Raw genomic sequence first — 115,343 nt, forward strand, 5'->3', positions numbered from 1 at the left:
CCCGTTATGAACGCGCGGTCCGCGACTTTCCGAGCGGCGTGACCCATGACGCACGCTATCTGCGGCCGTTTCCGCTCTACGTTGAACGTGCGTCAGGGCCGAAAAAGTGGGACGTTGACGGAAATGAGCTCATCGACTATGCGATGGGCCATGGCGCATTGCTCCTTGGCCATGCTCATCCCGCTATTGTCGAAGCCGTCACCGCCCAGGTACAACGCGGCACCCACTATGGCGCTGGGCATGAGCTTGAGCTGGAGTGGGCCGAGCGCATTCGCTCGCTGATGCCATCCTGTGAGCGCGTCAAATTCACGGCGTCAGGGACCGAAGCGACGCTGCTCGCCATGCGTCTGGCTCGAGCCTTCACCGGGCGACAGAAGATCCTCAAGTTTGCCGGCCACTTCCACGGCTGGCAGGACTATGCTGTGCCAGGTGAGAAGCTGCCGTTCACCGCTCGCTCGTCGCCCGGGATTCCCCAGGCGGTCTTTGACACCGTCATCGTTGCGCCAGTCAACGATCTGGCGTTCGTCGAGCGCCGCTTGTCCGAAGGCGATATTGCCGCGGTTATCCTTGAGCCAAGTGGTGCATCTTGGGCTTCGATCCCCCTGCCCGACGGCTTCCTCCACCGCCTCCGCGAGATTACGCAACGGTACGACACCGTACTGATCTTCGACGAGGTCATCACGGGTTTCCGTTGGTCGCCGGGCGGTGTGCAGGGCCTGCTCGGTATTCGACCTGATCTGACGACAATGGCCAAGATTATGGCAGGTGGACTGCCAGGTGGCGCGGTCGGCGGGCGGGCTGACATTCTGGCCTTGCTCGAGTTCCGTGACGATCCAGCCTGGAACCAAGAGCGCCGCGTCCAGCATCCTGGCACGTTTAATGCCAATCCCCTTTCAGCAGCAGCGGGGTGCGCGTGCCTGCAGATCGTCGCTGATCCAGCCGTGCAGCGCCATGCTGACGCCATGGCCGCCCGGCTGCGGCGTGGCATGAACCAGATCCTCGTTCGGCGAGGTATTCCCGGCTTTGTCTGGGGCGAGAGTTCCGTGTTCCATATTGTCCTGGGGACGCGCTGCGCCAATCAGCACGGCGAGGACATTCGTATACCAGAAGGCGTCGCACCAGAAGTGCTGAAAGCTGGCCTCAGTGGTCGGCTTGGCCACCTCTTGCACCTGGCCATGGTGAACGAAGGCGTTGATCTCTTCCATGGTGGTGGCCTCGTCAGCGCTGTTCACACCGAAGCAGAAATCGATGCCACGATCGAAGCGTTCGACCGTGCCTTGCAGCGGATGGATGAGGAGGGGCTGTTCGCGTCGCTTGACTCGAAGTGAGCAGGTCGCGCATACACGGTGGTAGCTCCGGCGAGCCAGGATGCTGTTCGTCACGACCTGGCTCGCCGGGCCAATTTCACGCGTGTTCGCTGTTAGGCCTTAGTCAACTGGTCATGCCCACCGGCGTGCGCCAGAGTGGACGACGTGGGTCGATGCCACGGACGATGTCGTGATAGAGGCGAGCAAGTTGCTGGGTAATCGGCCCCAGGTGCGCCATCGCCAATCTGGTACCGATCAATGCTCGCAATTGGGGTAATCTCGGCGGCTGTGCCGCACAAGAAGACTTCGTCCGCAAGATAGAGTTCGGTGCGATTCAACCGGTCGCTCTTCCACGAGCAGCCCAAGGTCCTCGCGGGCGAGCGTCAGCAGCGTGTCGCGAGTAATACTCTCCAAAATGCTGCTGGTCACGTCGGGCGTGATGAGCTTGCCGTTCCGCACCAGCATGAGGCAAGCACCTGGCCCTTCGGCTACTTTGCCCTGCGTGTTCAGCAGGATTGCCGCGTCATAGCCATCCTGGGAGTGCTTCCATCGTCGCCAGCTGGCTGTTGCGGTAGTTTGAGATATTCTTGACTCGTGGCGGCATCACATCATCGGCAATCCGTCGCCACGAGCTGACACGGGCATGCACCGCTTTGCCACTGAGCAGTTCTGATGGCATTGGTCGGATCGAAATGTAGATTTGCGACTCAGGGCTATACCCGCTCAAACTCTTCGGCCCGCCACTGCGGTAGGCGACTGGCTGGATGTAGGTATCTTCGCGACACCTCATTGGCACGGAGCAGCGTGGATGACCGCTTCAGTGAGCTCATCCACGCTGTATCGGCGTTCAAGACGCACGAGCTTCATCGAGTGGTGCAATCGCTCCAGGTGATCTTGCAGGCGGAACACGAAGCCTTCCCCAGCCTCGGCGTTCCAGTACATGCGAATGCCTTCGAAGACAGCCCCGACGGTCGACCATCCAAGGTCGGTGACGTGAACTGTCGCCTCTTCCCACCGCACAAGCTTGCCGTTCCACCAGAGATACGCCGGATGCTCCGCCACGTCTTGCCTCCTTACTCGCTGCATTCCCGGCTCTCGCTTGCGCTGCGCGTCACTGTGCGCATCGTGGCGCACCCTTGCACCGGCGGCACAGCGCAGACCCGTTGCCTGTGCCCGCGTGCAGGATGGACGAGACCGCACCACTTGTCAACCAGAAGCTGCGCATGGGGCGCGTCGCTACCGGTCTGGTAGCCGGATCGCGTTCGGTGGCACGCCGTCACTGACGAGGAACGCGCGAGCAGCCGCGCCGTACAACCCGACGTTTGGTCCAAGGGATGAGGTCACGATACGCACATGGTCAGCAATATGCGGCATCGCGTAGGTTGGAAGCCACTGCTGGAGTGGTGCTGTCAGCAGTCGCCGGCTTCGGCCACACCACCCCCAAGCACGATCACTTCCGGGTTGAAAAGGTTGATGAGACCTGCAAGCCCGACCGCCAGCGCTCGTCCGGCCTGGGCGAAGATAGCCCGTGCTGCCGGATCGCCTTGGCGTGCAGCTGCAGTGACGATAATCGGCAGTGACCGGTTGCCCGCCAGCAAGCTGGGTGATGCTGGGCGACCGGCCAGATTGCACAAGCGCCTCGCCGTCGCGCGCAAGTGCCCATCCGCTTACGAACGCTTCCAGGCAACCGATGCCTCCGCAGTGGCAGCGCGGCCCGTTGGGGTCAACCGGCACGTGTCCAACTTCGGCACCCAGTCCTGCGACACCCTCGACAAGCAACCCGATGGGTGATGATGCCACCCCCGAAGCCCGTGCCAATGACACAGTGCACAATGTGTCGTGCTCACGAGCAGCACCGAAGAGCGCTTCGCCAAGCGCCGCGCCATTCCCATCGTTGCCGAGCACAATCGGTCGCTTCAGACGACGCACGAGTTCGTCTTTGAGTGGTACGTCGTGCCAGCCGGGGAGGTTTGGCGCCATGTGGATGACGCCGCGCGACAGGATCGAGCGTGGCGACCGTGTGTGGCAACGATGGGAATGGCGCGGCGCTTGGCGAAGCGCTCTTCGGTGCTGCTCGTGGAGCACGACACATTGTGCACTGTGTCATTGGCAGGGCTTCGGGGGTGGCATCATCACCCATGGGTTGCTTGTCGAGGGTGTCGCAGGACTGGGTGCCGAAGTTGGACACGTGCCGGTTGACCCCAACGGGCCGCGCTGCCACTGCGGAGGCATCGGTTGCCTGGAGCGTTCGTAAGCGGGATGGGCACTTGCGCGCGACGGCGAGGCGCTTGTGCAATCTGGCCGGTCGCCCAGCATCACCCAGCTTGCTGGCGGGCAACCGGTCACTGCCGATATCGTCACTGCAGCTGCACGCCAAGGCGATCCGGCAGCACGGGCTATCTTCGCCCAGGCCGGACGAGCGCTGGCGGTCGGGCTTGCAGGTCTCATCAACCTTTTCAACCCGGAAGTGATCGTGCTTGGGGGTGGTGTGGCCGAAGCCGGCGAACTGCTGACAGCACCACTCCAGCAGTGGCTTCCAACCTACGCGATGCCGCATATTGCTGACCATGTGCGTATCGTGACCTCATCCCTTGGACCAAACGTCGGTTGTACGGCGCGGCTGCTCGCGCGTTCCTCGTCAGTGACGGCGTGCCACCGAACGCGATCCGGCTACCAGACCGGTAGCGACGCGCCCCATGCGCAGCTTCTGGTTGACAAGTGGTGCGGTCTCGTCCATCCTGCACGCGGGCACAGGCAACGGGTCTGCGCTGTGCCGCCGGTGCAAGGGTGCGCCACGATGCGCACAGTGACGCGCAGCGCAAGCGAGAGCCGGGAATGCAGCGAGTAAGGAGGCAAGACGTGGCGGAGCATCCGGCGTATCTCTGGTGGAACGGCAAGCTTGTGCGGGTGGGAAGAGGCGACAGTTCACGTCACCGACCTTGGATGGTCGACCGTCGGGGCTGTCTTCGAAGGCATTCGCATGTACTGGAACGCCGAGGCTGGGGAAGGCTTCGTGTTCCGCCTGCAAGATCACCTGGAGCGATTGCACCACTCGATGAAGCTCGTGCGTCTTGAACGCCGATACAGCGTGGATGAGCTCACTGAAGCGGTCATCACGCTGCTCCGTGCCAATGAGTGTCGCGAAGATACCTACATCCAGCCAGTCGCCTACCGCAGTGGCGGGCCGAAGAGTTTGAGCGGTATAGCCCTGAGTCGCAAATCTACATTTCGATCCGACCAATGCATCAGAACTGCTCAGTGGCAAAGCGGTGCATGCCCGTGTCAGCTCGTGGCGACGGATTGCCGATGATGTGATGCCGCCACGAGTCAAGAATATCTCAAACTACCGCAACAGCCAGCTGGCGACGATGGAAGCACTCCAGGATGGCTATGACGCGGCAATCCTGCTGAAACACGCAGGGCAAAGTAGCCGAAGGGCCAGGTGCTTGCCTCATGCTGGTGCGGAACGGCAAGCTCATCACGCCCGACGTGACCAGCAGCATTTTGGAGAGTATTACTCGCGACACGCTGCTGACGCTCGCCCGCGAGGACCTTGGGCTGCTCGTGGAAGAGCGACCGGTTGATCGCACCGAACTCTATCTTGCGGACGAAGTCTTCTTGTGCGCACAGCCGCCGAGATTACCCCAATTGCGAGCATTGATCGGTACCAGATTGGCGATGGCGCACCTGGGCCGATTACCCAGCAACTTGCTCGCCTCTATCACGACATCGTCCGTGGCATCGACCCACGTCGTCCACTCTGGCGCACGCCGGTGGGCATGACCCAGTTGACTAAGGCCTAACAGCGAACACGCGTGAAATTGGCCCGGCGAGCCAGGTCGTGACGAACAGCATCCTGGCTCGCCGGGGAGCTACCACCGTGTATGCGCGACCTGCTCACTTCGAGTCAAGCGACGCGAACAGCCCCTCCTCATCCATCCGCTGCAAGGCACGGTCGAACGCTTCGATCGTGGCATCGATTTCTGCTTCGGTGTGAACAGCGCTGACGAGGCCACCACCATGGAAGAGATCAACGCCTTCGTTCACCATGGCCAGGTGCAAGAGGTGGCCAAGCCGACCACTGAGGCCAGCTTTCAGCACTTCTGGTGCGACGCCTTCTGGTATACGAATGTCCTCGCCGTGCTGATTGGCGCAGCGCGTCCCCAGGACAATATGGAACACGGAACTCTCGCCCCAGACAAAGCCGGGAATACCTCGCCGAACGAGGATCTGGTTCATGCCACGCCGCAGCCGGGCGGCCATGGCGTCAGCATGGCGCTGCACGGCTGGATCAGCGACGATTCTGCAGGCACGCGCACCCCGCTGCTGCTGAAAGGGGATTGGCATTAAACGTGCCAGGATGCTGGACGCGGCGCTCTTGGTTCCAGGCTGGATCGTCACGGAACTCGAGCAAGGCCAGAATGTCAGCCCGCCCGCCGACCGCGCCACCTGGCAGTCCACCTGCCATAATCTTGGCCATTGTCGTCAGATCAGGTCGAATACCGAGCAGGCCCTGCACACCGCCCGGCGACCAACGGAAACCCGTGATGACCTCGTCGAAGATCAGTACGGTGTCGTACCGTTGCGTAATCTCGCGGAGGCGGTGGAGGAAGCCGTCGGGCAGGGGGATCGAAGCCCAAGATGCACCACTTGGCTCAAGGATAACGCGGCAATATCGCCTTCGGACAAGCGGCGCTCGACGAACGCCAGATCGTTGACTGGCGCAACGATGACGGTGTCAAAGACCGCCTGGGGAATCCCGGGCGACGAGCGAGCGGTGAACGGCAGCTTCTCACCTGGCACAGCATAGTCCTGCCAGCCGTGGAAGTGGCCCGGCAAACTTGAGGATCTTCTGTCGCCCGGTGAAGGCTCGAGCCAGACGCATGGCGAGCAGCGTCGCTTCGGTCCCTGACGCCGTGAATTTGACGCGCTCACAGGATGGCATCAGCGGAGCGAATGCGCTCGGCCCACTCCAGCTCAAGCTCATGCCCAGCGCCATAGTGGGTGCCGCGTTGTACCTGGGCGGTGACGGCTTCGACAATAGCGGGATGAGCATGGCCAAGGAGCAATGCGCCATGGCCCATCGCATAGTCGATGAGCTCATTTCCGTCAACGTCCCACTTTTTCGGCCCTGACGCACGTTCAACGTAGAGCGGAAACGGCCGCAGATAGCGTGCGTCATGGGTCACGCCGCTCGGAAAGTCGCGGACCGCGCGTTCATAACGGCCCGTGAACCAGGATGCTGGGCGATAAACGCCTCTTCAATAGTCAACGTGCTTCGTGCCATAATCCTATCCTTTCAGTCAGCCGCGCCGCACGCGCAATCAGCCCAGCCTGATTATCCGGACCGCAGGAAGCGCTGTCTATGGGCCACGAGCAGCATGGCATCATTGAACAGTGCACGGCATGCTGCCTGAAAGGCCGATGATCACGACAATGCACGAGCAAGCGACCCGCTGCGCCGAGGTTGCACTCGACGCGCCGACAACTGAACGACGCCAGCTGTTTTCGTACCTTGTTCCAGCTCACCTGGCGGACCAGGTGCAGGAGCGTCAGCTCGTTTGGGCCCCATTGAAGGATGAACTCCGCGTCGGCATCGTGGTGCGGCTGACGACGGAACTGCCGCCGTTCCCGCTACGGCCGCTGCACGCTGTCGTCGAGCCGACGTTTCGACTCGCGCCGTGGCAGTGGGAACTGGTTGAGTGGCTGAGCGAGGAAACGCTCTGCACCCTGTTTGAAGCAGCGTCGCCGTTCTTGCCCCCGGGCATTACCCAACGAACAGCGACGGTACTCCAGTTGCGCGACTCAGCAACGGTTGACCTTGACACGCTGACGCCATTGCAGCGCCGACTTGTCCAGTTGCTGCAAGAACGCGGCCCGATCACGCTCGAGGCAGCACGCCGCGCGCTGAACCGCAGCCTGACCACCGTCGTCGAGCGCTTGGTTGCAGCAGGCATCATCGAGCGCACTGCGCGCGTGCAAGCGCAGCCGAGTGCCGTCCGGCGATATGTTCAGCTCGTCGCCGGTCCGCCACCCAGCGATGGAGCATCCGCCCAGCGGGCACAGGCTGTACTCCGTGACTGGGAGGCTGCTCACCCTGGACAACCGATGCCTTGGCAAACCTTCCACCAGATGACGCGGTTGACGCTCTCAGCAACACGCGAACTGGCGAAGGCAGGCGTCCTCCGGCTGATCGAGCTACCGCCGTTGCCGGTCGGGACGAGCACGCACGTCACAAGTATCCCGACGCTTTCGCCGGCGCAAGCAGAAGCCTGGCGAGCTATCCACGCTGCTCTCTCTCGCCAGGAGTTCGCCGGGTTTTTGCTCCACGGGGTGACTGGGAGCGGCAAGACAGAGCTTTACTTGCGGGCTACGGCAGAATGCCTGCGCCAGGGACGGCAAGCGATTATTCTCGTGCCTGAGATTGCCTTAACCAGCCATATTGTCGAACGTTTTGCAAGCCGATTCCCTGGCCACGTTGTCGTCTTCCACAGTGGGCTGCGCCCGAGCGAACGATGGGCAGCCTGGCACGCTGTCGCCCGTGGCGAAGCACCAATTGTTGTCGGGCCACGCTCAGCGCTCTTTGTTCCCGTGCAGCAGCTCGGGCTGATTGTGATTGATGAGGAGCATGACGCGGCTTACAAGCAAGAAAGCGTGCCGCGGTACCATGCCCGGGCAGTTGCTCAGCAGTTGGCGCAACGGCACCATGCTGTCTTGCTTCTTGGAAGTGCCACGCCCGATGTCACAACGCGCTATGCGGCCGAGATTGGCGAACTTCACCTGCTGCGTCTTCCTGAACGTGTCGGGCCAGTTGTGTTACACCGCCGGCAGGCACAGCCAGTTGCGACATCGCTGCCGCTGCCACAGACGACGATCGTCGACATGCGCTTAGAGTTACAACGCGGGAATCGCAGTCTGTTTAGCACGCAGCTGCAGCAGGCGATCGCGCGAGCGCTGGCGGCTCACGAGCAAGCGATTGTGCTGCTCAACCGGCGCGGTCTGGCGACAGTCGTGCAATGCCGCGCGTGCGGTGCTGTCCTGGAATGCCCGGCATGCGAGACCCCCTTGGTTTACCACGCTGACCTTCGTCGTCTCATCTGCCACCGCTGTGGGTTGCGACGTTCTCCGCTCGGGCGTTGCCCACGCTGCCGCCACGGCACGTTAGGCTACTACGGCGCCGGAACCGAGCGTGTCGAGCGGGAACTTGCCCGTCTCTTCCCAGCAGCACGCATCCTACGGTGGGATCAGGATGTCGTGCGCCAAGCTGGTGACGTGGAGCGCCTTGTGCGCCTCGTGCAGCAGCACGCCGTCGACATCGTGGTCGGCACGCAGATGGTCGCCAAAGGGTTTGACTTCCCGCTGGTCTCAACTGTTGGGATTGTGAACGCAGATACGCAGCTCTACCTGCCAGATTACCGGGCAGGTGAGCGGACGTTCCAGCTTCTTACGCAAGTGGCCGGTCGAGCTGGCCGGAAGACGCCGGGCGCACACGTGATTATCCAGACCTATACGCCCGACCACTATGCCATTCAGGCAGCGAGCCAGCATGACTACGAGCGCTTTTACACGGAAGAGCTTGCGTTCCGTAAGCGGCATCGCTATCCACCGTTCTGCCGCTTGGTCCGGCTGGTCTACCGCCATAGTGACGCACTCGCCTGCCAGCTGTCAGCTGAGGCAGCAGCCGATCGACTACGCCAGGCGCAAGCTCAGTTGGGCATCGACGCCGAGGTGCTCGGTCCAACGCCAGCCTTCATTGCCAAGATTCGTGGGCGTTACCAGTGGCAAATCCTCGTGCGTGGTGCAGCTGCCCGCGAACTCGTCGCTGCGGTGCCGCTCGGACCAGGCTGGCTAATCGACGTCGATCCAATCAGCCTCCTTTAAGGCTATCCAACTGTCCCATCACGATCGGCTATACTTGTCCGTTAGCAGAGGAACGACACGAGGGACGACTGAGGGAACAATGGCAGTACGACCGATTATCACGGAAGGCGATCCACGACTGCGGCAGAAGGCGGTGCGCATCCGAACGATTGACGAGGATATTCGCCGGTTGGCGCAGGACATGTGGGATACCTTGGAAGCCGCCGAAGGGGTGGGACTGGCAGCACCACAGGTAGGCGTCCTACGCCGGCTCATTATCGTGAGCATCCCAGCTGGTTTTGAGCACGAAGACGACCCTGAGATTAAGCTCACCTTAGTCAATCCGGAGATTATCAAGGCGAGCGGGCGGCAAGTTGGCCCAGAAGGCTGCCTCAGCATCCCGAATTGGGTGGGCGATGTGCCACGCGCGATGAATGTCACGGTGCGTGCCCGTGACTTGCAAGACCGCGAGGTGCGGATCAAAGCCCATGGGTTCCTTGCCCGTGTTTTGCAGCACGAGATCGATCACCTCGATGGCATTCTCTTCATCGACCGCGTGGAAGACAAGTCGACGCTCCGCTACGTGCCTGACGAGGGCGAGGAAGCCGAGCCGCGTGTTCCGGTCTCGGCCCCCGTTGTATCGCCGGCCAACACGTAACGTTAGACAATCACTTCTGGCTGGTGAACGCGGGCTTGCTCCGCCTCGATAATGGCGCTAATTGTTGCCACCGTCTCCTCGAGCCGGTCGTGCTCGTTGAAGACGACATAGTCAAAGTCGTAGACGCATTCTAACTCGCGCGAGGCCGTCGCAATCCGCTCCATCAGTGTCGCTGGGTCGTCCGTCTTGCGCTGGCGGAGTCGCTGCATCAGTTCACTCATTGATGGTGGAGCGAGGAAGATCAAGACAGCCTGCGGCACAAGGCGGCGAATTGACGCTGCTCCTTGGACATCAACCTTGACGACCACTGACTTGCCAGCACGCAACGCCCGACGAATCCGCTCCTTGGGCACGCCATAGAGATGGCCATAGACTTCGGCCGATTCAAGAAATTCGCCGCGCTCACGGGCTTCGAGAAACTCCTCGCGCGACATGAAATAGTAATGGACGCCGTCGATTTCACCGGGTCGACGCGGCCGCGTCGTCGCCGTAACGGCAAAATGGAAATCGGGGAAGCGCTCGCGCATGCGCTCAATCACGGTATCCTTGCCAACACCGGAGGGCCCTGAGATCACAATGAGCTTTGGACGAACACGTTGGCGCAAAGCCTCAAGGAGCTCGTCGGCTTGCGCATTCAGCCCGAGATCGTCCCGCACGCTCACGTTTCCTCTTCTCCCGCACGCGCCCGCTCTGCTCCAGGGCGTGACAACTGCCCCGTTGAGGCCATTGTGCCACATGCCTTTGCGTACGTGAACGGCAACAACGAAGGAATGTGTCACCAATGTTTGATGTGCTGACAATAGCTGCTCTCAGCGACGAACTACGCGCCAAGATTGTCCCAAGCCGGGTGCAGCGTGTCTTTGCCATCGACCGCTGGACGTTCGGGCTGGAATGCTACGCTGGAAAGCGCTGGTATGTTCTCGTCTCGATCGCCCCACAGGATGCCTGGGTGACACTGCAAACCGAGCCGCCCACGCACGACCCGTCGCTCGTTACCCCATTTTTGCTCTTGTTGCGGAAATACGTCCGCGGTGGGCGGCTCACAGCCGTCTCCCAGCCTGACCTTGAGCGCGTGCTCTTTCTTGATTTCGAGCACTGGCTGGAAGACGATGACGAGGAGGGCAGGCTTGTCCAAACACGGCTCGCACTCGAGGTGATGGGGCGTTACAGCAATGCGGTGCTGGTCGCTCAGGAGAGCGGCAAGATCCTCGACGCACTCAAGCGCGTGACGCCTGACATGAGCAGCGCTCGCCCAGTTCTACCCGGCCGGCCCTACACGTTGCCCCCAAGCCAACTGAAGCACGATCCACGGGGGCTCTCGCCAGCACTGCTTGCTGGGCTGCTGCGCGATCAGCCGCCGCAAGCGCCGCTGTCAAGTGCGCTCGTGCAGACGTTGCTCGGCTTTAGCCCACAGATGGCGCGCGAAGCAGCCTATCGCGCCTGTGGCGATCCAGCGCTGCCAGTGCACGAGGCACTCGAGGATCCAGAGGTAATCGAGCGCCTTGCAGCAGCGATTGCGGCAATCCTTCAGCCACTGGCAGACCACAGCTGGGAGCCGAGTGTCTACCTCAGCCAGGACGAAGCGGTCGCGTTTGCGGCCATTTCGCTTTCCTATCTCCGCGGAATGGACGTCGAGCGTTACACCTGGATATCTGAAGCGATCAAGCGCTACCGACAGGCCCACCAGCAGGCCAAGGGTGTAGCCGAGAGCACGCAGGAACGCTATGCCGCACGCCGACAGCGGTTGCTCGCACGCATCCAAGAGGAACGGGCGCGACTTGCAGCCCGCATCCACTCGCTCGAGCAAGAGCTTGCGCGGAGTGCCGACGCCGAGCGTTTGCGGGAGATGGGGGAAATGCTCTATGCCTACCTGCACACAATCACACCCGGGCAGACGGCACTCGATGTCGACGGCATGACCATCCCGCTTGATCCGCAACGCTCGCCGGTTGAGAATGCCCAGCATTACTTTGAGCTCTATCGTAAGGCCAAAGCCGCGCTCAGCCAGCTGCCAGAACGGCTGGAGGCAGCGCGAACCGAGCTTGCCTACCTTGAACAGCTTGCGACGCTGGTCGAGCTCGCTGATACTGCTGAGACGCTTGAGCAGCTTGGGCGAGAACTCGAGGACTACCGCACGCACCGGCAATCGCCGGCACCTGCTGCCAGGCAGCGGCAGGCGACGAAGCTACGGAGTTGGCGCACACCGAATGGCGACCGCATCTACGTCGGACGCAATGGCGCAGAAAATGAGCGGATTACGTTCGAGATCGCGCGGCCGCATGACACGTGGTTACACGTGCGCGGCATGCCGGGGGCTCACGTTGTCGTGCGATGGAATAGCCAGCCGAATGAGGAGACGTTGCAGCAGGCGGCAGCGCTTGCTGCCTGGTTTAGCCGGGGACGAACCGATACGCGCGTCGCCGTCGATGCGACAGAGCGGCGCTTTGTGCAGCGGATTCCGAACGCTGGGCCAGGTATGGTGCGCTATCGGAATGAGCGCACCCTCAGCGTGCGGCCAAAGCCACCTGAGGAACTTCCCCTTGTACCAGCCTAGGAATGGCCTAACTGGAGCGCCGCTCCGGCGGGCGAGCAAAGCGACCGAGCAACAAGCCCAGCTCAAAGAGCAAGTACATCGGCGCAGCGACAAGCATCATGTTGAACGGGTCAGGGGTTGGCGTAATGATGGCAGCGATGACCATAACGATCACCACCGCAAGGCGGCGGAAGGAAGCTAAGCGCTTCACCGACACGATGCCGAGCCGCACCAGCAGGTAGATCACAATCGGCGTCTCAAAGACAACGCCAACCCAGAGCAGCAGCGTAAGGTAGAACGAGATCACTTCTTGCGCGCGGAAGTCGGCCCGAAATACACCACTGCCAAAGTGGGAGAGGAAATCCAACGCGCGCGGGACGAGGACGAAGAAGGCAAAGAGCACACCAGCCACAAACATCAAGGTCACAAAGGGCAAGGCACGGAAAAGGTAATAGCGCTCTTTGCGCGTCAGACCTGGCGCCAGAAAGCGGATCAACTGGTAAATGATCACCGGCATGGCGAAGGCGAAGCCAATATAGAGTGCGACTTTGGTGTAAACGATGAACGGTTCGGTTGGCGAAATAGCCTGCAAGTTATTCAGGCCCGACATCCGCTCGATCAGATGGAGTGCTGGAAACGCCAACGCCAAGCCGATAACGAAACCGACGGCGACCGCAAGGACTGAGTAAATCAGGCGTGTGCGGAGCTCCGCCAGGTGCTCCTGGAGGGTCATTTCTTTATAAAATTCTTCTGGCTCAGGCTCCGGCTCAGCTGGCCTGGCGACGTTGCCTTGTCCCCGCATCCGGTCGAGCAAGCTTACCATCGTCTGCTACCCGTGCTCTCGCAAGACCCGCACTCCGTTGCCATTAAGCGTAGCAAAAGCGCGCGGAACGACAAAGACGGCGCGGAGCCGTGCTGCTCGCGCCGTCCACCGCGGTCTCAGCACACGCCTATTGGTTCAGGTGCTCTTCGATGAACTGGATTGCGTCGCGTACGGTGACGATATTGGATGCCTCTTCGTCAGAAATCTCAATGCCGAACTCTTCCTCGAGTTGCATGATCAATTCAACAAGATCGAGGGAATCCGCGTTGAGATCCTTGACGAATTCGGCATCGGGCGTCACTTCACTCGGATCAACGCCAAGCTGCTCGGCGACGACTGCTTGGACGCGCTGAAAAATCGGTGACTCTGTCGACACAGTCATACCTCCCCATTCGCCTCACACGCCCGTTTATCGCGCGTAGTATGCCCAAGGCAACACGATCTCGACAAGGGATGCGGAATTAGCTTGGCGAGGCAAGGTTCGTTGCAATTGTCCCAAGGACGCCGTTGACAAACCGGCTCGAGTTCTCGCCGCCATACTGCTTTGCGAGCTCGACGGCCTCGTTAATCGCCGCCTTGAGTGGCACATCAGCTTCGTGAAGCAGCTCGTAGATCGCAATCCGCAGGATGTTCCGGTCGACTGGCGGCAGTTGCGCAACGGGGAAGGCTGGAGCAGCCGCGGCAATCCGCTGGTCGATATCGTCCCGATGAGCGAGCACGCCGCGCACCAGACGCTCAAGGTAACGCCGCACCGGCTGCGCAATTGACACATTCTCAAGATACCGCGCAAGCACGTCTTCAGGATCGTGGCGTGCAACGTCGATCTCATAGAGGACTTGCAACGCCAGGATTCGCGCCTGCCGGCGTGTTCGGCTGAGCGTCGCCACTCGTGCCTCCATATCACAGCACAAACCGCGTGTCGTCTCGCCCTCCCATGCCCCAGACCACTCAACCACAGTCCAACGGGCTACCCCGTTCGACCTCCATTCGTGATTGTACCCAATGGACATGAGTGCCAGTCATGCAGTAAGCGAAGCACCGTTCAGGTACGAGGCCAAGAAGGTCGTTGTTGCGCGGCCTTCCTGCACAACGGGATGCTCGAGCAGTTCGAGATAGAGCGGAATTGGGGTAGGGACACCGACGATCACGGTCTCGCGCAACGCCCGATGAAGCCGGCGGATGGCGCTCGGTCGATCCGGCCCCCAGGCGATGATCTTAGCCAGCAAGGAGTCATAGTATGGCGGGATCGTGTAGCCGGGATAGAGGTGGGAATCGACACGAATGCCCGGTCCTGCTGGCAAGAGCAGTTCCGTGACCTGGCCAACGCGTGGCGTGAACTGCTGCGCCGGGTCCTCGGCTGTCACCCGGACTTCAATCGCGTGTCCACGCGGGCGCCGGTCGTCTTCAGAGAGGGTCAGACGCTCGCCGGCAGCAATGGCGAGTTGCCAGTGCACAAGGTCAACGCCGGTAACCATCTCAGTGACCGGATGTTCGACCTGGAGCCGTGCATTTGCCTCCGTGAAGTAAAACCGGCCGTTGCGATCAACGAGGAATTCGAAGGTGCCTGCGCCGACATACCCGACAGCCTTGGCACCGCGCACTGCCGCTTTGTGCAATGCCTCGCGCACTTTGGCGGGCAAGTTTGGCGCTGGGGCTTCTTCAATCAGCTTCTGGTACCGGCGCTGGATGGAACAATCGCGTTCGCCCAAGGCAACCACGTTGCCGTACTGGTCAGCGAGGATTTGCACCTCAACGTGACGTGGGTCTTCAAGGTAGCGTTCGAGGTAGACGGAGCCGTCGCCAAAGGCGGCGTGCGCCTCCTGCTGAGCGAGTGCCAGTGCTTGGGCAAGCTCACTTTCGTGGCGCACGATGCGCATTCCCCGGCCACCGCCGCCAGCAACAGCTTTAATGAGCAGCGGATAGCCGATGGACTTCGCCAGCTTTCGCGCTTCCTGGGGCCCACTGACCGGCTCCTCCGTCCCTGGAATCACCGGGAGACCAGCTTGGCTCATCATGCGGCGTGCTTCGGCTTTGTCGCCAAGCGCGGAGAGGACCGAGGGAGGAGGCCCGATAAAGGTGATGCGGCACTCCTGGCACACTTCGGCAAAGACTGGATTTTCGGAGAGAAATCCGTAGCCAGGATGGATGGCATCACAGCCAGTCACCTCAGCGGCACTGATAATCGCCGCAAGGGCGTTATAGCTTCGTTCGGCAGGCGGCGGGCCGATGCAGATGGCTTCGTCGGCGAGCCGCACCGGCAAGGAGTCGCGGTCGGCCTCAGAGTAAGCCACGACCGCTGGGATGCCAAGCTCCCGGCAGGCGCGGAGCACCCGCAGGGCAATTTCGCCACGATTCGCAATTAACACTTTCCGAAACATGGGTCCCTACGCTGCCATGAACAAGCCGCCGTCAACACAGAGCACAGCCCCCGTAATGTAGCGGGCACCCGGCGAAGCGAGGAAGGCGATCGCCTCTGCAACATCTTCGGGGGTGCCGTAATAGCCGAGCGGGATCTGCTTGAGGAGCTGTTCTTGCAGTTCAGCGGGAATTGCCTCCGTCAGTCGTGTCTCGATGAAACCTGGCACGACGGCATTGACGGTAATGCCTCGTGAGCCAACTTCACGGGCCAGGGCTTTGGTGAAGCCGATGATGCCAGCCTTGGCCGCGGCGTAGTTCGTTTGCCCAGCGTTACCGACTAAGCCGATAACGGAACTCAGATTGATGATGCGCCCGTAGCGTTGGCGCATCATTGGGCGCACCGCCGCGCGCGAGCAGAGGAAGGTGCCCTTCAAGTTCGTGGTGATCACCGCGTCCCAGTCCTCTTCGCGCATCCGCATGATCAGCATATCCCGGGTGATGCCGGCGTTGTTGACCAAGACATCGAGGCGACCGAAGCGATTGACAACATCAAGGATCATTTGCCCGACTTGCTCCGCGTTCGTCACGTCGGCCTGGTAGGCAATCGCCTTGCCGCCGTGCGCTTCAATTTCACGGACGACCTCGTCAGCAAGGGCAGGATCAGAGCGGTAATTCACCACGACGGGATAGCCATCTCGGGCAAGGCGGAGGGCCGTTGCGCGGCCAATACCCCGAACTGCGCCGGTAACGATCGCGGCGCCACGTTCCTCATGACTCACGGGTGCCAACCTCCTCCCCGCGTGACCGTGTGCGTGGCGTCGGTTTGTCAGCAGCACATTCTGGCAATAATGCTTCGGCGGTGTGCACTGTTGCGTGCGGCACAATGCGCGGGATCAGCCCGGCCAGCACGCGGCCGGGACCGACTTCGTAGAACGTCTGGGCGCCGAGTGCAACGGCCGCCTGGACGACATCGATCCACCGGACGGGGGCAGCAATCTGCGCCAAGATTGCCTCACGGATCTCGTCGGGGTCAGTCCGGGGACGAGCATCGACGTTGGCGATGAGCGGCGCAATCGGCGGCCGGAGGGCAACGCCTGCAACGAGCGGACGCAACCCCTCGATGACTGGGCGCATGAGCGAGGAATGGAACGCGGCGTTGACCGGCAAGGGGACGACGCGGCGTGCGCCACGCTCACGCGCGAGCGTGGTGGCTGCGGCGAGAGCTTCCTGCGTGCCGCTCAGGGTAATCTGTCCCGGTGCGTTAATGTTCGCCACTTCCGCGCCAGTAGCATGCGCGATCTCTTCGAGCACGGCACGGTCGAGGCCAATGACTGCGATCATGCCACCGGTAGCGTACTGCTCCATCAGTTCGCCACGCCGGCGAACGATCCGCAGGGCATCGTCGAGCGCAAGACTCTCGGCGACGACCAACGCGGTATATTCGCCCAGACTGTGACCAGCGATGCAGCACGGTGCAGGGAGCAGCCCTCGTTGTTGGAGGACACGCGCATAGGCGACGCTGACAACCAGCAACGCTGGTTGCTGGTTGCGCGTGGCCTGGAGTTCTTCAGCCGGCCCTTCAAAGATGATCTGCGAGAGCCGAAAGCCAAGCACGCGGTCAGCCGTTTCAAAGATAAGACGCGCGGCCGGTTCGGCCTGGGCCAGGGCACGCCCCATGCCGACATACTGGGAGCCCTGTCCCGGGAAGACCCACGCGACGCTCATCCTGCCTCCCGTCCTGGCACACCCTGCCACCCCCAGCGCACCACGCTCGCCGCCCAGGCTAAGCCAGCTCCAAAGGCAACGAGCACGACGTTCATGCCAGGCTTCAACGCGCCAGCATCCGCGGCTTCGGCAAGACAGATGGGCACAGAGGCAGCAGACGTGTTGCCATAGCGATCGATGTTGACCCAGACCTTCTCCATCGGCAGGCCAAGCCGCTTCGCAGCGGCATCGATGATGCGCAGATTGGCCTGGTGCGGAATAAACAGGTCAATGTCCTGAGGCTGGAGGCCAGCTTGCTGAATGGCTTCGAGTGCGGCCTCGCCGAGGACGCGGACAGAGAAACGGAAGACTTCGCTGCCCTTCATCCGCATGTAGGGGCGCTTGGGTGGCGTTGCTCCATTGGCGCTGAGCAACTCGCGGAAGCCGTCGATGTACAAGCTCCACGCACCGGTCCCGTCTGAGCCGAGCACGGTCGAGAGGATGCCCTCATCCGCCGTGGTCGCTTGCAGAACGACAGCGCCTGCGCCATCGCCGAAGAGCACGCACGTGCTCCGATCCGAGAAGTCAACCCAGCGTGTCAGCGCGTCGACGCCGACAACGAGCACGGTTTGCGCCGTGCCAGCGGCGATGAACTGCGCGCCGACGGCGAGCGCGTAGACGAAGCCAGAACAGGCTGCTGCGAGGTCGAAGGCACCAGCCCGGCTGGCACCGAGTTCGGCCTGGAGGAGCGAAGCTGTGGACGGCATCAAGGTATCTGGGGTGACGGTTGCGACGATGACGAGGTCGAGCTGGTCTGGGCCAAGCCCGGCCGTTGCCAGCGCTTGGCGAGCAGCCGCGGCGGCCATTGCTGTCGTCGTCTCGGTTGGCGCAGCAAGGCGACGTTCACGGATACCCGTGCGCGCGACAATCCATTCGTCGGACGTCTCTACCATGTGCTCAAGGTCATGGTTTGTCAGCACACGATCGGGGAGATACGTACCCCATCCGGTGATCGTCGCCCGCCGCCCCACCGCTACCCCTCCTGTTTATCTCGGACTGCGCACCCCTGCCTGTCTCGTTGGTCGCTCGTTGCCGCCTCTTACTCGCGGTCAGCCCGGCGCTGCCGGCGCGCGCTGGCCGGCTCGATGACCTGCCGACCACGATACGTGCCGCAATTTGGGCACACAAGGTGTGTTGGCTTCAGCTCGCCGCAAGCTGGGCAGGTCATAAGCTGCGGTAGCTTCAGGTATTGGTGGCGCCGGCGGTAGCCTTCGCGCCGCTTGCTTACTTTATGCTTTGGTAGCGCACCCATGGACTGTTCCTCCCCTTTACTCCAAGAAGGCCGCGTTAATTCTCCAGCAAGAGACTCGCCAGTACCGCGAGCCGGTCATCGACGGGCATTGCTTCTGGTGGCAGGAGCGACTCAAAGCCTGGGCAGTCTGGTCCGCAGACGGGGCGAAGAGGCTGCGCGAGGATCGCTACCTGCCGAAGCAATTCGTTCAAGTCCAGTTGGTGATTCTCATCGATGATGAATGTCTCATCATCCTCTGGGAGCGGCAACGGGGCACCCGTCTCGACATCGATGCTTGGCCAGAACTCGGCGGAGACCGTCTCGGTGTATGTGCCATCGAATTCTGTTAAGCAGCGGGCACAGACCTGGTGGCCGGTGACCTGCACATCGCCAGTCACCAAGATGCCGGACGTAATGCGCGTCAGCCGCAGGTGGGCCTCGACACGCTGGGTTGGCAGGTCGACATCGAGTTCGAGCGCATCGAGATGGACGTCAATGCGCCGCTCCGCACCGACGCGCGCCTTGAGAAGCTGCGCGACATTCAAGACGGTATCGTTGTAAAGCTGCTGCGGTTGCATCGTTCACCCTCCGGGCGAGCGTCCCCACATCACGGGGCGCAACTAGGATACTATACTGCTCTCCTCCGGCGCTGGCGAGCCAGGGAGCGCGCAACGCGGCAGACGGTAGTAGAATGCCGGGCGTAGACGAAGGGATGGCGCCGTGCGGGAAAATATGCTCAAGCGGAAACTGGCGGCCGGTGAAGCCGTCATTGGGTGTTTCGTACCATATCCGTCAGCCGAGCTTGCTGAGTTGGTCGCGCGGCTCGGCTTCGACTTTGTCTTGATCGACTGCGAGCACGGGCCGACGTCGATCGAGTCGGCGTATCACATGGTGCTCGCGAGCGAAGCTGGCGGGGCGACCCCGCTGATTCGCGTGCCGCAAAACGTGCAGCAGGTCATTCTCCGCTATCTCGACATTGGCCCGGGCGGCATTATGGTGCCACAGGTCAACAGCGCCGACGAAGCACGGGCAGTGGTGCGGGCAGCAAAGTACCATCCAGAAGGACGGCGTGGCGTCGCTGGGGTACGAGCAGCCGGCTTTGGTGTTGAAGCGCCGCTCTCGGAGTACGTCCGCCAGGCGAACGCTGAGACACTGGTGATTGTCCAGATCGAGAGTGTTGAGGCGGTCGAGCGCCTGCCCGCGATCCTCGACGTGCCCGGGATTGATCTCTTGTTCGTGGGGCCGAACGACCTTGCACAGTCGATGGGCTATCCGGGACAACCACTCCATCCTGAAGTCCAGGCCATGGTTGACCGGATTGTCGCCATGGTCGATGGGCGCCTGCCACTGGGCACGACCGCACCAACACCGGAGCAAGTCGAGCGTCAGCTTGCGCGCGGGTTCCGACTGCTCGCGGCCAACACGACAAGCCTGCTCGCTGCAGCGGCACGCACACTACTGCAAGCTGCTGGGCGATAAGGGAAGGAGCACGGAAGGTATGCCACGGAGCGAGTTACTCCCGTACGCCTTTTTTGAAGGGCAGATTGTGCCATCGGACCAAGCCAAAGTAAGCATCGCGACCCACGCGCTGCAATATGGCACTGGCGTGTTTGGCGGGATTCGCGGCTATTTGACGGCCGATGGCCAAGCGATTAACGTGTTCCGCCTTCCCGACCACACCCGCCGGCTCATGCAATCAGCCCGCTTTATTCGTGCCACCCTGCCGTACGACGCTGACGGCGTGGCCCAGATCATCGTCGAGTTGATCAAGCGCAATGCGCCACGCTTCGACGTCTACATTCGCCCCTTCATCTATAAGGCCGATCTGGAGCTTGGGCCAAAACTGCGCGGCATCCGCGATGAGCTGGCCATCTATCTCATTCCGCTTCAGGAATACTTGCCAGTGACCAAGCCGATCCGCGTGATGGTCTCATCCTGGCGCCGGGTCGAAGACAACATCATCCCGAGCCGGGGGAAGGTTTCAGGGGCATACGTCAACTCGGCACTCGCGCACGATCAAGCCGAAGAAGCTGGGTTCGACGATGCCATTATGTTAAACGCTGAGGGCAAAGTTGCTGAGGCCAGCGGCGCCAATATCTTCATTGTCCGCAACGGCACGCTCATTACCTCGCCGATCACGGCCGACATCCTTGAGGGCATCACCCGCCGCACGATCATCCAATATGCACACGACCTTGGCATCCCGGTCGAGGAGCGAGAAATCGACCGAACCGAGCTCTATATCTGCGATGAAATCTTCCTCTGCGGCACGGGTGCGCAAATTTCACCGGTCGGCGTGGTTGATGGGCGTACCGTCGGCAACGGTGAGATCGGGCCAATCACCAAGCGGCTGCAAGAGCTGTTCTTCGCCGTTGTGCGCGGAGAGGAGCCGCGGTATCAGCACTTCCTGACGCGCGTGCCACTCGAATAAGTCATTGGCCATCGGCGTGGTGCTTCCCCGGAGTGTTAGCATTCTGCCCGGGGAAGCACACGAGCCGCTGGAGGCGAGTGGGTGCGACAGCAGAAACAACACCGGCACGTCTGGATCGGCATTGTGCTCACGCTGCTGCTCCTCGTGCCGGGCTGCTCCTGGGGAAAGCGGGCAGGATCAACCGCGACGCCAACGCCAGCTACCAGCCAAGCGGTCCAGCAGGCCGCGCCAGCAGCGGTGACAGTATCGCCGCCAGCAACAGGGCAAACGATGCCAGCTGTTGCGTCCCGGACGCTGGTCGAGGGCGGCCTTGACGAGCCGCGAACGCTGAACCCGCTGTTTGTCGCCGACCCGCTTTCGGAAGAATTGAGTCATTTGGTCTTTGACGGCCTCGTTTCCGTCGACCCACAGACGGGCGAGCCGACACCGGCATTAGCCGCATCATGGGACGTGAGCGACGACCGGCAGACCTACACCTTCCATCTGCGACCTGGCGTGCAGTGGCACGACGGACAGCCGCTCACGGCACAAGATGTCGTCTTCACCTATCAGCGGATGATGGACGAGAACGTGCGCTCGCCGCGCTACTCGCGCTTAGCGGGGCATGTCAAAAGTGTGACGGCGATTGACCAGCAGACAGTTGCCATTACGCTCTACGCCCCCGACGCAGCATTCCTGACCACGATTGCAACGCTTGGGATTGTCCCGGAGCACCTTCTCGGCAGTATCCAGCCCGCTCAGCTGATCACTGACCCGTTTGGGATTAGCTCAGCCGTCGGCACTGGGCCGTTTACCCTCAGCCAGTGGGTACGCGGCGAGACGATTGTCTTCACTCGCAATCCCAACTACTTTCGCGGCGCTCCACAAGTCGAGCAATATATCTACCGCATTTTCCCCTCGCTCGATGATCTTGTTGCCGCGCTCCGCAACGGTCAGGTGCAGTGGGCAACCGTGAGCGCGTCGTTGGCAACGAACGTGCCGGACATTCCCGGCGTAACCAAGAAGACGCTGCCAGGCTTTGGGCTGACCGTTGTTGCGTTCCAACTCGATTCGAGTAAGTTCACGCTGTTCCAGGACGCACGGGTACGCAAGGCGCTCTTCCTCGCGCTCGACCGAGCCGCGATGGTCAAAGAGATCTACGGCGGGGCGGCGCGCGTCGCCCAGGGGACAATCCCGCCAGCCTCCTGGGCAGCCAGTGCCGTGAACAATGTGCCGGGGCCAAACCGCACGGAAGCCGGGCAACTACTCGACCAGGCTGGCTGGACGGTGGGCTCTGACGGCTTCCGGCAACATAACGGCAAACGGCTGCAGTTCACCTTGCTGGCAACTGGCGCCGATCCCGGCGAACGCGCGCTTGCCATCTGGCTCGCGAACCAGTGGCGCACGCTCGGCGTTGATGTCACCATTGACTTCCAGCCCTGGAGCGAGGTGCGCAAGCGACTCACCGAGACACGCGATTTTCAAGCGGCCTTGCTCACGATCAACTGGGGCATCGACCCAGACCAGAGCGATGTCTGGTCAAGTAATGCGTTCTACAGTGGCCTCAACCTCATGCACTACGCAAGCGCAGCAGTCGACAAAGCGCTTGCTGATGGCCTTGCCACCGACGACCGAAGCAAACGCCAAGCGGCCTACCAGCAACTGCAACAGACATTGCTCAACGATCTGCCAGTGCTGCCGCTGGCATTCCCCGACCGGGTGGTCCTCTGGTCGACACACCTGCAGGCGCCGTCGCTTACGCCCCTTGCTTTGCGCCTGCGCCTTGGCGTCGAGCAGTGGCATATGACGGCTTCGTGACATCGTGCACAAAAGGGCTTGCATTCTCTTGGGCAAGCCACTATACTGGTGAGCTAATCGATGATGGCAGGAGGCACGCAACGGCGCGTGTCTCGGTGGGTGAGGAGGCCCAAATGCTGGACGCAACGCTGCGGCCGCGTGATTGTTTTCCCCACTGTGCACTGACAGTGGTCCATGTCGCTGGGAATCTTCCCGATATCCCCGCGTTACCTCTTCCTTCAGTAAGGCCTTCCGGAAGAAAATCAAGCGGAACCCCCGCGCGAACACGCTAGGACGTGCACGCCGTCGCCGTTGACGGCGAGTTGCTGATTCCTATCAGCGGAGTCGTACCGGAGCAGGCTCGCTCCAGATCAACAATACGTAGGGAAGGGAACAGCAATGCAGCGCAACGACGCGCATCTGGCAAAGGCGCCACTGTATCGACCAGAGTACGAGCACGACGCGTGCGGGACAGGCTTTGTCGCCGACCTCTCCGGCGTACCCAGCCACCGCATTGTCGCCTACGCACTCGAGGCAGTCGTCAATTTGACCCACCGCGGGGCAGTCGATGCTGACGCGAAGACCGGCGACGGCGCTGGGATCACCATCCAGCTCCCGCGCAAGCTGCTTGCTCGGGAAGTCGCGCGGCTCACCGGACAGACGATCGACCCGGCCGTGCTGGCAGCGGGGCTCGTCTTCCTCCCCCAGCAACCCGAAGCAGCAGCCGCCCTGCAGGAGGAATGTGCTGCGGCGATCGCGGCCGAAGGGCTGACCTTCCTCGGCTGGCGTGTTGTGCCGGTGAACCCGGATGTGCTGGGGCAGAAGGCACGTGAGACAATGCCAACAATCCGCCATCTGCTCGTCGCCCGGCCGGAGCGGATGGAGCCGATGGAGTTCGAACGACGGCTCTACCTGGCCCGTCGCCGTATCGAGCGGTTTGCCAAGGAACGCGGCATTAGCGACTTCTTTGTCCCCTCATTGTCCTGCCGGACACTCGTCTACAAGGGGCTGTTTGTCGCTCGCGACCTGGCTGGCTTCTACCTGGATCTGCAGGATCCTGAGCTGGAGAGTGCACTTGCACTCTTCCACCAGCGCTACAGCACCAACACCTTCCCGACCTGGCAACTGGCCCAGCCGTTTCGCCGGTTGGCACACAATGGCGAGATCAACACGCTGCAAGGCAACCGGAACTGGATGCGTGCCCGCGAGCCGGAACTTTGCTCCGACCTCTGGGGCGAGCGGATTCGCGACCTGCTCCCGGTGATCGAACCGACGGGGAGCGATTCGCTGAGCCTCGACAACGTCCTGGAGTTGCTGGAACTTTCCGGGCGCGAACTGCTCCACGCCGTCGCAATGCTCGTCCCGGCAGCGTGGGAACACATGCCACATCTCGACGAGGCACTGCGTGGGTTCTACGCCTATCACGCCTGTCTGATGGAGCCGTGGGATGGTCCGGCGGCCATCGCATTCACCGACGGCCGCATCGCTGGCGCGGTGCTCGACCGCAACGGCCTACGCCCAGCGCGCTATACCGTGACCGAGGATGGGCTCGTTGTCCTGGCGAGCGAGACCGGCGTGATCGACCTGCGTGGTCATCCGATCCTCGAGCGCGGTCGTCTCGGACCAGGCCAGATGCTGGCAGTCGATGTCCAGCGTGGGCTGTTGTGGCATGACGATGAGATCAAGGCCCAACTGGCCACCCAGCGGCCGTATGAGCAATGGGTAAAGACACATACCTATCATCTGAGCGAACAGGTCGAAACCAACGGGCATACCAGCTACAATGGCCATGAGCTGACAGAGAAGCAGGTACTCGCGCGACAAGTCGCCTTTGGCTTCAGCGCAGAAGATCAGCGCCTGGTCATCCATCCCATGGCAGTGGAAGCCAAGGAACCGGTCTGGTCGATGGGCGATGACGCGCCACTGGCCGTCCTTTCACGTTTTCCACGACCACTCGCCCATTTCTTCCGTCAGCGCTTCGCACAGGTGACGAACCCACCGATCGACCCGCTGCGCGAGAAGCTTGTGATGGCGCTCGACGTCTACCTTGGGCCACGCCAAAGCCTGCTGACCGAGACGCCCGAGCACGCGCGGCTGCTGCACCTGCCCAGCCCAGTGCTGACTGAGCGCGCGCTCCACGCGCTCGTGGCGCTGCAGACGCCAGAACTGCGTGCTGTCGTCCTGCCCGCTGTTTTCCCAGTCGCTGACGGCCCAGACGGGCTCATGACCGCGCTTGAGCAACTGCTGCGCGATGCTGAAGCGGTCGTTGACCACGGAGCAACGATCCTCGTGCTGAGCGACCGCGGTGTGGACGCCGAGCATGCGCCGATCCCGATGCCGTTGGCAGTCGGTGGCTTGCATCACCACCTCATCCGGGTCGGCAAGCGGATGCGCGCATCAATCGTCTGCGACACTGGCGATGTCTGGGACGTGCACCAGGCAGCGGTGCTGATCGGCTACGGCGCGTCAGCGATTCATCCCTATCTTGCCTTTGAAGTGGCGCGCAGCTTTGCCGGCACACGGGGCTGCGAGGAACTGAGCCCAGAGACCCTCGAGCAGCGCTATAAGGAGTCGCTGGAGGCAGGGCTGCTCAAGGTGATGTCCAAGATGGGCATCTCAACCCTGGCAAGCTACCAGGGTGCCCAACTGTTCGAGATCATCGGCCTGGCAGACACCGTTGTCGAGCGCTACTTCACCGGCACGCCAGCTCGTCTGGGTGGACTCGACCTCCGAGGTATCGGTGAGCGCGTGCTGGAGCGCCATCGGCTGGCATATGCCGAGCCGATCGAGAAGCTTCCTGACTATGGTATGGCGCGGTTCCGCAAGGACGGTGAATACCATGCCTATAGCCCAATGAACGTGCGCGCGCTCCAGCAGGCCGTTCAAACTGGCGACCGGACGCAGTACCGCGCGTTCGTGCAACTGATCGAATCGCGACCGCCGATGGCGTTGCGCGACCTGCTCACCTTCCGGCCGACAACACCGATTCCCCTGGACGAAGTCGAGCCGATGGAGTCGATCCGCAAGCGCTTCGTGGTGACGGCGATGTCGCTTGGTGCACTGAGCCCGGAAGCCTTCCGCACCTTGGCCATCGCGATGAACCGGATTGGCGGACGGAGCAACTCCGGTGAAGGTGGCGAAGATCCCGACTGGTATTACGAGCCAGGGCCGGACATCCCCCACAGCCGGATTAAGCAGGTCGCATCAGCCCGGTTTGGCGTGACGACGGAGTATCTGGTGCACGCCGACGAACTGGAGATTAAGATCGCCCAGGGCTCGAAGCCTGGCGAGGGTGGCCAGCTGCCAGCGCATAAGGTGACGGCGTTCATCGCCCGCCTTCGCCACGCGATTCCAGGCATTGCGCTGATTTCACCGCCGCCACACCACGACATCTACAGCATTGAAGACCTTGCCCAGTTGATCTACGACCTCAAGCAGGTCAACCCACGAGCGCGAGTCGGTGTGAAGCTCGTGGCTGAGGCTGGTGTCGGCACGATTGCCGCTGGCGTGGCCAAGGCACACGCTGACTATATCCTGATCAGCGGGCACGCTGGCGGCACTGGCGCGTCACCACTGTCCTCGATCAAGTACGCAGGCGTCCCCTGGGAACTCGGGTTGGCTGAGACGCAGCAGACGCTGGTGCTCAATGACCTGCGGAGCCGTGTCCGGTTGCGCACGGACGGTGGGCTCCAGACCGCACGGGACGTCATCATCGCGGCATTGCTGGGCGCTGAGGAGTTCAGCTTTGGCTCGGCAGCGATGGTCTCGATCGGATGCGACATGGCCCGGCAGTGCCATCTTAACACTTGCCCAACTGGGATCGCGACGCAGCGCGAAGACCTGCGGGCGCGCTTTCAGGGCAAGCCAGAGCACGTGATCAACTACTTCACCATGCTAGCCGAAGAGGTGCGCGAATACCTGGCACGGCTCGGCGCGCGGACGCTGGACGAGATTGTCGGCCGCGTTGACCTACTGACCCAGGTACCGAATCCCGAAGGCCCTGGGGCGACCCTCGACCTTTCGGCCATCCTTACGCTGCCTGGCGATGCAGAGACGCCACGCCGTTGCTTCTGGCTACGGAACGACTTCCAAGACGTGAGCGGCCCGCCGCTGGACGAGACCCTGCTGCCGCAATGCCAGCCAGCGCTTGAACACGGCACGCCTGTCCATCTCACAGCCACGGTGCGGAACCATCACCGTGCCGTTGGTGCACGGATTGCTGGCGAACTCGCCCGGCGCTATGGCCGGAATACGCCACCAGCCGGGCTCATCGAGATCGAACTGACGGGTCAGGCCGGTCAGAGCTTCGGGGCATGGTGCACCAATGGCCTGCGGCTCGTGCTCAACGGCGAAGCTAACGACTACGTTGGCAAGGGCATGTCTGGTGGCGAGATCATCGTGCGGCCAATCGATCTGCCGAGCGACGCAAGCCGCCCACAAGTGATCGTTGGGAATACGGTTCTCTACGGCGCGACCGGTGGCAAGCTGTTCGTGGCTGGCCAGGCAGGTGAGCGGTTCGCCGTGCGTAACTCTGGCGCAACTGCCGTTGTCGAAGGCGTGGGCGATCACGGCTGCGAGTATATGACGGCTGGCACCGTCGTCGTGCTGGGCGAAACCGGCCGCAACTTCGCTTCGGGCATGACCCACGGCACAGCCTATGTCCTTGACCTCACCGGCCAGTTCACGAAGCGCTACAACCCAGCTTATGTGTCGTTGGCCCGTCTTGACGATCCGGCTGAAGCGGAAGCACTGCGCGCGCTGATTGCTGAGCATGTTGCCTGGACGAACAGTCCACGCGGCCAGGCGATCCTCGACCGGTGGGAGGACTACCTGCCACACTTCTGGAAGGTTGTGCCACACCCGCCGGTCGAAGTGCCCAACGAGCCACCGGCGCGGGCCCGTGCTCGCTTGGCTGCGCGCCAAGCCGCGGCAGCTCCGGCGGCTGACTAAACTCTTGCCCACTCCAACTCCCTGTTCCCGGCAGGCTGTGTGACGAGGGGTTCGGTTCGCCGGCCCCTCGTCACCATGTTTATCACGGACGCACACCGCTCGCGTTCTTACCCACGAGTTAGGCCTTCACTGTGCCAGGCCAGATAGTATGCGCCGCATCTGGGCCTGGCAACAAAGGCTGCCCACCAGGGGGTTAGCCTGGCGGGCAGTGGTGGGTGGGAGAGGAGCACCAGTAATGGAATCAGCGAATTGGAGTGACGGCAGCTTCGTCACGTTCACCGGTTCGGATCCGGTAGACCCGTTCAACCGGCAGGACGAAGATCTTGCCATCGCCGACGTCGCCAGTGCGCGCGGACTGGAGAATCGCGTTGACGGTTGGCTCGACGAAGTGGTCGGACACCCCGATCTCAAGGCGGATTTTGTGGGAGAGTTCCATCTTGACCGTCGTCCCGCGATAGTTTTCGACCGCTTCCATCTCGCCGCCATGGCCGCGCACCTGGGAGATCGTCAAGCCACGGACTTCTGCACGGAAGAGTGCTTCTAGGACATCGTTGAGCTTCTCGGGCCGAATGATGGCAACGATCAGCTTCATGCGGCACCTTCCTTCGTGATCTTCAACGGCGTGGCAACGGGCGCGCTTGTCATGCGCTCGGTCGGCAGCACCAGCACCGCTCCTTCGCCGCTGCCATAGGCTTCTTCACCATGCTCGCTGACATCAAGGCCAAGACGCTCACTCGCCATGGTGACGCGCAGTGCCATCGCCAGGCTCAAGAGCTTGAGGATCACGACGGTGCCGATCGCGGTGTAGAGCATGACGGCGATGACGGCGATCGCCTGAATCAGCAACTGACGCGGGTTGCCAAAGAGCAAGCCATCAGCGACGCCGTTCCAGCTCTTCTCGGCAAAGACACCAGTCAGCAGCGCCCCAGTCATGCCACCGATGCCGTGTGCGGAGAAGACATCGAGCGAGTCATCGATAGCAGTCCGTGCCCGCCAGAGCAACGCGAAGTAGCTTGGGAATGCGGCGAGTGCGCCCAGGACAATGCTCGAGAAGGGGCTGATGAACCCCGCAGCCGGCGTGATGGCAACGAGCCCGACGACAATCGCCGTCGCCAATCCAACGGCTGTTGCTTTCCCAGTCCGGACGAGGTCGAGGATCATCCAGACGACTGCCGTGGCCATTGGCGCAAGGAACGTGTTGACGAAGGCGAGCGCCGCAATCTCATTGGACTGGAGCGCGCTTCCAGCGTTAAAGCCGAACCAGCCGATCCAGAGCAGCGCAGCGCCAAGCAAGGTGAAGGGAATGTGATGCGGCAAGATTGCTTGCCGTCCGTAGTCACAGCGCTGCTTGAGGATGAGCGCGGCGACGAGGGCGGCAACACCAGCGTTAACGTGGACAACAGTGCCACCAGCAAAATCAAGTGCACCAAGTTTGCCAAGCCAGCCTCCACCCCAGACCCAGTGGGCAATTGGCGCGTAGATCACAAGCGACCAGGCCAAGAGGAAGAGGAGGTATGGGACAAAGCGCATGCGCTCAACGACAGCGCCAGAGACCAGTGCAGCAGTAATAATGGCAAAGGTCGCTTGGAAGGCGAAGAAGAGCACATGCGGGATCTGCCCTTGTGCAGTCAATCCAACACCACGCAACAGCGCATAGGAGAGGTCACCAATGACTGCATTGCCAGAGGAAAAGGCGATAGTATAGCCGAGGAGTGCCCAGGCCAGCCCGACGACGCCGATCGCCGCGAAACTCATCATCATAGTGTTGAGGGCGTTCTTGGCCCGAACCAGCCCCCCATAGAAGAAGCCGAGAGCGGGCGTCATCATTAACACGAGCGCCGTCGCAACAAGCATCCACGCGATGTGCCCTGCATCCATTGCAGCCCCCTTTCATCGGCGGCACCGTTGCCGCTCCATCAACTGTCCGGTCGCCTCGGCAGTGAGGCACATGCACCAGCGCTGGCTTCTTGTGCAGGATCACGAACTGTGCGGCGATCGCGTCCTGCCGATCTGGAGTCTAGCGGGCTGAGCACGGCCCGTGCTTGCCGAATGTGCCCAATTTGGATTCAGGATTTTGGGCAGGTGCACAAACAGGGATGCGTGCGCTCCCCGAGGGCGTGGCATCGGCCTGCGCCCGGTGTTCGCGATGGTTGAACAGCAGGCACGCCAGGAGCAGGAAAGGCAGCGTATACTTCCGGCGCTGTCGCTGATGATTGGTGGAGAGGAGCGTGCAGTGGGCACAGCCTCAGTTGCAGAGCGACGCGGTCTGCACCAGCGGCAGCTGCTTCCGCTGCATATTGGGGCAACCGTCGGGCCACTTGGGTCATGGGGGTTATCGGTCATCTTTCATCAGCTCACTGTTGCCTTTGGCGTTGACCGAGCAGCGCTCTCCTTGGCGATCCCGGCGTACATGTTCGCCTTCGCCGGCGCACAACTCTTCTCTGGCAGCATCTCCGATCTGACCTCGCGGCGCACAACAGCACTCCTTGGCTTCTTTGGCTATGGGCTGGCAACAGCAATCGCGGGACTGTCATGGAACTTGCCGAGTTTCTTGCTCAGCCAAGTGCTGCAGGGGCTCACCAACGCCTTTATGACACCGATTCTCATGGCGACAATCGGTGATGCTGTCGAGCCGGCCCAGCACGGGAGGGCGATGGGGATCTTCACGAGCCTGAACACGTCGGGAATGCTGCTCGGCCCGTTGCTTGCTGGCGCCGTTGGCCCGTACAGCTGGCGGGCCTATTACTTCGTCAGCGCGGGCTGGAGTGTTGCCATCGGGCTATGGCTCGCCTGGTGGTTCAGTCGTTACGCAATCGGAACGCAGCGGGCGGCCTCACCCGACCGCTTTACTGCGCTGCGGCAACTTAGCGAGGCCTTGCGGCAGCAGACCCGGCTCGTGCTTCTGCTTGCTGGCGTCGCCTTCTTGACCAACGCTGCTGGAGCAGGAGCAAACTACCTCTTTGGGGAATATCTCCGGGAACGCTGGCAGACGCCTGAGCAAACGATCGGCATTCTGCTCAGCCTCTACGGGCTCGCCGGACTCCTCGTGGGGCCACTGGCAGGCATGCTCGTTGACCGGCTCGGCATCGTCCAGGCCGGATGGCTTGGCGAAACCGGCATGGCCCTGGCGCTTGTCCTGCTGGCCCTGGCGCCGACGCCGTGGCTCTTCGGCCTCGGGAACTTTCTGCTGGGCACGCTCACAATTGCAAGCTGGGCCGCGATCAACACTTTGGCCATCACCGCGCTGCCGGAATACCGCGGCACCCTTTCGGCCTACGTCGGGGTGGCGAAGTTCTTAGCGCAGGGCGTGGCGCCAAGCTGGTTTACGCCGCTCTACGAGCACCTGACACCCCGGGCCATTTTCCCCGGCGCAGCCTTGCCCGCGTTGCTGACGTTGCCATTGCTCTTCTGGCTCCAGCAGACACGGCGAGGCGCCGGGCAACCCGTGCCACGACGTCCCGAAGCGTAACGAGCACAGGATACGCGCCAGCCTGCCAGGTGTAAGCGCAGGCTGGCGCGCGATGCAGCTTGCGAGGGCGTAAGCTAGCCGTCAACCGGCAGCGATTCGACATCGATCTGCGCGCGCTGGAGCCGGCCACTGTAGTCGATGTAGACTGCCTGCCACTCGCTGAAGACATCGAGCGCGGCTTGGCCAGCCTCGCGGTGGCCGTTGCCCGTGCCCTTGGTACCGCCAAACGGCAGGTGGATCTCCGCGCCGATCGTGCCAGCGTTGACGTAGAAGACACCGGTGTAGACGTCTTCGATTGCCCGGAAGGCCTTGGTAATGTCACGGGTGTAGATCGACGCCGAGAGACCGTAGCGGACGCCGTTGCAGACCTGGATCGCCTCTTCAAGGCTGCGCACGGTAATAAGGGCCGTGACCGGGCCAAAGATCTCCTCTTGCGCAATGCGCATGTCGGGTCGCACATTGATAAAGACAGTCGGCTGGTGGAAGTGACCGCGCGCAAGCTCACCATCGCGGGCAATGCCACCACCACAGAGGATTTCAGCGCCCTCTTGCTGGCCGATCTCGACGTAACGGTGAACGCGTTCGAGTTGCGAGGCGCTGACAACTGGACCGACGTCGGTCTGCGGATCGAGCCCGTTGCCCAGACGGAGCGCGCTGACACGGACTTCGAGCTGGTCAGCCAGCTCACGGAAGACGCCTTCATGGACGATAATGCGGCTGGCCGCAGTGCAGCGCTGCCCAGACGTGCCAAACGCGCTCCAGACGATGCCGTCGAGTGCGAGCTTGAGATCGGCATCGTCCATCACGATGATGGCATTCTTGCCACCCATCTCGAGGCTGACGCGCTTGCCCTGCTGTGCGCAGGCGACGGCGACCTGCTGCCCGATCTCATTGGAGCCAGTGAAGGAGATCAAGGCAACATCTGGATGGTTGACGATGGCGTTGCCGACCGTCTCGCCGCTCCCCAGCACGAGGTTGAGGACCCCCGGCGGCAACCCTGCTTCCTCAAACAACTCGACCAGCCGCACTGCCGAGCGAGCCGTGTAGCTGGCCGGCTTGAAGACGACGGTGTTGCCACAGATCAGCGCGGGCATGATCTTCCACGAAGGGATGGCGATCGGGAAATTCCACGGCGTGATCAGGCCAACGACACCGAGCGGCTTGCGCACCGTCATGTTCCACTTGTGGGGCAATTCCGAGGGCGTCGTCTGGCCCCAAAGCCTGCGGCCTTCGCCAGCCATATAGAACGTCATGTCAATGGCCTCTTGCACGTCGCCACGGGCCTCGGCCAGCACCTTGCCCATCTCTTCGGTCATCTCCCGCGCCAGCTGCTCCTTGCGCTCGACCAGCAACTGGCCGACGCGGAAGAGGATCTCACCCCGCTTTGGAGCCGGGGTTTTGCGCCAGCGGTCAAACGCAGCCTTCGCTGCTTGGACGGCCGCGTCAACATCTTCTGGCCCACTCTGGGCGTAGGTGCCGATGAGCTCGCCAGTGGCCGGGTTACGCCGCTCGTAGGTCGCGCCGCTGCGGGCATCAACCCATTCGCCATTGATATAGTTTTTGAACTGTGCGCCCATGATGTCTCTCCTCCCTGCTCGGGTCAGGCACACACCACTGGTTGCATCTTAACGCACGTCCTCCGCCAGCGGCGAGCCTCGTGCTAAGATGCTGGCGCACGGATGGGAGGCACCAGCAGCCATGGACGCCGTGATTCTGTCGATCGGGACGGAGCTTGTCGACGGTCACCTGACTGACACAAATGTGACGTTTCTCTGCCAAGAGCTGGTAAGCCTTGGCATCGATGTCCGCTGGTCGAGCCAAGTTGGCGACCGGCTTGCGGACATTGTGCGGCAACTGCAGCGAGCATGGGACGATGCGACAGTCATCATCACGACAGGCGGCATTGGCCCAACGGCGGATGATCTGACGCGCGAGGCGATTGCGGCGTTGCTCGACGAAACGCCGACTGTCGACCCGGATGCGCTGGAGACGCTGCGCGGGTTCTTCGCGGCCCGCGGGCAGACGATGCCGGAACAGAACATCAAGCAGGCCTGGCGCATTCCCTCGGCGGAATTGCTACCAAACCCACTGGGGACTGCACCGGGCTGGTTCGTCCGACACGACAACCATGTCATCGTGACTATGCCAGGTGTGCCGCGCGAGATGATCCGGATGTGGCGTGCTGAAGCGCTGCCTCGGCTCTTGCCCTACTGCAGCGGGCAGACAATCCGGATGCACACGCTGAAGACGATTGGGCTCGGTGAATCGGCCGTCGAAGAGCGCCTGATGGACCTCGTTGCGCGTCCCAACCCGATCGTGGCGACCTATGCCAAAGACGACGGCGTCCATGTGCGGATTACGGCTCGCGCGGCCAATGCCGATGAGGCAGAACGCCTGCTTGAAGCAACTGCGGAAGAGGTACGACGACGGCTTGGCCGTCACGTCTATGGCACCGAGGAGACGTCACTTGCCGGCGCCGCGCTTGAGCCGCTGCGCATGTGCGGCTGGACGCTGGCGGTGGAAGAACACGGGAGTGGCGGGCGTGTTGCCGCCTTGCTCAGTGACGCACCAGATGCGGCAACGACACTCCGCTGGGCCATCGTGAAGCCAGATATCCAGGAAGTGACGGGCGAGGCGCTTCAGGCAGTCGCCCACGCGGCGAGTGTCACAGTCCGGCAGACGGCAGGCACAGACTGCGGGCTCGGCGTCGCACTGGCATTTCCAAGCGCCGACCGCGAGGCACGCGTCCGCGGCAGCGTCGCGCTAGCACTGACGACCCCAGCCGGGGAGTTTCGGCAAGAGCAGAGCATTACGGCCCCGCTGGGCGAGCTTCGCCGGCGCGCGGGATTGTGGAGCGCTGAACTGTTGCATCTGGCAGGTATTGATCTCCTGGAGCAATCTCAGGAATAGTGCGCCAGGTGCGTCGCAGCCCGTACCGTCGGATTCGCCACCAGACGCCGACGGGATAACCAGCCATCTTCGCCACGTCGCCGACGGCGCGTAACACGGGCACGAGCAGAGCTGCCAGCATGCGCTCTCTCGGACGCAGGGCTGAGCGACGACGCCAGAGCCGCTGCCAGGGTCGGCGGAGGTAACTGAGCGCGGCGAGAAAGACGGCGAGGCGCACGACAGGATGCCGCCCCCAGATGAGGACTGGCCCGACACTGCCATAGACGGCATAGCGGATCAGGTGACGAAGGGTGAATAGTCCAGCCTTGCCGTCACCCCGCGCATAGTGCCAGTACTGCCACCAGAACGCGCTGAGCGAGGTACGCGGGCGATAGGCGACGACGGCATCACGCGCAAGCTGAAAACGGGCACCGGCCCGCTTGAGGCGCAGATCGAAGACGACATCCTCGCAGTAGTCGAGCCACTCGGGATAGCGCACGCCAGCCAGGAACCAGCTTCGCCGATAGGCGACAGAGCGGCTCGAGGGCAAGAAGCCTTCAGCCCGAATTTCCTCTGGATCAGGCAGGGTGACGGCAGCCAGGGCATGCTCAAAGAGCGTCTGCGGCGCAGGGCGAAACACGCCAGCGACGACATCAGGCTGCTCGGCTGGCGGTGCGGTGAACGGGGCAACGAGGCGCTCGAGCCAGTCGGGCGCGAGCACTACGCCCCCATCGGTGACGGCCACAATGTCGCCGCGGGCGAGCGCAAGCGCGCGGTTCCTGCCCTGGCTAATGCTGGCACCGGGGAAGACATCGATGACGAGTGGCAGTCGGTCACGCCAGCGCTCGAGGATGGCGAGCGTGTCGTCGGTTGAGCCGCCGTCGACGATGACCACTTCATCAGGCAGAACCGTCTGGTCGGCAATTGAGGCCAACAATGCAGGCAACGTCGCTGCTTCATTCTTAACGGTCAGCACGAGGCTGACGCGTGGACGGGCGTTCCCAAGCACCGGGCGACTCCTGCTCAAAGGCAGCAAGCAAAGCATCCTGTCGAGCGAGCATCCGCGCCCGCTCTGCTTCCGTCTGGTCATCATATCCGGCCAGGTGCAAGAGGCCATGGAGGGCAAGATAGGCAATTTCGCGGCCAGGTGAATGCCCTGCTTCCGCTGCTTGCACCGCGGCGGTGTCAGCTGAGACAGCAATATCCCCGAGATATGGGGGATCATTGGGAAACGTGAGGACGTCGGTTGGGCCAGCAATACCCTGGTAACGTTCGTGGAGGGCAGCAATTTCGTCGTCACGGCACACCCAGACACTGAGCGCACCATCGAGCCCTTCCTGCTGTGCGGCATACCGTAAGAGATCGGCTAGCCGCCGGCGATTCACGGGCGTTGCCCCTGGGCTGAGCTGGATCGTCACTCGCAGCGCCATCGTCGTCAGGCCGTCTGTCCAGCGACTGGCGCCGGCGCCAGGTTCCCATCGTCAGCAGCGACTGCCGGACGCGGCGTTTCGGGGTATTCAATGCGCGGATGGTAGATGCCCTCGAGAATTGTCAGGAAGACGCGGCGAATCTCGCCAAGCTCTCGCAGCGTCAAGTCGCATTCGTCGAGCTGACCATCTTCAAGCCGCTCGTGGATGACGCGGTCGACAATCTCTTCGAGCGCAGTGCTGCGTCGGCCATTGGCGTCGCCCTCGTACAACTTGCCAGACTGCGCAGCTGCCCGCACTGCTGCTTCCACGCCATCGGCAAGCATGATAATTGCGGCCTCCTTCGTCTGGGGCTTCGGACCAGGATAGCGAAACGCCGCTTCATCGACCGGCTCACCAGCGGCCAACGCTTTGGAGTAGAAGTATTTGATCAGCATCGTGCCATGGTGCTGCTCGATCATTTCGACAATTGGCCGGGGCAACCGAGCCTTCTTGGCAAGGCGTACGCCGTCAGTGACGTGCGCCTTGATGAGCTGCGCACTCGTGAGTGGATCGAGTGTATCGTGGACATTGGCGCGGTTCGCTTGATTTTCGACGAAGAAACTTGGGCGCAAGACTTTGCCAATATCATGATAGAGCACGCCGACACGGGTGAGCAGCGGATCGGCGCCAATGGCCTCGGCAGCGGCCTCGGCCAGGTTCCCGACAACGAGGCTGTGATGATAGGTACCGGGCGCTTCACGCACGAGGCGGCTCAGCAGCGGCTGGTTGGGGTGGGCAAGCTCGAGCAGTTGCAGATGGGTGGTGATGCCGAGTAAGCGGCCAAGCAGGCTGAACGACAGGAAGCAGAGGCTTGCTGAGAGGGCGCCGTTGATGCCACCTTCAACGACGAGCATCAGCGCTTGGGAAGGCGTCAACGACCGGTCAATGAGTGCAAAGAGGATTGACAAGACGGCAGCCGTGCCACCAACGGCGAGCACGCTCCACAGAAACGTGAGTGCACGTTCAGCTCGCCAGATCACGAGCGCACCGACGAGGCTCGTCAGCGCCGTGAGCAGCACGACCTCGTACGAGAGGCCAGCAATGGCGCCGAGGTAGAGGCCGGTGAAGGTGCCGGTGATCGCGGCAACGCGGACGTCGAGGAGGATGGCAAGCAGCATAATGGCGCCAGCGGCGGGGAAGAGCGGGCGCACCGCGGGGTTCATGAAGACAAAGCGGCCAACGGCGACGACGCTGAGCACCATCGCGCCGATGAGGAGGAACTGCCGGGCTTGACGGGTTGGCTGCAGGAAGCGGTAGAGCGTCACGGTAAAGATGGCCGTGATGACCACCAGCAATCCGCTCAGTCCAACAAAGCGCTCCCACGTTAGCCGCGGCGCAAGCAGGCCGAAGTACTCAAGCTTCTCCAGTATTTCTGGGGTGATGACATCGCCATCACGAACGATGACCTGGCCAGCCTGCACAGTGACGTAGACCGGCTGGACCTGAGCCGCGGCTGCCTCGCGGGCGGCCTTGGTGCGCTCCTCATCGACCTGGACGTTTGCGCGGATGAACGGCCGTGCCAGGTCGATGGCGAGGCGTGCTTCATTCGGGCTGAGGCTCGGATTGACGCGCAGGAAGAGCGATTCTTTGACCGACGCAACGTCTTCAGGTCGTACGGTGTCGGCCATAACGAGCGAAAGCAGCCGCCGCGCCTCAGTTTCGACACGCCCCCACGACTGATCGTTCATCGTGACGAGGAGTTGCGCATCTTCAGCGCTGAGGCCGTCGAGGGCCGCTTGTGCTTTCTGGGCGGCGACATTCGGCGGCTGGGCATGGTCAGCCCGGATCGCGTCGAGTTGCGCCAGCAGCCGGTTGAGCGCGTCGAGCTGTGTTGTGCCAACAGCCGGATCGCGCACCAACACGACATTGCGGGCATCGTCGTAGGCTTCCTTGCGACGCTGAGCGGTCAGCAGCTTGCTCTCAAACGTGGCAGTGCGTGGGGCCTTGATCGTCTTGTCAGCGATCTGCCCAACGCGCCAGTTGAGGGTATCGGTCGCCCAGGTCAGCGCCAGCAAGGCCAAGAGCCCCGTGCTGAGCGCAACGCCGAAGGCCGTGGGTACCAGTGCCGGACGGTGCCACAGCCCGGAACGGCGCAGGCGGCCCCACGCCCGCGCGAGCCGTGAGCTCTGTTTCCCTTTTGCGCGGAGTACCCGCCACATGAGTCAATCCAACTCGTGCAGCACCGATCGGCGGGTCATGACGAAGGATGCGCCGTCGCTCGCTCGTTCAGCGCTTGGCGAGCTGCATCAGCAATGGCCTGTCCCTCAGCCCGTGGTCCGACGCGTGCGCGGAGCACTGGCATAACCTTGCTCATATCCTTCGGCCCAGCTGCGCCGACCTCTTCAACGACCTGCCGGGCAAGCGCAAGGAGTTCATCGGGCGAAAGCTGAGGCGGCAAGTACTGTTCCAGCACAGCAATCTGTGCTGACTCGCGGTCAACCAGGTCAGTGCGGCCGCCCTGCGCAAACTGCTCAATCGCCTCACGCCGCATCTTGATCTGCCGGCGAATGACTTCAATGATTTCATCATCGGTCAAGGGACGGCCCTTCTCAATCTCGACATTTTTGATCTCGGCCCGCAGAAAGCGGATGACTTCGCGGCGTGTGACATCGCCACTTCGTACGGCTTCCTGCAGGTCAGCTAGCAGGCGCTCTGCCAAACCCGGCACGTTGTTCTCCTTTTTCCTTGCCGGAAGGGAGTGAAACCTTCCGCTGCAGCACACGTGGCGTAACGCAGTTCGCGTGCCTGCACGCGGCGAGTAGAGTATAAGCGCCCGGCAGCATTTCGTCAATTCCCAACCAGATCCGGGCTCTTGACAGGAACGCTGCACGCGGCTATGCTAATCATGCCCTGATCGATGTGGGGCATGGAGGAGTTGTTCGTGATCGTCACGCGGTGCCTGGCGAAAAAAGCGGTGCAGACACAGCGGAAGCCGGACGGTCGTCCAGGCTAGCGTGACGCACTTGCATGCGCGAACGGCCCCAGGCGACTGATCCGGCGCCTGGGGCTCTTGCTTTTCTCAGCGTGTTGATCTGGATAGGATACGCAGGCGGTATGGAACGAGACGCGACAAGGGATGCATGTCCACCGATTGGCCTGAGTCCCGTGCTACCCTGGCTCACCCCACACCGCGCGCTTGCCAAACGCGGGAAACGCCGTTGGTGTGCGTTGCCGCGTGTGCTGGTGTGGTCTGTGAGGAGAAAGGAGCACGGCCTTGTCGCTACCACCGTTTGCCCTCATCGATACGACGCTGCGTGAAGGGGAACAGTTCGCCTACGCGCACTTTACGCGCGAGCAGAAGATTCGGATTGCCACTGCGCTTGATGCCTTTGGGATCGACTACCTTGAAGTCACCAACCCCGCTGCCTCGCCGGGCAGTTTCGCGGACTGCCGAGCCCTGACGCAACTGGGTTTGCGCTGCAAGATTCTTGCCCACATCCGCTGCAATCTCGACGACGCTGCGCGTGCACTCGAAGCGGGGGTGGATGGACTGAACATCGTGATTGGCGCGTCACCCTACTTGCAGGCCTATAGCCACGGCCTCGATGTCGACGCGATTATCGAGCGGGCAACCCATGTTTTAACTGAAATCCGGCGCCAAGCGCCAACCATCGCGTTGCGCTTCTCGCTCGAGGACGCGTTCCGCAGCCGTCTCGCTGACCTCCTGCGTATCTACCTCGCCGTTGACCATCTCGGGATCGTCGACCGGCTCGGGATTGCCGACACGGTCGGCGTGGCGACCCCGACGGACGTAGCCTGGCTTGTCGGCTTGCTTCGCCGGATCACGACGCGTGACATCGAATTCCACGGGCACAACGATACTGGATGCGCCATTGCCAACGCCGCGGCCGCGCTCGAGGCGGGCGCAACCCACATCGACGTTAGTGTGCTGGGCATCGGCGAGCGGAACGGGATTACCCCGCTCGGCGGGCTCCTGGCACGGCTCTATACGCGCGATCCAGCAGCACTGCGCCAGCGCTATGCACTGCATCAGCTCGGCGAACTCGAGCAACTGGTGGCCGAAAGCGTTGGCGTGACCATCCCGTTCAACAATCCGATCACCGGCGCGACCGCGTTCACCCACAAGGCCGGCATCCACACCAAGGCAGTCTTGAACCAGCCGGTCAGCTACGAGGCGATCGACCCTGCCGACTTTGGCCGGACGCGTACCATCGCGATTGCCCATCGTTTAACCGGCTGGCATGCTGTGCAAGCGCGGGCAGCCGAGCTTGGTCTGCAGCTTGATGATGCACGGATCCGCGCAGTCGCGGCGCATGTCAAGGCGCTGGCGGACACCCGTCCGGTGACCCTCGACGATGTCGACGCGCTGCTACGGGCCGAGGCCGAGCGCTCCACGGCGCTGAGTTCGTCATCCCGGTGAAGGGAGGGAGCACGATGCCGGGGAAGACCTTTGCCGAAAAGGCACTAGCGCGCGCCAGCGGGCAACCAACGGTCACAGCGGGAGCGATCGTCGACGTACGACCGGACCGCATCCTCAGCCACGACAATACTGCAGCGATCGCCCGAGCCTTTGCCCAACTCGGCTTTACGCGCGTTGTTGATCCTGAACGGCTGGCGATCACGCTCGACCATGCTGTACCGCCGCCGACTGTGCGTCACGCACAAAATCATGCTGAAATTCGTCGCTTTGTGACCGAGCAAGGGATCCGCCACTTCTACGAGGCAGGACGTGGCATTTGCCACCAGGTGCTGAGCGAAGAGGCGCTGGTACTGCCGGGCCAGCTGATTCTGGGAGCCGACAGCCACACGACGCACTTCGGGTGGCTTGGCGCGTTCGGCGCTGGCGTTGGGCGGAGCGAGGTGCTTGCGCTGTGGGCCACCGGCGAGCTTTGGCTCCGTGTCCCCGAGAGCATTCGGGTCGAACTGCGCGGCACACTGCCGCCTGGCGTGACAACGAAAGACCTGTGCCTGCGCATCATCGGTGACTGTGGCGCCGATGGGGGCATCTACCGCTCAGTCGAGTTCGTCGGCGAGGGGCTGCGACACCTCTCGATCGATAGCCGGATGACGATTGCGAACATGATGGCCGAGTTTGGCGTCAAGAACGCCTATCTTGAGCCGGACGATCAGGTCATGGACTGGCTTGCCCCACGGCTTGCTCGCCGGACGGGCCGCGATCTCGCGGACTGCCGCGCCGAGATCGCCGCTGGCGCGCTCTACCCTGATCCTGACGCGGTCTACGAGCGAGTCCTTTCCTACGACCTCAGCCAACTTGAGCCGGTCGTGGCGTGCCCCCACACCGTCGACAACGTGCGGCCGATCAGCGAGGTTGCCGGCACGCGCATCGACTACGCCTTCATCGGCACGTGCACCAACGGCCGGCTCGAAGACCTGGAAGCAGCAGCCCAGGTGCTGGCTGGGCGGCGTATTGCCCCACACGTCCACCTCGTCGTGATCCCCGCGTCCGCTGAAGTCCTGCGCGAGGCGATGGCGCGCGGCATCGCCCAGCAACTGGTCGAGGCTGGCGCGATGCTTGGGGTACCCGGCTGCGGGCCGTGCATGGGAAACCATTTCGGCATTCCAGCGCCGGGGGAAGTGGTGATCTCCTCGGGGAATCGCAACTTCCGCGGGCGGATGGGCTCACCTGAAGCGGCGATCTATTTGGCTAGCCCGGTTGCCGTCGCCGCGAGCGCGCTGCGGGGGCAGATTACTGATCCACGCGAGGTGCTGGCCACAACAGCAACAGGAGGACGATGATGCGGTGGACTGGACGAGCCTGGGTCTATGGCGACAACGTAAGCACCGATGTCCTTTTCCCCGGCAAGTACACGTATACGATCGTTGATCCAGCTGAGATGGCTCGCCATGCCCTCGAAGACCTTGACCCGACGTTCGTCGAGGGGGTACAGCCAGGCGACATCGTGGTTGGTGGCCGCAACTTCGGCTGTGGCAGCTCGAGGGAGCAGGCAGTGCTGGCACTGCGGGCAGCCGGGGTGCGGGCCATCATCGCGGCATCGTTCGCCCGCATCTACTTTCGCAACGCGGTCAACCACGGTGTGCTGCCGATCCAGTGTCCGGAGGCTGCCGCAGTGATCCAGCACGGCGAGCGGGTCACGATCGATACGGAGGCTCGCACCATCACGTGCGCCGCTGGCACGTTCACCTTTCCGCCGTTGTCGCCGTCAGTGCAAGCGATTCTTGATGCCGGCGGACTCATCCCGATGCTCTGCCAGCGGTTTGGCCGCCCGGTACCACCGAATTTCCAGCTGCCTGGCTAGTGCACACCGGCCTGCGCAAGGCGCTGGGCCGCGGCCTGCACCTGCGCGACAACAAGATGCGCATAGGCCTGCGCGCCCTCTGGACGGAGGTGGATGCCGTCGTCCCAGAAGTATTCTGGATGCCCGGTGCTGGCGGCGTGCCAGTCGATCAACGTTGCGTTCGGATGGCGCTGGCTGACGCGGGCGAGCACGGCGTTGTTGTTCGCCTCCCACTGGCGCGGCACTTTCACATTCACGAGAATCACCTGGCGGGTATCGCCGATGATGTCGAAGAGTTGCTCGACCTCGTCCTCGGTCATCCAGCCGTTGTTGCCGACGTGAATGACGACAATCTGGCCAAGTTGGCCGGCCTTTGCTCGGCTCTGGAGCAACGACAGCGCTCGTGGCAGTGAGAGGCCGACTTCCGCATCGATGCCCAGGTTCGGCAGTGCGTCCTGGAGCGGTTGCAAGGCTCCGAGCATGACGGAGTCGCCGATCGCCGTCACGTGATAGCGCGCAAGGAGTGAGGCTGGCGCGGTGGGCGTGGGCACTGGTGTGGGCGTCGGCGGCACCAGTGTGGGGGAAGGAGCGCTGGTTGGTGTCACTTGCGGCGTCTCGGCTGGCGATGCCGTCACGGGCACGGGTATCGAAGTCGGCGTCGGCAACAGTGTCGGGGTCGGCGGCAGCGTCGGTGTCGCAGCCACCGCAGCAGCGCCATTGCCGATCGTATGCACCGCGGTGACTGTGAGGTAGGTAGGAGGCGCAGACGGCTTGGCCCGTGCTGCGCTAATCATCACCGCGGCAACAAACACGATGCCGCACGAGACGACTGTCATCCCGAGCATACCTGTCCGCTGCCGCAGCGCTGCGACTTGTTCACGACGCCAGGTCTGCCAGAGGCGCCCGACCAGGCCAGTGCGGAAGGGTTGCTCAATGAACCGGTACGATAGCTCTGCCAGGATGGCCGTCACGAGGCAGCGGAGGACAAAGAGCGGCAATCCCTGCAGCGGCACGTCGAGCTGGGGACGGGTCAGCATGATCACCGGCCAGTGCCAGAGGTAGATGCTATATGAACGCAAGCCAACCCATTGCACTGGACGCAGGGTGAGCACGGCTGGCAGGCTCCGCGACAGGGGATGAGTGACAAGGACAAGCACAGCGGCGCTGGCCAGTGCTGTCACCGCGAAGCCGCCGCGATAGAGGGCGGGATGGGCTTCGTTCAGCATCACCAGGCAGAAGACGAGAACACCAAGGCTCAGCCAACTCGCGACTTCCGCCAGCCAACGCCGGTCGGTGCTGGCTGTGGCAGCGGACGCCGGGCGCGCACGTAGCGGCCAGAGCCAGGCGAGCAGCGCACCGATGAGCAACTCGGCCGCGCGGGTATCGGTGCCGTAATAGGCTCGGGGATTCTCCCCAATGCCGCGAGCAAGCACCGCCATCAGCAGAGCAGAGACGACAATGCCTATGCCGACGGTAGCGACCGCGCGGCGCTTGGGCCACCGGGCCAGCCATACTGCACAGATGACCGGCCAGACAAGGTAGAACTGTTCCTCGACCGCGAGCGACCAGAGATGTTGCACAAGCGGCGGGCGCCCCATGACCACAAAATAGGGTTGGTGACGAAAGACAAACGCCCAGTTGGTGACGTAGAAGAAAGCTGCGAGCACGTCACCACGGAGGCGAGCGACCTCGGCGGGGTCAGTGAGCTCGACGTAGGCGAGCAGCAACACGAGCATTGCGTAGAGGGCTGGGAGGAGTCGCCGGGCCCGGCGGAGCCAGAACCGCGGCAGGTCGATACGCCCCTGGGTCGCCTGCTCAGCAAGCAGCAGACTCGTGATTAAGTAGCCGCTGATGACGAAGAAGACAGTGACGCCAAGAAACCCGCCAGGCAACCACGATGGCGCGGCATGGTAGATGACAACAGCGGCAACGGCGAGCGCTCGCAACCCGTCGATTGCAGGCACATGCGGCAAACGCGGCGAACGCCGCCGCTGGACGACCGGCGTATCGACTGCGTGCGCTGCATCGAGCGCCCGATAGCGCTCCCAGAAGGCTGCGTGAACCCGCGCTCTTCCCGCTTCGTCCGCCATCGCCCCTCCCACGAACCCGCGACGTTGCGAGCGCAGGGGCACTCCCGCCATTCTCGCGTTTTACTAGTGTATACTGCGCGCAGCTCTGCAGGCATCCAACTCATCGTCAGCGCCCGCGACGTTGATCGGCACGGCGAGCAGCGCTAAGAGCGGCACGGCTGGCGAACGGGCGCGCCGGCATGCTATACTCTTCTCCGTTGTAGAGGGCGCATTCGTCTAGCGGCCAAGGACACCGCCCTCTCAAGGCGGAGATCACGGGTTCGAATCCCGTATGCGCCACACGCGCTGCCCTGCCAGGCTTTCTGGCAGGGCGTTCTTGTTGCCCCGTCAGGCGACGCCAGGCCCGCGTGCCTCGCTTACCGACTAGAAGCCGAGTGCGAGCCCCTCGGCGCGTGGGTCGCTTGCCGCTGTCAACACGCCGGTGACAGGATCGCGCGCGATCACTTGCATTGCCCCACCAGATCCCCAGGGGCCAAGCAACTCGAGCCGGTGACCGCGCTCAGCCAGCGCCTGGCGTGTCGCTTCGGGATAGCGCGTCTCGATGCGCAAGGCAAAGGGGTTGGGCAAGTTGATGGGATCAGTGCCAGGAAAACTCTGCCAGCGCGGCCATTCGACGACGTCCTGCACTGGTCGCTGGTAGTCGATCAGCTGGACAAGTGCCTGCAGGTTCCACTGCGGTTGCTGGTCGCCGCCTGGTGTGCCGCCAACCCAGCGAAGCGCGCCATCGCGCATGACCATCCAGCAGTTGAGGGTGTGCATGGTGCGCTTGCCGGGCGCGATCACGTTGGGATGCTCGGCTTCGAGCGTGAACCCCCGGCCAGCCCGGTTGTTGAGCAACACGCCTGTCCGGCCGGCGACAACATGGCTGCCGAAGGGAGCAGAGAGGCTGTGAATGAAGGAGACCGCGTTGCCCCACCGGTCGACGACGCAGAGGTAGGTTGTCTCGCCAGGGCGAGGATTGATCGCGCCGGGTGGAACGTCATCCTGCGCGCGCTGGCGATCGAGCTGGGCAAAGCGCTGACGCGCGTACTCCTTGTCGAGCAGGGTTGCGAGTGGGACATCGACAAAGCGCGGGTCGCCGCAGTAGGCAAGGCGGTCAGCGAACGCCAGCTTCTTGGCCTCAACAAGGAGATGGACGAGATCGGGACCGAGCGGGTCAAGCGCGGCGAGATCCACCTGTTCGATGATGTTGAGCGCTTCAAGCACGATCACACCTTGCGTGGGCAAGCCAGTCTCGAAGACGGTGTAGCCGCGATAGGTAGTTTGGATTGGCTCGCCGACGTCACAGGCGTAGCCGGCAAGGTCACTGGCAGTCAAGAGGCCGCCGTTTTGCTCGATGAACTGGCCAATCTCCTGGCCAATGTCACCCCGGTAGAATACCTCAGGGCCATGCTGCGCAACGGCGCGGAGCGTCCGCGCGAGGTCAGGCTGGCGAAAGATGGTGCCAGGAGGCGGCACATCACCATCCGGGAGGAAGATGGCCCGCGAGGTTGGATACTTGGCGAGTTCCGCTGCATGGGCCGCGATCGTCGCACTGCCATCTGGCGTCAAGGGGAAGCCCTCTTCAGCGTACTGGATAGCTCGCTCGAAGAGTGCTGAAGGCCGCCAGGAGCCGAAGCGTTCCAGCGCCGTGAAGTAGACGGAGACAGCGCCGGGAACGGAGATCGATAACGGGCCGTAATAGGGCATCTTCTGGTAGCCGCGGCTGACGAAGTACTCACGCGTGGCTCGGGCTGGCGCACCACCCGAGCCGTAGAAGGCTGTAATGCGTCCTGTGGCAGCGTGGTAGTAGAGCGCAAAGGCATCGCCGCCAAGGCCGCACATAGCCGGCAGCACGACGCCCGTGACGAGCGCGGCGGCAATCGCGGCGTCCATGGCGTTGCCACCAGCCTGGAGGACTTCCAGACCGGCGGCCGTCGCCAGCGGATGCGCTGTCGCGACGACGCCATTGCGGGCAAGGACCGGCGGGCGGTGCAGTGGCTCTTGCTCAAGCATCGTTCCCTCCTTTGCAGGACAGCAGGTTACCGGCGTTGCGCGACAACTTCAAGATGTGGCCGGAGCCAAACCGGCAATGCGCGCACTGGCAGGTGGCGAGCCAACGCACGGAGCACCGGCGACGGGAGCTTGCGAAGTTGGGCTGGCGTTAGCGCTGGCTGTGGCACGAAACGGCAGGAGAATCCCCATGCCCGCAGCAACCGTGCGAGCGACCCCGGCGTGAAGAGGGAGGGATGCCAGAACGGGTAGTCGTACAGCCCAGCGAGGCGGTAATACGGCTCACCGAGGAGGCGATTGGGTGTCTTGATGAGGTAGTAGCCGCCGGGGCGAAGCACGCGTACAACCTCGCGCACATGCTCAGCCGGGTCAGGCAGGTGCTCGAGTAGATCACAGGCGATGACGACATCGAACGCAGCTGTGGCGAGGGGAAGGCGCTCGGCGTCGCCGCCGATGACGCGGGCCACTGGCACGCGCTCGTGGATTGCCCGCAGCGCCGTCCGGGCGAGATCGACCGCGGTGAGGTCACGGAACCCCCACGCAGCCAACTCCTGCAGCAAGAAGCCACCGCCTGCACCGAGTTCCACCACGCGTGCCGACCGCGGCTGCTGGCGGAGCCACGCAAGCAGGCCGAGTGGGGCGTTGTAGGCACCGTACGTGTTTGCCCACTGGGGGTAAACCTCGTCAACCCGCTCGTAAAACAGCTGCCGCACTGCCGTCGTTGGAGGCACCGCAGCGTAGCGAGCGGCGCAGGCGCGGCAGAGAAACGCGCGGCCAGTAAACCGCTGCCCGCAGAGCAAGCAGGGCCGTGTTGACCGCTCAACGACCACGGCGTGCCTCCCACCAGGCGAACACGTCACGCCGATGCGTCACTGCCCACCAGCCAAGCGCAACGACGACAAGCAGCGCCTCGAGGGTGATCAGGACGGGATCGCCAAGGACGCGGCGGGCATAAGTGCTTGCCATGCCGTGGAGAATCGAGCCAAGCGGAACGGTGTCAGTATAGTGGGCATTGAAGACGAGACCACCAGCCGGTGCACCAGGGTTGTCCGCACTTTCAAACGGCAGCCCGCCTGGCGGGCGCGTCCATGACCAGCGCACGAAGAGCGACCGCGTGCCAGCACGCACGGTGAGGCGCAGGTAGCAGTCGCGCGTCGGGTGGGCGGGCGGTAGATGCAGCTCGATGGTGTTAGTCAAGCCTGACCAATGGCCGTCGTCGAGCGCCCCGCTGGTCAACACGGTTGGGGCAAAGGTCGGGCGGAAGATCAAATCACCGCCGGCTGGCGTGTCGCCTTCGTAGCGCATGCCCTCGGGGTAGACGTCCGCCGGGGCATACCGCAGGGTCACCGCATGGCCGGGTGTTGATCCACGAGCGGTAATGGTGAACCGGTAGAGCCGCTGGTAAGAGTCTGGCAGTGGGTCGAACGAGAAGGTGACATGGCTTTCGTCGTGCAAGTCAGCGACGTTGAGCTGCGCTTCGCGGAGCAGGGCGCCGGTCTGGTCGTCATAGAGTCGCAAGATCAGCACGCCAGTGTTGTGGCGTGTCGCCGGTGGCAGCGAAGCGAAGCGTGCCTCGTCGATGTAGCCGCTGCGGCCGTCAGGCAGACGGACATGCGCCCAGCCCTCGCGCGCCCCGTCAACCGCGACCTGCACGCCACCGGGCAAGACGGTGATCTCGTTGCCAGCAATCGGCGCTTCACGCACGGCGACCGGGCCATCGTTGCGGAGCGTGCCAGTGCCTGGGGCGAAATCGGCGCCATAGGTGCTGACGCGCACGGTGATGCCGTTCAGCCCAGGATAGCGCGAGAGGAACGATTGCCCCACCACCCGGCCGTCAACCAGCTCCCCGAGCCAATCCTCACTTGACGGCCAGGCATAGAAATCCCGGTCGGGATAGCGAGGATCGAGCTCAGGCGCATAGCTTACCTCGACGCGCGCGCCGTTGGTGAGCGCGGGTTGGGTACCGGGCGTAAAGGAGGTCGGAATGTTCAGGCCAATGGTAATGCCATCGAGACCATCCGCAGCCGAATAGAACGGCTGGCTAATGGTTGTGGACACCGTAACCGTGCTGGACGTTGGCGGCAAGTCAGCAACAAGCGCGAGGGGTGCACGACAACCGGCGATGAGCAGTCCGGAGGCGAGCAGCAGCCAGGTCAGAGGTCGCTTCATTGCCACCCCTCTTCTTCAACAGACACGGAGCGCGCAGCATCACACGCTACCGCCCAGTGGTAGGCCTCCCACGCCAGCCAGAGCGATGCACCAACAAAGAGCGCGCGCACGGTCGGTTGCCAGACCGTGGTCGGCAGCAGTGCAGCGGCGAGGAGCTGGGGATCGGGCAATTGCTGGACAAGCGCAGGGCCAAGCGGCGCGAAGAGGCTCCAGGTAGCGCTACTACCCCAGCGCGCAAGCCAGAGGAGAAAGAGCCCAACTTGGGCGGCGTGGGCGAGCAGTCGCCGGAGGTCGGTGGCAACGATCAGACTGAGGAGCGGCACTGTCCAGATCACATACTGTGGATTGAAGGGGGTCAGTGCGATCAGCAGCAGGAGCGTCGCGGCGCTGCCCCCAACTGCCGCCCGTATCCCGCGACCATCACGGCGAATCCAACTAAGGAGCATGGCAAGGTAGACAACGGGGAAGATGGGCAATGGATCGCCATTGGCATCGACGACCGCGATCGCAAGCAGATAGCGGACATGCGGGTAATCATTGAGCAGCGTCAACGTCGGGCTTGCGCCGGTGCGCATCAGCACCAAGGTATCCAGCCCAAGCCACACACAGCCAGCCAGGATCAGCAAGCCAAGCACCTCACGCCACGAGCGGCGGAAGGCGAGAATGTAGTAGGGCAAGATAAAGAGCGGGAAAAAGCGCACCAGGCCGCCGAGCACGACGGGAATGAGGCCGAGGAGCGGCCGCCTACGCTGGGCAAGCACCAGACCGAGGACAACGAGTGCGATAGCGATGGCGTCATGGCGGCCGAAGACGGCGCTGGTGTAGATCGTGATCGGGTTCAACCACCAGAGCGCAAGCACACGCGTGCGCCAGCGTGGCGCAGCGAGTTGCTGCAGTAATAGCGCGATAGTGGCATCAGCGGCAAGATAGGGCAGCTTTAAGAGGAACAGTGCGCGAGGCAAGTCAGGATAGGCCAGGAAACGGCTCAGATCCTGCGGCTGCGCGCCGATCCCGGCCACGCCGGAGTAAGGTGACCAGATGCCATCGCTGCCGGGCAACAGCCAGCGGATGGCAGCAAGCCAGAGCGTGTGCAGCAGCTGCACCATCACCTGGCCGCTCCAACTGAACCATCCACCCTGCTCCAGCATCATGGCGCTGCGCGAATAGATCTGATAGAGGTCAGAATGGAAGCTGATCGGCATCAGCAGTAAACGGACGGCCAGGCCAAGCGCCCACACTGCAGCAGGAGAGACGAGCCAGCGACGCCAGGATCGGCGTTGGCGCAGCGGTTGCACCGTCGTGGTGGTGCGCTCAGTCACCTCAATCATTGCCCGCCTCCTGCCAGGGCTGGCAGACGAGCGCAGCCAGGCCCAGCCCGGCAAGCGCGATCCCACGGGCAAGCACAGCGAGCGTCGCGATCAGACCAGTCGGATACCCAAGGACATAGCCAAGGCCGACCATGCTCGCCTCACGCACACCGAGTCCACCCGGGATCGGCACGAGCATGCCAGCGACAACCGGCGCGCCAGCGAGCAACAACGCCGCTGGAACGGAAAGCGCGAGGTGCAACGCTGCTGCAGCGAGCCAGACGCTGAGGATATCCACTGTCCAGCGCATGAGCGAGAGTCCAAACGCCCAGCCATAGCTTTCCGGCGAGCGGAGGAGCGTGCGTGTGGCCTGGTACGCTTCGCTCAGCCACGCCTGCAGTCGCGTGCTCCACCGCCACGCGAGCCAGCCCGCTAGCGCAAGGATGCCAACCGCCACCACAAGCAGCGCCGCGACAGCAGCGGACGGCGTCGCGAGCGAGATGCGCCGAGCTTGGGGGAGCAGCGCGAGCCCGGCCAGGCCAGCGAGCAGCGGCCCGAGCACATCAAGCGCTTGCTCAAGGAGGAGAGTTGGAACGGCGCGCGCGAGACGCACACCGTAGATCTGACGCGCTACCACGCCCTTGACTGGAGCCCAGGCATAGCCGGGGATCAGGTAGTTCGAGAGCGTGGCCCAGGTCGTCACGTGGACCGCAACGCTGAGGGAAAGAGGCTGGCGGATGACGCGCAACAGCCGCTGCCACCGCCACGCGTGCAGCACTGGCGAGAGGGTAGCGCAGGCGAGCGCGCCGAGCGCTGGCAGCCAGCGGATCGTGCTCAGGGCGGTGCGCGTTGCCGTTTGCGTCATGCCCCAGCCGAGCAGCAGGATAAACACACTGATTCCGGCGAACATGCTGGCCCAGCGCTTCATCGCCCGCCGTCTCCCCGTACACGCGCGCAGGCCATCTCAAGCGCCTGCTGCAGCAGACGCTGGCGCACGGGCGCACTCGCTTGCTGGAGAAACGTCTCGCGGGCCGCCGCGCCGAGCCTCGCCCGGAATGCCGGGTCACGCAGGCGGCGGATCGCGGCCGCGAGCGCAGCGGGGTCAGCTGGTGGGACGAGCACGGCGGTGCGATCATGTTGCAGCAGGGAGCGCACGGCTGGGCTCTCGCGCGTCACGAGCGCCGCACCCATGGCCATGGCTTGATAGACCTTGTTTGGCACAACCTGCGCAGCCTTTGCGGTATCGCCAAAGATGCCGAGCACGACGTCGGCCGCGGCAATCCAGTGTGGCAGTTCATCGGCCGGCACCGGCGGCCGAAAGCGCATGTGCCGCAGGGCAGCGTCGGCCGCGAGGTTGTAGGCCTGCTCCCAACACTGCCCTGCACCGATCATCACGCAACTGACTTCTGAAGCGCTCAGCTGCGCAATTGCCTGCACGATCGTCGCTGTGCCATGCAAGGGGATGAAGGAACCGTAGAAGAGTACGCGCAACGGCTCGGCGTCAGCATTGGGCCACTGGCGGCGATAGGCGGCGCGTTGCGCTGGGCTGACACGTTCGGGATCGAAGAGCGTGTCATCGGCGCCAACGGGTACGATTGCGAAGCGAGACGGCGGCAGCCCACTGAGCGCTTGCATCGCCCGAGCATGCTCGGGGGTGTCAGCGATGACAACCGTTGCCGCGCGCAATGCAGCGCGGTCGAGCCAGCGCAACAGGCGGGCACGCGGGCTGTTCGGCGGCACGACGGCGCGGTCCTCAACGAGCGTCTCGCTCAGCGTCACAAGCGGGGCATAGACCAGCGGCTTGCCGGACGCGCGCGCCAGGCGGCCAAAGAGCAGGGCATCGAGCTGTCCAGGATAGCCGATGAAGAGAACGTCGTGCGTGGCGACAAGGCGACGAGACGCGCGCCACAGCAGTTGTGCTTCAGCACATGCCACGCGGAAGCCGAGGCTGCCTAGCCTGAGCAGGTTGTGAAAGGGAGAGAGCCGATCAGTGAGCTGAGCGAGCACGGGCGTCGTGACTTCGGTTACCGAGCAGCCGAGGGCGCGGGCCGCTGCAAGCAAGAGCGCGTTACTGGGATAGTCGCGAAAATAAGTGCCGATGGCGAGGAGACGCGGCGGCGTTGACCACGCTGCTGGCTGGCGGTCACGGTGGGTGACAGAATGAACCAACGCTGGTTGCACAGTCACGACTGGGCGGCCCCTCACGGCATCGTCACACACGCATCTGCCCCTCTTTCGGTTTAACGAACGACTGCGCCGTCGGTTGCGTTCCGCGCCGCCGCGCCGCTAGGGAGTCTACGCCAGCCAGCCGATGTCGTCAGCCTCCGGCACAAAACAAACACCCCCGCTGGGTAGCCAGCGGGGGTGCGTCAAGACGCGCGAGGGTTTAGTACTCCATGCTCGGAGCCGGCGTCTTCTCCTTCTCCGGCTTCTCCGTAATGAGCGCTTCGGTAGTCAGGATCATCGCCGCGATCGAGGTCGCGTTCTCGACCGCCGAGCGGGTCACCTTGACCGGGTCGATGACGCCGAACTCGAGCATGTCGCCATACTCTTCGCGGATGACGTCATACCCGATGTTCGGGTTGTTCTGCTCCTTCTGCAGGCGGCGGATCGTCTCGATCACAACCGAGCCATCCAGGCCGGCGTTCTCGACGATGCCGCGCAGTGGCTCTTCAAGCGCCCGCTTGACGATCAGCGCGCCAGTGCGGACATCGCCCTCGAGGTCGCTGAGGTCATCGAGCGCCGAGACCGCATTGAGCAGCGCCACACCGCCACCCGGCACGATGCCCTCTTCGACCGCGGCGCGGGTCGCGCTCAGGGCATCCTCGACGCGGTGCTTCTTCTCCTTCAACTCGACCTCGGTGGCCGCACCGACCTTGATGACTGCGACACCACCGGCCAGCTTGGCCAGCCGCTCCTGCAGCTTCTCGCGGTCGAAGTCGCTGGTGGTCTGCTCGATCTGGGCGCGGATCTCGGCGATGCGAGCCTTGATGTCCTCGGGCCGGCCATAGCCTTCGATGATCGTGGTCTTATCCTTGGTGGAGACCACGCGGCGAGCCCGACCGAGGTCCTCGAGCGTTGCCGACTCAAGCTTGCGGCCAAGCTCCTCGGAGATGACGCGGCCACCGGTCAGGATGGCGATATCGCGGAGCATCTCCTTGCGGCGATCGCCGAAGCCCGGCGCCTTGACGGCCAGCGCGTTGAGCGTGCCGCGCAGCTTGTTGACGACCAGCGTCGCCAGCGCTTCGCCGTCGACGTCCTCAGCGATGATCACGAAGTTCTTGCTGACCTGGAGCACCTTCTCCAGGACTGGCAGGAGGTCAGAAACCGCCGAGACCTTCTTGTCGGTGATCAGGATGAACGGCTCCTCGACCTCGGCCTCCATCCGCTCGGAGTTGGTCACGAAGTAGGGCGAGATGTAGCCGCGGTCGATCTCCATTCCCTCGGTGTACTCGACCTCGAAGGCCAGGCCCTTGGACTCTTCGACAGTGACGACACCGTCCTTGCCGACCTTCTCCATAACCTCGGCGATCAGGTTGCCGATTTCCGTATCGGCAGCCGAGATCGACGCAACGTGCGCGATATCCTCGCGGCCGCGCACTTCCTTGGCGACACTCTTGAGGTGATCCACCACCCGCTTGCTGGCGATCTCAATGCCGCGGCGCAGCAGCATAGCGTTGGCGCCAGCCGCGATGTTGCGCAGCCCCTCGTGGACAATCGCCTGCGCCAACACCGTCGCGGTCGTCGTGCCGTCACCAGCGACGTCGTTGGTCTTGGTTGCGGCTTCCTTCAGGAGCTGGGCGCCCATGTTAGCAAACGGGTCTTCCAGCTCGATCTCTTTGGCGACGGTCACGCCGTCATGGCTGACGGTCGGTGCGCCGTACTTCTTGTCCAGCGCGACGTTGCGCCCCTTCGGGCCAAGCGTCGTCTTTACCGCGTTCGCAAGGATGTCGACGCCTTCTTTCAAGGAACGCCGTGCTTCCTCGCTGAACTGGATCATCTTGGCAGCCACGGCTTCAACCCTCCTTCATCCCTGTTGCCTCAACGACTGCAGCCGATAAAAACGGCGGCTCACGTCGTTACTCCGACAGAACCGCCAGGATGTCTTTCTCGCTCAGAATCAGGTACTCTTCGTCATCGATCTTGAGCTCGGTGCCGGCGTATTTCGCGAACAGCACCTCATCGCCGACTTTCACTTCCATCTCCAGCCGGCGGCCATCGTCCGTCAGCCGGCCCGGCCCAACGGCGATCACCTCACCACGCTGCGGCTTCTCCTTCGCCGTATCGGGCAGCACAATCCCGCTCTTGGTGACTTCCTCCCGCTGGATCGGCTTGACCACCACTCGATCACCCAGCGGCCGGATCTTGGTGCTCGTTAGAACCATCTCCGACCAACCTCCCTGTAGCTAGACGCCCGTGACGACCACTCACCCGATTAGCACTCGAGCATTTCGAGTGCTAATCCACTTGCAAATACTACTCATCACGAGCGCGCAATGCAAGAGGAAGGTGCATCCTTATTGCGTTCGCCTGGATCAATGTTGTCCCAGGCGTGCACACCTGGCCCTGATCAGGCATAATCCCGCGGAGGAGAGATAGGCCTTTCACCAAGGAGGTCGCGCGTGGAGTATGTCGTTGCCGACCGTGTTCGCCAGCTTCGCCCTTCGGCCACCCTTGCCGTAAGCGATCGCGCCCGCGCACTGCGCGCTCAGGGCATTGACGTCATCGACCTGGGCGGCGGCGATCCCGATTTCCCCACCCCAGCCCATATCTGCCAGGCTGCGGCCGACGCCCTCTTCAAAGGCGAGACACATTATGTCGATTCAGCTGGCATTCCACCCTTGCGCCGGGCGATCGCACGCAAGCTGGCCACCGAGAACGGCATCCAGGTGGAACCAGACCAGATCATCGTCACTCCTGGCGGCAAGGCGGCACTCTTCGTCAGCATTCTCGCGCTCGTCGGCCCGGGCGACGACGTGTTGATGTTTGACCCGGGCTGGGTCTCGTATGAGCCGATGGTGGTCATGGCAGGTGCTAGCTGCCGTCATGTCTCGCTCTCGATCCACGACAACTACCGGATCACGCGCGAAGCGATTGAGGCTGCGCTGACCCCACAGACCCGCGTTGTCATCTTGAACAGCCCGAATAACCCGACGGGGCGGGTGGCAACCCGCGAGGAGCTTGAGGCACTGGCAGCTGTTGCCCAGGAACGAAACCTGATCGTCATTTCAGACGAGATTTACGAGAAACTGGTCTATGACGGCCGCGAGCACATCAGCATCGCCACGCTGCCGGGCATGGCGGAGCGAACGCTGGTTGTCAACGGCTTCTCCAAAGCCTATGCCATGACCGGCTGGCGCTTGGGCTACGTCGCTGGGCCGATGCCGCTGATCCGCCAGATCATGAAGGTGCACAGCCACTCGGCGACCTGCGCCACCTCATTCGCACAGTGGGGCGCAGTGACCGCGCTCGAGGGGCCACAGGACAGCATCGCCGCGATGGTCGCTGCCTGGGATCGACGGCGTCGCCTCGTCACGGAATGGCTGAATGCGGTGCCAGGATTCCACTGCCCCTTGCCGGAGGGCGCGTTCTACGTTTTCCCCGATGTCAGCGGCACTGGGCTGAGCGGCGATGAGGTGGCAACACGGCTGATCGAGCAAGCCCACGTCGCGGTGACGCCGGGGAGCGCGTTCGGCACATCGGGCAGCAATTGCATTCGGCTCAGCGTTGCGACCGCCGATGCGTTGCTGGAGGAAGCGGTCAAACGGATCGCCCGCGTCTTCGGTGGCTAGTGGGCTGGCACCTGCGGCGCACTTGTGCCCGCTTCGACGCCGATTAACCGCACGATCTCGACGTCATACTCGGCGAGGACGGTAAGATAGCGATTGATGCCGACGAGGTCGCCGGGCAGGTGCCCCATCACCACGACGTTGCCCCGGGCATCACGGAGTGCTTCAAGCTCAGCCGGCGCAAGGTGCAGGTAGAGCACGGTGCCGACGCCGTGGGCGAAATAGGCCCGGGCGACCGCTGCGCCGCCGTTGGTTCCTGCACCGTGGACAACGGCAATCCGTCCAGCCGGACGATCGACTGCGCCGACGGGCACCATCGGCGGCATTGGTGCTGTGGCGAACTCCGGAATCGTTAGCAGCGCATCGAGCACGTCCTGGACAAGCGGCTCGCGACCAAGCGAGGCACAGTGCCGCTCGATTGTTTCCGCGATGACCCGCCGACCAACCTCGTCGAGCGGAAGATGCAGATTGAGGAACGGCAAGCCGAGCAAACGGGCAACAGCCGGCGTTTGCTCGTAGTTCTGGGCATGGTGCTGGAGCGTCAGCCGCCGCACGAGCGGCGCGATCGCCGCTTTCGCTTCCTCGCGCGGCACGCCGTGCTCAACCATCAGGTCGACATGTCGCGCGAGAACGTCGACAAAGTGGACGACCGCGTCACCACCAGCCGGATGGTGCGCCAGCACGCCGTCGCAGCCGAGCTCGCGTGCAAGCAGCAACTCGGCAGGCCCAACATCAAGGGCAACCAGGAGACGGCGGATCCCATCTCCTGGGACGTAAACCGCGCTATCGCCCGGCAACTGGCGCATCCCAGCCATATCGAGCGCGCACTGAACCATCACATCAGTACTGACTGGCATGCAACGTCCCCTCCTCCATGGTTGTGGCTCGCCATCGCTTTCAATCACGAAGTATGCTTGAGCGGCAGACGGCCGCATGCCGGATCGCGGCCCTGGAGGAGTGTCTGCACTGATGGATAAGCGCGACATTGTGCGTCTGACGACACTCGCCCACTGTGCTGGGTGAGCGGGCAAGCTCGGGCCCGAGGCATTGGCGCAGGTCCTGCGCCCGCTCGAGCGCTATCATGATCCGCACGTCCTGGTCGGTCTGCAGACCAGCGACGATGCGGCTGTCTACGCCGTGCGCGATGACCTGGCGCTTGTCCAGACGCTCGACTTCTTCCCCCCGATCGTTGATGATCCCTTCACGTTTGGGGCGATCGCTGCGGCTAATGCGCTGAGTGATGTGTACGCGATGGGCGCGATGCCGATCCTTGCGCTCAACATTGCAGCCTGGCCTGACAGCCTGCCGCTCGAGCAACTGGCCGACATTCTGGCCGGGGGTGCGAGCAAGGCCGCCGAGGCCGGTATTGTCGTTGCCGGAGGACACACCGTCACCGACGACGAGCCGAAGTACGGCATGGTGGTCACCGGCGTAGCACACCCGCAGCAGATTTGGACGAAAGCTGGGGCACAGCCCGGTGATGTGCTCTTCCTCACCAAGCCGATTGGCACAGGCGCGATCAGCACGGCGTTGAAGGCCGGCACCGTCGCCCCGGAGCACCTAGATCAAGCGGTTGCCTCGATGTTACGCCTCAATAAACGTGCAGCCGAGCTCCTGCACGATTTTCCGGTGCACGCCTGCACTGACATTACTGGCTATGGGCTGATCGGCCACGCGATGGAAGTAGCACAGAAGAGCGGCGTTCGCCTCGTGATTGTGGCCGAGGCAGTGCCGCTGCTCGACGGTGCCGTAACGTACGCCCAGGCCGGCTACCTCCCCGGCGGCATGCGCCGCAACCGGGCCTATTACGCCGAAGGGCCGGGCAACCTGGTGGACTGGGACAGCGCCATTCCACCAGTGCTCTGGGACCTGTTCTTCGACCCTGTCACATCGGGCGGGTTGCTGTTCACGCTACCGCCGACGGCCGCCGAAGCAGCCGAGCGCGCGTTTGCCCACGCAGGCGAACCGCTCTGGCGCATTGGCTGGGTCGAGCCCGGTCTTGGCATCCAGGTTGTGACCCGCGACCGCCCCTAGCCTATCGCCCGATGGTCGACCGACCGGCACGCATCCGCGACCAACTGAGCCAGCTTGGCCTTCGTCCTCGCAAGGCACTCGGCCAGCACTTCCTACATGACCGCGGTATTGTGCAGCGGATCGTCACGACTGCGCAGCTCATGCCCGGCCAGCTCGTCGTCGAGATCGGCCCAGGACTTGGCATGCTTACCGCGGCGCTGGTTGAGCGAGGCGCGCAGGTTATTGCAATCGAGCTCGATGCTGATCTTGCTCAGTACCTCACCGAGCACTTCGCTGGCCAGCCAGTCACCATTGTGCACGCCGACGCACTAACCGTCGACTACGCGGCACTGACCGGCGGCCAGCCGTACGTCGTCGTCGCGAATCTACCCTATAACGTTGCGACCGCGATTCTTGAACGACTGCTCACCGGTCAGCATCCGCCGGAGCGACTGGTCGTGATGGTGCAACGCGAAGTTGCCGAGCGGCTCGCTGCCCGTCCGCCACAGATGAGCCTGTTGAGTGTCCTCGCCCAGACATTCACTGAGCCCCGAATTGTCTTTCGGATTGGGCCGGGCGCATTCGTGCCTCCGCCAAAGGTCGAATCGGCGGTTGTGACGCTAGATCGGCGGGCCGAGCCGCTCGTGCCGCAAGCTGAACAGTCCGACTTCTTCCGCGTCGTTCAGGCAGGATTTCAGCAGCGCCGCAAGCAACTCGTCAACGCACTCGCGCATGGTCTTGGCCTGCCGAAGCCAGCGGTTCACGCGGCCCTGCAGGCAGCGGCCATTGCGCCAACACGCCGTGCTGAGACACTGACGATTGCAGAATGGCTCACCCTCAGTCGCACGCTGCGCGAGCAAGGAACAGCGCATGACGTGGCAGGTTGAACTGCGCCGCCCACTTGTGCTTGTTGCACCAGCGAAAGTGAACCTTGGGCTCGAAGTCCTGGGCCGCCGCCCTGACGGCTACCACGACGTCGTGACCATCCTGCAGACGATCAGTTGCTTCGACCGGATCGTGCTCCGCCCAGCCCCGACACTGCGCTATACGCCACCGCCCGACATCGGTAGCGATGACCTTGTGCAGCGTGCGCTTGACCTGCTCGCGGCCGCCGGTGTTCGGCTCCAGGCCGCGATTCACCTCACCAAAGTGATCCCCATTGCAGCCGGGCTTGGGGGCGGAAGCAGCGACGCTGGCACGCTGCTCGGCGCGCTCCAGTACGCTGGTGTCCCACGCACGCTGCTCGACGAGATCGCCAGGACGCTCGGGAGCGATGTGCCGTTCTTCCTCGCGGGCGGCACCGCGCTGGCTCGCGGACGAGGCACGGAACTGGAGCCGCTGCCGACGCCATCACGCTGGCTTGTGGTCGCTGTGCCGCCGCTCAGCCTGCCAGCCAAGACGGCAACGCTGTACGGTCGGTTGTCCCCAGCTGACTACAGCGATGGCCATTCGACGCTCGCGCAAGCCGAACGCCTGCGACGTGGGCAGGGACTTGAGCCGACGCACCTGCGCAACGCTTTCGCCCGGACGCTGCTCGAATGGCCAGCCTGCCGCGCGCTCGTCGACCAGCTTGCGGCGGCGGGGGCAACGACCTGCTGGCCGAGCGGCGCAGGGCCGGCGTGGTTCACCGTGACTGAACAGTGGTGTGCTGCGTGGCGGCTCACCTGGCTGCTTCGCCAGCAGGGCATTACCGCATTCTCCTGCCATACGGTTGGGGCGGACATGAACCGCCCGCGTGCGCAGGCAGCGTTTGCCCAGCACTCCTAAGTGGTCATTCGCTCACCAATTCTTACCTGTTCCACCCTCCCTGCAGAGCAGGCATCTACTGGGGGAGCGGGCAGGGAAAGGGCACGTTTCGTTCTGAAAGTGTTGCAGAGATATTGACAAGCGAAACCTTTCATGTTACGATACGATCAAAACCAGCGAGGGGCGAGACAAGACGCGCAACACGAGGAGGGATGCAATGCACGCCCACCGAGTCACCCGCCGAATGTTTCTCAGGACACTTGCGCTTGGGCTTGGGGCATCGGGAGCGGCCGGGCTCTTGAGCGCCTGCGGTGGTGGCGCAACGCCAACAGCAACGCCAACCACGGGCATGGCAGCTGCCCAAGCCAGCCCGGCGGCTACAGCGACATCAGCTGCGCCAGCCGCGACGCAGGCGGCTGCGACCCCGACACGAGCCGCAACGACCAGCCAGCCGGTGAAACTCACGCTGCTTGAGCACCAGAAGCCACGCGTTGATCTGCTCAAGTCACTCCTGCCGAAGTTTGAAGACGCGATGAAGAGCCAGGGCAAGAACATTACGGTTGAATTACAAGAAGGCCCGGCAGAAGACTCCGAGTTCTATAGCAAGCTCACACTGGACTTTAGTGCTGGGACGGCGGCCGACGTCACGTCCTTCGGATACGATCGCGTTGCCCAGTTTGCCTCCAGTGGCTACCTGCTTGATCTGACCCAGTACGTGAACGCGTGGCCAGATTGGAAGGCACACTTCTACGAGAAGCTCCGCCAGCAAGTAACCCAGTCGGACGGCAAGGTCTATGCCATCCCGCGCGAAGCGACCATCATGGAGCTGTTTTACCGCAAGGATATCTTGACCCAACTCAACATACCGACAACCCAGCCCCAGAGTTGGAAAGAGCTGCTCGACCGCATGACGCAGGCGACCAAGGCGACGGGCAAGCCCTCGCTGCTGTTCCCAGCAGGAGAGTCATGGGGTGGGGGCACGTTTGCCGAAGGCTTTATTCACTTGATGCTCGGCACCGATAGCTCACTCTACCAGAATGGCAAGTGGGTCGTGCGCAGTCCGGGGCTAACGGCAGTCTTCACGTTCTATCAGCAAATGGTTGAGGCCGGTGTGCTGCCGGTGCAACCGCTCTTGAATCCAGAGCCGTGGGTGCCGACAAAGTATCAGGCATTCCCGAAGGGTGATTTGCTCTGCACCACCGGTGGTACCTGGAGTTGGATCTTCGACTGGGGGCCGAAGGGAGCTGCACCGATCGACGGGCTGTTCGACAAGGTTGCGACCTGGCAGTTCCCGACGCAAAACGGGAACGGCACATTCGTTTACGGCGCAGTCGGTTGGGTCTGGGCAGCCTCAGCGAAGACGAAGTATCCGGATGCCGCGTGGGAGCTGATTAAGTGGCTGGCCAGTGGTGAAGCGATGGCCCAGAATGCTGTCACCATCGGTGCGGCGGCGCCGCGCGATGACATCCAGTCGATTGCGCCCTACAGCCAGATGCCGTTCCTGATTGATGCCGAGAAACAGCTCACGAACTCGCGATCCTTCTCCTATCCGCCGGGTACCGATAAAATTGAACAAGCAGTGGGCGAGGCAACCCAAGCGGTGATCACCAAGGCCAAGAACGGCCAGCAGGCAGCTGATCAGTTTGCCCAGCAGGCGACGCAGCTCCTGGGGTCGAGTAACGTCACGACGATGTCATAACGTGTGGCCGGCCGAGCGGCGTCGGCAGCGAGGAGCGGAGCGATGCAGCCAGTTCGCACGTGGCGTGATGCCGTTTTTGTCATCGCATTCTTATTCCCGGCGCTGGCGCTGCTCGGCCTGTTCATTGTCTGGCCGGCCATCTGGGCATTCGCCCAGAGCCTCACGAACCGGTCGTTAACTGGGCCGGCAGCGCTTCATCCCCAGTTTGTTGGACTTGAGAACTACCGTCGATTGCTGCAGGACAGCGAGTTTCATGCTTCGCTCGGCAAATCGGTCCTCTTTGTCCTGCTCTCAGCAATTATTGGGCAGACCGTTGCCGGGTTTTTCATTGCGTATCTCATGGCCCGGCGCCCGGGCTGGCAGTTGCGCTTTACCCCAGTGTTCGCAGCCATCTTCGTCCTGCCCCTGGCTGCTCCCGAGACTGTGGCGGCGCTGGCATGGGCAAGTCTCACGACCGGGACGCCTGAAGGGCTGCTGAACCGCGCACTCAGTCTGGTTGGGGCTGGGCCGGTGCAATGGCTGCAACAGTATGCGTTCCCGGTCATCATCGTGGTCAATATCTGGCGGGGAATCACCTTTGCCATGGTCTTCTTTGCCGCTGCCATTGAAAGTCTGCCGACATCGGCACTGGAGGCGGCCATGATCGATGGGGCGACCGCTGGCCAGCGGCTCTTCCGGATCGTCATTCCGATGCTTCGCCCACAGATCCTCATCTTCTTGATGCTCACGACGATTACCACTTTCGGCATCTTTGGGTTGGTCTACTTTCTGACGCGTGGTGGTCCCCAGAATGCGACCGAGATCATCGGTATCTACGTCTACAAGCGAGCGTTCCAGTACTTTGACATCGGCCTTGGGAGCGCGGCGAGCGTTGTGCTCCTCTGCTTGCTGCTCGTTCTTGGTCTCTATTACGTCCGCCTCATGAAGGAGCAGGTATGAGTCGCGAACTGTCTGCATCGCGTGCGCACGCGACCGTTGCACCGGCAACCCAGCGTCGCCTTGGCGCGCAAAACCTCGCCCAGTTCGGTGCCTATGGCCTCTTAGTGCTCCTCGCGATTTTCTCCCTCGTGCCATTCGCCTGGGTTGTGCTGGCGGCATTCGATGCCCACGCGACGATCTACTTTCAGATTCCCCGATCATGGACATTGCAGCACGTGATCGATCTCTTTACCGAAGCCGACGGTGTGCGCTTGATTATCAACAGTCTGATCTATACCCTGGGCGCAACGGTGGTTACGATTATCGTTTGCACGATGGGTGGGTATGTGCTCTCGCGTTTTGCCTTCCCAGGCTCGCGAGTGCTGCTGTTGGGCATCCTGTTGCTCCGCATTGTTCCGCCGACGGCAACCATTGTCCCGCTCTACCTCCTTGCCACGAGCCTGGGCTTTCGTGACACCTACCATGGCGTCATCCTCGTGCTGGCTGCACTGCAGACGCCGCTTGCACTCTGGATGCTGAAAGGCTTCTTTGACGCAGTGCCTATTGCCATTGAGGAGGCGGCGCTGGTCGATGGGGCAAGCCGGCTCCGCGCCGCTTTCCAGGTCGTGCTGCCGCTTGCTGGCCAGGGGGTGGCTGCGGCAGGGCTGATTGGCTTCATCGGCGCGTGGAGCGAATTCCTTATCCCGCTCGTCTTGATTTCTGACCAGGACAAGATGCCGATCTCGATCGGGATGTTCCGGGCATGGATTTCCTACACGCAGGTTGACTGGGGATTGCTCGCTGCCTTGTCGATAACCTACATGATCCCGGCTGTCGTGTTCTACGTCATTGCCCGACGCGCCTTACAAAGCTCGATTGCTGGTGGGCTGTCGGGTGTCTAGGCCCACAGCGGTACTGTTTCACCACGGCTCGGCCAGATGATGGGAGGAGAGTGTGCAACCGATCGGTGTGGATGCGCGTGCGGCTGAGCCGCCGTTGCGCGTTGCGGTTTTTGGTTGTGGAGTGATGGCTCGAGAGCATGTCAAGGCTGCCCTGCAACGGCCTGGACGCGTCACCGTCGTGGCCGTTTGTGATCCGTCGCCGCAGGCGTATGCGGCAATGGCCGCGTTGTTTGAGGCAGTTGGGCAACCCGCGCCGCCGAACGTGCCCGACCTGGCTCTCCTGCTTGCGCGTTACCATGATCAGCTTGACCTGGTGCTGATTGCTACGCCGCATGCCGTCCATTTTGCGCAGGCGAGTGCGGTACTCGCCGCTGGGCTGCCAGTTATCCTAGAAAAGCCCATGGTCACCACGGTGGAAGAGGCGAGGGCATTGGTTGCGGCGCAGCATCGCGCTGGGCGCGAACTGATCGTGGCGTTTAATGGCAGCCTCTCACCACGCATTCGGGAGGCGGCACGGCTGCTCCAGCAGGGCGAGCTTGGAGATATCCTGCTCATTGCAGGAACCATCTGGGAGGGATGGCGCACTGCCTATCGCGGCCACTGGAAGCAAGATCCAGCGGTATCGGGCGGAGGGTTCTTCTTCGATACCGGAGCGCACCTGCTGAACACAGTCGCTGATCTCGCTGGACAGCCGATCATTGAGGTGGCCGCGTGGCTTGACGAGCGGGGTGGCCCTCCCGGCCTCGAAATCCTTGGGACCGTGATGGCACGGCTCCAGCGTGGTGGGCTGGTCTCGCTGGCAGCCTGCGGAGACACGATTCGTGTCTGTGCTTCGGAAATTACAGTGTTTTGTACCCAGGGCATCGTTCGGACCGATGCGTGGGGGCGGAGCCTCGCTGTCCAGCGGAACGGTGAGGAGACAGCGTATGACATTACGCAGGACGAGCCACATGACGTATGGGACGTTGCCCAGGCCGTGCTGCGCCACGGTCAGCCCAATCCCTGCCCACCGGAAGCAGGACTGCGGATGGCACTGTTCTGGGAAGCAATCCAGCGTTCGGCGAAGCAGGGTGGGCAACCAGTTGTCATACAGCCTGACTGAAAGGGGTGCAGCGCGATGACGGTGAAGCCGGTGCGGGTGACGATCTGGAACGAATACCGGCACGAGCGACAGGATCCCGCGGTGCGTGCCCACTATCCGGCAGGCATCCACGCGGTGCTGGCCGCAGCCCTGGAGGCGGCTGGCTGCACGGTGCGCGTGGCCACGCTGGACGAGCCGGAGCACGGGTTGGACGCGGCCACGCTGGCGGCGACCGATGTGCTGGTCTGGTGGGGCCACCTGGCACACGAGGCCGTCGCCGACACCGTCGTCGACCGGGTGCAGCAGCGTGTGCTCGATGGCATGGGACTGGTGGTGCTGCACTCCGCCCACGAGTCGAAGATCTTCCGGCGGCTGATGGGCACGACCTGCAAGGTGATGTGGCGCGAGCGTGGGGAACGGGAGCGGGTGTGGGTGGTGCAGCCGGCCCACCCGGTCGCGGCTGGGTTGCCGGAATACTTCGAGCTGCCGCAGTCGGAGATGTATGGCGAGCCGACGGACATCCCGGCGCCCGACGAGCTCGTCTTCATCAGCTGGTTCCAGGGGGGCGAAGTCTTTCGCAGCGGTGGCGCCTACACCCGCGGCCGGGGCCGGATCTTCTACTTCAGCCCGGGCCATGAGACCTTCCCGATCTACCATCACCCGCTCGTCCAGCGGGTCATCGTCAACGCGGTGCGCTGGGCAGCCCCCAACGACTTCTCGGGGGCGCCGGTGGCCGGTATTCGCCAGGGCGGCGCGCACCGGCCGGACCCGCTGGAGCCGCTGGACTAAGGGGAGAGGAGGCCGACGATGACGACGCGCCGGCTGACGGTGGCGCAGGCCCTGGTGCACTTCCTGGCAGCGCAGTATAGCGAGCGCGATGGCGTGCGCCAGCGATTGATCCGCGGGGTCTGGGCCATTTTCGGGCATGGCAACGTAGCCGGGCTGGGGCAGGCGCTGGCCGAATACGGGACGAGGCTTGGGTTGCCGACCTATCGCCCGCAGCACGAGCAAGCGATGGTGCACGCCGCGGCCGCCTTTGCCCGCCACACTGAACGGCTGAGTACGTTTGCCTGCACCGCCTCGATCGGGCCAGGCTCGACGAACATGCTCACCGCAGCCGCGGGGGCAACGATCAACCGGCTGCCGGTGCTGCTCTTGCCAGCCGATGCCTTCGCCAACCGGGTACCTGATCCTGTGCTTCAGCAACTCGAGCACCCACTGGAGCGCGACGTCAGCGTCAACGATGCGTTTCGCCCGCTCTCGCGCTTCTTTGCCCGGATCACCCGGCCGGAGCAGATGCTGGACGTCCTGCCGGAGGCGATGCGGGTGCTGACGGATCCGGCCGAGACCGGGGCGGTGACGGTGGCCTTGCCGCAGGATGTGCAGGCCGAAGCCTATGACTGGCCAGTCGCCTTCCTGGCCGAGCGGGTCTGGCCGATCCGCCGGCCGGTGCCGGATCCGGCAGCGGTCGCCGTGGCGGCACAGCTGCTGCGGCAGGCGGAACGGCCGCTGGTGATTGTGGGCGGAGGAGCACGCTACAGTGCGGCGGGGGAGGCCCTGGCCGCGCTGGCCAGCCGCTTTGGCCTGCCGGTTGCCGAGACACAGGCGGGCAAAGGGGTGTTGAGCTGGCAGCATCCGTGGAACGTGGGGCCGATCGGGGTCAACGGCGGGCTGGCGGCTAACCGGCTGGCGCGGCAGGCTGACCTCATTCTGGCGGTCGGCACACGGCTGACCGATTTCACCACGGCGTCCAAGACGGCCTTCCAGCATCCTGCGGTGCGGGTCATCGGGCTGAACATTAACGCGGCCGATGCGGCCAAACTGGGCGGGGTGGCGCTGGTGGGCGATGCCCGGCAGGGGATAGAGGCCTTGGCGGTGGCGCTCAGCGACTGGCCGGGCACGGCTGTGCCCTACCGGGCCGAGGTGGCGCAGTTGCGGGCCGAGTGGGACGCGTGGGTCGCGGCGTGGCGCACGCCGCCCGCAGCAGCCGGGCCACGACTCCGCCAGGCGGCAGTGCTGGGAGTGCTCAACACGGTCGTCGGCGGGCGGGCGACGGTGATCAATGCGGCGGGGAGCATGCCGGGAGAGCTGTTGCGGCTCTGGCGTGCGGAGGAGCCCGCCGCCTACCACGTCGAGTATGGCTACTCGTGCATGGGCTACGAGTTGCCGGCAGGGATTGGAGTGAAGCTGGCCGAGCCAGACCGGGACGTGGTGGTGCTGGTGGGCGATGGGAGCTACCTCATGGCCAGCGCGGAGCTGGTCACCGCCGTGGCCGAGGGGCTTGACCTCACCGTGGTGCTGGTGGACAATGGCGGGTTTGGCTCGATCCACGGGTTACAGCAGGCGGTGGGCTCGCCGCCGTTCGGCAACCTGCTGCGGGCACGGAATCCGGCGACCGGGCAACTGGATGGGCCGCCGATCGTCGTCGACTACGTCCAGCATGCGGCGGCGATGGGAGCACGGGCCTGGGCTGTGACGAGCTACGAGGAACTGGCGGCGCGGCTAGCGGAGGCACGGCGGCTGCCGGGGGTGAAGGTGCTGGTTGTGCCGGTTGATCCAGACGACCGGCTGCCGGGCTGTGAGAGCTGGTGGGACGTGCCGGTTGCCGCAGTCTCGGAGCAGCCGGCGGTGCAGGCCGCCCGCCAGGCCTATGAGCAGGCCCGGCAGCACCAACGGTGGTTCGGGGCGCACACGGAAACGGTCACGACGCCTTGAGCCGCTCTCTGGCACCATTGGAGGTGTGAGGAAGAGCCGTTCTCGGTTGCTGACAGACCGTATCAACGGTAGAGCATTGTATCGAAATGTGAGGGGCGCGTGGTGCGAGCGGAAGAGCGACGGCGGCTGATTATCGAGTTACTCGAGCGTGAGGGAGAGGTCGCGGTCGACGCGCTTGCGCAGCGCTTTGGCGTCAGTCAGGTTACGATTCGCAAAGATCTGCATGAACTAGAAGAGCGTGGCATTCTCCACCGCACGCATGGCGGGGCCATTCCGGTCCATAAAAGCCTGTTTAATCCTTCGTTCTACGAGAAGCTCAACTTTAAGCGGCAGGAAAAACAAGCGATCGCCTGGGCCGCGCTCGAGCTGATCCAAGAGGGCGACAGCATCATCCTGGATGCTGGCAGCACCACGCTCGCCCTGGCACGGCTGCTGCGCCACCGGTTTCGTCGGCTCTACGTCATCACGAATTCGATGCCGGTCGCCTTGGAACTGTCCAAGTCCGGCTTCGATGTGCTACTCACGGGCGGGCAGATGCGGCACCATAGCCTGGCGCTCATCGGGCCGGCAGCGGTCGACATGCTGCGGCACTACCATGTCGACAAAGCGTTTCTGGGGGCGACGGGTGTGGATGACCAAGGCTACTCGACGCCGAACCCGATTGAAGCGCAGACGAAACGGGCGCTGCTGCAGGCTGCGAGCGTGGCCTACGTGCTCGCCGACTCCAGCAAGCTTGGGCAGCCAACGCTGGCACGTTTCGCGGCGTTGGAAGAAGTGGCCCTGCTCATTACTGATGCTGCGGCCCCGGCTGACTTCTTGTCGCGCCTGGATGCACGTGGGCTCCGCTACCTTCTGGCACCGAACGTCGATGCCGTCGAAGGAAAGCGCGCGAGCGCTGGTATCGCGGCGCAAGACGATGGATGAGGCCGAGGCTCGCGCGTGGTGGTTGCTCCATCGGTGATGGAATTGGAATAGCGGCCTCGGGTATCGCGTTTGATGTAGACTGGAAAGACCAGCGCGCAGCGCGCGGAGGATTATGGGTGGAGGTAAAGGAACCCGATGCCGCGAGAGTACGAGAAGCTCTTCCAAGAGATTAAGCAAGCCATTCAAGAGGTCGACGTGCACCAGCTCTACCAGGAGTTGCGGCAGGGCCGTCGTCCCGTCGTCATTGACGTGCGTGAGCGCGAGGAGTGGGAGCAAGGGTATATCCCCGGCGCGGTCTTCATTCCCCGCGGCTACCTCGAACTGCAGGTTGAAGACCGTGTGCCCGATAAGGACACGCCGGTCTACGTCTACTGCGCTGGCGGAGTACGGTCAGCCTTCGCGGCTAAGACGCTGCAGGAGATGGGCTATCGGCACGTCTACAGCGTCGCTGGCGGCTTCAGCGCGTGGAAGCATGCCGGCTACCCCTTCGTTACGCCACGGCAGTGGACGCGCGAGCAACTGCAGCGCTACAGCCGGCACTTCCTGATTCCAGAAGTCGGCGAGTCAGGGCAAGCGCGCCTGCTCGACTCCAAGGTGCTGGTCATCGGCGCCGGCGGGCTCGGTTCGCCAGCCGCGCTGTACCTGGCCGCTGCCGGCGTTGGCACGATCGGCATCGTCGATAACGACGTCGTCGATTTGAGCAACCTGCAGCGCCAGATCATCCACACGACTGATCGGGTCGGCCAGCCCAAGACGGAGTCGGCCCGGCAGACGCTCACCGCGCTCAACCCTGACGTGAACGTTGTGCTCCATGATGTCTGGCTGACGAGTCAGAACATTCTCGACATCATCCGCGACTACGACGTCATCGTGAACGGAGCCGACAACTTCCCAACACGCTACCTGGTCAACGACGCAGCCGTACTCCTGGGCAAGCCGGTCGTCGATGCCAGCATCTTCCGCTTCGAGGGGATGGTCACCGTCTACAAGCCGGGCGAGGGGCCATGCTACCGCTGCCTGTTCCCGGAACCACCGCCGGCTGACCTGGCGCCGACCTGCGATCAGGCGGGCGTGCTCGGCGTCCTCACGGGCGTCATCGGCGCGCTACAGGCCAACGAGGCGATCAAGCTGCTGCTCGGGCTGGGTGAGCCACTGGTCGGGCGCGTGCTGCTCTTCGACGGGCTGACAACGACCTTCCGCGAGCTGACGGTCGCTCGCGACCCCGACTGCGCGATCTGCGGCCCGAACGCGACGGTCACGCCGGAGACGATCGGGCAGATCGACTACCAGCAGTCATGCTTGCTGCCGAGCGTGGCCGACTAGTTCTCCGTCCGCTACACGAGCATGAAACGACGCCCCGGGGCAAACACTCCGGGGCGTCGCACGCATACGGGGTTGCCAGGCTTACCGCTCTGCAGCGCTCCCAGACTCGGCCTCATCAATGATGCGAATGGGCACTTCGGTCACCTGGCCGTTGACGATCCGATAGGCCCGCAGGTCTGGATGCTCAGGATCAGCCAGGGAACAGATGAGGTGGTAGACGTGCGACCAGTAGGCGGCGAGCTCAATATCGGTGCGCGAGGGGCGAGCCGGGGACGCTGGGTGCGAGTGATAGTTGCCGATATGCTCGAGCCCACGGGCCTCCATGTCGCGTAGTGCTCGGAACTGCGCTTCGGGGTCCATGAAGAACCGCTCGGCGGTCAATACCTCAGGCCCGCGCAGGCCGGAGATTTTCCCTTCGGGGTAGAGCCCACGCTCGGCGAAGAACTCGGCGGCGGCGTCCGCGCGGTTCGGCACTTCGTAGACGCGCTCGACGCGGCTGCCGTGGCCAGCCAGGAGCCCACAGCACTCGCGTGGTGCTTCGCGCCGGGCGTGGGCGATGATCGCCTCGTAGTCAGCTCGCCGCAGCTCAATCATCGTCCGCCAGCCATCGCCGGGACGATGCCAACCTCGTCCCCCTCCTGCAACGGCGTCTCCAGTCCCTGCAACGTCCGCACGTCCTTGCCATTCACGAAGACACTGACGAAGCGGCGCAGGCGGCCATCCGGCTCAACCAGGCGATCACGGAGACCAGGGAAATGCTGGTCGAGCGCAGCCAGCGCGTCGCCAACCGTTGTGGCCTGGACGTCAACCGAAGACTGTCCGCCAGTAAACTGGCGCAGTGGTGCGGGGATCATGACCTTGACTGCCATCTGTTGCTACCCTCCCGTTCTTGCTCTGGTATCCTTCGCACGCTATGACCCGTCTTGCCAGAGTGGCGTACTGAGGTACTTGACGCCGCTGTCCGGCAAAATCACCACAATGACGCCATGATCGAGCTCGCGCGCAACGCGGAAAGCCGCGACGACGGCCGCCGCTGCTGACGGACCGACAAAGAGGCCCTCTTCACGGGCCAGCTGGCGGGCCATGGCAAAGGCTTCATCGGTGTTCACAAACTCCATCCGGTCGATCACCGAGGGATCGTAGATCGCTGGGACGATGGCGGTGGTGAGATGCTTAAGGCCTTCAAGGCCGTGGAACGCGTCATCGGGCTGGACGCCGACGAGGGTGATCGCCGGGTTGAACTCCTTCAAGCGGCGGCCAGTGCCCATCATCGTGCCGGTGGTCCCTAAGCCGGCAACGAGGTGCGTGACGGCGCCGTCGGTTTGTTCGATGATTTCGACGCCGGTGCCGTTGTAGTGGGCACGCCAGTTGGCGGGATTGCTGTACTGGTCGGCGTAGAAGTAGCGATCGGGCTCCCGCGCAGCCAGCTCGCGGGCCAGGCGAATGGCGCCGTCGGTGCCTTCATAGGGGTCGCTGAAGAGCAACTGGGCGCCGTAGGCCTGCAGGATGCGCCGCCGCTCTTCGCTAATGCTCTCCGGCACGACTAAGGTGACGGAGAAGCCCCAGGCAGCACCGATCATGGCATAGGCAATGCCCGTATTGCCCGACGTCGCATCGAGCAACGTCATGCCAGGGCGCAGCAGCCCCTGTTCCATCGCCTCCTTGACGATTTGCAAGGCTGCACGGTCCTTGATTGAGCCACCGGGGTTGAACCATTCCGCCTTGCCGAGGATCTGCACGTCTGCGGGCACGCCATGCTGCTGTGGTATCCGCTCGAGCCGGACGAGCGGCGTCCGGCCGATGCACTCGGTGACCTGCATTCCGTGTTGTTCTCGGACATGCGCTCGCATGCTCACGCTCGCCTTCCGGCTGAGCCGCTCCCAGCCTCTGCTCTTAGGATGCCAAAGCACGGAGCGGCTCGTCGCCCCACGGTCCTGCAACGCTCGTGACTAGCCGACTATTCCCCAGCCACGCCCCTGCGAGCACAGGCGCATCCGTAGTAGGATAGCGACAACGCGAGTACGCTTCGCGACGGCGAGGAGCGAGGCGCGGCAGAGGGGGCCGAGCAGCGAGGAAGGCGCAACGGTGCAAGCGACGGTCTTGAACGGGCGCTACCGGCTCGAAGAGGTGATCGGCCAAGGAGGCATGGCAGTTGTCTACCGTGGCGTCGACCTCGCCCTTGGCCGGGATGTAGCGATCAAGATTCTGCGAGGACAGTACGGCAGCGATCCGAACTTCCTGCGCCGCTTCGAGCGCGAGGCTCAGGCGGCGGCCCGGCTCAGCCATCCGAACATCGTCAGTGTCTACGACGTCGGGCACGACAACGGCGTGCACTACATCGTCATGGAGTACGTGCCGGGACAGACGCTCAAGCACCTGATCCTTCGCCATGCGCCCTTCACGGTCGATGAGGCAGTGCCTATCATCAACCAGGTCGCCGCAGCCCTCGACTATGCTCATTCGCACGGGCTTGTGCACCGCGATATCAAGCCACAGAACATTCTGGTTGACGATCAAGGCCATGTCAAAGTGACGGATTTCGGCATCGCCAAGGGGCTGACCGACGCCAGTCTCACCGAAGCCGGCGTGGGGCTCGGCACCGTGCACTACGTCTCGCCCGAGCAAGCCCGCGGCGAGCCTGCAACACCGGCGTCTGATATCTACGCGCTCGGCGTCGTCCTCTATGAGATGCTCACCGGCCGGCTGCCCTTCGACGCGGATAACCCGATCGGCCTGGCAATGCAGCACGTGCAGGCGCCGCCCCCGCTGCCACGGCAGTTCAACCCGAATATCCCGCCGCAGGTCGAGCAAATCATCTTGCGCGCGCTCGCCAAGAATCCAATGCAACGCTTTGCTCGGGCAACTGACCTCGCGCGGGCACTCGAGCGCTGGCGCCAACTGCCGAATGATCCAGCTGCGGCGGCCTTGGCACTTGGCGGGCGCGGCGCAGCGCCGCCCGCGTGGGGAACTGTCCGCCCGCGGGGAACGCGTGCTGCACCCCCACCCAGGATCCCGACTCGAGGCAACGAACTTGGCTGGGCGACCTGGTTAATCGGCACTGCAATCCTCATCGGCATCGTCGCGCTCGTCCTCATTGCCTTCAAACTCGTCGATCTCTCGGCGCTCTCCGGAACAAATCCCACCCCCACGCGCACTGCCGTTGCCAGCGTTGCCTCACCGACAGCAACGCCTGCAGCCACTCCAACAGAACTGGCAACGCCAACGGCGGCGCTGACACCGAGCCCGAGTCCAAGTCCAAGCCCAAGCCCAAGCCCGAGTCCAAGCCCCACACCGACCGTCGCGGCAACGCCAACGCCGGAACTTGCGCGTGTGCCCGTCTTCGTTGGCTCGACGCTGGCGCAGGCGCAGCAGGCGGCGAAGGTCGGGAACTTCCAGCTCAACATCCAGAACGTCTATGACGACGTTGTGCCGAAAGGCGTGATTATCAAGCAAGATCCACCAGCGGGCACCGAGCTTGCCAAAGGATCGACAGTCACAGTTTGGGTCAGTCAGGGGCCCCAGTTCATCTCCTTCCCCAAGCTCGACGTTCAGCCCTATGACCAGGCCCTGCGCCAACTGCAGAGCCTCGGCCTGAACGTCAACCGCGTGGAGGAACCAAGCCAGACTGTCCCCGAAGGGCAAGTCATCCGCACGGATCCGCCTGGGCCGGGGCAAGTCCCCAGCGGCGGCACAGTGACCGTCTATGTCAGCATGGGCGACAAGGTAAAGGTGCCGGACGTCTACAAGATGCCGTATCAGCAGGCGGTGCAAGTCTTGCAGAGTGCGGGACTGGTTGTTGGCTCGGTTTCACCGCAGACCTGCACCTACATTCGGACGCACGGCGCGCCAAACTTTGACTGCGCGTCCTTCCCCAACGGCGGCGTCGTCAGTGGCACGCTCCAGTGGAACACCTGGGTACCACGCGGAGCACGCATTGACATTGCCTACTACCAGGCTACACCATCGGGCCAGTAGCGGATGCTGTGGCGTCTGGTGATGTTCGGCCTCGGGCTCGCTGCTGGTCTGGCCATTGTCGGTGGCGCAACGGCAGCGAACCGAGCCGACCGGATCGTCGTCAGCAACACGGGGACAACCCTCACCGCGCTTGTCCAGTTCGGCACACAGCGCATCGCCGTCGGTGGCAGTGCGACCCGCACGGGACTTGTGGAACTGCTCGATCGCACAACGCTTCCCTGGGATCGTCACCCCGTGACGCTCCTCCTCGATGCACGAAGCACGGAGCAACTCCCTGGCGTGCTCGACGCCGTTGCACGCCAGCGCATTGGGGCGATCGTGCTCCTCGGCAAGCGGGGCGACGACCCGGCGTGGGCGTTGCTTTGGCAGGCCGCAGCAGCACACCACGTGCGCATCCACGAGGTCGAGCGCTCGACCCGGGTCATCCTTGGCCAGCGGCATCCGGCTGTGCTGCTGGTGACCCAAGGGAAAGGGCAGCTGAGCGGGCTCCGCATCTGGACAGGCCGGCTCTCGTGCCTCCTTGCAACATCTGGCACGGCGAGGCCGACAGCGGCTCGGCCAGAAGCATGCCTGATTGACCTGAGTGGACGCGTCCAGACACCGGCGCGACTGCTCGTGCGGCCAGCGCCGCGCACGCCTGACACCGCGCCGCCGCCGGGCCAGCAGCGCGTGACCGTGCGCACCGGCATGCGGGTGACGTTGCAGCTCGCTCACGCGCAGGTACGTGTCCCCCGGTCAGCGCTCGACGCGGCCGCGGCGCCGCCAGGTCGTTCGATGCCAGCGCAGCCTACCCGCGCAGGTCACGCAGCATCTGCTCATACTGCTCACGCGTCAGCTCACCGCGGGCATAGCGTTCCTGCAGGATGGCAATGGCCTGCGATGACGGCTGGGATTGGCTCGGTCGCGTCAGGCGCTGGATTGCCCAGGCGATCAGGACGAGCACACCGAGGAAGACGGCAAACCGCCCTGCCACGATCAGCACGAACCACCAATTCCAGACCGGCCCAACGCGATACCATGGCACGAGCGGGCCGTGGAATCGCAACATCGGCTCATGCCCCACGACGAAACGCGGCAGAGAGAGCAGCACGACCCCGATGATGATCAGCAGGATGCCAGCAAGGCCGAGCGAGTTCGCGCGTTGCATCGTGCACCTCCACCAGCAGTGCTTCTCCCTGTGACGATACTGAGCACGGCGCACACTGACAAGCCGGATTGCTCTTCCCCAACCCACGGTCAGGCAGTGAGGCGCGGCCAGCCCGTCATCCTACGCTGAGATACGCACTCATCCACCCCTTCCTGGAAGCGAAGAGAAAGAATCCTGGCACAATAGGGGAGAAGGCATGAAGGGAGCAGGCAATGGCTGAAGAGCCCGTGTTGCTACAGGCCCGCGATGGCGACGTCGTCACCCTCACGCTGAACCGCCCCCAGGCCCGAAACGCCCTCAGCCGCGCTCTCGCCGAGGCCCTCCGCACGGCCGCCGAGGCGTTGGCCGCCGACCACACAGTTCGGGCGGTGCTGGTGCGCGGCGTGCCGCCCGCGTTCTGCGCTGGCGCCGACCTGCGCGAACGCCTCGATCTCCCGCCCGACGCCCTCACCGCCCACACGCAGGCTGTCCGTGCCGCCGTCGAGGCTGTCGCACAGCTGCCGATGCCGACTATCGCCGTCATCGCTGGCCCGTGCCTGGCTGGCGGACTCGAACTTGCGCTGGCCTGCGACGTGCGCTTCGCCAGCACGACCGCGACGTTCGGCCTGCCGGAGGTTCGCCGCGGCATTTTCCCGGCTGCTGGCGGCATCATCCGCCTGCCGGCCGTTGTCGGGCCGTCGCGCGCGGCTGACCTGATCCTCAGCGGGCGCATCATCGACGCGGAGGAAGCCTTCCGTATCGGCCTCATCGATCGGCTCTGCCCGCCAGAGGCACTCGAGGACGCGGTTGCCAGCTACCTCGCCGAGCTTGCGCAGACCGCGCCGCTCGCTGTCCGCGCAGCGAAGGCCGCGCTCGCTGCTGCTCGCCCAGCCCTTTCGCCCGAGGCGCTGGCCACGATCGATCAGCTCCGCGCCGCTCTCGACGCGACTGAGGACTACCAGGAAGGGCTGCGGGCCTTCCGCGAGCGCCGTCCCCCGCGCTTCACCGGGCGCTAAGTGTGGGGGCGCGCCAGCGTCATGCTCGGGCTTCCCGCAACGCCACGGCACGGGTCGTTCACACAGGCGTGGCGATGCCGTGTCTGGGATATGGGTACGCCTGCTCCGCGCTGCCTACTGCGGCGACGCGTCTGGCGTTGACCCAGAAGACGGGGTGGCTGGAGGGATCTGCACCGAATGGGGCGGCACGATTACGACGGTCGGCAGGCCAGCAAGGCCGCCAGAGCTGCCCCCAATGGGTGTCGCTGGCGGCATGGTGGCTGGGACTGAGCCGGGCGGCGGAGCAGTCGCTTGCGGCGTCGGGGAGACAACAGCGCCGGATGACGTTGCCGACCCCTCGGGCGTGCCGGTGGTACGCACAGGCGGGTTCATCACGCCGCCGGGGCTAGCGTTGCCCGCGCCTGACGTCGTCGAGTCGACGACAAGCTGGTGTGTCGTGCCATTGACGATGAGCTGATATTCCCCAGCCTCGAGCGGCCCCAGCGCGACCGTCACCGTTGTTTCGCGCACGACCTGAGCACAGATCGCATCAGCCGGGCGCTGGCCTACGAGCGTGACGGTGATGCGCGTGCCTTGCCGCTCGACGCGGGGCGCCGCTGGGGTGGTGCAGGCGTCAGGCAGGAGCACGCGCACCAGGAGAGTAACCGGCTGCCCGGGTGCCACCGGCTCGGGGGTGACCGCAAGCACCTGGAGCAGTGGTGCTGTTGCATCTGGCGTGGCCGGTGATGATGCGTCTGGCGTCGTCGGTGGCGTTGCGTCTGGGGTAGCAGATGGGGTGGTCATTGTTGTCCCTCCGCGTGGTGCAGCGAGCACGCCGACGACCGCCACGCCGAGGATGACGGCCACCAGCGTGGCGAGCCCGAAGAAGAGCAGGCGTTCGGCCCGACGGGGCGACGGCGCATCTGCTTCGGGCGGCAGACCGGCTGGTCGATCCGGGCGAGACTGCGACACCGGCGGCTCCTTCTACATCCACATCCCTCTTGTTGGGTAAAACGACGGCAGGCGACGATGAGTTCCCGCACCATCGCCTACAATCATGGTCGGCAGCACCGATCGTATGCAGGAGAGGCCCGGAGCCAGGCAAAGGAGGGCATGATGGCAGGGCAAACACTCACGGTTGGGCCGTTTCAGGTGACCCCACTCGTTGATGCTGAGGGCGGCTTCTTCCCGCTCTCCGTCGTCTTTCCCCACGACACGCCGCGTGTCGCCGCCTTCCGTGAGGCCTACCCCGGCTCGTTCGCCGATCCCGAGACGCTCTACACGTTTGTCCGCTGCTATCTTGTTCGGACGCCGACGCAGCTGATTCTGGTCGACGGTGGGATTGGGCCGGGGCCGGTGCCGCTGTTCGGCAACAGCCGTGGACAGTTGCTCACTGCGCTGGCGGCCGAGGGCGTCACGCCAAACGCCATTGACCTCGTCTACTTCACGCATCTCCACCCTGACCACGCCGGGTGGGCAGTCGGCCCTGACGGACGGCCGACGTTTCCGCGCGCCCGCTACGTCGCGACCCGGACAGACTGGGAGACGTTTCAGCAGCCAGCGGTCAAGGAGGCGATGGACGCTTTGGTCGCGTACCTCGATCAGGCGGTCTACCCGCTCGCGCGCCTGGGCGTACTGGAACTGGTCGACGGTGAGGCTGAGCTTGCACCTGGCATCCGCGTCTGGCCGACGCCTGGGCACACAACCGGTCATGCCAGCCTGCTGCTCCAGGCCGAGGACACGACGGCGGCGATCCTCGGCGATGTCTACACGCATCCCGCGCAGGTACGACATCCCGACATTGCCGCCGCCTTCGACATGGACGCCGCAACAGCGCAGGCAACGCGTGAACGCGTCAATGCGTGGGCCGCGGAGACCGGTGCAATCGTGACCGTCACACACTTCCCGCAGCCGGGCGGCTTCGGCCGGATCGTGCGCGAGGGCGAGGTGTTTCGCTGGGAGCCGTTGCCAGCGCTACGTTGACGCCACCGGTGGCCAGAGCACTTCCCTGCCGTGAGCAGCCGACTGCGTGCGCAACGGTGCAGCGAGCACAGGCAGGGCAGCCAACGTTACTGAGATGAGCGCGCCGGTGGAACCAGAGCCAGAGCCAGTGTAGGGCTGCACGACGCTGGCACGTTCGCTGGGCGGATCGCGTGATCTGGTGCGGTGCCCGCGGTGGCGCGACGCCTCGCGGGCACTCGGCGCAACGTATCAGCGCAGGCAGAGCGCAGCCCAGATCGGCGGCCGCGTGCTCGAGTGCCATCCCCCTGTCGTGGACAACACGATGCAACACCTGTTGGGGACGCTGCTGCGGCATCCCAATCTTTCAGCAGTACAGGCAAAAACCGGGGCCAGTGCATCTGGCCCCAGCAGACCACGGCCGCGGTCAGGATTCAGCTGATGACAGGCACGCCCGGGCAGAGCGGGAGATCATCACGGAGCTGAGCATGCGTCCCCACCAGGCCCTGGCCTGCGACCGGATTTGATGACCTTACCCCGGCGCGCCGACCATGGAGAAACTGTGAGGATATCGATCAGGTTTCAGCAAGGCAACCACCCGTGTGGGGGCGATGCGTGATGCTCAGCCCCATTCGTCCTCTTCTTCGCGGAGTTCCCGGTTGAGGAAGACCAGGGACACCGCCTCCTGGCTCAGGGAGATGATGTCATGGGAGCGGCCTGTCCAGACGACCTGGCCCCACTCGTTGAGGGCGAGGCCGATCAGTTCACCGGGCCGTCCGGGCCAGCTCACGAGGTGACCTGCCCCGCGCTGCCCGTTCCAGGCCAGCTCCCGGATCTCCGGGATTAGGGTCAGGAGGCCGCGGAGAACCTCGAGATCAGTCACGTCATCCTGACCGGAGAACTGATCCGGATCGGCCAGGGACGGCTGGGAACCCGGCCCAGCCCTGGAACTGGACTGGGACGGTGTCCATCCGACGAGGTAGGAGGGAGACCACAGCTCCGGCTCCGGCGACTGCGGCGCCCTAGCCCACCACCCGGTCTGCTGCGGGATTCTGAGGAGCGGGGCGAGATAGCGCCGGTCGCTGATCCGGGCGATGAAAGACTGGACCAGTTCGAGGAGTGGCGTCGCCCCACCATCTTCCGGAATATGGAAGGACCAGGTCACCAACCCCTTGAGGACGGAGAGTGCGAGCTCGGGAGACTCGTCGAGCCGGTCCCAGTCGATAATCAGGCATTGCTCATCCGGATCAGGCGGGTCGACCCGGACATCGACCCACCCGCCTTCCATGTCGACCAGGATTCGTCTCATCGGTCACCTCCTATCGTGGCTATTGCGGACCATCCTGGCCTGGCAGGTTTGTGATCATGGCGGGCATGGGAGAGCCCAAGGGATTGCGCATGGCAATCGCGCGGGACGTGAGCACTAAGCGCTATGAACTCGCTAAGTATACAGAAAAGCATTTCAGGTTTCAACCTCACACCGGCGTGAGCGTTTCGCCCATGCCAGCAAGAACTCGGCAATGATTCAACCTAGCAGCAGGGTTGAGGGAAGGACCAACGTTGATCTGGCGTTGTGCTGGCGCCAGCATGAACGACCAGTTGCCAGGTGCCTGCGCCGCATGCTGGTCGAGCGCTGCAGCACACACCAGTGCGCGAGGCATTTGCCTGGCAACCACAAGCGTTCCTGGCTTCAGGCAATCAGCCGGCCTTCGCGTGCACCGCGCTCGCGTGCCGCAGCGGCACTGGACGCGGATGGTGGGAAACTTCTGGATCAGTGATTGCTCGCTGGCTCGGCATCGGGGAACGGTTCAGCGATCGGAGCCGTTTCCGTAAGGAGTCCGCGCTCAGCCAGGTTCCGGAGCAGTAGGGAGAAATAGATGAAGCCAGCGAAGGAGCGCCACGGCGCCAGCAAGGCAGCGAGGCGATCATAGTCCAGCGTGCCTTCGACGTCGAGCCAACGTTGCACGTTCCGTCGCGCGCCGACGTCGTCACCGGGGAAGATGTGCGTGCGGCCAAGCCCGCGCAACAGCACGTATTCAGCCGACCACCGGCCGATCCCTCGCACCGTACGCAGGAGCGCGATAGCTTGGTCGTCGGGCAGCGTCTCAAGCTTGTCGAGCGCGCCTGCCAGCACAGCACGCGCTGCCTCGACAACGGCCTGCCCTTTCTGACGGCTGAACGAAAGCGGCCGAAAATCCTCGGGAGCGCACGCTGCAATGCGATCCGGCGGCGGAAACGCCCGGGGAGCTGGCTCGCCAGATGGGGGAGCTGTTTCGTAAAAAACTGGCACACCGAACGTCTGCACAAACCGGTTGAGCAGCGTGATGCCGAAGGACAGCGTGACCTGCTGGCAGACAATTGCATTCACCAGCGCCTCGAAAAGCGAGGGATAGCGTGTGGGCCTGGCGCCGCGGAACTGCATCACCAGCGGGCCGAGCTTCGGATCGCGCGCGGCGAGGGCCAAGAACGGCTCGAGGTCAACATCCATGCCAAGCGTGCGCGTCAACCACGCCGTCGCTGCCGGGATGGCCTCGGGGCTGGCGCCGCTGAGCTGGACGGACAACACCGGATCGTCGACCGAGCCGACCTGCCGCACCGCCAGCTCAACGGGCCAGCATGCCGGTTGCTGTTCCATCACCGGCGCTGTCGTGGGACATGCCTCGCTCGGCCGGGAGCGGCCATCGCCTGCTGCGGCAGCGCGTGGAAGCAGCAGCGCCCGGCGATAGGTCGTACCGTCCCACCGATCAAGCTGGTTCTCGGGCCGACGGCGCAGGATCCACACCGTTGCGTCGAGTCGAAACGGTGCACGGGGGCGCAGTGTGAAGGTCACACGAGGCACCGCTGTCATGCGTGATAGCCTCGCTCAGCGGACACGTCCTCGACCTCAGGCGGGATGCAAAAACTGACATTCAGCCGGTTCCAGCCATTGATCGCGACGATCGCGAGGGTCAGGTACGCGAGCTCCGTAGGACTGAAGACGGCCCGAGCCTGCTCGTACACATCATCGGGCACGCCGGTCTGGGGGAGGAGCGTCACGGCCTCAGTCCAGGCGAGAGCCGCCCGTTCACGTGCGCTGTAGAACGGGGCCTCGCGCCAGGCCGGCAGCAGGTCGATTCGCTCCTGACGTTCACCATCCTCACATGCTTCGCGGATATGCATAGCCAGGCAGAACGCGCAGCCATTGAGCTGCGACGCGCGGATCTTCACCAGATGGAGGCAGGGGCGCTCCAGGCCACTTTGCGCGATTTCGCGTTCAAGGCCGCGCATCGCCTCGACCACACCAGGAGCAGCAGCGCGATAGTCATACCGCATACAACAACCTCCAACGCTCGCGGAATCGGCATTACTCCGCGAACCGGTTCCAGATCGGAGTATACGCCCGTCGTTTTCCGGTTCCATCGAGCGGCGTCACGTTGCCCATGGCGCGGCCTCGCGAGGCAGCACAGAGGAGACGTGCGCTGTCGGCTTGTGCGTGACCATTGGCTGAGCGGAACGGCATGTGGGACAGCCTGCACGCGCAGCTGGTGGGAGGATGCTATCGCGCCCTAGCAGGGGCCAAAAACCAGCGATCGCACCATCGAGGCGCACGGCGACGCAATTTCCAATAGGCATGGGCAACACTAAGCCTGACCCCCACGCGCTGGCACGCAGAACGCGCGGTTTCCAAATCCCTCATAGGTACGGACAAAACTCGGCTGGACTGCTCGCATTCCCCATCCCCACCTCGGGTTTCAATCCCTCATAGGTACGGGCAAGACTTGCGCTCGACCCGCAGACCGTGCGTGACCGTGCGATGTTTCAATCCCTCATAGGTACGGGCAAAACCGTACGGCGTTCTGCCGTATGTATGAAGTCTGGGAGTTTCAATCCCTCATAGGTACGGGCAAAACGCAGCCCAATGGCAAAGCCGTGGTGGCCCCTGACGAGGTTTCAATCCCTCATAGGTACGGGCAAGACATTGCCGCCAACCCACCGGAACATGCTGAGCAGATGTTTCAATCCCTCATAGGTACGGGCAAGACCTACCTCAGCCTCTACGACGTGCGTGCCGAGTTGGTGTTTCAATCCCTCATAGGTACGGGCAAGACGTTATTCGAAAAGATCGTGGCATATGCCGCAGAGAAGTTTCAATCCCTCATAGGTACGGGCAAGACAAACAATCAGGCTCACGAGCGCATTTGGGCACACTCGGCAGTTTCAATCCCTCATAGGTACGGGCAAGACACGTACCAGGTGTGGTTGGGGGTGCTGCGCGAGGGCAGTTTCAATCCCTCATAGGTACGGGCAAGACGGTGTCTCGAGGACTGGCATGCCGATCGGGGGAGGGTTTCAATCCCTCATAGGTACGGGCAAAACCTGGGGTGGGGGAAACAGCGGAACTGGATGCTATCGCTTGGCGGTTTCAATCCCTCATAGGTACGGGCAAAACTCGCCGAGGCTGGCAACCACATGCTCGATGACTCCGGCGTTTCAATCCCTCATAGGTACGGGCAAAACGCGTGCTTGCTCCCGGACACGGACTCCGGTTGCCAGGTTTCAATCCCTCATAGGTACGGGCAAAACGGTGAAGAGTCTCGTAGCAATTGCAACTGTTGTGCGTTTCAATCCCTCATAGGTACGGGCAAAACCGTTGCAGGAACGGGATGGACTGCGAGTGTTGACTCTGGTTTCAATCCCTCATAGGTACGGGCAAAACCATCCGCCTTGTTGACACTCATCGGTTCCCCCTTATCGTTTCAATCCCTCATAGGTACGGGCAAAACAAGATTGTCTTCCCGGGGAAGCCCCTCCGGGAAGACAGTTTCAATCCCTCATAGGTACGGGCAAAACGCCCGCTAAGAGTGAGTACCCCCCTGCGGCACTTGGGTTTCAATCCCTCATAGGTACGGGCAAAACTCACCGACGAGCTGAAGGAAGACAACCTAACTGTGGTTTCAATCCCTCATAGGTACGGGCAAAACCGTTGCCATCGCCACGATTTTCTCGACTGGGAGGTCGCGTTTCAATCCCTCATAGGTACGGGCAAAACCTCGGGCTCTGGTTGTGGCTCTGGCTTCGCTTCTGAGTTTCAATCCCTCATAGGTACGGGCAAAACGAAATTACCGCTGATCCCACTCTCTCGGACGAGTGGAGTTTCAATCCCTCATAGGTACGGGCAAAACTGACGGCATTCTTGAGGACGCCGAAGGCTGGAATGGGTTTCAATCCCTCATAGGTACGGGCAAAACCTGCACATCGGACTGGAGTTGTCCGATTCGGGTGAGTTTCAATCCCTCATAGGTACGGGCAAAACGAGCGACGGATTCAGCATCTTGAAGACCGACTCGCTGTTTCAATCCCTCATAGGTACGGGCAAAACGCTGGGACGACGTACGGCGTCTACGTCGGGCGCAAGTTTCAATCCCTCATAGGTACGGGCAAAACCGTGACACTCGATACCTTCCCGTAATGACCCGACGCCGTTTCAATCCCTCATAGGTACGGGCAAAACCGAGATCGAGGCATGCGTGAGGCCATGCGTGTCCAAGTTTCAATCCCTCATAGGTACGGGCAAAACAGCGGTCACGTGTCTGGGAGACGTAGCGCAGGAGCGGTTTCAATCCCTCATAGGTACGGGCAAAACATGACGAGCCCTCCGCGATCGGTACGACGGTCACGAGTTTCAATCCCTCATAGGTACGGGCAAAACCGTCCGCTGCTGCCAACTGAGCGAGGTGAGCGCTGGTGGTTTCAATCCCTCATAGGTACGGGCAAAACCTGCCAACGCCGTCGGCGTGAGGTCGACATCCGGCGTTTCAATCCCTCATAGGTACGGGCAAAACAAGGAGGTTCCCATGCCGGAACGCGCAGAAGCGCTCGTTTCAATCCCTCATAGGTACGGGCAAAACCGTACTTGCTCGGGAGCCCGGCCTGGCGGGCGACGGCGAGTTTCAATCCCTCATAGGTACGGGCAAAACTCGCCCGGTAATCTCTTGGTTCCGGATGATCATCCTGTTTCAATCCCTCATAGGTACGGGCAAAACCTTTCCTCCATATTATATTAGATATACGCCCGGCTGGTTTCAATCCCTCATAGGTACGGGCAAAACCTGCGCATTCTGCATCCAGAGCCGCCCCCAGCGAAGGTTTCAATCCCTCATAGGTACGGGCAAAACCATACTGTTCGTGCTCAATCCCGATTGAGCGGACGTTCGTTTCAATCCCTCATAGGTACGGGCAAAACCATGACCACGGCGAGCGGCACGATCGCCCGTCTCTGCGTTTCAATCCCTCATAGGTACGGGCAAAACGGAACGGCCAGCGTGATCCGCGCGTTCCGCGGCGGAGGTTTCAATCCCTCATAGGTACGGGCAAAACTCAACCGCGTCTTGCGCACTGGCGAAGCAGCATCCGTTTCAATCCCTCATAGGTACGGGCAAAACCCGCGCACAGCAGTCATACTCACCGCGAGGCCGGTGTTTCAATCCCTCATAGGTACGGGCAAAACGATTACCCGAAAGAGTTTGAACTCCTGTTACCGCAGTTTCAATCCCTCATAGGTACGGGCAAAACTCCCGAACGCCATAGGTTGCCACCGCCGCGGAGTCCTGTTTCAATCCCTCATAGGTACGGGCAAAACGCACTTCCACACTGGTTGTGCCCGATGTTGACATCCTGTTTCAATCCCTCATAGGTACGGGCAAAACTGCTTCGGTGACGGCGCTCCTTCTCAGCGCTCAGCCTGGTTTCAATCCCTCATAGGTACGGGCAAAACGATTGGCAAAGCCATTGGCCGCGCCGGCGGTGAGCGGTTTCAATCCCTCATAGGTACGGGCAAAACTGGGCCGCGAATTCGCGCACCGCCTTTGCGACCGGGGTTTCAATCCCTCATAGGTACGGGCAAAACGACAGGCATGTCCACGTGCTTCCTCGGCGTTCCAGCACGTTTCAATCCCTCATAGGTACGGGCAAAACCTCCGGCCGATGCCAGTTGAGCGCCGCCTTGACGTGTTTCAATCCCTCATAGGTACGGGCAAAACCTCCGGCCGATGCCAGTTGAGCGCCGCCTTGACGTGTTTCAATCCCTCATAGGTACGGGCAAAACCCGAGCCAACACGTCTTTCATGAAGCGCAGAATGTCGTGTTTCAATCCCTCATAGGTACGGGCAAAACTTGCGCACCCTTTCCCAGCGTCCCGACGTCGTCGAAGTTTCAATCCCTCATAGGTACGGGCAAAACCGCGCGGAGATGCTCGTCCGTCACGCGGCCGTATGTCCGTTTCAATCCCTCATAGGTACGGGCAAAACCGTACCCAATTCCCTGCGTGAATTGATCCTTGCGGTGGTTTCAATCCCTCATAGGTACGGGCAAAACGGCCGCCAGAATCCGTATCCATCACAAAGCTTGTCAAGTTTCAATCCCTCATAGGTACGGGCAAAACGGTTGGTCACATGACCACCCCCTCTTCTGTTCACACCTGGTTTCAATCCCTCATAGGTACGGGCAAAACCATCGATCGTAGGAGAAGACGAAGAAGAGGAGGTGGGTTTCAATCCCTCATAGGTACGGGCAAAACATGCTCGCCTCACCGAAGGCGCTCTCGCGCTTCTTGTTTCAATCCCTCATAGGTACGGGCAAAACACGTACCATTTTCCGAATGGGGGGATAGATGGACAAAGAGGTTTCAATCCCTCATAGGTACGGGCAAAACAGTGTCGTCACCGAGACCACACTGCCAGCCGCGGCGTTTCAATCCCTCATAGGTACGGGCAAAACGGTTGCCGGGCGGCCAATGTGCTCGGCCTGCGTAGAGTTTCAATCCCTCATAGGTACGGGCAAAACACCGTTCCGGTACGGAGCGATACCTTTGCCGTTGGATTGTTTCAATCCCTCATAGGTACGGGCAAAACTCGGCGTTGTCCCAGGTTGTCCACCAGGAGGTGGAGAAGGAGTTTCAATCCCTCATAGGTACGGGCAAAACAACTTTGTCTTCTCTACCGCGTCACCGACGATGGCAGGTTTCAATCCCTCATAGGTACGGGCAAAACTGGCCTCGATGTCTTTCTTCTCCTCGATGACGACTACATTGTTTCAATCCCTCATAGGTACGGGCAAAACACCGTGACGGTGATGGCGATCATCGGCATTGTCTTCCTGTTTCAATCCCTCATAGGTACGGGCAAAACCCAGGCCTTCGCTTGTTGATCCGGCGGGAGAAGCCGGTTTCAATCCCTCATAGGTACGGGCAAAACTGTGCTCGAGGCAGCCATCGCCGCCCTCGAGCAACCCGTTTCAATCCCTCATAGGTACGGGCAAAACGAGAAGTATCGTCTTCTCGATGATTCTTATTATCGATAGTTTCAATCCCTCATAGGTACGGGCAAAACACGGAGTAACAAGCGTAAGGGCATGAGGGGTAAGGTTGTTTCAATCCCTCATAGGTACGGGCAAAACGGCCAGCAGCTCGTCAGCCGCGACGCTCGTGCCATGGTTTCAATCCCTCATAGGTACGGGCAAAACAGCCCGGCGCGAGCGCGCTCAACATCGTGCTCGCTGATGTTTCAATCCCTCATAGGTACGGGCAAAACTAGCCGAGCGCGGACAGCACCAGGAGCGACACGCTCGTTTCAATCCCTCATAGGTACGGGCAAAACAACGCGGAGAGAACCACGTTAGGTGAGCGAGCCAAAGTTTCAATCCCTCATAGGTACGGGCAAAACGAGAAGCACGGGAAGCCTCGGCCGTCGCGCGGGATACGTTTCAATCCCTCATAGGTACGGGCAAAACACCACGACCCTCCACGGCGCTGGCTCGGGCCGGAACCGTTTCAATCCCTCATAGGTACGGGCAAAACGCTGCAGCAACGCGGGCCGGAGGCAAAAATCTGGGCGTTAGTTTCAATCCCTCATAGGTACGGGCAAAACAGTCTTCGTAAACGTAAGCTCATGATACGGTTTACCGGTTTCAATCCCTCATAGGTACGGGCAAAACCGCACGAGCTGCATCGTCGTCCCCCCTTAGCACCCAGTTTCAATCCCTCATAGGTACGGGCAAAACATGGACAACCTTACTGCGGCAAAACCGGGTGGTGACACAGTTTCAATCCCTCATAGGTACGGGCAAAACGTTGTCAAGCCCCTACGGCACTGTTTTTCAGGTACCGGTTTCAATCCCTCATAGGTACGGGCAAAACACTGAGGCCGCGCTGAGGCTGGCGCGGCTTTTGGAGGTTTCAATCCCTCATAGGTACGGGCAAAACGACGACGAACGAGAGGAGAAGGCACCGGTGATCGAGAGTTTCAATCCCTCATAGGTACGGGCAAAACCACGTCCCCTTCCCTGCGGAACCGGAACGGATACCGCTGTTTCAATCCCTCATAGGTACGGGCAAAACCGGCCCTTCGCAGCCGTAGAGGCCGGGAACGAAGACTTGTTTCAATCCCTCATAGGTACGGGCAAAACGGTGGGCGCTCAGTCTGGTTCATGCGCGCCCAGCTGGTTTCAATCCCTCATAGGTACGGGCAAAACCGCCGGATTGAGCTCGCGCTTGACCGGCTGGTCACGGTTTCAATCCCTCATAGGTACGGGCAAAACTTTGCTGCGCGGTGTGGTCGCTCACCACTCCCGCACGTTTCAATCCCTCATAGGTACGGGCAAAACTCAGAAGTAGGTCACGGTTCCACGTCTCGAGCACGTCCGTTTCAATCCCTCATAGGTACGGGCAAAACCCTCGAGAAGGGAGAGAGCCGTGAACATCGTGAACCTGTTTCAATCCCTCATAGGTACGGGCAAAACCGCTTGCTGAGCGTGGCTTCATTCTCCGATACACCGTGTTTCAATCCCTCATAGGTACGGGCAAAACCCATCACATCCCTAGTCTACCACGGCGAACGCCTGCCCACCATCCCCTCCCTCGCCGCCTCGGCACTTGCCCACCACCGCCACCCGCCGCATCCCGCCGCTCACTACACCCCACACCCCGCTCCGTCGACCCCCCAGCCGCTGCGCACGATCTGAGGTCGACGGACGTGCCGCGCCAGATCTCCCCTGTGCTCCCTGCCCTGTTCGTGCTGCCTGTTGCGGACACCCCAGCGGAGGCGGCCAGGTGTTCGCTGCGCCCCGCACTGAGACTGGCGGACGGCATCGCCGGATATTGCCCGACTGCATGCGCACTGTGCGGCGTTGGGCGAGCATGGCCGGCGGTACCCCTGGGCGCTGTGCCCAGCGGTGGGACAGGGGCTCTCCTGTCGGAACCAACTGGATGGTCAACGGACAAGCCACCTTGCTCGTTCGGTGGCGAACCCATGATCCAAGACGCACTCTTGCCGTTTCGCCGCTGCAATCTCGCGAAACGGGATCCGCAGCACAGCGAAGCAGGCTGCGCAGCCCCCTGTCACCTCTGCACACTCGAGAAGACGGCTCGCTGGCTGGACCTCCTGGTCGAACGGGCACAAGACTGGCTCAGGGTAGGCCGGATCGCTTGCGTCAGCATACCGCTCGGGCAATTACTCCCCCGTCAGGGAAGTCGATTCACTCCGACGCACGCAGGGGGAGAGGGGGCTTGGCGTTGACGATGTGTTCGCTCGATCCTGATCGCTCAGGCACGGACGCGAAAAAGCGGTCTTGCTCCCTGTCGTGGCACGGGCAGCTGGTCGCGCAGGGACGGAGGGATAAAGATCGGCCGGCGCGCGGGCTGGCTCGCCGCCACTCTTTCGCCGCTGCGCGCACGGGAACAGCGTGGAAGCGCTGCGGAGGTCTTTGGTATGATGCAGCTATCGAACGATGGATTCAGGCGCAGCGGGCAACTCATACCAGCCCGCTGGAACTGGCAAGGAGCACTGCATGCCCGCTACCACTGATCTGCCACCCTGCCCCCACGGACGCACGAACACGGGCTTGCCGCACGAACCACGCATTCTCTCGGCCAGCAAGCGCACCGATATCCCCGCGTTCTATCTGCCCTGGCTGCTCGACCGCATCGCGCGTGGCTGGGTCGATGTGCCCAACCCTGTCCTGACCCCCTCACTCATCAAGACGTTGCGGGAGGAAGCCCCACAAGCGCTGCCGACCGCACACCGGTCACGTCATGCCCGCCGCGCTCAACTCGACGCCGCGCTCGAACAGCCCTCCAAGCACGACGCCCAGCTTGCCGTGCCCTCACCCACGTCTCGCTCCATCCCGACGATGTCCTCGCCATCGTCTGGTGGTCGAAGAACTACGCGGTCTATCTGCGCGTTGCCGACCGGTTGGCCTGCTACCAGCGCCAGCACTTCCACTTCACCATTACCCCGCGCCGTGACGACCTGCGCTGGATCGAGCCCGAAGTCCCGCCGCTCGATGCCGTCCTCGCCCAGGCTCGTGCCCTCGTCGCCCGCTTTGGTCCCCAGGCTCTCACCTGGCGCTACGACCCGCTGCTCTTCTGGACGGAGGACGGCCAGCCCCGCAGTTCGTGGGATCCCGCCTTCTTCGAACAGGGCTGCCGCACCCTCGGCTCGCTCGGTGTCCGCCGCTGCGTCACTAGCATCATCGATCCCTACTTCAAGGTCGTCAGGCGCTGGCAACGCTGTTTTCCCGAGCGTCCCCTGCGTCAGCCTGATCCGGAAGAAGTGGCGGCGATTGGCACCGCCATGGTTGAGATCGCCAGCGCGTGGGGCATTCAGATGGAAGCCTGTGCCGAGCCAGCCCTTGCCGCCGTGCCGGGGTTTGTGGCAGCAGCCTGTATTGACGCCACAGTCCTGGCGCCCGAGTGCTATGCCGCCCCTGCGCAGCTCGCGCTGCCGCTTCTCCCGTCCATCGTGCACGAACCGGCCGCCTCACCGGCCGCAGCGACAGGGGACACTGCCCCCAGCACGCACCGACGGGCCAGCCCTCGGCAGCCCAGCCCGTTGCGCAGGGAACGCAGAAGAAACGGATGCCTCCAGCGGCGACCGACCGGCAGTTCGCGACGCGTCAGGCCTGTGGCTGCCACCGCCACACCGACATCGGCGACTACGAGTGGCAAGAATGCGGCTACAGCTGTCTGTATTGTTACGCCAATCCGAACCATCGCCGCTTTACCGCTCCGTAAGCATTAGGCGTCGCTGACCACCCGGGCGGCTGCACAGGGAGGGGGATACGATGTCATCGCGGGTTGCTGAGACGCTGGAGATCCTCTTCGCACCGGGCAAACGGTTCCGCCTCTCGCCACTCGTCGAGGCCACGCAACTGCAGGTGCTCTTCGGCTGCGCGCCCGATCCCCAGAACCGCGCTGGATCCATTCAGCAGATCCTCAGCCGCTCCGATGTCACGAACCGGATTGAGAGACTGGCTGCTCAATGGGAACAGTTTTGCCGCAGTGGGAAACCGTTTTCGGCAGCGACAACCTATGACAGAGGATTTCTCGAGGTCTATCTCACATACTACGCCACGGTCAACGTCCCAAAGCTGCAGGCGGTGCTGATTGAGCTGGTGCGGCAGGGCAAGCTCTCCGGTACCCTGCGCGTCCTCGATATCGGCGTCGGGCCAGGCACGACTGCTCTCGCCGTCCTGGACTTCTTGCTCGTCTGGGAAGCCGTCTGCCGGCTCTGGAACGAGTCATTTCCGGTCACGGGGGTGGAACTGATCGGCATTGACCGCAATCAGGCCGCCCTCGACTATGCTGCCCACGTCACACGCACTTTTGCTAACCAGGTGGACCAGTGGCGAAGAGCACGGCGGGAGGCGATCGCCCAGCGGGGCGCGGAGGCACTGCAGGCAGCGCAGGCAACAACCGCCTAGGCCGAACAGGTGATTGCTGCCGCACGTGCCGCCCGCTGGGAGCGGATCGACGTCACCGACCGAGCCAGTGTGCCGCGCCTCCAGCAGCATGCCCAGAGGGCGACGCTCGTTGTTGCCAGCTATGTCCTCAACGAGGTCCGTGACAGCGGCGCAGAAGAGCTGTTTACCCAGGTGATCGCCGCGACACAGCCCGGAACCGTGACGCTGGTGCTCGAAGCTGGCAGCAAAGACCCCGCCCAGGGATTGATGCGCTGGCGGAGGCAGCTGCTTGCCCGGTATCCGCGCTTCCGTTCGCTCGGGCCCTGTGGCCAAGAATTTGGCATGCAGTTACCGGTCTGCTGTGATCGTTGCTGGCCGGGCCGGCGGGAAGGGCTCCACCAGCCGGCACTCTATCGGAAATTTGTCGATGCGGCTAAGCACAGCTGGCAAGGTGCGTCCAGCCGGTTCGATGAGCTGGAGAATCAGCTGCTATCGTGGTGCTACGTCATGCTCGAGCACACTGCCACGCCCGCCCAGGCCGCATCGGTGCAACCGATCAGGCCACCGCGGGCAGGAGAGCAGCGCTCGTTCCTCACCCGCTCGCTTGGCTATGTCCGCCACCACCGGCCCATTTCTGAGACGCCGCTTGAGCTCTTCGAGGAGCGATCGGGCAGGGCAGTGGTAAGCGCCATCAAGCTCTGCCCAGCCACACTCGGCTGCCAACAGGCCCTGCTGCGCCGTGACCCCGGCCGCGCCCTCCCCCAACTGCGCTTCGGCGAGCCAATCCGGGTGACTGCAACCATCGTGGAAGCAACGATACGAGGAGAGGTTATCCTCAGTGTGACCGAGCAGGGACACGGCGTTGAACACTGTGAGCCCGCGCATGACGAGCGAGCGGAACGTCATATCGCGCAGGTCTCGGCCGAGCCGGTGTGGCTACCACCCTTTACCCCGACGATGCACGATGCTCTTGACGATCTGGCATATTGGCTGTTTGGTTTCCCTGCGCTCCGCCCGTTCCAGCATGTCATGCTCGAGCGGGTGCTCACCGGACGCTCGACGCTCGGGATTGCCGCGACTGGCTCCGGGAAGAGCGAGTGCTTCATCATGCCGGCCTTGCTCCTGCCGGGCTTCACCGTCGTGGTCTCGCCGCTGAAATCCCTCATGCAGGACCAGTTCGAACAACGCATTCAGGGGCGCTACGGCTTCGATGGAGTCACAGCCTACCTGAACGGCGATATTCCCTTGAGCCAGCGCGACTGGATCCTCCAATGCCTGGCTCAGGGTTCGGTGAAGCTTCTCTACGTCACGCCAGAACAACTCGAACGCGATTGGGTGATCAATGCCTTGAAAATGGCGAACGAGCGGGTACCCGGAGGCTTTCGCTATCTTGCCGTCGACGAAGCGCACTGCATTAGCCAGTGGGGGCACGACTTTCGACCAGCCTATCTCAACATCCTCCGCCGCCTTGCCGCGCATCACCTGCGTCCGACTGTCATCGCCTTAACGGCGACGGCAAGCCCACAGGTGCGCGATGACCTGGCCCAGGAGTTACAGCTCAACCCTGAGTCGATTGAGCATGGCGGTGATGTGCTCTTTGACACCGCGAATCGTCCTGAACTCAACCTTGTCGTACGCCTGGTTTCTGACGCCACGGCACGGGCCGAGGATATGCTTGCCCAGTTGCGCAGGTTGCGTCAGAGCGACCCGCATGGTGCGGCTATCGTCTTCCAGCCCTGGACGAGTCCCACCTCCAACCCGGACAAGCCTGAACCTGTCAGCCCGTACGTCACCAACTTTGCTGCCTGGCTCGAGCAGGCGCTTGGCGAGCCGGTCGCCATCTACCACGGCAAGATGGAGGAGGATCCTCGCAACGGCCAGCCGGACGATGCCGCGGAGCATGCCAACCATCCTGTCACCCTGGGTAACTTCTATGGTCGCACGCGGCAAGAGGAACAGCGCCGCTTTCTTGACGGTCAGCGGGCTATCATGGTCGCGACCAAAGGCTTTGGCATGGGCGTCGATAAGCCGAACATCCGCCTGGTTCTGCACCGCACACCCCCGTCGACGATTGAAGCCTACTGGCAAGAAGCCGGCCGGGCTGGTCGCGACGGCAAGCTCGCCACGGTCATCGTCTATTTCGCGCTGGAGCATGCTCAGTCGCCGGCACAACCCACGACCGCCACGCCAGCGTCCCAGCGTGATGATACGGGGCTGTCGGATGTCGATATTCAAGAGCGTTTCATTGAGCAGCGATACGTGCAGCGGTCGGCCGTCGAGGCAATGGTTGCGTTCCTGCAGACACGGCCAACGACCAGAGTCGGTACCTGCTATTTCACGGCCGATGAAGTGCTGGAGTACTTTCAAACACTGAATCCCTTCCCCTTGCCAGATCCACCCCCACGCTCCAGCACAGGGAACAGAACACAGGAGCAAGAGCTTATTCTAAACCGCGGTCACACGTACGACTTCCGCTGCAGCTATATTGACCGCATTCTGCAGGCACTTCAGTCGTATCGCATCCGCGATGGCGCACGGGAGGTTGCGTTCCTCGACGCGGTTCATGAATGCAGCGGCCTGTTGGACAAAGTGGTGCTCCCCGCAGGAATCGACGCCCTCTTTACCTCGACCTATTACTTCGGTGATCTATTGCGGCAGATGGAGCAGCACCGTCCCGGCTTCCGCCAGCAGTTTGCAGCACTGCTTTCCCAGAAACCGGTCGACCTTACCAAACTCGCCGACCTGTTGGAGATGCCGATGCACGAGACGCTCGGCCTGCTGTACGATATCCGATCGGCCGAAGGACAAAAGGAACCTGACCCGAAGACTGGGCAGCCACGGTGGCGGGGAAGGCTGCTGGACTTTTGGTCATCCGTGCCGTGCCGTGGTCTTGCAGCCTCGTGCGCAGGGCCATCTGGCAGGCCCTCACTACAAGCATGGCGTGCCTATGCCGGCGCGATCCGGAGGGCAGATCGCAAAACGGCTAGAGAGCGGATGAAGGAGCGCATGCGTAAGGCGGGGCAGGCACGCGCGGAGATACCGTGGGGCCAGTACCCTACCCTGGACGACTGGTTCAGCTGGCGCGAGTTACCACGGCGACGCGGTTGGGAAGTGCGGCTCGGCAACGCTTTTGCTGATCCATCCCACCTTCCGCGTTATATCGACGAGTTCGTGGCGCTCATGGAGCGACGGCGAAACTATGACGAGGAAGCCTATCATCGCTTTCTGACCGAGTATATCGGCGTTGAGCAGCGCGGAAACCACTGGGTAAAGCGCGAGGGGCCGCTGCCCTGCCTGCGCTCGGTCATTCTCGGGTATCTGAAGACCGGTGAGACAGTTATTGGAGAAAACTGCTTCAGCTGCAGCCGCTGTGTGCCGAACCTGAACTTCGTCACCGACCTGGAAGCACGCCAGCGCGTCGTCCAACGCCTGGCGGCTGACCTCGCTGCCCTGCTCGCTGAGCTTGAACAGCGCCGCACTGAATGGCCAAGCATCCAGCAACTGACCGAGCTTGCGGCGTTGGTCAACCGGGAAGTGGCAGCTGGACGGCGGATTGGCGGCTATCTCTTAGGCTGGACCGATCGGCTGCTAAGTGATACGCCAGATCACCGCACCGCAACTGCCATCCGCCTGTTCGCGGCCGGCCGGGGATGGATCCAGTTGCCGCCAGATGAAGTTATGCGCCTCGCGGAGACTTGCGCCAAAGAAGCAACTGCTGCCGATCAGGCCATCTTCGATGCGCTGCTTCTTGAAGCGACCACGGCCTCGCTGCCGACTGTCCCACTCCTGCACCGCATGCGTGCCGACTGGCTGGTTCGCACAGGCCGGTGGCCTGCCGCAGCCGATGAGTTGCACGCGTTGCTCCAATCACCAGCGGTCAGCTTCTCTGCGATCGATCGCTGTGACCTGACCTGGCGCCTCGTCTTATGGCTTGATCGACTGCATCGCGACCGCACGATGCTCCGCTGGTTACGCTGGCTCGCGTGGCATGAACCACGGCAGGACAACCAGGAGGCCGCGCTCGAGCAGCTCATCGCGCACTTTCTCGCACGCGGCCAGCAAGGCCGGGCCAGAGTCTGCGCTCGCCGTCAGGCCCGGCTGGCGCGTGATCGGGGCATAGCACGGCACTGGTACCAGCGAGCTGGTATAGTCGACTGGCCAGCGACTCGGGTGGTACGGGAATTAGGCTGGATCCGGCGTCACGCTAGCGCATCGTGGCAGTGGCGTGCCCCGATGCTCCTCCAGCTCTGGCTCACCGCTCACCCGCAGCAGCTGCCACACTTCGCCGATACGCTGAGCCAGGCGCCCTGGCTTCCCCACCTCACCCTCACCGAATGGCGGACGTTGCGCCAGCAATTCGGTCCATTGGACCAGTGGGCAAATCTCCCCCTGGCGCCCCAGTACGCAGCGGTCCTGGCTGCCCACTGCACGCAATTGTCGGCTGCTGAGCGACATGATCTCATTTGGTGGCTCAGTACCTCCACCAACCAACCACGCGAGCTGGTTGACCGGCTCGTCGCAGATAGTGCCACCCTGCTGACGACTGACAAGCGAACGTACGAGCTCCTCGTTGATGCCTTGCGGGGATCACTCCAGGCCATTCTGGAGCTTGTCCGCCGTTGCCAGAACACCGGCACGACACTGCGCTGGTTGCCAGCGCTGCTGACGCCTGAGGTGGCAGCGCAGGCACAGGAACGCGGCCTGCTCGCACAGCTGGTGGCGCTTGCACTCAAGAGCGCGCAGGATACGGCAGACGTGCCGTCTATTCTTGCCGCCATCGCTCCCTGGCTTGCGAACGAGACGATCGCACTCACCGTGCTGAAGCACCTCGCACGGGCAGAGATGATCGACAAGCTGGATCCGAAACAGGCTGCGTTGCTTGGGCGGGCCTTCATCCAGCACCACAGCACCGATCAACCCTGGACGGCGAACACTGTCGAACTCGCCGTCCGGTTGGCCCGACAAGTAGCAGTCACCGACCCCGACGCTGCGGTCGACCTGCTCACTGGCGTCACGATCGTTGTTGGTCGCCAACTGCGTGACCTACAGAGCACAACTGCCCTGTCAGCATGGCGCACTGCGCTCACGACACCGCCGATGCCGCAGCACCTGCTCAACGCGCTGTGGCTCCGCATCGTCACAAGCGATGCCCTCCCCGGCGCTGACGCGAGTTACCTTGCCAGCTGTGTCGCGTTCGTTGCCGGGCATGACCGGGCTGCGCTCCTGGCGCTCGCTCACGCGCTCGAGGGATGGCTCTCCCTGCCCGATCCATCGCTTCGTCTGCACCTTCTCGCGTTGCTGAGTGATGCGTTACAGCAACTTGTCGCGCGCACGGCTGACACGGAACTGCTTACATCGCTGTCTGCCCAGTTCGTCGAAGCTGCCTGCCGCTGCCCCGTTCCGTTCACGCACAACGTAGCGCTAGCGCTCCAGTGGTGGCGGACATATGGCAAGCCATTCATTGCGTTCGTCCCACCGGCAACGCTGGCGACGTTGGCCATCGAGGAAGTCGGAACGCCGATGCTGACGGCATTCCTGGATGTTTGGCAAGAGGTCATGCCCGCGCCTGACGATGCCTGGACTGCAGCGTTCCAGGCGGCATGCGCCGAACGCATCTTCCGCGGCGACGAGCTTTTCCTTGTTGGGGCTCTCCTCACGCTCCGCAACCGTCCATGGATGCCGGCAGCGTGGTGCGACGATCTCCTGAGGCGATGGCTTGCGCAGACCGCATGGGGAAGTGTGCCCTTCTTTGTCTGGCCGCCTCCCTGGCGTGCCATGCTCCTCGCCTGGTTCACGAAGCACCCCAGCGTGACGGCTTCTGCCATCGTGAGGAAGAACCGCGATGCCCTCTCGTTTATCACGCCACGCCTTCTGCTGCAGAAGCCTCCCGAGACGGTGCGCATTGCTTTGGCATTGTACGAGTTACTCCAAAACGACCGGCAGACTGAGCACTCAATTCAGGAGATTATCCAGCAGGTCAAGCTGGTCGACGCTGAACTCACTGCAGTCATGCTCAGCAAGCCACTCTGCGCCTGGATACAACGCATCATCGCGTATCCGCTCAGTCCCACGCTCATCACCGAAGCAACCATAACCGTGCTGCGGATTCTTGCCGGCCATCCTTCGATTCTGAAGCTTGTCCCCACGCTGGCAGGAAAAGCGCCGAAGCTAACACGGCAAGCGATCTGCACGCTCGCTGAACATGATCCGCCCGATTGTCCATTTCTGATGCAGAGTGCGCACCTGATCCGCACCCTCGACACATGGTTGAACGGGACGGCACGCTTGGCCCGTGTGGGTGACAGCACCGAGCGCGCAACGGCCTGCACGACTCTCGCCCAACTGCTGACTCCGGTGTGCTCGCAGGATGAGGCAACCGTGCTTGCCGAGCACATTTGCCGGTACTTCAACATCGTCAAAAGTGCCACACCGGGTCTGTCTGCGCAGGCAGCGGCACTGGTTGCCCTTGTTAACAAGCTTTACTACCGAACAGGCCGAAGAGTAGATAATCCGAAAGACTGAGGGAAGAGAGCCCGTCCACAGCCATCCTCGAGCCGAGGGCAGATGACGATCCACGGCCGTCAGTTCGTGACGACGCGTGCCGCAGGACAGCGGGAAGGTTATCGGACGTTTACCCCGTTGCAACATTGATCAGCCCATGCGCGTGTAGGCTCCTCCGCGGTGAAAGGAGGAGGCCGTATGGCTGGGGATACTACGCTGCAGCACGCGCATGGCACGCCGGCTGTCTCCGGGCTGACGCGCCGGCGGTTCCTGCTGCACGGCGTGTGGGCGGGTGCGGCGTTGCTGACCGCCTGTGCACAAGGAGGCAGCAGCCCAACAACCAGCCCGAGGGCGACGCACGAGACCAGCGGGGGAGCATCGGCAACAGCTCATCCGACGAGTCCAGCCACGCCGTCGACACCTACCGCGAGCCCGACGGGCGTTCCGGCCCTCGTGACGCAGCCCGGTTCGAAGGTCAGCGTCGTCTACTGGGACGCCTTCGGCGGTGACCGCGGCAAAGTCGTGCAGGAGATCGTGCACCGCTTCAACACATCCCAATCAGACGTTGAGGTCGTCTACCAATACCAGGGGAACTACGACGAGACGGGGCAGAAGCTGATTCAGGCGCTTGCGGCCAAGCAGACGCCTGACCTGGTGCTGCTGGCTGATAACTGGTGGTTTCGGTTCTATCTGACGGGGGCACTCCAGCCGCTGAACGACTTCTTTGCGCAGGCTGCGATCGATACTCGCGACTACGTGGCGCCGCTGCTCAACGAAGGGACGCGCCAGGGCCGGATCTACTGGGTGCCGTTTGCGCGCTCGACACCGCTGTTCTACTACAACAGGGCGGCCTGGCAGGAGGCGGGGTTGCCGGATCGCGGGCCGCGGACGTGGGAGGAGTTCCGAGCGTGGGCGCCAAAGCTGGTGAAGCAGAGCGGTGCAACGACGAGCCGCTTCGCTTTCGGTCATCCCGCCGGGGCTGGAACCACGGCCGGGAACCTCAGCTCAACGATGTCGTGGAATTTCCAGTCGATCGTGTGGCAATGGGGCGGGCGGTATTCGGACGAGTCATTGCAGATCCATATTCACGAGCCACCGGCTGTTGAAGCAGGCCGGGTCTACCTGCTCGACGGCATCCAGGCAGGGTGGGCAGTCGCGTCGGGGAATGTCGACGGGGACTTTATCACCGGGCGCGTGGCAGCACTGGTCGCTTCAACCGCTCAATTGGCTGGCTACGAGAAGAACGCGAATTTTCCGGTAGGCACGGCGTTCTTGCCAGAAGGGCCGGTCGGCTTTGGTTGCTGCACGGGTGGCGCGGGGTTGGCCATCCTCAAGGACAGGCCCCGGGAGGTGCAGCAGGCGGCCTTCCGCTACGTGGCGTTTGCGACCTCGCCGGAGATGACGACGTTCTGGTCGCAGAGCACGGGGTACATGCCCGTGCGGACGTCGGCAATCGAAGGGGCGGCGATGCAGCAGTTCTATCCGCAACACCCGAACTTCAAGACGGCGGTGACGCAGCTGCCCCAAGCGCGCCCGCCTGATCCTGCTCGCGAGTGGATTCCCAACGGCTTTGACCTCATCGGCCGGGGGCTCGAGCAGGTGCTGACACAACGGGAGGATCCCCAAGCAGTGTTTAGTGCGGTAGCCAAGCAACTCGAAGAAGCGGCGAAGCCCGTGCGCGAGCAGTTGAAGCGTATCGAGGGATAACGGACGGGAGCGCCTTCCCCGTTATCCCGCAATCAGGCACGCGTGGCCGAGCGCTCGTGAGGCCATGCCTGGGCCGGAGCAGCACGCAGTGGCACGCACCCGGCAGTCAGCGCCACCAGCGCCAACCACGTGGCCGCCCCGCGCGCTGTCCAGAGCGCCGTGCCGCAACGGCTGCGGCTGCCGCTGACGATGCGGCTGCGACGGCCGCGACGGCGACAATGCCCCCGATGATCCACGCTTTCTGCTGCGACGACACCGTTGGTATTTGGCTGGCTGGTGCGCTCGACGGGCCGCTGACGGTCGCGGCGCCGTGAGCAGCGGCCTGATGTTCCACATGCCTGCTGGGCGCTGCGAGCGCAGCGGCTGGCCATGCGACCAGGAGCCCCACGATAACGGCCATCATACCCACCGTGAACAGAAACGCCGGCCGCTTCGGCCCGCCGCGTGCCATGTCATGTTCCATACGGCAGTCTTCTCCTGTTCTGCGGCCTGGCCGCACGTCCTCCCGAGGATCCATCGCAGGGAGTATCGGCGGTTGGGCATGGGGCGTCAAGGGGCAGGGAGCGGTTGCTGCCTGAGCAGCTTGCATGTGCGCGCTAGTGCAGATCGGACAGACCAGCCATTATAGTGTGGTTGCTGGCTGAGCAGCCCCAGGGACAATCTCCGGGCTGTTCGTACTCTTGACAGGCTCCACTAGCACTGTTACACACTACCGGCAGTCCAGACCAAGCGACACATTCGCGGCGGAGCGCTACAGCCGAAATCGCCAGCAAAAACCTACCGAAAAGCCAGAACTAGAGGAGCCTTGCCATGTGTGAGCACTACCGCATCGCGATGACTGAATCGTTCGGGCGTTCGCTCTCGGCACTCGCGGGCAAGAACCAGGAACTCATCTGGAGACGACTTCCCGAACTCCGGGCTAATCCCCATCCCGACGGGTCGCAGCACAAACTGCGTCTGGAGCAGTTCGATGATGTCTATCGCTGGCGCGTCGGGAAGTATCGCGTGTTCTACCGGATCGGGTCGGATTGCCTGGTCACCCTGCTCGGCATCGAGCATCGAAAAGAGGCCTACCGGCAGGATGCGTTGCCGCTCGAGCAGGGACTGACCGTGCTGCTTGAGCCAGACGAGGACGATCTCTCCACCCCTGCACAGCCAGAAACAGACGCAACCGATGGCGCGGTTCCCCCGAGCCAGCCGTCACGGCCGTTGCCGCGGCTGCTGACGGAGCAGGAGCTGAAACGGATCGGGGTGCCACCACAGTTTCACCAACGCCTGCTCGCGTGCACCACCGAAGACGAACTCCTCCAGATCGCCGAGCAACTGCCGGACGAGCAGCTCACAAACCTTGTGCTCGATCTGGCCTGCGGTCGTGATCTCGACGATCTGCTCGACGATCCGGCCTATGTCATCGACGAAACGGCCTCGGTGCAGGATCTCCTGTCCGGGCGGGCGCGGATCGAGCTCGCACTCGATTCGTCGCAGCGCGAGGTTCTGCGCACGATCGCTGAACAAGACGGGCCATTCATCATCACCGGCGCCGCTGGGACGGGGAAAACGCTTGTCGCGGTGCGCGCGCTCGAGGAGATCGCACGCCGGCTGCAGGCGGAAGGTGTCACGGATTTCCGCTTCCTCTTCGTGACCTATACGCGAACGCTCACTGAATTTGTTCGCACTTTGACTCATTCTGCGCTTTCGCTAAGCGTGCATCGCGTGACGACAGTCCACACGCTCGACAAGCTCGTACATGAGCTATGCCCCGACATTCCCCGTGACGCGATCGTGCGAACGCATCAGGCACAGAAACTGGTGCTTGAACAGGCGCGGAAAAACGCGTTCGAGCGACTGCTCAGCCCCGACGCCCAGCGCGATCGTCGACTGGCCGCGAGCATCAAGGGCATCACCGCCGACTATCTCTTTCGGGAGATCACGGAAGTCATCATCGGACGCGGCTTGACAAGCCTGGATGCCTATCTCGAGGCTGATCGGTCCGGTCGCCGGCGGCCGCTGAACCGAACACAACGTGAGGCGATCTGGGCCCTCTACGAAGCGTTGACGGATATCCTCCGAGCCGAAGGGTTGTTCCTGCGCGAGGAACTGCGCCAGCTCGCACTCGACCAGGTCCAGAACGACCCGGAGATCCCACGCTACCATGCCGTGGTCGTGGACGAGGTTCAGGACCTCACGCCAGTTGCTGTCCGCCTCCTTCATGCACTATGTCGAGATCCGCGCTACCTTGTGCTCGCTGGCGACGAGCACCAGACAATTCACCTCCGCACGTTCAGCTGGCGATCGATCGAGCAGGCGATTTCACCCTGTGACGGGACGGTGAAGCGCCTGGCGCTGCAGGTGAACCACCGTTGCCCGCCGGAGATTGCCGCAGCGGTGCGAGCGTATCGCCTCGCGCTGCCGAATGGGGGCGGGCGCACTGCGCCGCCGAGCGATCGGAAACGCGCTGGACGGGCGCGACCCACCGTGCTGGCGCTCGCACGATGGGAGCGGTGGCAGCAGGTCCTGCCGGACGAACTCCTCCGCCTGCGCCAAGCGCACCGTCTTCCCTGGGATCACTGCGCGGTCCTTGCACCACGCAACGACGACGTGAGGGAGGTCGAACTGGCCCTTCGCTCCCAGCACATCCCGACCGAGATTGTCGAGCATGGCAAGCCCCTGTCGCCCGCTGCGACCGTCAAGGTGCTCACCTGGCACAACGCCAAGGGGCTCGAGTTTCCAGCCGTTTTCGTCCTCTTCCCAGACTGGGAGCCACCGCCGGCCAGCTTCACTGATCCGCCTGCTGAAGAGGCGGAGGAGTCGATCCACGCATGGCGCCAGGCAGCAGCGGTCGCGCTCGGGCGTGCTTCGCGCCATCTGACCGTGCTCCGTCCAGCGAGTGGGAGCAGTGCATTGCTGGCTGGTCTTGACGGCGATCCGTGGGAGATACAGTTCATCGAAGCCGGTGACGAGTCCGAACCTGACACGACGTGGGACGAGCTCCCATTCTAGCGTCCAAGACGCGAAGCGGGGCGGGTCAGTCCAACCCGCCCCGCTCGTAGCAGCGCGTTCAGCGCGCGTCGGCCCTAGGGATACGGCGTGCCGTAGCGGTTGTGCAGCACCTGTGCGCCAAGGCGCCCGAGCAACACGTGGTAGGGCACGTTAGCCTCCGGATGCGCCTCAAAGCGCTGCCGCTCAAAGTACTGCACCGTGTAGACCTGGCCCGTATCGGGATTCTGCTCCGAGAACGGCTCGCTGATCGGGTAGCCAAAGGTCGCTAGCCCGCCATTCTGCTGCCAGAAGGCCAGGAAGTCGCCACAGACGTTGTGCCCCGTCTGGGCAAAGTAGACGCAGCCCGGCGCGTTGTTGGGCTGCGCCGGCTGGAACGGCGCCTGGCCCTGTCGCCCGGCCGTGATCTCATCACCGAGCAGGCCGAGCAGCACGTCGTAGCGCTGCGGGAACTGGCCCGGGTGCCACTCGAAGCGGGCCCGCTCAAAGTACTGCACCGTCAGGCCGTTCTCCTGGAACTCCTCGGTGATTGGGTAGCCGAAGATGGCCAGACCGCCGAACTGCTGCCAATAGGCCCGGAAGCCGTAGCAGAGGTTGTGCTGTGTCTGCGGGAAGTAGATGCAGGCTGGATTGGAGCTGGGCTGCGCCGGCTGAGCCGGGCCAAAGCCGCTCGGCGTGGCCTGCCAGGTGATCGTCGCCGTTGCCGTCGGGTTCCCCGTGACTTGCGCCGTCGCGGTCACCGTGTCGGTGCCGGTGTTGGTGCCGGTGTAGGTGAAGACGGCGTGGCCGTTGGCGTCAGTCGTGGCGCTGCCGCTCCGCGGGTTGGCTCCACTCACGGTGAAATTGACCGTGATGCCACTCAGCGGCGCACCGTTCGACGTCAGCGTCGCCGTCACCTGGACGGCATTATTGACGGTCGGCGTGGTGGAACTGGGCGCAAGGGTCAGGCTTATCCCACCAGTCACAGTGATCGTTGCGCTCGCATTCGCCCCGCCGTAGCTCGCCGTGACCGTATCGGTGCCGGCATTGGTGGGCGTATAGGTGAAGGACGCCTGGCCAGCGCTGTTGGTGTAGACAGTCGTGCTCTGGGGATTTGCCCCGCTCACCGTAAAGGTGACCGGTACGCTAATCAGCGCCTGGCTGTTCGGGCCGAGCACCGTTGCCGTCAGGGTCACGCTGGTGCCCGCGGTTACCGTCAGCGACGTCGGGCTTAGGGAGATACTGGCCACCGTCGTGCTCGACCAAGTCACCGTCGCTGAGGCGTTGTAGGTCGTGCTGTTATAGGTTGCCGTCGCCGTGACCGTGTCGGTGCCGACGTTGGTGCCGGTGTAGGTGAAGGTCGCCTGACCGGCGCTGTTCGTGTACAGCAAGACGGTACCCCGCGGATTGACCCCACTGACGCTAAAGTAGACGGGCACGCCGCTGATCGGCGAGCCGTTGTAGTAGAACGTGGCCGTCACGCTCGCTGTGCCCCCGATCACCTGGGTCTGGCTGGTCGGGCTGAGCGAGAGGCCCTGTGACGGCGTCGACCAGTTCACGGTCGCGTAGGCGTTGACGCCGCTGTACGTTGCCGTCACGGTGTCGGTGCCGGCATTGGTGCCGGTGTAGGTGAAGGTCGCCTGCCCGGCGCTGTTGGTGGTAATTGATTGGCTCTGCGAGTTAGCCCCGCTGACCGTGAATGTGACCGCTGCACCAGAAACCGGTGAGCCGTTGCTGCGCACGGTCGCCGTCAGGCTCACGCTGGTCCCCACGGTGGCATTCACGACAGTCGGGCTCAGCATCACACTAATGCCCGTCGTCGTGCTCGAGACGACGACTGTGGCGCTGGCACTGCCGTAGACCGAACTCGCCGTGACGGTATCGGTGCCGAGGTTGACTGGCGTGTAGGTGAAGATGGCTTGTCCATTCCCGTTGGTGTAGAGCGTAATCGGCCCCTGGGGATTAGCACCGCTGACCGTGAACGTAATTGCCGCGTTCGTGATCGGCTGCCCGTTCTGGGTCAGTGTAGCCAGCAGTTGAGCTGGCGTCGACGGCGCAACGGTCAGCGTTGCGGGCGTCAAGGTCAAGGTCGGCTGCGACACCGGTGCCCCGCTCGTGACCCAAGTGACGGTCGCCGTCGCCGTCGGGTTGCCGTCACTCAGGAGTGTCGCGGTCACCGTATCGGTTCCGGGGTAGAGCCCATGGTATTGGAAGGTAGCATAACCGTTCTGGTCAGCCGTCAAGACATGGTCAGCGGGGAGGAGTTTTTGGTTCGGCCCACTGATCGTAAAGCTTACTTGTGCTCCCGGTGTTGCCCCTGAGACGATCAGCGTCACTGTGCTGCCGACGTTCGCCGTCTGCGAGACTGGACTCAGGGTAATGCTCGCCTGGGCCGCTGCTGGTGCTGCGAGCACCAGGCTTGCAAGACCGGCGAGCGCGAGCAGCAAGGCGAGGGTGATTCGCCCTCCAAGCAGGCGTATGTGCTGAGATGGTTGTCGCGCTTGACGCTCCATGGCGTCTCTGTCCTTTCCTACGAACCCGCAGTCTGCCGAGTAGCTGCCTTACGGTCGCCGCGTCGCCGTGCCAGCGCCACCATTGCATGGCCTGGTGGCGAGCGCGCCCATTCGGCAGCCGGTGGGCGGCTCGGGGCGACTGCCCCAGAGAATGCCGATGTTGTCTCAGTCGCTCCCCAACGCATCCCCCGCTCCCTACCATCCCTTGGCCATGATAGCACCGTTCTGTAACACGCCGGTTACCGCGGCACGAGGCTGGGGCGGTGTGGCATGCTCGTTGTCAACGATGAGGGAAAGGACGGTCACGATGGCTGAGGGACAGGTCGTGCTCATCACCGGTGGCACTGGCCAGGTCGGGCAGGTGGTGGTCAGGTATTTCGCTGCGCACGGTGCCCAGGTAGTCGTACCCTATCGTTCAGCCGATCGATGGGAGCAACTGCGCGCGCAACTGGGGGAACACGCCGGCCGGGTGATCGGCATCGCTGCTGGCGACCTCGCCGACCCTGCAGCCGCCCGGGCGCTCGTCGAGGAGACGCTGGCCCAGGCTGGCGGGTTGGACGCGGTTCTCTGCCTGGCGGGCGGCTTCGTCGGCGGACGGTTCACCGAGAGCAGCCCGGAGCAGTGGCTGCAGATGATGGCAATCAACTTCTGGCCAACGGTGCATGTCTTGCGGGCAGCGGTTCCGCACCTGCTCGCGCACGGCAGCGGCCGGATCGTGACGGTCGGCGCCCGAACAGCGCTCGAGCCTGCCGGGGGAGCCACGGCCTACGCGGCAGCCAAGGGCGCGGTCATCACGCTGACGCAGGCGCTGGCCCGCGAACTGCGCGGGAGCGGCGTCACAGTGAACTGCATCGCGCCAGGCACGATTGACACGCCGGCCAACCGCGAAGCGATGCCGAAAGCCGATCCTAAGACCTGGGTCAAGCCCGAAGAGATCGCCGCCCTGCTCTGGTACCTCTGTTCGCCCGAGGCCGCGGCGGTCACCGGCGCGGTCATTCCCATTCCCGGCCGCGGCTAGCGCGGCACCGGGCTAGCCCAGCGACAACGGCGTCGTCACCACCGCCTCCAGCAGCGCGATCGTCTGCGTGAGGTCGCGCAGGTCGATCATCTCAAAGGCGGCATGGGTGTAGCGAGTGCCGACAGCCAGCATCGCGGTCGGGACGCCTTGCCGCAGCAGTTCGGCGCCGTCGCTGCCAAAGCGCTCAAAGACAGCATGCTGCAGGGGGATGCCTGCCTGTTCGGCCACGGCGGCAAGATGCCAGCTGAGTCGATAGTGATAATGGGCGGAGGCATCCTGATGCACCAGGAGTGGCCCCTGACCGAGCGCGGTCGGCATCTGGCGTTCGCCAACCGTCGGGATGTCGCCAACCAGTCCGATCTCGAGCGCGATTGCGGCGTCGGGAGCAAGCGCCTGGGCGAGCGAACTGGCGCCGAGCAGGCCGTTTTCCTCCTGGACGGTCGCGGCATAGAGCAGCCGGCAGGCCAGCCGTGAGCGGTCGAGTTGCTCAAGCAGCCGCGTCATCGCCGCCAGCGCGACGCGATCGTCGAGCGCCTTGCCAGCGAAGCGGGTGCCGAGCCGGCGCGGCGGCGGGTTCCAGATGACGCCGGCGCCGACGTAGACGCCGCGTGCTCGCGCCTCCTCCTGCGACTGCGCGCCGATGTCGACAAAGAGGTCGTCGAACGTCAGGGGCTGCTCGCGGCGGCGATCGGGGACGATGTGGCCGGTGGCGGTGGCAAAGAGGCCCTCAATCGGCCCGTGACGGCCGAGCACGAGGGCGGGCTGGCCGACGGGATAGCGGCTGTGCGGCTCGCCACGGCCCTGTCCATTCGTCAGCCAGAGGAACCCGGCTGGGTCGATACTCCGCACGGTGAAGCTGATCTCGTCCGCGTGGGCCTGGAGGAGGAGGCGGGGGCCCTGGCCGCCAACCTCGGCAACGAGATTGCCGACCGGCGTGCGCCAGACGCGCTCGACATGCGGCGCCCACGCACGCTCCAGCCACGCCATGACCGCGTCTTCCTGGCCACTCGGACCAGGCAACGCGACCAGCTCGGCGAGCAACGCCGCCGCTCGCTCATCGACCGCCGTCATGCTGCTCCCTTCCCTCCGTCGCAGGATTGGCTTGCGCCAGTGCCTGGGCGAAGATCTGGCGCGCGGACTCGTCTCGCAGCACAAAGACGACGCGCTCGGGCAGCGTCGCCCCGCTCGCCCAGTGCGCCCGTACGGCCTCGACCATAGCCTGCGCACAGCGTGCCATGTCTAACCCACCAACACCCGTGCCGAGCGCTGGGAACGCGACGGAGCGGAAGCCGCGTTCGGCGCACCGGCGCAGGGCTGCGGCGGTCGCCTGACTGACCGTGGTGGCGGTTGCTGGGATCAGCTGGCCGCCACGGTAGCCCATGGCAGCGGCGTGGATGACGCCGCGGTAGGGAAGCCGCCCAGCGCCGGTGACGACAGCCTCGCCGAGAGGGATCGGCCCCTGCGCCATCGCCTCGCGTTCGATCTCCTCACCGCCAGCCCGTTTGATCGCGCCAGCAACGCCGCCCCCCATCCAGAGGTCGGTATTGGCTGCGTTGACGATCGCCTCGACGTCAACCTGCGTGATGTCGCCGATGATGGCCTCGATGGTGTGCTGGGCCATGGCGTCGTCCTCCTTCGCTCTCCGCCTCCCTCCTCATAAGGAGAAGGGAAGGAACCATGGGAAAGAGAAGCGAACGCGGCAACTGCGCACTCAGCCCATGCCCATATTCACTTACACGAGAAGAAGGCGAAGAGGGCCGTGGGGCGTGTGATCGTTGATACGGCTGCGCTTCCCCTGTCCTTTGGCCCTCGCACACGGGCTCGCTGACCGCGGCAGCGTCCACCTTCCCGCGAGTGCGCTCTTCGCCAGCAGCACTATACCACGCTTTCCTCGCGTTGGCTGCTTCTCCCTCTCCTCGGACTCGCGTGACGGGAACAGAACCGTTGCCCAGCCGCGCCCAGCGCATGCAGCATCCAGCCCCGCGCCCGGCGGAGAGTAAGGGACCCGGACTGTAGCTTACGACACCTGCTTGGCTGCAGCCTGGACGTAGCGAAAGTCGACCAGCTGCGATGACGGCACCACCTGTTGAATCTTGCCGCGCGCCTTCCAGAGTTGCTGGGCCTCGTCCAGCTTGGCCGTATCGAACGTGCCATCGGGCGAGACGCCCGGCCAGGTCATCTGGGCGTAAAGCGCGTCGTCCTTCAGCGGCGTGCGGTTCTTCAAGATCTGCACCACCTCAGCCCGCGCGGCGCTGTCCTGCAACGCCTTCAAGTAGTAGCGCACGCCTTTGAGATACCCAGCCAGGAAGGCTTCAAGCAACGCCGGGTCGTTGAGCATCGGCGGGCCGGCGACGATGACCGAGATCGGGAAGTTGTCGCCCACGATGTCGACAATCGTGTCGCTCGGCAGCACTGGGACACCTGCCTTCAGCTGCTGGAGTGCAATCGTGGCGTAGGGTTCAACTAGTTCGGCCGCGTCGACCGCGCCGTTCTGGAGGGCAACGGGCATGTCGGGCAAGCGGATGAGCTGGAGGCGCACGTCGTCGAGCGTGAGGTTGCCGGTTGCCAGCACTTTCTGCAGCTCAAGCAGGTCGATCCCAGCATCGCTCGGCATGGCGAGGGTATGGCCCCGAAGGTCGGCAATGTTGCGCACGCCCTGGCTGGCGAGCTTCTGCGAGACCGCATAGGTATGGAAGACGTTGCCACGGCGGAGCGCGCCTTCGCCTGCGACGATCGTGACTGCGACGCCCTGGGTGCGGGCATTGACGAGCGCCGCCTGGATCGCACCGCTGAAGAGATCGAGTTGCCCAACAGCGACCAGGGGGATAACCTCACCCGGTGTCCCCTGTGTCGTGACGAGGTCGACGTTCAGCCCGGCCTCGCGAAAGAACCCCTTTTCGACAGCGATGAAATTACCAGCTTCCTCCGTCGCCAGCGCCACGCGCATCTTGAGCGTGCGCGAGCGAACGACGGCCGGGGCACTGGTGGCACTGGCCGCCGGCGAAGCGGCAGCCGTCGGTGATGATGCCGCGACCGTGGTGGCAGTCGTTGTGCGAGCAGGCTGTGCCGCGGCGGTAGCAGCGGGCGTGGGCGTGGCCGTCGCGCTCTGGCAGGCAGCAAGCAGCGGGCCAACAGCGGCTGCCGCGGTCGCAGTGAGCGCGGTTCGCAGGATTGTGCGACGACTCCAGGTACGCTGGTGCATTGCTCCTCCTCCCCCCAATCAACGCGTTCCCTACGCTGGTAGAAGCTGAGCAGGATCATGGCGAGGCGGCGCACGCGGCACAAGCGCCGTGTTCAGCAATCCAGAATGCTCTCCTACCCACCCAAAGCCCACCCCCAGCGGAGAGCGGGTGGGCACACGCGCCCAGCAGCGGCAGCGCCCAGACCCGCTCTCCCTGGAAGCAGGGAAGTGGCTGAAACGTTCTAGGACTGGAGACGCTCGCGAGCGTGGTGCACCAGGCGCTGCACCGTCCGCACGCTGACGCCGAGCCGCGCGGCGATTTCGGGCGCGGTGTAGCCGGCCGCGGCGAGCGCCAGCGCCTGCTGCTCCATCGGCGGAAGCGTGGCGAGGGCTGCCCGCACCTCAGCTTCGGTCAGCTGCGGAGGCGCGGCGTGTCCCGCTGCCGACGTGAGCCGCAGCACGGTGCGCCGGCGCGGCGGTGAGCCGGCTGCGCGTGCCAGCGCCCGCGTGAGCGCGCGTTCGAGCCGTCGCCCGCCGATCAGGTAGCTCAGCAGGTCGCCCTGGCCGCTCCAGCGTGCCAGCAGCTCGCAGAAGACGCAGAAGGCTTCCTGTGAGGCGTCGGCCAGCTCAAGCGCCGGGTCGTTGGCAAGCCGCCGGGCGGCCCGGGTGATGGAGAGTGCCAGCTTCGGGGCGAGCGCCAGCCAGCAGCGGTTGCGCGCCGCTGGATCGACACGAACGTCCGGCCCGGCCAGCACCGCGATCTGCTCGGCCCAGGGTGCCGCGGCCAGCGCCTGTACGGCCACCTCGGGCGGCTCCTCCGGTGGCAGCGCTGGCAACCCGGCGCGGGCCCGCGCACCCTGCAGTAAGCGGCGACGGCGGGCAACAGCCTCAGACGCAGTGGGGTCGGCTGCAGCCGGCTGGGTGCGGCCAGCGGCCGGCTGGGGGAACGGAGCAGCGTGAGCTGGTCGTGGTGTGCGGTTCGCGATAACACGGTCGGTTCCCATGAGCGCACCTCATCGTTCGCCATGCGATGCCATGGCGCGCCAGACGCCAGCAGGGTTCCCCCGTGAACCCAGAGGCTTGTGGGGGTGCCCAAGCGCGGCCTGGGCAGCCGGCGCCTGGCGGAGACGGTGGCGCTCTTGCGCTCTCGACAGTGGGGACGTGCACGCGCAGGGCGCGTCGTCCTGGGGAAGCGTGACAGCGGCCGGGTGTGGGCACCCAGCTCGCTGGTGGATCAGCTAGCTGGTGGCAGCGTTATCGGCCGACGCTGGCGGCGGGGCCGAACGAGGAGCCAGCCCGTCAGCCGTGCCATGCGGCAGCTGCAGCACGTGGCGCGTCCCGCAGCGCGGGCACGTGGCAGCAAGCCAGCCACGCGCGAGGTAGCGCCGCTCGCGGACTTTGACCTCGATCCAGCCCTGCTCGTCGTAGCAGGCCAGGAGGATCGGTGGCTGCTGGCAAGTGCATTCCCAGCGGTAACGCTGGCCAGCGAGCCGCGGTGAGCCGGGGGGCAACCGGTCAGCCATTGCCTCATCCTTCCAACCATGGCGGGCGCGGCGGCTCAGCGGGGCGAAGCAGGCTATGCGCAAGCACGCTCGGCGGCACGTGCACCGGCCGCTCGCCCCAGCGGGCCGCGAGCCGGTCGAGCGCGTGCAGCGCTAACAGGCGGCGGGCCGTCTGGGTATCGAACAGCGCGAGTTGCACAGCCAGTGGGCGCAACCCGCTGAGGCGGACGCCCAACAACCGAACCGGACGGCGTTCGTCGCGCACCAGCCGCTCGATCAGGGCATAGGCCACCGCCGCCACCGTCGCCTCGTCGGCCGTCGGGGTGTCCAGCCGGCGCTGGCGCGTCAGCGTGGTGAAGTCGCGAAACCGCACCTTGACGCTCACCGTCTGCGCCTGGTACCCCTCGGCCCGCGCCCGGCGCGTGACCGCGGCGGCAAGCTGAGCGGTGGCGTCGGCCAGCTCCTTCGGCGCGAAGAGGTCCCGCGCAAACGTGCGCTCTTGACCGATCGACTTCGGCTCCCGCGGTTCAGGGCGGATCGGCTGGCGGTCGATGCCACGCGCGCGCTCACGCATCTCCTCGCAACGCCGGCCGAAGACCAGCCGGAGCACGCTGATCGGCGCACTCGCCAGGTCGCCCAGGCGGCGGATGCCGTAGCCGCGCAACTCAGCGGCCGTGCGCGGGCCGATGCCGGGCATGGCCTCAACCGGCAGCGGCGCAAGGAAGCGGGCTTCCGCCCCTTGCGGAACCACCAGCAGGCCGTCCGGCTTGGCGTGGTCAGCCGCAATCTTGGCGACCGTCCGGTTGGCCCCGGCGCCGACGGTGACCGTCAGGCCCAGCTCGTCGCGCACAGCCTGGCGCAGCCGCTGGCCAAGCTCCCAAAGCTCGCGCATCCAGTTCTCCTGCACGCCCACCTCAAAGCAGGCCTCGTCGATGCTCAGGACTTCGACGACGCTGCTGAGACGGAAAATAATGGCGCGGAAGGCGTCGGCCAGCGTGCGGTAGTAGGCCCCGTCGACCGGCAGGACGACCGCGTTCGGGCAGCGCGCGAGCGCCTCGCCCAGCGACATGCCGGAATGCACGCCGAAGCGCCGGGCCTCGTAGGTAGCGGAGGAGACCACACTGCGCCCCTCCGGCCGCCCGGCGACGATGACCGGCGTGCCGCGCAACTCAGGACGGCGCCGCACTTCGGCAGCGGCGAAGAACGCGTCCAGGTCAGCGTGGACAACGGCGCGTTGCAGTCCCCCCATTGGCGGCCTTCCCTTCCGGTTGGCGCGACGAACGCCACCACAATGGTAGCGAACGCGCGTTCATTCGTCAAGGCAAGGCCCCCCACCTGCGCCCTGCGAACGGATGCCGTCTTCCACGATGGCCCCTCGGCAGCCGCAGCCAATGACCTGCTCGTTTGGAACCCGCGTGCCGCCCTGTCACACGGAACACGTTCCCGTCACTGATGCGGCGAGCGAGCCACTCGCTTCTCGGCCACCCGGCGGATTGTGCGCCATTTCCTGCCTGGCCGGCACGTGCTACCATCCCGTCGCCCATCGTCCGTTGCGCGGCACGAGCAGCGCACGACTGGCGGCGGGACGCAGCGCCACGGCCGATGGAGTGCGGGAGCATGGGGCGGGCGCTGTGCCGGCAATGCCCGAACAGCGTCGGCAGCCGCCCAGCCGGTTCCGGCGCAGCCAGGCGCACACCGTTGCCCGCGCTGCTCGCTGTGCCCTGGCGGCGACGCCCGCGCCCGACTGTGGACGATCCGCCATGGCCGCGCTGGGCATCTGGCCAGGGGAGGAGTGTCATGCCGTGGGATGACCTGCTGATTGTCGCCGCCCTGGTGATGCGGCTCGTGGTGCGCCAGCTGCTCGAGCCGATCAGTCTCGAGCTCGCGTTCGGCCTCTATCTCGCCGCCATGCTCGTGCTGCTACCGGTGCTTGTCTGGCGCATGCGCCGCTCCCGGGCCGCGCTCGGCCTGACGCGGGGCGACCTCGCCGGGAGTCTCCGCGCCACGGCGCTGCTCCTGCCGCTCGTCCTGGCCCAGGCCGCGGCCAACGCCTGGCAGCTCACCGGCCGGCTTGCGCTGGCTCCCCTCTGGCTGATCGGCCTGGCGCTGCTCAACGGGCTCGTGACCGCCGCCCTGCCGGAGGAGGTGCTCTTTCGCGGCGTTCTCCTGGCGCGGCTACGCCGGGCTGGGGCAAGCCCGTGGCAAGCAATCGTCGTGCAGGGCGCGCTCTTCGCTGCCGGGCACATGCGCTATCCGCTCGCTGGCCAGTGGCTGCTGTTCGGCAACGTCACGGTGCTCGGCCTGCTGCTTGGCTGGCTTGCCCTGCGCTACCGCACGCTCACCGGCCCGATCGCCCTGCATACGCTGAGTAACGTGGTGACCTTTGCCCTCCTCGGCGGCACTATCCAGCGCCTCTAGCCGCCTCGCACCCCCACGGTCCATGCCCGCTCTCCGGGGATGAGGGCAGGGGGACGTGTGCTAGCTCAGGCCGAGCAGGGTGCGGACGCGGGGGATGACGTCCGCGACGAAGCGGCGCGCCTGGGCAACGTAGTCCCCAGCAACCGGCCAGAAGACAAAGGTGTCCATGCCCTGTTCGGCAAAGCGGGCAATCGCTTCCGCCCAGTCCTCGACCGAGCCGCCGAGAAAGCCTGGCCGGTTCACGCGCAGGGGGCGCTGGCCCGGCACGTCAAGCACACCGAGCAGGTTATAGAGGCGGCGGACCGCGCGCGGGTCGCGCCCAGCCGCTCGCGCGCCGTCGTCGACGAGCCGGTTGACGTCGGCGAGCTGCTCGGGCAAGACGTACGGCGTCGAGATCGTGATGCCGTCGCCGAGCGCGCCAGCGATGCGCAGCGCACGCGGCCGGGTTACACCGACCCAGAGCGGGATCGGATGGGCGGGCGCTGGGCCGAACTGCAGGCCGTCGACCCGGAACACGCGCCCGGCGTACGTCACAGCCTCGCCGGTCTCGGCCTTCGCCCAGAGCAGGCGGCAGAGGCGGAGCGCGTCTTCGATAGCGGCGACTGCTTCACCAGCCGACCAGCGTGGCCCGCCCATCGCCGCGATGCCATCCCAGAAGCCGCCCGAACCGACGCCGAGCTCGACGCGGCCGCCGGTGAGCCGGTCGAGCGTCGCTGCGGCCTTGGCCAGCATCGCCGGATGCCGGAGCGCGAGTGTGGCCACGTTGGTGAGGACATGCACCCGCTGGGTGCGGAGCGCGACCGCGGTGAGGGCAGTCCAGGTCTCGGCGAAGCGGGCGTTGTAGGCATGGTCTTGCATGGCGACGAGGGCCAGGCCGGCGCTGTCGGCCAGTTCAGCCAGGGCCTGTGTCTCCGCCGGCCGGTCAACGACCGGGTCAAGATTGAGCCCGAACTGGATCGTTCGCTCCATGACTCCCTCGCTTTCAGCTCACCACGTGCCGCGTTCCGGTTCACCGCTGGTCGGCAGCCGACAGCACATGACCAGGTGCCACTACCAGGCCGCGGCGGAACAGGTTAGCTGGATCATACCGCTGTTTGACGTCTCGGAGGTGTTCGAGCGTTTCACCGGGAAACGCGTCCGGAAGACGCTCCGGCCGAACGTCTGACGTGTAGGCTGCATAGAGGCCGCGCACACGCGGCGCAACGACCGCCCACGCCCGGTCCTGTTCGTCGAGCGAAACAGGCCGGAACCAGGCCGCCACGAACACATCGTACGCCCGGTGCGCGAAGGCAGTCGCAAGCGGATCGACGTCGGCGTTTGCCCCACCCAGCGAGCGGAGTTCGACCAGCACTGTCGGCTCCTCGGCGAGCAGGGCGGCAATCGCGCGCGCATCGTCGGCCGACAACCGTTCAAGGAAGCCGTTGCGGATCTTGACCGTCTGCTGCCCGATCTGCAGGTCATGGGTCGGCGGCACCAGCGACGCATAGCGGACCAGAACAGCACGCTGCTCCAGGACGGGGGCAATGCGCAGGAACGGCGCCAGCACGTCGGCTGCCTGGTCGACATTGTCGCTCGCGACAACCGCGTAGAGCTGGCCAATCGCTGGCTGCCCGCGCCGGCCTGGGATGAGCCAGAGGAACGTCGTCAGCTCGCGGGGCGCGGCGGCCATGAGTTCAGCCCACGCCTGCACGACCGCCGCCGTTTCGCTCGCGTCGAGAACGATTTGCGCGAACACAACGCGCGGGAGCTCGAAAACCCGGAACTCGAACTGCGTCGCCACCCCAAGCATGAAGCCAGCGCCGCGCATGCCCCAGAAGAGGTCAGGGTGCGCCAGCGAGTCAGCCCGCACGATCTGCCCGTCGGCCAGCACAACCTCGACAGCAACGACATGGTCAATCGTCAAGCCATGTTTCCGAACCAGCCAGCCCAGTCCCCCAGCTGTGGCCAGGCCGCCGACACCGACGTCTCCGTAGTTGCCGGACGTCATCGCCCAGCCGTACGGCGCGAGCGCGCGTGCCACCTCGCCCCAGGTCGCACCCGCGCCGATGCGCACCAGCCGCTGCGCTGAATCCAGCACCTCGATCGCGTTCAGCTTGCGCAGGTCGATCACGATCCCGCCGTCGTTCGTCGCCAGCCCGGCGATCCCGTGGCCACCTGAGCGGATCGAGAGCGGTGCGTCCGTCTGGGTCCGCGCGAAGGCGAGCGCCGCAGCAACGTCATCGCTCGACGCACAGAGGATGATCACGCCGGGCCGGCCGCGTGCCATGTAGACCGAGCGGAGCGCGTCGTAGCGCTCGTCACGGGGCGTCACAACCTTGGACGCGAGTTCAGGCGGGATCGCGGCATAATCGATCAGCGGGCTGAGGGGAACGCTCCGGTACCGCAGCCAGCGTCCAGCCGCGAGCAAGGGGAGCGGGTCATGCGCCGTCTGAGAAGGGCGGCGCCGGGCGCGTTCCGCCTCGACACGCTCACGCACGGCCGGCGCGACGTCCCGGGCGAAGCGCTCGATCGTCGCGCGATCATCGCTTGCCAGCACGAACGCTGAAATCCCGGCGTCGAGCGCGAGCGCCGTGAGCTGTTCAATCCACTGCCCGGGTGGCCCGACGAGGAAGCCGCCGGAGCGACTGGTGAAGCGTCCGCCGATGTTGAGGAGGCGGCGGATCTCCGCAGGATCGCGGCCGGCCTCGCGCGCTGCCTCGTCGATGAGCTGGTTCCCGGTCGTGAGATCAGCCAGGCTGTCAAGGTAGCCGACGGAGGGAAGCCAGCCGTCGCCCTTCTGGCCGATGAGGCGGAGCATGCGCGGCCGGTACGCCCCGATCCAGACGCTGATCGGGTGCACAGGCGCTGGGCCAGGCTGGGTGCCCGGTACCGAGTAGAACCGTCCCTCGTGACTGAAGAACGCGGACCGCGTATCCCACAGACCACGCAGGATATCCAGCGCCTCGCTCAACGCCTCGACCGCCTGGCGCGGATGCAGCCGACGCCCACCCATGCCCTCGACCGCGTCCCAGAAGTAGCCAGCGCCGATGCCGAGTTCGACGCGGCCACCCGTCAGACGGTCCAGGCTGGCAACCGAACGCGCGAGCACGGCCGGGTGCCGCAGCGGCAGATTCGCCACGTTGGGGGCAAGCCGCACGTGTTGCGTCCGCGCCGCGACATAAGCAAGCAGCGTCCAGGTTTCGAGGAATCCTGGTTGGTACGGGTGGTCCTGGAACGTGACCAGATCGAGACCGAGCGTATCGCACCACGCGACGAGTTCCACGATCCGCCCGGGTTCAGCCGCCGACGGAGTCAGAAAGACGCCGAAGAGCAGAGGGTGTCCATAATCCATCGCCGCTGTACTCGCTCTCTCTCGCAGAAGTCAGGTCAGCGCCACAGGCCGGGGCGAGGCTCAGCCGCTACCGCGCGCCGCACGCGCTGCACGCGCAAGCACGGCCCCGAGCCAGGTCCGCTACTGCGCTTCAGTGTGCACACCGCCCAAGCCGTACCCGCCATTGGCAACGAGCGTCAGCGCCACCGAAACACCGCACTCCGGAGACGCCGCTCTCGCCCGCGCTCGCGAGTGAGGCGCGCTCGCTACTCAAGCCAACGATCATGACGATCGCCTCCGGCGCCGGGGCGAGCGCGAAGCACCGATGCACCACCTGAACGTCCAGGATTTCCCAATGGCCCGACGCAACCGCGGCGACGCCACGGCACACCACGTGCAGAGCATAGCGGGGAAAACGTGAGGACGACCACGCCGCTCATCCCCCGAGGCTGAGAGGCCACGGCGTCGGCACGCCCAGCAGCGCGAGCGCCGCTCCAGCCAGCGCAAGATTCTTCGTGAAGTTCGTCATCTGGTTTGCCCGGACCATCGGATCGGTTTCACCCCAGAAGTTGTGCATCCAGAACGCCACTACCACGAGGAAGATGCTCAACAGGATGTTTCCGATCACCGGCTGATACCCTGTCACGACGCTGGCGCCGCCGAGCAGCAGCATGATCCCGGTCACAATGACCGCAGCTTGCGGCACCGGCACCTTCTTGGACGCTGCGTACCCGCTTAGCCTGCGAACATTGGCCAGGTGGTTGATGCCGTTGTAGATGAAGAAGAGCCCGAACACGATCCGCCCAAGCAAGAATGCCCACTCCATCGCGGCCTTCCTTTCCGAGCTCTTCTTCGAACGATATGACACCGAGGGGCAGAGGATTGCCCCCTGCCCCTCGTGCCGCCATCAGGCTGCGTCCTTACGGACCAGCTCGACTTCGATGAACACGTCGAGCGTGTCGCTGACGAGCCACCCGCCCGTCTCAAGCGCAACGTTCCAGCTCGCGCCAAAGTCGTGGCGGTTGATCTTGGTGCGCGCCTCAA

General features: G+C 63.8%; 92 protein-coding genes, 1 tRNA gene, 4 pseudogenes and 1 CRISPR repeat array (1 of these 98 running past the window's edge). Of the genes and pseudogenes, 42 read left to right on the forward strand and 55 right to left on the reverse strand.

Annotated features, from left to right (window positions below; genetic code table 11):
* The coding region (locus N675_RS03105) for an aspartate aminotransferase family protein (RefSeq protein ID WP_038038056.1) at nucleotides 1–1,328 on the forward strand (1,328 nt) is incomplete at its 5' end.
* A gap of 234 nt (nucleotides 1,329–1,562) precedes the next feature.
* On the opposite strand, the gene N675_RS14560 is transcribed toward N675_RS03105, so the two are convergent.
* From N675_RS14560 to N675_RS03115, 4 genes are all read right to left on the reverse strand, one after another.
* The gene (locus N675_RS14560; protein WP_338417746.1) at nucleotides 1,563–1,892 is read right to left on the reverse strand and encodes an aminotransferase class IV; all 330 of its coding nucleotides are present in this window, start codon (nucleotides 1,890–1,892) and stop codon (nucleotides 1,563–1,565) included.
* Nucleotides 1,831–2,097 carry an aminotransferase class IV gene (locus N675_RS14565; RefSeq protein ID WP_231577915.1) on the reverse strand — a complete coding sequence of 89 codons (267 nt, stop codon included), beginning with the start codon at nucleotides 2,095–2,097 and terminating at the stop codon, nucleotides 1,831–1,833. Before N675_RS14565 ends, N675_RS14560 begins: the two co-directional genes overlap by 62 nt.
* Nucleotides 2,094–2,369, reverse strand: coding sequence for an aminotransferase class IV (locus N675_RS14570; RefSeq protein WP_231577916.1), 276 nt, complete (start codon nucleotides 2,367–2,369; stop codon nucleotides 2,094–2,096). The genes N675_RS14565 and N675_RS14570 overlap by 4 nt, the downstream gene beginning before the upstream one ends.
* A 174-nt stretch (nucleotides 2,370–2,543) precedes the next feature.
* Nucleotides 2,544–3,392 (reverse strand): ROK family protein, encoded by an 849-nt coding sequence (locus N675_RS03115; protein ID WP_277870628.1) that lies wholly within the window; start codon nucleotides 3,390–3,392, stop codon nucleotides 2,544–2,546.
* On the opposite strand from N675_RS03115, the pseudogene N675_RS13940 reads away from it, so the two are divergent.
* The 4 genes and pseudogenes from N675_RS13940 (at nucleotide 3,292) to N675_RS14585 (ending at nucleotide 5,110) form a co-directional block, all read left to right on the forward strand.
* Nucleotides 3,292–4,155 (forward strand): annotated as a pseudogene (locus N675_RS13940) (ROK family protein). The gene N675_RS03115 and the pseudogene N675_RS13940 sit on opposite strands and share 101 nt — an antisense overlap.
* A 132-nt stretch (nucleotides 4,156–4,287) precedes the next feature.
* Nucleotides 4,288–4,617 carry an aminotransferase class IV gene (locus N675_RS14575; protein WP_231578002.1) on the forward strand — a complete coding sequence of 110 codons (330 nt, stop codon included), beginning with the start codon at nucleotides 4,288–4,290 and terminating at the stop codon, nucleotides 4,615–4,617.
* Between the two features lie 143 nt (nucleotides 4,618–4,760).
* Nucleotides 4,761–4,871: pseudogene (locus N675_RS14580) on the forward strand (aminotransferase class IV); the annotation flags it as partial.
* 56 nt (nucleotides 4,872–4,927) lie between these two features.
* Nucleotides 4,928–5,110, forward strand: coding sequence for a hypothetical protein (locus tag N675_RS14585; protein WP_231578011.1), 183 nt, complete (start codon nucleotides 4,928–4,930; stop codon nucleotides 5,108–5,110).
* A 94-nt stretch (nucleotides 5,111–5,204) separates the two neighbouring features.
* Here the strand turns inward: N675_RS14585 and N675_RS14590 are convergent, their stop codons facing one another.
* The 3 genes from N675_RS14590 to N675_RS14600 form a co-directional block, all read right to left on the reverse strand.
* Complete coding sequence (locus N675_RS14590) at nucleotides 5,205–5,654, reverse strand: PLP-dependent aminotransferase family protein (RefSeq protein WP_231577917.1); 450 nt, start codon at nucleotides 5,652–5,654, stop codon at nucleotides 5,205–5,207.
* Complete coding sequence (locus N675_RS14595; protein WP_338417747.1) at nucleotides 5,599–5,970, reverse strand: aminotransferase class III-fold pyridoxal phosphate-dependent enzyme; 372 nt, start codon at nucleotides 5,968–5,970, stop codon at nucleotides 5,599–5,601. Before N675_RS14595 ends, N675_RS14590 begins: the two co-directional genes overlap by 56 nt.
* A gap of 268 nt (nucleotides 5,971–6,238) precedes the next feature.
* Nucleotides 6,239–6,496: an aminotransferase class III-fold pyridoxal phosphate-dependent enzyme gene (locus N675_RS14600; protein ID WP_231577918.1), complete on the reverse strand. Its 258-nt coding sequence runs from the start codon at nucleotides 6,494–6,496 to the stop codon at nucleotides 6,239–6,241.
* A 247-nt stretch (nucleotides 6,497–6,743) separates the two neighbouring features.
* On the opposite strand from N675_RS14600, the gene priA reads away from it, so the two are divergent.
* Complete coding sequence (priA, locus tag N675_RS03140; RefSeq protein ID WP_038039193.1) at nucleotides 6,744–9,188, forward strand: replication restart helicase PriA; 2,445 nt, start codon at nucleotides 6,744–6,746, stop codon at nucleotides 9,186–9,188.
* A gap of 79 nt (nucleotides 9,189–9,267) precedes the next feature.
* Nucleotides 9,268–9,825: a peptide deformylase gene (gene def / locus N675_RS03145; protein ID WP_051914009.1), complete on the forward strand. Its 558-nt coding sequence runs from the start codon at nucleotides 9,268–9,270 to the stop codon at nucleotides 9,823–9,825.
* 2 nt (nucleotides 9,826–9,827) lie between these two features.
* On the opposite strand, the gene N675_RS03150 is transcribed toward def, so the two are convergent.
* The gene (locus N675_RS03150; protein ID WP_156100804.1) at nucleotides 9,828–10,481 is read right to left on the reverse strand and encodes a guanylate kinase; all 654 of its coding nucleotides are present in this window, start codon (nucleotides 10,479–10,481) and stop codon (nucleotides 9,828–9,830) included.
* Nucleotides 10,482–10,606: 125 nt separating this feature from the next.
* Here N675_RS03150 and N675_RS03155 point away from each other — a divergent pair, with 125 nt between their 5' ends.
* Complete coding sequence (locus N675_RS03155; protein ID WP_038038059.1) at nucleotides 10,607–12,379, forward strand: Rqc2 family fibronectin-binding protein; 1,773 nt, start codon at nucleotides 10,607–10,609, stop codon at nucleotides 12,377–12,379.
* Between the two features lie 7 nt (nucleotides 12,380–12,386).
* On the opposite strand, the gene tatC is transcribed toward N675_RS03155, so the two are convergent.
* The 9 genes from tatC to N675_RS03200 form a co-directional block, all read right to left on the reverse strand.
* Nucleotides 12,387–13,181 carry a twin-arginine translocase subunit TatC gene (gene tatC, locus N675_RS03160; RefSeq protein ID WP_038038060.1) on the reverse strand — a complete coding sequence of 265 codons (795 nt, stop codon included), beginning with the start codon at nucleotides 13,179–13,181 and terminating at the stop codon, nucleotides 12,387–12,389.
* Nucleotides 13,182–13,308: 127 nt separating this feature from the next.
* Complete coding sequence (gene acpP, locus N675_RS03165; RefSeq protein ID WP_231577919.1) at nucleotides 13,309–13,557, reverse strand: acyl carrier protein; 249 nt, start codon at nucleotides 13,555–13,557, stop codon at nucleotides 13,309–13,311.
* A gap of 85 nt (nucleotides 13,558–13,642) precedes the next feature.
* On the reverse strand, nucleotides 13,643–14,068 hold the full coding sequence (gene nusB / locus N675_RS03170; protein ID WP_231577920.1) for a transcription antitermination factor NusB: 426 nt from the start codon (nucleotides 14,066–14,068) through the stop codon (nucleotides 13,643–13,645).
* A gap of 132 nt (nucleotides 14,069–14,200) precedes the next feature.
* On the reverse strand, nucleotides 14,201–15,559 hold the full coding sequence (gene accC / locus N675_RS03175) for an acetyl-CoA carboxylase biotin carboxylase subunit (protein WP_038038063.1): 1,359 nt from the start codon (nucleotides 15,557–15,559) through the stop codon (nucleotides 14,201–14,203).
* Nucleotides 15,560–15,565: 6 nt separating this feature from the next.
* Nucleotides 15,566–16,318: a 3-oxoacyl-[acyl-carrier-protein] reductase gene (fabG, locus tag N675_RS03180; RefSeq protein WP_038038064.1), complete on the reverse strand. Its 753-nt coding sequence runs from the start codon at nucleotides 16,316–16,318 to the stop codon at nucleotides 15,566–15,568.
* Nucleotides 16,308–17,264: an ACP S-malonyltransferase gene (gene fabD, locus N675_RS03185; RefSeq protein WP_038038065.1), complete on the reverse strand. Its 957-nt coding sequence runs from the start codon at nucleotides 17,262–17,264 to the stop codon at nucleotides 16,308–16,310. The genes fabG and fabD overlap by 11 nt, the downstream gene beginning before the upstream one ends.
* Nucleotides 17,261–18,274 (reverse strand): beta-ketoacyl-ACP synthase III, encoded by a 1,014-nt coding sequence (locus N675_RS03190; RefSeq protein WP_038038066.1) that lies wholly within the window; start codon nucleotides 18,272–18,274, stop codon nucleotides 17,261–17,263. Before N675_RS03190 ends, fabD begins: the two co-directional genes overlap by 4 nt.
* Before the next feature lie 68 nt (nucleotides 18,275–18,342).
* Nucleotides 18,343–18,555, reverse strand: coding sequence for a 50S ribosomal protein L32 (gene rpmF / locus N675_RS03195; RefSeq protein ID WP_038038067.1), 213 nt, complete (start codon nucleotides 18,553–18,555; stop codon nucleotides 18,343–18,345).
* Nucleotides 18,556–18,590: 35 nt separating this feature from the next.
* A complete protein-coding gene (locus N675_RS03200; RefSeq protein ID WP_051914011.1) occupies nucleotides 18,591–19,112 on the reverse strand; it encodes a YceD family protein in 522 nt (173 codons plus the stop codon).
* Between the two features lie 142 nt (nucleotides 19,113–19,254).
* On the opposite strand from N675_RS03200, the gene N675_RS03205 reads away from it, so the two are divergent.
* The 4 genes from N675_RS03205 (at nucleotide 19,255) to gltB (ending at nucleotide 27,691) form a co-directional block, all read left to right on the forward strand.
* Nucleotides 19,255–20,013, forward strand: coding sequence for an HpcH/HpaI aldolase family protein (locus tag N675_RS03205; protein ID WP_051914013.1), 759 nt, complete (start codon nucleotides 19,255–19,257; stop codon nucleotides 20,011–20,013).
* 19 nt (nucleotides 20,014–20,032) lie between these two features.
* Nucleotides 20,033–20,965: a branched-chain amino acid transaminase gene (locus N675_RS03210; RefSeq protein ID WP_038038068.1), complete on the forward strand. Its 933-nt coding sequence runs from the start codon at nucleotides 20,033–20,035 to the stop codon at nucleotides 20,963–20,965.
* A gap of 81 nt (nucleotides 20,966–21,046) precedes the next feature.
* A complete protein-coding gene (locus tag N675_RS03215) occupies nucleotides 21,047–22,762 on the forward strand; it encodes an ABC transporter substrate-binding protein (RefSeq protein WP_051914014.1) in 1,716 nt (571 codons plus the stop codon).
* Between the two features lie 378 nt (nucleotides 22,763–23,140).
* Complete coding sequence (gene gltB, locus N675_RS03220; protein WP_051914017.1) at nucleotides 23,141–27,691, forward strand: glutamate synthase large subunit; 4,551 nt, start codon at nucleotides 23,141–23,143, stop codon at nucleotides 27,689–27,691.
* A gap of 241 nt (nucleotides 27,692–27,932) precedes the next feature.
* Here gltB and N675_RS03225 read toward each other — a convergent pair whose 3' ends face one another.
* Both N675_RS03225 and N675_RS03230 read right to left on the reverse strand, forming a co-directional pair.
* Nucleotides 27,933–28,283 (reverse strand): P-II family nitrogen regulator, encoded by a 351-nt coding sequence (locus tag N675_RS03225; protein ID WP_038038069.1) that lies wholly within the window; start codon nucleotides 28,281–28,283, stop codon nucleotides 27,933–27,935.
* Nucleotides 28,280–29,569 (reverse strand): ammonium transporter, encoded by a 1,290-nt coding sequence (locus tag N675_RS03230; RefSeq protein WP_038038070.1) that lies wholly within the window; start codon nucleotides 29,567–29,569, stop codon nucleotides 28,280–28,282. The genes N675_RS03225 and N675_RS03230 overlap by 4 nt, the downstream gene beginning before the upstream one ends.
* 355 nt (nucleotides 29,570–29,924) lie before the next feature.
* Between N675_RS03230 and N675_RS03235 the strand changes: the two genes are divergently transcribed.
* On the forward strand, nucleotides 29,925–31,160 hold the full coding sequence (locus N675_RS03235; protein ID WP_197066263.1) for an MFS transporter: 1,236 nt from the start codon (nucleotides 29,925–29,927) through the stop codon (nucleotides 31,158–31,160).
* A gap of 74 nt (nucleotides 31,161–31,234) precedes the next feature.
* On the opposite strand, the gene N675_RS03240 is transcribed toward N675_RS03235, so the two are convergent.
* Nucleotides 31,235–32,737, reverse strand: a complete 1,503-nt coding sequence (locus N675_RS03240) for an aldehyde dehydrogenase family protein (RefSeq protein ID WP_038038072.1) — start codon at nucleotides 32,735–32,737, stop codon at nucleotides 31,235–31,237.
* Nucleotides 32,738–32,858: 121 nt separating this feature from the next.
* Here N675_RS03240 and N675_RS03245 point away from each other — a divergent pair, with 121 nt between their 5' ends.
* The gene (locus N675_RS03245; protein WP_038038073.1) at nucleotides 32,859–34,070 is read left to right on the forward strand and encodes a CinA family nicotinamide mononucleotide deamidase-related protein; all 1,212 of its coding nucleotides are present in this window, start codon (nucleotides 32,859–32,861) and stop codon (nucleotides 34,068–34,070) included.
* On the opposite strand, the gene N675_RS03250 is transcribed toward N675_RS03245, so the two are convergent.
* From N675_RS03250 to N675_RS03265, 4 genes are read right to left on the reverse strand one after another with little or no spacing between them, the layout of a single operon-like run.
* Nucleotides 33,970–35,058, reverse strand: a complete 1,089-nt coding sequence (locus tag N675_RS03250) for a glycosyltransferase (protein WP_231577921.1) — start codon at nucleotides 35,056–35,058, stop codon at nucleotides 33,970–33,972. The two genes, N675_RS03245 and N675_RS03250, sit on opposite strands and share 101 nt — an antisense overlap.
* On the reverse strand, nucleotides 35,012–35,467 hold the full coding sequence (gene ybeY / locus N675_RS03255) for an rRNA maturation RNase YbeY (RefSeq protein ID WP_231577922.1): 456 nt from the start codon (nucleotides 35,465–35,467) through the stop codon (nucleotides 35,012–35,014). The genes N675_RS03250 and ybeY overlap by 47 nt, the downstream gene beginning before the upstream one ends.
* Nucleotides 35,468–35,484: 17 nt before the next feature.
* Nucleotides 35,485–37,677: an HD family phosphohydrolase gene (locus tag N675_RS03260; RefSeq protein WP_081886826.1), complete on the reverse strand. Its 2,193-nt coding sequence runs from the start codon at nucleotides 37,675–37,677 to the stop codon at nucleotides 35,485–35,487.
* Between the two features lie 35 nt (nucleotides 37,678–37,712).
* Entirely contained in the window at nucleotides 37,713–38,186 is a 474-nt protein-coding gene (locus tag N675_RS03265; protein WP_051914019.1) for a GatB/YqeY domain-containing protein, read from the reverse strand.
* A 546-nt stretch (nucleotides 38,187–38,732) separates the two neighbouring features.
* Between N675_RS03265 and lysS the strand changes: the two genes are divergently transcribed.
* From lysS to N675_RS03280, 3 genes are read left to right on the forward strand one after another with little or no spacing between them, the layout of a single operon-like run.
* On the forward strand, nucleotides 38,733–39,899 hold the full coding sequence (gene lysS / locus N675_RS03270) for a homocitrate synthase (RefSeq protein ID WP_038038075.1): 1,167 nt from the start codon (nucleotides 38,733–38,735) through the stop codon (nucleotides 39,897–39,899).
* 14 nt (nucleotides 39,900–39,913) lie between these two features.
* Nucleotides 39,914–41,236 carry a 3-isopropylmalate dehydratase large subunit gene (locus N675_RS03275; protein ID WP_038038076.1) on the forward strand — a complete coding sequence of 441 codons (1,323 nt, stop codon included), beginning with the start codon at nucleotides 39,914–39,916 and terminating at the stop codon, nucleotides 41,234–41,236.
* Nucleotides 41,233–41,757, forward strand: a complete 525-nt coding sequence (locus N675_RS03280; RefSeq protein ID WP_338417738.1) for a LeuD/DmdB family oxidoreductase small subunit — start codon at nucleotides 41,233–41,235, stop codon at nucleotides 41,755–41,757. Before N675_RS03275 ends, N675_RS03280 begins: the two co-directional genes overlap by 4 nt.
* Here N675_RS03280 and N675_RS14715 read toward each other — a convergent pair.
* Nucleotides 41,754–43,826: an acyltransferase family protein gene (locus N675_RS14715; protein ID WP_051914024.1), complete on the reverse strand. Its 2,073-nt coding sequence runs from the start codon at nucleotides 43,824–43,826 to the stop codon at nucleotides 41,754–41,756. The two genes, N675_RS03280 and N675_RS14715, sit on opposite strands and share 4 nt — an antisense overlap.
* Before the next feature lie 205 nt (nucleotides 43,827–44,031).
* Here N675_RS14715 and N675_RS03290 point away from each other — a divergent pair.
* Nucleotides 44,032–44,105 (forward strand) — tRNA-Glu (locus N675_RS03290).
* An 84-nt stretch (nucleotides 44,106–44,189) separates the two neighbouring features.
* Here N675_RS03290 and ggt read toward each other — a convergent pair.
* The 8 genes from ggt to groES form a co-directional block, all read right to left on the reverse strand.
* Complete coding sequence (gene ggt, locus N675_RS03295) at nucleotides 44,190–45,821, reverse strand: gamma-glutamyltransferase (protein ID WP_038038077.1); 1,632 nt, start codon at nucleotides 45,819–45,821, stop codon at nucleotides 44,190–44,192.
* Between the two features lie 26 nt (nucleotides 45,822–45,847).
* Nucleotides 45,848–46,648: a class I SAM-dependent methyltransferase gene (locus tag N675_RS03300; RefSeq protein WP_038038078.1), complete on the reverse strand. Its 801-nt coding sequence runs from the start codon at nucleotides 46,646–46,648 to the stop codon at nucleotides 45,848–45,850.
* Nucleotides 46,638–47,987, reverse strand: coding sequence for an SH3 domain-containing protein (locus tag N675_RS03305; RefSeq protein WP_051914026.1), 1,350 nt, complete (start codon nucleotides 47,985–47,987; stop codon nucleotides 46,638–46,640). The genes N675_RS03300 and N675_RS03305 overlap by 11 nt, the downstream gene beginning before the upstream one ends.
* Complete coding sequence (locus N675_RS03310; RefSeq protein WP_051914028.1) at nucleotides 47,984–49,315, reverse strand: glycosyltransferase 87 family protein; 1,332 nt, start codon at nucleotides 49,313–49,315, stop codon at nucleotides 47,984–47,986. Before N675_RS03310 ends, N675_RS03305 begins: the two co-directional genes overlap by 4 nt.
* Nucleotides 49,308–50,222: a lysylphosphatidylglycerol synthase transmembrane domain-containing protein gene (locus tag N675_RS03315; RefSeq protein ID WP_038038079.1), complete on the reverse strand. Its 915-nt coding sequence runs from the start codon at nucleotides 50,220–50,222 to the stop codon at nucleotides 49,308–49,310. Before N675_RS03315 ends, N675_RS03310 begins: the two co-directional genes overlap by 8 nt.
* Nucleotides 50,219–51,481 carry a glycosyltransferase gene (locus N675_RS03320; protein ID WP_051914030.1) on the reverse strand — a complete coding sequence of 421 codons (1,263 nt, stop codon included), beginning with the start codon at nucleotides 51,479–51,481 and terminating at the stop codon, nucleotides 50,219–50,221. The genes N675_RS03315 and N675_RS03320 overlap by 4 nt, the downstream gene beginning before the upstream one ends.
* A gap of 199 nt (nucleotides 51,482–51,680) precedes the next feature.
* Nucleotides 51,681–53,294, reverse strand: a complete 1,614-nt coding sequence (groL, locus tag N675_RS03325) for a chaperonin GroEL (RefSeq protein WP_038039210.1) — start codon at nucleotides 53,292–53,294, stop codon at nucleotides 51,681–51,683.
* A 79-nt stretch (nucleotides 53,295–53,373) separates the two neighbouring features.
* Nucleotides 53,374–53,679 carry a co-chaperone GroES gene (gene groES, locus N675_RS03330; protein ID WP_038038080.1) on the reverse strand — a complete coding sequence of 102 codons (306 nt, stop codon included), beginning with the start codon at nucleotides 53,677–53,679 and terminating at the stop codon, nucleotides 53,374–53,376.
* A gap of 237 nt (nucleotides 53,680–53,916) precedes the next feature.
* Here groES and N675_RS03335 point away from each other — a divergent pair, with 237 nt between their 5' ends.
* Nucleotides 53,917–55,086, forward strand: a complete 1,170-nt coding sequence (locus N675_RS03335) for a pyridoxal phosphate-dependent aminotransferase (RefSeq protein WP_038038081.1) — start codon at nucleotides 53,917–53,919, stop codon at nucleotides 55,084–55,086.
* On the opposite strand, the gene N675_RS03340 is transcribed toward N675_RS03335, so the two are convergent.
* The gene (locus tag N675_RS03340; protein WP_051914033.1) at nucleotides 55,083–55,940 is read right to left on the reverse strand and encodes a Nif3-like dinuclear metal center hexameric protein; all 858 of its coding nucleotides are present in this window, start codon (nucleotides 55,938–55,940) and stop codon (nucleotides 55,083–55,085) included. The genes N675_RS03335 and N675_RS03340 overlap by 4 nt on opposite strands.
* Nucleotides 55,941–56,052: 112 nt before the next feature.
* Between N675_RS03340 and selD the strand changes: the two genes are divergently transcribed.
* The 11 genes from selD to moeB all read left to right on the forward strand — a co-directional run bounded on the left by selD (nucleotide 56,053) and on the right by moeB (nucleotide 68,404).
* Nucleotides 56,053–57,117 carry a selenide, water dikinase SelD gene (gene selD / locus N675_RS03345; protein WP_081886828.1) on the forward strand — a complete coding sequence of 355 codons (1,065 nt, stop codon included), beginning with the start codon at nucleotides 56,053–56,055 and terminating at the stop codon, nucleotides 57,115–57,117.
* A gap of 11 nt (nucleotides 57,118–57,128) precedes the next feature.
* Entirely contained in the window at nucleotides 57,129–57,983 is an 855-nt protein-coding gene (gene rsmA, locus N675_RS03350; protein WP_051914035.1) for a 16S rRNA (adenine(1518)-N(6)/adenine(1519)-N(6))-dimethyltransferase RsmA, read from the forward strand.
* Nucleotides 57,967–58,863, forward strand: a complete 897-nt coding sequence (ispE, locus tag N675_RS03355) for a 4-(cytidine 5'-diphospho)-2-C-methyl-D-erythritol kinase (protein WP_051914037.1) — start codon at nucleotides 57,967–57,969, stop codon at nucleotides 58,861–58,863. The genes rsmA and ispE overlap by 17 nt, the downstream gene beginning before the upstream one ends.
* A 196-nt stretch (nucleotides 58,864–59,059) precedes the next feature.
* The gene (locus N675_RS03360) at nucleotides 59,060–60,541 is read left to right on the forward strand and encodes an ABC transporter substrate-binding protein (protein WP_051914039.1); all 1,482 of its coding nucleotides are present in this window, start codon (nucleotides 59,060–59,062) and stop codon (nucleotides 60,539–60,541) included.
* Nucleotides 60,542–60,583: 42 nt separating this feature from the next.
* Nucleotides 60,584–61,480 carry a carbohydrate ABC transporter permease gene (locus tag N675_RS03365; RefSeq protein WP_038038082.1) on the forward strand — a complete coding sequence of 299 codons (897 nt, stop codon included), beginning with the start codon at nucleotides 60,584–60,586 and terminating at the stop codon, nucleotides 61,478–61,480.
* Nucleotides 61,477–62,361, forward strand: coding sequence for a carbohydrate ABC transporter permease (locus N675_RS03370; protein ID WP_038038083.1), 885 nt, complete (start codon nucleotides 61,477–61,479; stop codon nucleotides 62,359–62,361). Before N675_RS03365 ends, N675_RS03370 begins: the two co-directional genes overlap by 4 nt.
* Nucleotides 62,362–62,413: 52 nt before the next feature.
* A complete protein-coding gene (locus tag N675_RS03375; protein WP_231577923.1) occupies nucleotides 62,414–63,463 on the forward strand; it encodes a Gfo/Idh/MocA family protein in 1,050 nt (349 codons plus the stop codon).
* Nucleotides 63,464–63,478: 15 nt separating this feature from the next.
* Nucleotides 63,479–64,231, forward strand: coding sequence for a ThuA domain-containing protein (locus N675_RS03380; protein ID WP_038038084.1), 753 nt, complete (start codon nucleotides 63,479–63,481; stop codon nucleotides 64,229–64,231).
* A gap of 18 nt (nucleotides 64,232–64,249) precedes the next feature.
* Nucleotides 64,250–66,157 (forward strand): 3D-(3,5/4)-trihydroxycyclohexane-1,2-dione acylhydrolase (decyclizing), encoded by a 1,908-nt coding sequence (gene iolD, locus N675_RS03385; RefSeq protein WP_038038086.1) that lies wholly within the window; start codon nucleotides 64,250–64,252, stop codon nucleotides 66,155–66,157.
* Between the two features lie 102 nt (nucleotides 66,158–66,259).
* A complete protein-coding gene (locus tag N675_RS03390) occupies nucleotides 66,260–67,081 on the forward strand; it encodes a DeoR/GlpR family DNA-binding transcription regulator (protein ID WP_051914041.1) in 822 nt (273 codons plus the stop codon).
* A gap of 135 nt (nucleotides 67,082–67,216) precedes the next feature.
* Nucleotides 67,217–68,404 (forward strand): molybdopterin-synthase adenylyltransferase MoeB, encoded by a 1,188-nt coding sequence (moeB, locus tag N675_RS03395; protein WP_038038087.1) that lies wholly within the window; start codon nucleotides 67,217–67,219, stop codon nucleotides 68,402–68,404.
* Nucleotides 68,405–68,485: 81 nt separating this feature from the next.
* Here the strand turns inward: moeB and N675_RS03400 are convergent, their stop codons facing one another.
* From N675_RS03400 to N675_RS03410, 3 genes are read right to left on the reverse strand one after another with little or no spacing between them, the layout of a single operon-like run.
* Nucleotides 68,486–68,998 (reverse strand): M67 family metallopeptidase, encoded by a 513-nt coding sequence (locus tag N675_RS03400; protein WP_038038088.1) that lies wholly within the window; start codon nucleotides 68,996–68,998, stop codon nucleotides 68,486–68,488.
* Complete coding sequence (locus N675_RS03405; RefSeq protein WP_038038089.1) at nucleotides 68,995–69,273, reverse strand: ubiquitin-like small modifier protein 1; 279 nt, start codon at nucleotides 69,271–69,273, stop codon at nucleotides 68,995–68,997. The genes N675_RS03400 and N675_RS03405 overlap by 4 nt, the downstream gene beginning before the upstream one ends.
* Before the next feature lie 42 nt (nucleotides 69,274–69,315).
* Nucleotides 69,316–70,224 carry a PLP-dependent cysteine synthase family protein gene (locus tag N675_RS03410; RefSeq protein ID WP_338417739.1) on the reverse strand — a complete coding sequence of 303 codons (909 nt, stop codon included), beginning with the start codon at nucleotides 70,222–70,224 and terminating at the stop codon, nucleotides 69,316–69,318.
* A 265-nt stretch (nucleotides 70,225–70,489) separates the two neighbouring features.
* On the opposite strand from N675_RS03410, the pseudogene N675_RS14820 reads away from it, so the two are divergent.
* Nucleotides 70,490–71,248: pseudogene (locus tag N675_RS14820) on the forward strand (protein kinase domain-containing protein); the annotation flags it as partial.
* A gap of 486 nt (nucleotides 71,249–71,734) precedes the next feature.
* Nucleotides 71,735–72,379: a PASTA domain-containing protein gene (locus tag N675_RS14825; protein WP_422396425.1), complete on the forward strand. Its 645-nt coding sequence runs from the start codon at nucleotides 71,735–71,737 to the stop codon at nucleotides 72,377–72,379.
* 787 nt (nucleotides 72,380–73,166) lie between these two features.
* Here N675_RS14825 and N675_RS13945 read toward each other — a convergent pair.
* Nucleotides 73,167–73,526, reverse strand: coding sequence for an SHOCT domain-containing protein (locus N675_RS13945; protein WP_231577924.1), 360 nt, complete (start codon nucleotides 73,524–73,526; stop codon nucleotides 73,167–73,169).
* A gap of 212 nt (nucleotides 73,527–73,738) precedes the next feature.
* Between N675_RS13945 and N675_RS03425 the strand changes: the two genes are divergently transcribed.
* The gene (locus tag N675_RS03425) at nucleotides 73,739–74,521 is read left to right on the forward strand and encodes an enoyl-CoA hydratase/isomerase family protein (RefSeq protein ID WP_038038093.1); all 783 of its coding nucleotides are present in this window, start codon (nucleotides 73,739–73,741) and stop codon (nucleotides 74,519–74,521) included.
* A 114-nt stretch (nucleotides 74,522–74,635) separates the two neighbouring features.
* On the opposite strand, the gene N675_RS03430 is transcribed toward N675_RS03425, so the two are convergent.
* The gene (locus tag N675_RS03430; protein WP_038038094.1) at nucleotides 74,636–75,472 is read right to left on the reverse strand and encodes a hypothetical protein; all 837 of its coding nucleotides are present in this window, start codon (nucleotides 75,470–75,472) and stop codon (nucleotides 74,636–74,638) included.
* Nucleotides 75,473–75,613: 141 nt separating this feature from the next.
* Here N675_RS03430 and N675_RS03435 point away from each other — a divergent pair, with 141 nt between their 5' ends.
* On the forward strand, nucleotides 75,614–76,483 hold the full coding sequence (locus N675_RS03435; protein WP_197066264.1) for an MBL fold metallo-hydrolase: 870 nt from the start codon (nucleotides 75,614–75,616) through the stop codon (nucleotides 76,481–76,483).
* 598 nt (nucleotides 76,484–77,081) lie between these two features.
* Here the strand turns inward: N675_RS03435 and N675_RS03440 are convergent.
* From N675_RS03440 to N675_RS03455, 3 genes are all read right to left on the reverse strand, one after another.
* Nucleotides 77,082–77,768, reverse strand: a complete 687-nt coding sequence (locus N675_RS03440) for a hypothetical protein (protein ID WP_038038096.1) — start codon at nucleotides 77,766–77,768, stop codon at nucleotides 77,082–77,084.
* Nucleotides 77,769–78,230: 462 nt separating this feature from the next.
* Entirely contained in the window at nucleotides 78,231–79,307 is a 1,077-nt protein-coding gene (locus N675_RS03450; RefSeq protein ID WP_051914044.1) for a DNA-3-methyladenine glycosylase family protein, read from the reverse strand.
* Complete coding sequence (locus tag N675_RS03455; protein WP_038038098.1) at nucleotides 79,304–79,771, reverse strand: carboxymuconolactone decarboxylase family protein; 468 nt, start codon at nucleotides 79,769–79,771, stop codon at nucleotides 79,304–79,306. Before N675_RS03455 ends, N675_RS03450 begins: the two co-directional genes overlap by 4 nt.
* 349 nt (nucleotides 79,772–80,120) lie before the next feature.
* Nucleotides 80,121–86,300: a CRISPR direct-repeat array (repeat unit 30 nt; unit sequence GTTTCAATCCCTCATAGGTACGGGCAAAAC).
* A gap of 980 nt (nucleotides 86,301–87,280) precedes the next feature.
* On the opposite strand from N675_RS03455, the pseudogene N675_RS13950 reads away from it, so the two are divergent.
* The 5 genes and pseudogenes from N675_RS13950 to N675_RS03480 all read left to right on the forward strand — a co-directional run.
* Nucleotides 87,281–87,409, forward strand: a pseudogene (locus tag N675_RS13950) (hypothetical protein); the annotation flags it as partial.
* A 17-nt stretch (nucleotides 87,410–87,426) separates the two neighbouring features.
* On the forward strand, nucleotides 87,427–88,512 hold the full coding sequence (locus tag N675_RS13955) for a DUF1848 family protein (protein ID WP_231578004.1): 1,086 nt from the start codon (nucleotides 87,427–87,429) through the stop codon (nucleotides 88,510–88,512).
* 43 nt (nucleotides 88,513–88,555) lie between these two features.
* Nucleotides 88,556–89,194, forward strand: a complete 639-nt coding sequence (locus tag N675_RS03470; protein WP_038038101.1) for a small ribosomal subunit Rsm22 family protein — start codon at nucleotides 88,556–88,558, stop codon at nucleotides 89,192–89,194.
* Between the two features lie 9 nt (nucleotides 89,195–89,203).
* Complete coding sequence (locus N675_RS03475; RefSeq protein WP_038038103.1) at nucleotides 89,204–95,695, forward strand: DEAD/DEAH box helicase; 6,492 nt, start codon at nucleotides 89,204–89,206, stop codon at nucleotides 95,693–95,695.
* Nucleotides 95,696–95,872: 177 nt separating this feature from the next.
* Nucleotides 95,873–97,381 (forward strand): ABC transporter substrate-binding protein, encoded by a 1,509-nt coding sequence (locus N675_RS03480; protein WP_051914046.1) that lies wholly within the window; start codon nucleotides 95,873–95,875, stop codon nucleotides 97,379–97,381.
* A gap of 106 nt (nucleotides 97,382–97,487) precedes the next feature.
* On the opposite strand, the gene N675_RS03485 is transcribed toward N675_RS03480, so the two are convergent.
* A complete protein-coding gene (locus N675_RS03485) occupies nucleotides 97,488–97,844 on the reverse strand; it encodes a hypothetical protein (RefSeq protein WP_038038104.1) in 357 nt (118 codons plus the stop codon).
* A 347-nt stretch (nucleotides 97,845–98,191) separates the two neighbouring features.
* Between N675_RS03485 and N675_RS03490 the strand changes: the two genes are divergently transcribed.
* Complete coding sequence (locus tag N675_RS03490) at nucleotides 98,192–100,381, forward strand: UvrD-helicase domain-containing protein (RefSeq protein WP_038038105.1); 2,190 nt, start codon at nucleotides 98,192–98,194, stop codon at nucleotides 100,379–100,381.
* A gap of 74 nt (nucleotides 100,382–100,455) precedes the next feature.
* Here the strand turns inward: N675_RS03490 and N675_RS13965 are convergent, their stop codons facing one another.
* On the reverse strand, nucleotides 100,456–102,870 hold the full coding sequence (locus N675_RS13965; protein ID WP_081886831.1) for an Ig-like domain-containing protein: 2,415 nt from the start codon (nucleotides 102,868–102,870) through the stop codon (nucleotides 100,456–100,458).
* Between the two features lie 17 nt (nucleotides 102,871–102,887).
* The gene (locus N675_RS14435; RefSeq protein ID WP_197066265.1) at nucleotides 102,888–103,055 is read right to left on the reverse strand and encodes a hypothetical protein; all 168 of its coding nucleotides are present in this window, start codon (nucleotides 103,053–103,055) and stop codon (nucleotides 102,888–102,890) included.
* A 122-nt stretch (nucleotides 103,056–103,177) separates the two neighbouring features.
* Here N675_RS14435 and N675_RS03500 point away from each other — a divergent pair, with 122 nt between their 5' ends.
* On the forward strand, nucleotides 103,178–103,888 hold the full coding sequence (locus tag N675_RS03500; protein ID WP_038038106.1) for an SDR family NAD(P)-dependent oxidoreductase: 711 nt from the start codon (nucleotides 103,178–103,180) through the stop codon (nucleotides 103,886–103,888).
* 12 nt (nucleotides 103,889–103,900) lie between these two features.
* Here N675_RS03500 and N675_RS03505 read toward each other — a convergent pair whose 3' ends face one another.
* From N675_RS03505 to dinB, 6 genes are all read right to left on the reverse strand, one after another.
* Nucleotides 103,901–104,959, reverse strand: coding sequence for a M42 family metallopeptidase (locus N675_RS03505; protein ID WP_038038107.1), 1,059 nt, complete (start codon nucleotides 104,957–104,959; stop codon nucleotides 103,901–103,903).
* Entirely contained in the window at nucleotides 104,943–105,509 is a 567-nt protein-coding gene (locus tag N675_RS03510; RefSeq protein ID WP_051914048.1) for a macro domain-containing protein, read from the reverse strand. Before N675_RS03510 ends, N675_RS03505 begins: the two co-directional genes overlap by 17 nt.
* Nucleotides 105,510–105,905: 396 nt before the next feature.
* A complete protein-coding gene (locus tag N675_RS03515) occupies nucleotides 105,906–107,090 on the reverse strand; it encodes an ABC transporter substrate-binding protein (protein ID WP_038038108.1) in 1,185 nt (394 codons plus the stop codon).
* A 221-nt stretch (nucleotides 107,091–107,311) separates the two neighbouring features.
* Nucleotides 107,312–107,872 carry an RNA polymerase sigma factor gene (locus N675_RS13465; protein ID WP_197066266.1) on the reverse strand — a complete coding sequence of 187 codons (561 nt, stop codon included), beginning with the start codon at nucleotides 107,870–107,872 and terminating at the stop codon, nucleotides 107,312–107,314.
* A 435-nt stretch (nucleotides 107,873–108,307) separates the two neighbouring features.
* On the reverse strand, nucleotides 108,308–108,592 hold the full coding sequence (locus N675_RS14240; RefSeq protein WP_156100805.1) for a hypothetical protein: 285 nt from the start codon (nucleotides 108,590–108,592) through the stop codon (nucleotides 108,308–108,310).
* A gap of 4 nt (nucleotides 108,593–108,596) precedes the next feature.
* Nucleotides 108,597–109,820, reverse strand: coding sequence for a DNA polymerase IV (gene dinB, locus N675_RS03530; protein WP_051914051.1), 1,224 nt, complete (start codon nucleotides 109,818–109,820; stop codon nucleotides 108,597–108,599).
* A 548-nt stretch (nucleotides 109,821–110,368) separates the two neighbouring features.
* Between dinB and N675_RS14440 the strand changes: the two genes are divergently transcribed.
* On the forward strand, nucleotides 110,369–110,989 hold the full coding sequence (locus N675_RS14440; protein ID WP_051914053.1) for a CPBP family intramembrane glutamic endopeptidase: 621 nt from the start codon (nucleotides 110,369–110,371) through the stop codon (nucleotides 110,987–110,989).
* Between the two features lie 60 nt (nucleotides 110,990–111,049).
* On the opposite strand, the gene N675_RS03540 is transcribed toward N675_RS14440, so the two are convergent.
* From N675_RS03540 to N675_RS03555, 4 genes are all read right to left on the reverse strand, one after another.
* Nucleotides 111,050–111,958: an LLM class flavin-dependent oxidoreductase gene (locus tag N675_RS03540; RefSeq protein ID WP_038038111.1), complete on the reverse strand. Its 909-nt coding sequence runs from the start codon at nucleotides 111,956–111,958 to the stop codon at nucleotides 111,050–111,052.
* Nucleotides 111,959–111,998: 40 nt separating this feature from the next.
* A complete protein-coding gene (locus tag N675_RS03545; protein WP_038038112.1) occupies nucleotides 111,999–114,320 on the reverse strand; it encodes an LLM class flavin-dependent oxidoreductase in 2,322 nt (773 codons plus the stop codon).
* Between the two features lie 415 nt (nucleotides 114,321–114,735).
* On the reverse strand, nucleotides 114,736–115,125 hold the full coding sequence (locus N675_RS03550; protein WP_038038113.1) for a DoxX family protein: 390 nt from the start codon (nucleotides 115,123–115,125) through the stop codon (nucleotides 114,736–114,738).
* A gap of 81 nt (nucleotides 115,126–115,206) precedes the next feature.
* On the reverse strand, nucleotides 115,207–115,343 hold the 3' end of the coding sequence (locus tag N675_RS03555; RefSeq protein WP_081886834.1) for a YceI family protein. It continues 427 nt past the right edge of the window; the window shows 137 of its 564 coding nt (coding positions 428–564); its start codon lies beyond the right edge, outside the window; it ends in the stop codon at nucleotides 115,207–115,209.

The organism is Thermorudis peleae, assembly GCF_000744775.1.
GTDB lineage: Bacteria > Chloroflexota > Chloroflexia > Thermomicrobiales > Thermomicrobiaceae > Thermorudis > Thermorudis peleae.

Coding starts and splice junctions, on each gene's coding strand:
- N675_RS03470 (WP_038038101.1), top strand. CDS start 88,556: ATGTCATCGCGGGTTGCTGAGACGCTGGAGATCCTCTTCGCACCGGGC.
- N675_RS14435 (WP_197066265.1), bottom strand. CDS start 103,055: ATGCGTTGGGGAGCGACTGAGACAACATCGGCATTCTCTGGGGCAGTC.
- N675_RS03280 (WP_338417738.1), top strand. CDS start 41,233: ATGATGCGGTGGACTGGACGAGCCTGGGTCTATGGCGACAACGTAAGC.
- N675_RS03260 (WP_081886826.1), bottom strand. CDS start 37,677: ATGTGGCGGGTACTCCGCGCAAAAGGGAAACAGAGCTCACGGCTCGCG.
- N675_RS03405 (WP_038038089.1), bottom strand. CDS start 69,273: ATGGCAGTCAAGGTCATGATCCCCGCACCACTGCGCCAGTTTACTGGC.
- N675_RS03500 (WP_038038106.1), top strand. CDS start 103,178: ATGGCTGAGGGACAGGTCGTGCTCATCACCGGTGGCACTGGCCAGGTC.
- N675_RS03275 (WP_038038076.1), top strand. CDS start 39,914: ATGCCGGGGAAGACCTTTGCCGAAAAGGCACTAGCGCGCGCCAGCGGG.
- N675_RS03550 (WP_038038113.1), bottom strand. CDS start 115,125: ATGGAGTGGGCATTCTTGCTTGGGCGGATCGTGTTCGGGCTCTTCTTC.
- iolD (WP_038038086.1), top strand. CDS start 64,250: ATGACGACGCGCCGGCTGACGGTGGCGCAGGCCCTGGTGCACTTCCTG.
- N675_RS03480 (WP_051914046.1), top strand. CDS start 95,873: ATGGCTGGGGATACTACGCTGCAGCACGCGCATGGCACGCCGGCTGTC.
- N675_RS03155 (WP_038038059.1), top strand. CDS start 10,607: ATGTTTGATGTGCTGACAATAGCTGCTCTCAGCGACGAACTACGCGCC.
- N675_RS03340 (WP_051914033.1), bottom strand. CDS start 55,940: ATGCCAGTCAGTACTGATGTGATGGTTCAGTGCGCGCTCGATATGGCT.
- N675_RS03410 (WP_338417739.1), bottom strand. CDS start 70,224: ATGCAGGTCACCGAGTGCATCGGCCGGACGCCGCTCGTCCGGCTCGAG.
- accC (WP_038038063.1), bottom strand. CDS start 15,559: ATGTTTCGGAAAGTGTTAATTGCGAATCGTGGCGAAATTGCCCTGCGG.
- N675_RS03425 (WP_038038093.1), top strand. CDS start 73,739: ATGGCTGAAGAGCCCGTGTTGCTACAGGCCCGCGATGGCGACGTCGTC.
- N675_RS13945 (WP_231577924.1), bottom strand. CDS start 73,526: ATGCAACGCGCGAACTCGCTCGGCCTTGCTGGCATCCTGCTGATCATC.
- N675_RS14715 (WP_051914024.1), bottom strand. CDS start 43,826: ATGGCGGACGAAGCGGGAAGAGCGCGGGTTCACGCAGCCTTCTGGGAG.
- N675_RS03515 (WP_038038108.1), bottom strand. CDS start 107,090: ATGCACCAGCGTACCTGGAGTCGTCGCACAATCCTGCGAACCGCGCTC.
- N675_RS03365 (WP_038038082.1), top strand. CDS start 60,584: ATGCAGCCAGTTCGCACGTGGCGTGATGCCGTTTTTGTCATCGCATTC.
- rsmA (WP_051914035.1), top strand. CDS start 57,129: ATGGTCGACCGACCGGCACGCATCCGCGACCAACTGAGCCAGCTTGGC.
- rpmF (WP_038038067.1), bottom strand. CDS start 18,555: ATGGGTGCGCTACCAAAGCATAAAGTAAGCAAGCGGCGCGAAGGCTAC.
- N675_RS03455 (WP_038038098.1), bottom strand. CDS start 79,771: ATGCGGTATGACTATCGCGCTGCTGCTCCTGGTGTGGTCGAGGCGATG.
- N675_RS03315 (WP_038038079.1), bottom strand. CDS start 50,222: ATGAAGCGCTGGGCCAGCATGTTCGCCGGAATCAGTGTGTTTATCCTG.
- N675_RS03510 (WP_051914048.1), bottom strand. CDS start 105,509: ATGGCCCAGCACACCATCGAGGCCATCATCGGCGACATCACGCAGGTT.
- N675_RS03200 (WP_051914011.1), bottom strand. CDS start 19,112: ATGCAACCGCAGCAGCTTTACAACGATACCGTCTTGAATGTCGCGCAG.
- N675_RS03240 (WP_038038072.1), bottom strand. CDS start 32,737: ATGGGCGCACAGTTCAAAAACTATATCAATGGCGAATGGGTTGATGCC.
- priA (WP_038039193.1), top strand. CDS start 6,744: ATGCACGAGCAAGCGACCCGCTGCGCCGAGGTTGCACTCGACGCGCCG.
- N675_RS03370 (WP_038038083.1), top strand. CDS start 61,477: ATGAGTCGCGAACTGTCTGCATCGCGTGCGCACGCGACCGTTGCACCG.
- N675_RS03225 (WP_038038069.1), bottom strand. CDS start 28,283: ATGAAGCTGATCGTTGCCATCATTCGGCCCGAGAAGCTCAACGATGTC.
- N675_RS14565 (WP_231577915.1), bottom strand. CDS start 2,097: ATGAGGTGTCGCGAAGATACCTACATCCAGCCAGTCGCCTACCGCAGT.
- N675_RS03400 (WP_038038088.1), bottom strand. CDS start 68,998: ATGATTGAGCTGCGGCGAGCTGACTACGAGGCGATCATCGCCCACGCC.
- tatC (WP_038038060.1), bottom strand. CDS start 13,181: ATGGTAAGCTTGCTCGACCGGATGCGGGGACAAGGCAACGTCGCCAGG.
- N675_RS03435 (WP_197066264.1), top strand. CDS start 75,614: ATGATGGCAGGGCAAACACTCACGGTTGGGCCGTTTCAGGTGACCCCA.
- N675_RS03210 (WP_038038068.1), top strand. CDS start 20,033: ATGCCACGGAGCGAGTTACTCCCGTACGCCTTTTTTGAAGGGCAGATT.
- groES (WP_038038080.1), bottom strand. CDS start 53,679: ATGGTTCTAACGAGCACCAAGATCCGGCCGCTGGGTGATCGAGTGGTG.
- dinB (WP_051914051.1), bottom strand. CDS start 109,820: ATGGGGGGACTGCAACGCGCCGTTGTCCACGCTGACCTGGACGCGTTC.
- N675_RS03360 (WP_051914039.1), top strand. CDS start 59,060: ATGCACGCCCACCGAGTCACCCGCCGAATGTTTCTCAGGACACTTGCG.
- N675_RS03440 (WP_038038096.1), bottom strand. CDS start 77,768: ATGAGACGAATCCTGGTCGACATGGAAGGCGGGTGGGTCGATGTCCGG.
- N675_RS14240 (WP_156100805.1), bottom strand. CDS start 108,592: ATGGCTGACCGGTTGCCCCCCGGCTCACCGCGGCTCGCTGGCCAGCGT.
- N675_RS13965 (WP_081886831.1), bottom strand. CDS start 102,870: ATGGAGCGTCAAGCGCGACAACCATCTCAGCACATACGCCTGCTTGGA.
- ggt (WP_038038077.1), bottom strand. CDS start 45,821: ATGCTTGAGCAAGAGCCACTGCACCGCCCGCCGGTCCTTGCCCGCAAT.
- ispE (WP_051914037.1), top strand. CDS start 57,967: ATGACGTGGCAGGTTGAACTGCGCCGCCCACTTGTGCTTGTTGCACCA.
- N675_RS03310 (WP_051914028.1), bottom strand. CDS start 49,315: ATGATTGAGGTGACTGAGCGCACCACCACGACGGTGCAACCGCTGCGC.
- N675_RS03545 (WP_038038112.1), bottom strand. CDS start 114,320: ATGGATTATGGACACCCTCTGCTCTTCGGCGTCTTTCTGACTCCGTCG.
- N675_RS03230 (WP_038038070.1), bottom strand. CDS start 29,569: ATGGATGCAGGGCACATCGCGTGGATGCTTGTTGCGACGGCGCTCGTG.
- N675_RS14590 (WP_231577917.1), bottom strand. CDS start 5,654: ATGCCAATCCCCTTTCAGCAGCAGCGGGGTGCGCGTGCCTGCAGAATC.
- N675_RS03450 (WP_051914044.1), bottom strand. CDS start 79,307: ATGACAGCGGTGCCTCGTGTGACCTTCACACTGCGCCCCCGTGCACCG.
- gltB (WP_051914017.1), top strand. CDS start 23,141: ATGCAGCGCAACGACGCGCATCTGGCAAAGGCGCCACTGTATCGACCA.
- N675_RS03490 (WP_038038105.1), top strand. CDS start 98,192: ATGTGTGAGCACTACCGCATCGCGATGACTGAATCGTTCGGGCGTTCG.
- fabD (WP_038038065.1), bottom strand. CDS start 17,264: ATGAGCGTCGCGTGGGTCTTCCCGGGACAGGGCTCCCAGTATGTCGGC.
- N675_RS03485 (WP_038038104.1), bottom strand. CDS start 97,844: ATGGAACATGACATGGCACGCGGCGGGCCGAAGCGGCCGGCGTTTCTG.
- N675_RS14440 (WP_051914053.1), top strand. CDS start 110,369: ATGCCGTGGGATGACCTGCTGATTGTCGCCGCCCTGGTGATGCGGCTC.
- N675_RS03380 (WP_038038084.1), top strand. CDS start 63,479: ATGACGGTGAAGCCGGTGCGGGTGACGATCTGGAACGAATACCGGCAC.
- N675_RS03505 (WP_038038107.1), bottom strand. CDS start 104,959: ATGACGGCGGTCGATGAGCGAGCGGCGGCGTTGCTCGCCGAGCTGGTC.
- moeB (WP_038038087.1), top strand. CDS start 67,217: ATGCCGCGAGAGTACGAGAAGCTCTTCCAAGAGATTAAGCAAGCCATT.
- N675_RS14575 (WP_231578002.1), top strand. CDS start 4,288: ATGTACTGGAACGCCGAGGCTGGGGAAGGCTTCGTGTTCCGCCTGCAA.
- def (WP_051914009.1), top strand. CDS start 9,268: ATGGCAGTACGACCGATTATCACGGAAGGCGATCCACGACTGCGGCAG.
- N675_RS03305 (WP_051914026.1), bottom strand. CDS start 47,987: ATGAAGCGACCTCTGACCTGGCTGCTGCTCGCCTCCGGACTGCTCATC.
- N675_RS03540 (WP_038038111.1), bottom strand. CDS start 111,958: ATGGAGCGAACGATCCAGTTCGGGCTCAATCTTGACCCGGTCGTTGAC.
- N675_RS03245 (WP_038038073.1), top strand. CDS start 32,859: ATGGACGCCGTGATTCTGTCGATCGGGACGGAGCTTGTCGACGGTCAC.
- groL (WP_038039210.1), bottom strand. CDS start 53,294: ATGATCCAGTTCAGCGAGGAAGCACGGCGTTCCTTGAAAGAAGGCGTC.